Origin of the sequence: Streptomyces sp. Ag109_O5-10, assembly GCF_900105755.1 — a bacterium.
Classification (GTDB): domain Bacteria; phylum Actinomycetota; class Actinomycetes; order Streptomycetales; family Streptomycetaceae; genus Streptomyces.
In genome coordinates this window covers 9,016,504-9,131,846 of sequence record NZ_FNTQ01000001.1, presented here as the reverse complement: position 1 = coordinate 9,131,846, position 115,343 = coordinate 9,016,504, and the positions used below count along the sequence as shown (strand labels likewise).

Below are 115,343 nucleotides of genomic sequence, written 5' to 3'. Positions count from 1 at the left end.
AGCCACCACGACAGCGTTCCCGTCTCTCCGGCCAGCAGAGGCGGTACCGCACCGGCGGCCAGCACATACAGGCCGAGGAACGGCTGCTCGTTGATCAGGAAGGTGAGAAAGAAGCTCAGAGTGAAGGGAGTGGAGCGCCGCGGTCGCGGCGGACGCAGCGCGAGAAGGGTCATGAGCGTGAGCGTCCCACTGCTGCTGATCACCTGGCCGAACGGCACCGTGACTCCCCCTGCCGGCTCCACGGACCGCAGGACACCAGCCCGTCGGTCTGTGGCGCAGCTCATCGACGTGACGTGCACAAGGCGCAGGACAAAGTAGCACCGCGCCACCAACCGTGTTGAGCCCGTCTTCTTGAGTGCCTCCGGCCACGCGGTGGGGGCTGCCCTGCACGGTCCCCGGTCCCGGGGCTCGGACCGCGTACAGGGGGCCGGTCCGACGTCGGTGCGCTCAGGACGGCGGCGGATTGATCTCCTGCTCGGCCCAGACCGTCTTGCCCGCGGGCGAGTTGCGGGTGCCCCGCCGGCTGGCGAGCTGTGCGACGAGGAAGAGACCGCGCCCGCCCTCGTCCGTCGGACGGGCATGGCGCAGTCGAGGGACGGAGTCGCTGGTGTCCGTCACCTCGATCACCAGCACCTCGTGCCGGATGAGGCGAAGGGTGATGGGACCGTCGCCGTGGCGCAGGGCGTTGGTGACCAGTTCGCTGACGATGAGTTCGGTGGTCGCGACCAGGCCCTCCAGTCCCCATCCGGTCAACTGGGCGGTGGCCAGGGCCCGGGCGTGGGGGACCACGACGGGATCGCTCGGCAGGTCCCACGTGGCGAACTGCGACGGCGGGAGCGAACGGGGCCGTGCCAGGAGCAGCGTGGCGTCGTCCTCCAGGGCCCTGGGCGGCAGGGTGTCGAACGCTGCCGTGCACAGGTCGTCCAGAGGGCGGTCCGGCCGCGCGAGGACCGTTCCGAGCCGTCGTATCCCCGCGTCGATGTCCTGATCCCGGGTCTCCACCAGACCGTCGGTGTAGAAGGCGATCAGGCAGCCCTCGGGCAGGTCCACCTCGACGGACTCGAAGGAGGCCGGCCCGACACCGAGCGGCAGACCGGCGGGCAGGTCGGGGACGGAGACGCCGCCCTGGGGCGAGATGATCACGGGCGGCGGGTGACCCGCGCGGGCCATCGTGCAGCGGCGGGTGGCCGGGTCGTACACGGCGTACAGGCAGGTGGCGCCGGACTCCGCGGCTGCGCGATCCGGAATGTCGCTGTCCTCCACGCCGAGGCGGGAGATGGTGTCGTCGAGGTGGGACAGCAGTTCGTCCGGGGACAGGTCCAGGTTGGCGAGGGTGTGCACCGCGGCCCGGAGCCGGCCCATGGTCGCCGCCGCGTTGATGCCGTGACCGACCACGTCGCCCACGACCAGGGCCACCCGGGCGCCGGACAGCGGGATGACGTCGAACCAGTCACCGCCCACGCCGTGTTCCGTGTCGGCGGGAACGTAGCGGGACGCCACCTCGACGGCCGCCCCGCCGACCAGCCTGCCCGGCAGCAGGTTGCGCTGGAGAGCGAGGGCGGCGGTGCGTTCGCGTACGTACCGGCGGGCGTTGTCGAGGGACAGGGCGGCACGCGCGACGAGTTCCTCGGCCAGCCGCAGGTCGTCCGTCTCGAAGGGCACCGAGTCGCCCATGCGCACGAAGACCGCGACGCCCAGCACCGCGCCGCGGGCGTGGATCGGCACGATCATCAGCGAGTGCATGCCGTACCGGCGTACTTTCTCCAACCGTTCCCGGTCCTCTTCCAGCCAGGCGCCTCGCGCGGTGCTCAGCACCGGTTCGAGATGTGACGCGCCCGAGACCAGGACGTCCGTGAAGGGGGAAGGGGCCGGCACGGACACGGTTTCCCCGCGCGAGAAGAGCGACTCCGGTGCGCCGTCGTGGACCGAGGCGACGCCCGCCCTGCGGAACGCCGGCACGCGGCCGATCGCCGCGCCGAGCCGGGCCACGGAGTCCTCGCCCTCCGCGACGGACTCGGCCAGGTCCACGGTGACGTAGTCGGCGATGCGGGCCACGGCGAGGTCGGCGAGTTCCTGACCGGTTCTCATCACCTCCAGGGTGGTGCCGATCCGGGTGCTGGCCTCGCTGAGCACGGCCAGGCGTTCGCGGGCCCGCTGCCGGTCGGTCACGTCGACGCTCATGACACACACGCCCAGCGTGCGCCCGTCGGCGTCGTCGAGGCGGAAGAACGAGGTGGAGAAGGCGTGTTCCTGCTGTGGCCTCGTCGGCATCCACGCGCGGTACTCGTGGTCGACCTGCGGCTTCCCGCTCCGCAGGACCAGTCGCATCACCGCCTCGGCCGACTCGGCCTCGGGTCCCGGCAGCACCTCCGTCAGCCGGCGTCCGAGTCTCTTCTCACGCGGGATGCCGTCCTGCAGCGCCAGCGCGTCGTTGACCCAGGTGCACCGCAGATCGGTGTCGCGCACGGCGATGCCGACCGGCGCCCCGGTGAGCAGCGCCCGCACACCGGCGCCGTTCATCGGCCACGAGGGAACGGCCGTCATCGCGGTCGCGGTGACCAGCCAGCGCACCGTGCCGTCACGCTCGGTGAGGGGATGGGCCCGCAGGTACACGTCCCGCGGTGGTCCGTCGGCGCGGCGCAGGCCGACGATCCCGGACCAGCCGTCTCCCCGACGGCTCGGATCGGTGAAGGCGGGCGCCCCCAGGACCACCTGCGGGTCCGCCAGGAGCCGTCCGGCGAAGAGCCCGATCGCGTCGGCGGCCACGACACCGCTGAGCCGCTCCGCCTCCGGGCTCCACGAGACCACCACTCCGTGCGCGTCCACCACCGCCATGGCGGGGCCCGCCGACTGCCCGGCCTCCCGTCCGGCCTCCGGCATCGTGTTCCTGGTTTCGGCCATTGGCGCCGTCCCTCCTTCAGGATGCCGACCGCGCGGCGGAGTTCGCGTCGGCCAGGCGGTCGAGCCAGTCCGCCAGGAGCGCGCCCTCGGACGGTGTCAGCGGCGTGGTGCCGTGCCGGGACAGCGCCTCACGCAGGGCCGCGGCCCGGCACGCCACGTCCGCGCACGAGTCCTCGCCCGTGCTCCGCTCCCCCGCGGTGCCCGTGGTGGTGATCATGCGCAGTGCGTGTTCACGGGCCGTGGCCGGGAGGGTCTCGTCCCGCTCGGAAGGCGGCGTGGCGATCAGGGACAGTACGACGCCCAGGCCCATGGCATGGACAAGCTGAGTGGCCCGCCCCACGCTCATGCGGAGCCGGCCGGCCGCGGCCACCCGGGCGAGGGTGTGGCGCAGGATGGCGACTGTCTCGAGCCCTCCCGGCATGCCGCCGCGGTGGCGGCCCTCGCCGTACATCAGCACGTAGAAGCCGGGGCGCGACAGACCGAACTCGACATGCAGGTCCCAGGAGCGGCGCAGGTCCGCGACCGGGTCGTCAGTCTGCTCAAGCGCCTGCTTCTCGCGCAGGTACTGCTCGAAGCCGTAGGCCGCGAGGGCGTCGAGCAGCCCGTCCTTGTCGCCGAACAGGCGGTACAGGGTGGGAGGTTGCACACCGGCTGCCGCGCTCACGGCACGCGTCGAGACACCCGCACGACCCTGCGAGCTCAGGAGCTCCGCGGCGGCGCGCAGAACCCGCTCCCTGGTACGTACGGCCCGTTCTTGCATCAGTCCAATTTATCTCCGATTTATCACTGTTGCGATTATTTTACATAACATTGATATACTTGCCTGGTTATCTTGCCCGACCGCGGGCGTGGCGATCCTGCCGTCGGCCGCCGGAGCGACCGTCTGCGCCCCGCGGCCAGGCCGCCTGGCCGCCCGCACGGGACCTCGGCTGCCGCTGCTCCTCCCCGGCGGCTTCAGCACGGCGGGCAGGCTCTGCATGGCCGGGCTCAGCCGGCCTGCTCTCGGGCATCGGTCCCGCAGGACTGACACACGCGTCGCGCCCGGGTCTGAGCGTGGTCGCCGGCTGTGGCGCAGTGGTCTTCTCCGTCGCCCACCTTTCACGGCCCAGGTCGGTCACCATGGGCCCGTGTCCGCACGGGCACGGCGAAGCACACACCGCACCGCAACGCAACGCACCGCACAGCTGTTGCCTGATCCGTCGGCGACGACTCGTGGAGGCCGGATCGTGATCACACAACGGGCTCGTAGGATGACCGCGGTGATTCCCGGAATGATCCCTGACGTGTCCAAGTGAGCGGACGACGGCGGTCTTTCGAGTGCGCCTGAGACGGACGACGGACGCAACGACTGATACGGCGGTGCTGCTTTGCCCTCACGCGTAGCCCTCATCGGTGCCGGACGCATGGGGACACCTCTGTGTGGACGCCTGGTTTCGGCGGGGCACGCGGTGACCGCTTTCGATCTGCGTCCCGAACGGGAGGCAGCGGTACGTTCGTTGGGCGCGGACTGGGCGCCGTCCGCGGCGACCGCCGCTGCCGGGGCGGATGTCCTGGTCACCGTGGTTCCTGGACCCGACGAGGCCGCGGCCGCTCTGGAGGATGCCGTGTTCGCCGCCCTGGCCACCGGGGCGGTGTGGATCGACATGACGAGCAACGCGCCTGCGGTGGCACGGGAGCTGCGGAAACGAGCCGGCGCACACGGCGTCGATGTGCTCGAAGCGCCCATGGGCGGCGGCCCGGACGACGCCGAACAGGGGCGCCTGCGGCTGTTCGTGGGTGGTTCGGCTGACGTCCTCGACCGGTGCAGGCCGCTGTTGGAGGCGGTGACGACATCGGATCGCATCCGCCACATGGGCGGGCCGGGAACCGGCTACACCACGAAACTCCTCATCAACCTCCTCTGGTTCGGGCAGGCCACGGCAACCGCCGAGGTCCTGCTGCTCGGTCGCCGAGCGGGCATCGACCTCACCGCCCTGCACGGCACGCTGGCCGGCAGCGCGGCAGGCAGCGACTTCATCCGGCGGGACCTGCCGGCTCTGTTCGCCGGGGACTACCTGCGCTCCTACGGACTCGACCGCATCCACGACCAGCTCAAGGTCATCACCGAGGAGGCGCAAGACCTCGGCACGCCGCACGAGATGGCCGACACGGTACTGCGCATCCACCGGCAGGCCCTGGAGCGCTTCGGACCCGTGGACGGCGAACTCCTCGCCGTGGCGCTCCTGGAAGAGGCCGCCGGCACCCTGCTGCGCCCCTGACGACGCGTTCACCCCGTGATGGAGGCCCGGAAGTGGTACCGGTCGCCGCGGTAGGCGGCCGCGGTGAGTTCGAGGGGCTGTCCGTTCTGGTTGAAGGCGAGCTGCGTGGCGACGAGCACCGGAGTCGCGTCGGTGATTTCGAGCAGTCGCCGTTCCTCCGCCGTCGGGTGGCGTGCTTCCACGGAGTAGTCGGCGACCTTGGGCAGTTGCGGCGGGTCGGCGCGGCGGAGCGTCGCGAAGAGCGTGTGCGTGGTGAAGTCCGTCTCCGCGAGCTCCGGGCACAGTGCGAGCGGCAGCCGGTTGTGCTCCAGCACCACGACGATGTCGTCCAGGTAGCGCAGTCGGCGCATCTCGAAGAGCGCGGCTCCCGGGCCGACCCTCAGCTGTTCGGACTCCTGAACGGTGGCGGGACGGACCCTGGTCTCCAGGACCGAGTCGCGGAGCCGCAGTCCCTGCTGTTCGGCGTAGTCGGCGAAGCCCTGGACCGACTGGGCTGTCGCCCGACCCGGTGACGGCGGAGCCGATGCGGGGGCGACGCGCTCGTAGCCCTCGGCGAGGAACCAGCCGCGGGCCGGCGCGGACTCGATGACCCGGCGCTCCGCGAGTTCGTTCAGGGCCGAGCGAAGGGTGACGCGCGAGACGCCGTACCGGGTGGCCAGTGCCCGCTCCGAGGGCAGCCGGTCTCCCGGGCGGGCACCTCTCTCGGCGATGTCGTCCAGGAGGCGTCCGGCGACCTGGGTGTACAGCGGCAGGGCGTCTCCGCTCAACAGCCCTTGAGGGAGACCACGGTCCGAAGAAGACATACCAGATGTATACCAGTTTCGAGCAGACCAGTTCCATACCAATAACAGACCATTGACGGCCATGAGGGAGACCAGTACCGTTCCAGTCACGTTTCCGAAGGCGCGCCGACAGATACGGCGGACGCCCTTCGGTGAACCCTGGAGCGATCATGTGGAATCCCTTGGACGAAGTGGTCCGCCGCCAGAAGGCAGGCGAACCGCACGGCATCACCTCCGTCTGCTCGGCCCATCCGCTGGTCATCGAGGCAGCGGTCCGCCAGGCCCTCGCGTCGGGAGGCACCGTCCTCGCCGAGGCGACCTCCAACCAGGTGGACCAGTACGGCGGCTACACCGGCATGCGGCCCGAAGACTTCCGCGAACTCGTGCACGGCATAGCCGCCGAACACGGGCTGCCGCTGGACCGGGTCGTTCTGGGGGGAGACCACCTGGGACCCAACCGGTGGCGTTCGCTGTCCTCGCAAGAAGCGATGGGCGAAGCGGACAGGCTCGTCGCGGCATACGTCCGGGCGGGCTTCACGAAGATCCACCTGGACTGCAGCTTCTCCTGCGCCGACGACGTGGCCCCGCTGACCGACGACCTGGTCGCCGATCGCACCGCACGCCTGGTGCGCGTGGCCGAGACCACCGCGGGTGACTCCGCCGGGACCCTCCGATATGTCATCGGAACCGAGGTACCGGTGCCCGGAGGGGCCCACGAGACGCTGGAAGGCATGTCCGCCACCAGTCCGCAGGCGGCACGGCTGACGCTGGCACACAACCGGCGCGCGTTCGAGAGGCACGGCGTGGCCGGGGCATGGCCTCGCGTCATGGCCCTGGTCGTGCAGCCCGGCGTGGAGTTCGATCACCTCCAGGTGTTCGACTACCGGCGTGAGCGGACGGCCGAGCTGCGCACGGTCCTGACCGACGAACCCGGCATGGTCTTCGAAGCCCACTCGACCGACTACCAGACGGTGGACGCACTGGCCGGCCTGGTGGCGGACCACTGGGCGGTGCTCAAGGTAGGCCCCGGACTGACGTTCGCGCTGCGCGAGGCCCTGTTCGCGCTCGCCGACATCGAGGACGAGCTCGTCCCGGCCGGATCCCGGTCCCGGCTGGCCGAGGTCGTCGACCGGCGTATGCGCGACGACCCCTCCTGGTGGGAGGGCTACTACGGGGGCAGCGCCGCCGACCAGCGGCTGGCCAGGCGCTACAGCTACAGCGACCGCATGCGCTACTACTGGCCCGACCCCGAGATCGCCGCCGCGCAGGACCGGCTGTTCGCCAACCTCTCGGGCCTCGCCATTCCGCTTCCGCTGCTGAGTGCCCACCTGCCCAACCAGTACCAGCGCGTCCGGGCAGGCGCCCTGTCCGCGACACCGCGGGACCTCGTGGTCGATCACGTCCGTGACGTCCTGCGCGACTACGACCGTGCATGCCGCACCCATGACAAGGAGTACGCGTGAAGACCACCACCCAGGACCTGGTACCTCAGGACCGCGGGGCCGACCACACGACCGCCGAGATCATCCAGCAGCCCGACGTGTGGCGTGAGGTCGGGGCGATCGTCGCCGGTGAGCGCGCGTCCCTGGACGCCTTCCTGGCACCCCTGCTCGCCGACGAGGACCTGCGGATCGTCCTCACGGGAGCCGGTACCTCGGCCTTCGCCGGCGAAGTCGTCCGGGCCGCGGTCGCACGTGCCACCGGCCGGCGCACCGACGCCGTGTCCACCACGGACATCGTCGCCGACCCCCACGCGTCCTTCCCCGACGACGTCCCCACGCTGCTCGTCTCGTTCGCGCGGTCCGGCGACAGCCCCGAGAGTGTCGCGGCGACCCGGCTCGCGGACCAGGTCCTGACACGCGTCCACCACCTCGTCATCACCTGCAACAGCGCCGGAGAGCTGGCACGCCTCCACGGCGGCAGCGCCTCCTCCCACGTCCTGCAGATGCCCGCCGCGGCGAACGACCAGGGCTTCGCCATGACGTCGAGCTTCACCAGCATGCTGCTGGCCTCCCTGCTCGCCCTGGGCGCGCTCACCACCGACGCCGTCGAGGCCCCCGCCGCCGCGGCCGAGCACATCACCGCGGGCGGACTCTCCGCGCGGATCGAGGAGTTGCTGGCCCGCGCACCCGAACGGCTGGTGTACCTCGGCAGCAGCAGCGCGCTCAAGGGGCTGGCCCAGGAGTCCGCCCTGAAGCTGCTGGAGCTGACCGGCGGTGCGCTCGTGGCGTCCTCGGAGTCCTCACTCGGCTTCCGCCACGGCCCCAAGTCCGTCCTGAACGACCGCACGGTTGTCGTCGTCTACGTGTCGAACGACCCCTACACGCGCCGCTACGACCTCGACATCCTCACCGAACTGCGCGCGGGGCTGCCGCAGGGCAGCGTCGTCGCCGTCTCCACGTCACCGGACGGACTGCCCGGCGACGACACCTGGCTGCTCCCGGGGCTCGCCGGCGTCGACGACACCGTCCTCGCCCTTCCCGCGGTGATCTGTGCCCAGCTGATCGCGCTGCGCGCGTCCCTGCACCAGGGCCTCCGGCCCGACAACCCGTTCCCCTCCGGAGAGGTGAACCGCGTGGTGCAGGGCGTGACCGTGCATCCGCTCCCCCAGCGACGCGACGACGTCGTCTAACAGCGTTCAGACAGAGCCGAGCGGAGGAACAACGATGTTTCTGGGTGTGGACGGCGGAGGCACCAAGACGGCCTTCTGCCTCATCGACCGTGCGGGCGCGATCAGGGCCCGGGCCGTCGCGGAGGGTGCCTACTACTTCGCGGACAACGGCACCGGGGGCGTGGAGCACGTCGCGCAGGTTCTGCGCGAGGGCATCCGGGCCGTGACGGAGGACGCGGGCATCACGCTCGCGGACATCGACTACGCGTTCCTGGGCCTGCCCGGGTACGGGGAGGTCCCCGGCGACGTCGCCGCGCTGGACGCCGTCCCCGGCGAGGTGCTGGGACACGGGCGGTACGCGTGCGACAACGACATGATCTGCGGGTGGGCCGGATCGCTCGGCGCGGTGGACGGCATCAACGTCATCAGCGGTACCGGATCGATGACCTACGGCGAGCGGCAGGGCCGCGGTGTGCGCACCGGAGGCTGGAGCGAACTGTTCAGCGACGAGGGATCGGCGTACTGGATCGCCGCCCGCGCGCTGAACGTGTTCTCCCGGATGAGTGACGGCCGGCTGCCCGAGGGCCCGCTCGCGGACCTCCTGCGCCGCCATCTGGATCTGACCACCGACCTCGAAGTGATCGACGTCGTCCTCAACCGGTGGCAGGGTCACCGCAGCGAGATCGCCTCGCTGAGTCCGCTGGTGGTCGAGGCGGCCGGGCTGGGCGACACACAGGCCGCCGCCGTCCTCACCGAGGCCGGACGGGAACTGGCCCTGCTGGTGGACAGCGCGCGACGCCGGCTGGGCTTCGCCGACGCCGAACCCGTCCCGGTGTCCTACTCGGGCGGCGTCTTCCGCTCGGCGGCCGTACTCGACGCGTTCACCACCGAACTCCGCGGCGGCGCGGCCCGCTACGAGCTGCGCCGGCCGCAGTTCGAGCCGGTGGTCGGCGCGGCCCTCTACGCGGCGAAGCTCGCCGGAACCCCTCTCGACACCGCGGCACTCGCCGCCCTGCGCTCCTCTTCGGAGATCACCCCCACGGAGAACCACCATGCGTGACCAAAGAAACTGGATCCTGTACGCGGGCCTGCTGGTGCTGTTCTGGGGCGTCTGGGGAGCGTTCTCCAGCCAGCCCACCGAACGGTACGGCTACCCCAACGAGATGATCTACGTCATCTGGGCCTTCACCATGCTGCTGCCGGCGGCGGTCGCGCTGCGCCGCCAGCGCTTCGACCGGCGGCCGGTCGCCGCGTTCTACGGGCTCGCGGCGGGCCTCACCGGCGCGGGCGGTCAGCTCCTGCTGTTCCAGGCGCTGTCCAACGGCCCCGCCTACCTGATCTTCCCGGTGGTCTCGCTCTCCCCGGTGATCACCGTGCTGATGGCGGTGGCCCTGCTCAGGGAGCGGATCGGACGGCTCGCCGTCATCGGCGTGGTCGCCGCGCTGGTCGCCATCGTGCTCATCAGCATCCCCGCGGGCGACCACGGTTCGGCCGGCACCGGGTCCTGGCTGCTGCTCTCCGTCCTCATCTGCGTGGCCTGGGGCGCGCAGGCGTTCTTCATGCGCAAGGCCGCCCTCGCCGACGTCAACGACGCCACCACGTTCGGGTGGATGACGATCAGCGGTCTGCTGCTCGTCCCCGTGGCCGTCGCCATGATGGGCGGGCTGCCCGACGCACCGTGGCAGGCCCCGGCACTCACCGCCGGCACCCAGGTCCTCAACGCCGTGGGCGCGTTGTTCCTCGTCATGGCGCTCAGCCGCGGCAAGGCCAGCGTCGTCGCACCGGTCACCAACGCCCTGGCACCCGTGCTCACCATCGTGCTGTCCCTCATCGTCTACCAGACGCTGCCGACGATCTGGGGGACCATCGGCATCGTCCTCGCCCTCGGCGGATCCACTCTGATGGTGTACGCCGACGAGAAGCGCGAAGAGACGCCCGGGACCCGGCAACCATCGGCATCGCTCTCGGGCCCGTAGGAACGTGAGCCGCCGCACACCGACATCGCAGGTTCAGCCAGCCCCCCGCGCGAGGAGCACACACATGCCTCTGGTCCCCACCGGCGAACTGGTCGCCCACGCCGCGACCGCGCGCCGTAGCGTCACCGCCTTCAACGTCATCACCCTGGAGCACGCCGAAGGCATCATCACGGGCGCCGAGGCGGCCGAACGGCCGGTGATCCTGCAGATCAGCGAGAACGCCGTGCGGTACCACAGGGGCCAGCTGCTTCCGCTCGCGCTGGCGGCGGCCTCGATGGCCCGGTCCAGCGCGGTCGAGGTCGCGCTGCACCTCGACCACGTGACCGACGTGGAGCTGCTGCACCAGGCGGCCGACTGCGGCTTCTCCTCCGTGATGTTCGACGCCGGGGCCCTGCCCTACGCGGAGAACGTCTCCGCCACCGCCGCGGCGGCTCGATGGGCTCACGGCGCGGGGCTCTGGCTGGAAGCCGAACTGGGCTATGTGGGAGGCAAGCCGGACTCCCCCGCGAGCGCGCACACCGCCGGCGTGCGCACCGACCCGGCGGAGGCCGCCGACTATGTGGCGCGTACCGGCGTGGACGCCCTCGCGGTCGCGGTGGGCAGCAGTCACGCCATGACCGAACGGTCGGCGACGCTGGACCACGCACTCATCGAACGACTCCGGGAAGCGGTTCCGGTGCCCCTGGTGCTGCACGGCTCCTCAGGAGTTCCCGACGGCGAACTCCGTTCCGCCGTCCGAGCCGGCATCGTGAAGATCAACATCGGGACGGCGCTCAACATATCCCTGACCCGGGTCGTGCGCGACACGCTGGACTCGCTGCCTGCGCTGACCGACCCGCGCAAGTACCTGGGCCCCGCGCGCGACGCCGTCGCCGGCACGGTACACAGCATGCTCAGCGTGCTGGCTCACTGACCGTCACCGATCAGGCGTTCCCATCGCGTCGAGGCCGGGCCGCGGGAACCAGGCTGGTGACGCGCGAAGTAGTCGACGAGGTGCGGGGCGAGGGCGGGGACCTGGACCGGCGTGCCCCCCGAGCGCAGCGACGTGGTGGCCGCGATACCGGTCGCGACGGCCTCCCGTGCGGCGACGGGCGATGTCTCGGTCGCACCGCCGTGCGCGACGAACCGCAGGAACTCGTCGACGAGGGACTGGTCGGCGCCCCCGTGCGCGCCGCCGGCCGGCTCGGTGGGCGGCAGCGTCAGATCGGCCTCGGCACGGTAGCCGGAACGGCGCCGGTTCCACACCTTGATCAACGGGGCGTCGCCCTGGACGCCGTCCCCGAGGTTCTCGATACGGCCCTCGTCGCCGATGACGGTGTAGTTGCGCCAGTAGTCGGGGGTGAAGTGGCATTGCTGGTAGCTGGTGAGCACCCCGTTGTCGAGGCGGGTCAGCACCATGCTGATGTCCTCCACGTCGATGACGGGGTTGAGATCGCGCAGCGCCGACGGCGGCCAGACGCCCTCGTCGAACCAGTCCTGCACTCGCTCCGAGTCCTGGGGCCGGGTACGGCGGTGCGGGCTGGCTCCGTAGACGGACAGATCGCCCAGCGCGGTCACCGTGCGGGCGTAGCCGCCGGCGAGCCAATGGATCACGTCCAGGTCGTGCGCGCCCTTCTGCAGCAACAGGCCCGTGGTCCGGGCCCGTTCGGCATGCCAGTCCTTGAAGTAGTAGTCGCCGCCGTGGCCGACGAAATGCCGGCACCACACGGCCCGTACGGTTCCGATCGCCCCGTCGTCGACGAGCCCGCGCATGGTGCGCAGGACCGGCAGGTGGCGGAGGTTGTGCCCGACGTACAGCCGGGTGCCGGTGCGGGCCGCGGCGGCCAGGACCCGGTCGCAGTCGTCGAGGCCGACGGCCAGCGGCTTCTCGACGAACACGGCGACACCGGCCTCGAGGAAGTACAGGGCCGGAGCGGTGTGGAGGTCGTCCGGGGTGAGGACGAAGACGGCGTCCAGGTCGTCCGTGAGCATGTCCTCGTAACGGTCGTGGATCTGGACGTCCGGCCCGAAGAGCGTCCGGGCGTCGGTGCGGCCGCGCGCGGACGGATCCGCGCAGGAGACCACGCGGGCCGAGCCGGGCCGCTCGGCCAGGACGGCCAGCCCGGCTCGCTGGCCCGCGCCTACGACACCGACACGCAGTTCCGGCGCGGGCGGCTGGTTGGTCATGGAGCATCCCTTCGTCGCGAGCAGGGAGACGTGACGGACGCCTGGACGCCTCGGGCCTGTCGGAGGGCCGGCCGCGGTGCGCGGTGGTGGACGGACTCGCGGTGTCCCAACCGCCGTCGCGGGCACGCCCGGCGCGGGAGCGCGGCAGAGACGCGTCACGCATCGCCCCGGGCCGGCGGCGCGGCCCGGTCCGACCGTCACGCCGACGACCTTAGATGCTCGATGCTGCTCAATCAACGCTTACATCAAGCAGTTTCGCGCATTGCCTTCGACACTGGGGCAGCGCCGCCAACTGTCACGCCCCACCACGCGAGCATCCAACTCAAGCCCCACACAAGGGATTTCACAGCCGTTGACATCCTCGAAAGCGATCGCTTTACTCTCGGACTACACCGGAGCCACGCTCCGCGTTCAGAGGCACGCCCAGCCGGTATGCAGGCCCCGCGCCGCAAGCCCGGCCCAAGTCGCCAGGACACCCCACCCGTCCGAGGCGGGGACGTGCCCGCTTCCTCTGGAGCTCACGCATGAGCCACCCGAACACCACCGCTCGCACACTCACCGGCACCGCCATCGGCGCGGCCGCGCTGACCGGCGCCCTGTTCGTCGGGGCGCCCGCGACGCAGGCGGCGACCGTGTCCCTGCCGCCCACGCACACGGGCTTCGACTACCAGATCGGAGGGGCCTACACACCGCCCGCCGGCGTCAAGGTCGTCACCCGTGACCACACCGCCTCCCCGGCCGCCGGTCTGTACAACATCTGCTACGTCAACGCCTTCCAGGCGCAGCCCGGCGCGAAGGGCGAGTGGGCGCCGGACCTGCTCCTGCGCGACTCCGCGGGCAAGGTCGTCTACGACGAGGACTGGGGCGAGGCCCTGCTCGACGTCAGCACGGACGCCAAGCGCCAGCGGATCGCCGGCCAGATCGGATCCCAGATCGACGGCTGCCGGGACAAGGGCTTCCAAGCCGTCGAGCCCGACAACTACGACAGCTACAGCCGCTCCGGAAACCGTCTGACGGCGAACAACGCGCAGGCGTTCATCAAGCTGCTCTCCGCGCGCGCCCACGCGGACGGCCTGGCCATCGCCCAGAAGAACACGCCCGAGCTGGCCGGCAACCGCACCGCCAACGGCCTCGACTTCGCCGTGGCCGAGGAGTGCGGCCAGTACGACGAGTGCGGCGACTACACCAGCGCCTTCGGCAACAACGTGATCGTGATCGAGTACACCAACTCCGGCAAGACGAAGGCGTGCAGGGGATGGGGCGGCACGCTGAGCATCGTCCAGCGCGACGTGAACGTCTCGCCGGCCGGCAGCAGCGGATACGTCCGCAAGACCTGTTAGGGCGCATCCCGCACTGATCACGACCCCAGGCGCGCCCTGGAAAGCGTGCCGGCCTGTGACGGCTCACCGGGCCGCCACAGGCCGGCATCGCCTGATGCTCAATCATGCAGGTTTCCCCGGTGTTTCACGCATGTCCAATCAACACCTCCCTCTTGACAGCTGCCGGGCACCATCGTTTAACTCCTGGTCAACGCCGCAGTCGAAGCACTCGGCGGCAGAGGTACGCCCAGCCGGTAGCTGACCACGCGCCAGGAGTCCGGACTGAGTCGCCAGGACCACGTCGGTGTCCGAGGCGGGGACGTACCCACCATGCTCTGGGGCTTGGACATGATCCGTATCCATGCGGCTCCCCGCGGACGGCGCATCTCGACGGCCACGGCAGGCGGCACTTCACGTGCCGGCCGCCCGCTCCGGTCGCCCAGCGCCCGCACCCGGCCGCCCGTCCCGCTCCACGCCCGGCCCTGAGCACCGCCGCACGGCGCACGATCCCTTACGCACTGCGCTTGTCCCACAGCTCCGCACGGGAGGTACCCATGTTCGCGCTCACCCGCAGCGCACAGCCCGAACGCCGCACAGTGCTGCGCACCGGCGCGGCTCTGGCCACCACGGCGGCCGCGGGCCTGTGGGCCTCCGGCTGCGCGGCGGGCGGCGCCGACGGCGTGAGCGCCGACGGCACCGTGACGATCGAGATGTGGCACGGGCAGACCGACACCGGCAAGAAGGCCATGGACTCCCTGGCCGCCTCGTTCATGCGGAGCCACCCCCGCATCCGGGTGGAGCTGGGCGGCGGGGTGCTCGCCGACGCGATGCTCCAGAAGGTGACCGCCGCCCTCGCCGCCGGCTCCTTCCCGGACATCGCCTACATCTTCGGCTCCGACCTGGCGAGCGTCGCCCACAGCCCTCAGGTCGCCGACCTCACCGACATGGTCGGACATGCCGGCACGCCCTGGACGAACTACTGGGCGCCGGCCCGCCAGGCCGTGACCGTCAATGGCCAGGTACGCGCCGCGCCCGCACTGCTGGACTCGCTCGCGGTGGTCTGCAACCGGAAGCTCTTCCGGGAGGCCGGACTGCCGCTGCCCCAAGCAGGCTGGCGCTGGGACGACTTCGTCGCCACCGCCAAGGCGCTCACGAACGTCGGCAGCGGCCGTTTCGGCACCGGCTGGCCGGGCGTCGGCGACGAGGACACCGTCTGGCGCATGTGGCCCATGATCTGGGATCTCGGCGGGGACGTCGTCGCCGACGACGGCAAGCACATCGGGTTCGGCGGCGACGCCGGGATCCGCGCCCTGGAGGTGGTGGCCGCCCTCGCCCGGGACAAGAGCGTCTACGTCGACCCGAAGCCGGGCAGCGAGCAGATGTACCAGGTCTTCCTGTCCGGCCGGATGGGCATGGCCGTCACCGGCCCCTGGCAGCTCCCGGACATCCGGCAGGCGAAGGTCGACTATCACGTCGTCCCGCTGCCCACCTTCTCCGGCCGGCCGGTGACCATCAGCGGACCCGACACCTGGACGGTGTTCGACAACGGCGCCGCCCGCACGAAGGCCGCCAAGACCTTCGTGAGCTGGCTGATGCAGCCCGCGCAGGACGTGCGCTGGGACATCGACGCGGGCAGCCTCCCGCTCAGCCGCCACACCCGCGACCTGCCCGCCTGGCAGCACCAGGAGCACGCCACCGAGGGCCTGGACGTGTTCACCAAAGCACTGGACTCGGCCCGCGTGCGCCCCGTGCACGCCGCCTACCCGCAGATCTCGCAGGCCCTCGGCCAGGCCGTCGTCGCGGTGCTGCTGGGCCGGAGCAGTCCCGCCCAGGCGTTGCGCTCCTGCGCCGCCGACGCCAACGCCGCACTGCTCATACCCCGCTGAGGAGATCCGCCGTGTCCCGAGTGCCCACCCCGATCACTGTGTCCCGGCCCCCGGACAGCCGGCCCCCGGACAACCGCCGCGCCCTGCGCCGCAGACGGGCCGCCGAGGCCGCCACGGCCTGGACGTTCGTGTCGCCCGCGGTCCTGATCATCCTCGGTCTCAGCGTGGTGCCCATCATCTGGTCGCTGCTGCTGTCCTTCCAGGCCGACGACCTCGTCACACCGAGCCGCTGGGTGGGCCTGGACAACTACCGCGCCCTCGCCCAGGACCCCCACTTCCGCCAGGCGCTCCACAACACCCTGCTCTACACCGCGCTGTACGTGCCGGCGAGCATGGTGGCAGGGCTGCTGCTCGCCCTCGCCCTGAACCGGCGCATACGCTTCGTCGGGCTCTACCGCACCCTGTTCTTCGTCCCGTTCGTGGTCTCCTCGGCCGCGCAGGGCGTGCTGTTCTCCTTCATCCTGGATCAGCAGTTCGGCGCGGCGAACGCGGTACTGCATTATCTCGGCATCCCGGCGCAGGGCTTCCTCAACGATCCGTCCCAGGCACTGCCCGTGCTGGTCGCGATCAGTCTGTGGAGCGGTACCGGCTTCTGCATGGTCATCTATCTCGCGGCCCTGCAGGACGTGCCGGCCTCGCTGATCGAGGCGGCCCGGCTGGACGGCGCCGGCCGCTTCCAGATCCTGCGGCACGTCACTCTGCCCACGCTCAGGCCCGTCTCGGTGTTCCTGCTGCTGTGGCAGGCCATCGAGGCCCTCCAGACCTTCGACCTCGTGTACGTCACCACCAAGGGCGGACCCCTCGGATCCACCACGGTGATCGTCTACTTCATCTGGGAGCAGGCGTTCAAGAACGCCACCGCGGGGTACGGCGCCGCCTCGGCCTACGTACTGGCCGCGGCCCTGGGCCTGATCGGCCTGATCTTCCAGATCGCCCGCCGCCGACTCCAGGGAGCCGCCGCATGACCGCCGTCTCCGCTCCGCCCGCGGCCGCGCAGGCCGAACCGGCCGCCCGGCCCGACACCGGCCGGCGACGCCCGCGGCTGCCGTTCAGCCCCTGGCACCTGCTGCTCGCGCCGATGGCGCTGCTCTTCGCGGTGCCGCTGATCTGGCTGGCGCTCAGCTCGGTGATGAGCAACGCTGAGATCAACCGCTTCCCGCCGGCCCTGTGGCCCTCCCGTCTGGACCTGGGCGGCTACCGCTATGTGCTCGGCAACGCCATGTTCCCGCGGTGGTTCGCCAACTCGTTCCTCGTCAGCCTCGTCACGGTCACCGCGAACCTCGTACTCGGCACCCTGGGCGGCTACGCGTTCGCCCGGATGCGGTTCGCCGGCTCCCGGCTGCTGCTGGGACTGATGCTGGCCACGATGGCGATCCCGTTCCAGCTGACGATGATTCCCACGTTCCTGGTGATGAAGCAGCTCGGCCTCATCGACACGCTCGGGGCGCTGATCGTGCCGTCCCTCGTCACGCCGTTCTCGGTGTTCCTCCTGCGGCAGTTCTTCCTCTCGCTGCCCCGTGAGCTGGAGGAGGCCGCGTGGATCGACGGCTGCTCACGGCTGCACGTGCTGTGGCGGATCGTGCTGCCGCTGTCCCGGCCGGCCCTCAGCACGGTGGCCGTCCTGACGTTCCTCAGCACCTGGAACGACCTGACCTGGCCGCTGATCGCCATCAACCACGACACCCAGTACACGCTCCAGCTCGGCCTCACGACCTTCCAGGGACAGCACCACACGCAGTGGTCCGCCGTGATGGCCGGGAACGTCATCACCGTGCTTCCGGTCCTGCTCGCCTTCCTCGGCGCGCAGAAGGCGTTCATCCAGTCGATCACCTCCACCGGTCTCAAAGCCTGATCCCGCCCGTCACCCGACACACCACTCAGGCAGGAACACCCCAGTGCCGCACACCTTCGACGTGCTCGTCATCGGCGACGCCGCCCCTGACGTCATCGTCGGTACAACCGCACAGCCCACGCGGGACGACGTCCTCTCCCGCCCTTCCGAGACCGAGGAAACCCCGGTATGACCACCCCCAAGATCACCTTCGTCGGCGCAGGCAGCGTCGTCTTCACCCAGGGACTGCTCGCCGACCTCCTCGCGTTCCCCGAACTGAAGTCCGCGCACGTCGCGCTCCACGACATCGACACCGAACGCCTGGCCACCGCGCACGCGGCCGCCGTCCGCATCGCCGACACGCTCGGCGCCCGTCCGGACGTCACCGCGCACACCGACCGCCGCGAGGCCCTGGCCGACGCCGACTTCGTCATCAACATCGTGCAGATCGGTATGGCCGAAGCCACCCGGACCGACTTCGAGGTGCCGGCCCGCTACGGCGTACGGCAGACCATCGGCGACACTCTCGGCATCGGAGGCGTCTTCCGCGCTCTGCGCACGTTCCCGTTCCTCAAGGATCTGGGGCGGGACATCGCCGAGGTCTGCCCGCAGGCCTGGCTGCTGAACTACACCAACCCCATGGCCATGAACGTGCAGTACCTGACGCAGGCCACCGGCCTGACCCGGGTGGTGGGTCTGTGCCACTCCGTGTACTGGACGATGCGCGACCTCGCGGACCTGGTCAAAGTGCCCTACGAAGAGATCAGTTACCACGCCGCGGGCGTCAACCATCAGGCCTGGGTGCTGCGCTTCGAGCACGAGGGCCGGAGCCTCTACCCGAAGCTGGACGAACTGATCGCCTCCGACGACCAGTTGCGCCGCAGGGTCCGGGTCGACATGTACCGCCGGCTCGGCTACTACCCGACGGAGACCAGCGAGCACTCCTCCGAGTACGTTCCCTGGTACCTGCACCACGACAGCGAGGTGGAGCGGCTGCGGCTGCCGATCGGCGAGTACCTGAAGATCGTCGACGAGAACCTCGCCACGTACGAGAGGACCCGCGACGCGCTGGCCGCCGGGACACCGGTCGCCGTCGAGGGGACGATGGAGTACGCGCCGCAGATCATCCACAGCATGGTGACCGGCACACCCCGCACGGTCTACGGCAACGTCCCCAACCGGTCGCTGATCGACAACCTGCCCGCGCACGGCACCGTCGAGGTGCCGTGCCTGGTGGACTCGCTGGGCGTCCAGCCCACCCGCGTCGGTTCCCTCCCGCCTCAGCTCGCGGCGCTCAACCGCACCTACCTCAGCGCGAACGACCTGGTGGTGCGGGCGGCGATCGAGGACGACCCGCGGCACATCCGGCACGCGGCGATGACCGACCCCGCCACGGCCGCGGCCCTGCCGGTCGAGGAGATCTGGCGGCTGTGCGACGACATGGTCACCGCCCACGGCGACCTCCTCCAGCCCGGCCTGCGCGCCCTCCTGGGCTCGTGAGCGACCGCGGGCGGTGGGCCGACCGAGACCATGTCGGCCCACCGCCCGTCCCGAGTCCCGGGTGAACCGGACCCGACCCGTGCGGCAGGTCGCCCGGCCGGAACACGGCCCTCTCCCCCACGGATCCGTGGGCTCGGGCCGGTTCCTCACGACTCATGCGGCGGGGCCGTGCTCTGCCGTTCCACCAAGTGCGTCGCCAGCTCGATGCGCTGGGCGGCCTTGCCGGATTCCGCGGGGCCGAAGAGCATGCGTGACGCCTCCTCGGCCATGCGCCGCAGAGGCTGGTGCACCGTGGTGAGCGGCGGGCTCGACCACTGCGCGAGAGGCACGTCGTCGTACCCGACCACGGACAGGTCCTCCGGTACGCGCAGCCCTCTGAGGCGGGCCGCCTCCAGCACGCCGAGCGCCTGGAGATCGCTGCCCGCGAAGATCGCCGTCGGCCGATCCGGCCCGTCCAGCAGGCTCATCGCGTGGTCGAAGCCGCCCTGCACGTGGAAGTCGCCGAACCGCACGAGCCGGGGGTCCGCGTCCAGGGACGCCATCGCCATGGCGGAGCGATAACCGTCCAGGCGCGCCCGTGAGCACAGCATGTCCTCCGGTCCGGTGATGATCGCGATCCGCCGGTGGTGCTGTGCCGTGAGATGCCGGGTGGCCGCGAGACCGCCGGCCCAGTTCGCCGAGCCCACCGACGGCACGTCGGGATCGGGATCGCCCGCGGGGTCGACGACGACGAAGGGGACGGCGGCCGACCTGAGCCGTTGTCTGACATCCCGCGGAAGCGTGGAGAAGACCAGGACGACCCCCAACGGCCTTCTTTTCAGCACTCCTTCGAGCCAGTCGGGTCCGGGCGCGTGCCGCGTGCCGCTCACGGTGAGGACCACGGTCGCGTGGATCTCCCGCGCGACCTGCTCCACTCCTTTGATCAGTTCCATCGCCCAGATGCTCTCCAGCTCGTGGAACACCAGCTCGAGAAGTGCGGGCCGGGCCGGATTCCGGGGGCGGCGACGGTAGCCGTGGACCTCCAGTGCTCGCTCGACCTTGGCCCTGGTCACACGGGACACATCCGAACGACCGTTGACCACCTTCGAAACTGTCGGGAGCGAAACGCCCGCAACTCTCGCGACCTCGGCCAGGGTCACCTTGCCGCTGATCTTGCCGTCCTCGCCCATGTGCGCAGGATACAGGCGTGAGATGCCCGTAACGGTTTGAGCCTGTGCGTGCATGACTGTTGACCGGGCCCCGGGCCTGTCTTAGTGTCCCCACCGCATTGACTTTCGGTAATGAGGCCGAAACTTTCGAAGGGCTCCAACGATGAAGACACGCGCGCGCTTGCCCAGACTGGTCTCCTGCGCTGCGACGCTCGCCCTGGCACTCCCGCTGGCCGCATGCGGCAGCGGCAGCGGCCAGTCGTCGAGCGACGGCAAGATTCACGTTCTGGTCTACGGGGACGCCAGCAACAAGGTCGAGAAGCAGATAGTCGACACGTTCAACAAGACGTCCGACGTCAAGGCCGTCCTCGACACCATCCCCGGCGCCGACTACCAGCAGAAGCTCCAGACGATCATCAACACCCCGCAGGCCCCGGACATCTTCTTCAACTGGGGCGGCGGCAGCATCCAGCCGTTCGTCAAGGCCGACCTGCTGCTGCCGCTGGACGGTTTCATCGCCAAGAACCCGGACCTGAAGTCGAAGTTCCTGCCCTCGGTCTTCAACAGCGCGGTGGTCGACGGCAAGCCGTACGGCGTCCCGATGCGCGGCACGCAGCCCGTCCTGCTGTTCAACAACAAGAAGGTCCTCAAGGACGCGGGGGTCACGCCGCCCCAGACCTGGGACGAACTGCTCGACGCGGTCAAGAAGCTCAAGGCCCGGGGTGTCACCCCGATCGCCCTGGGCGGCGGCGACAGGTGGCCGACCCTGATGTGGTTCGAGTACCTGTACGACCGCGTCGCCGGACCGGGCCTGTTCCAGAAGGCACTCGCGGGCGACAAGTCCGCGTGGGAGAGCGCCGACAGCAAGAAGGCGCTGAGCATGCTCAAGGATCTCGTGGACGCCGGCGCCTTCGGCAAGAACTACGACTCGGTGAAGTACACCAACGGCGCCTCACCGGCACTCGTCGCCTCCGGCAAGGCCGGCTTCGAGCTGATGGGTTCGTGGTACTACGCCCAGCAGCAGACGGACGCCAAGAGCTTCGCGGAGAAGGACCTGGGTTACACGGCGTTCCCGACCGTTCCCGGCGGCAAGGGCGACGCCGCCGACGTGGTCGGAAACACCAACAACTTCTACTCGGTGCTGCGCAAGACCAAGTACCCCGACGCCGCCGCGAAGTTCCTCAAGCTGATGTACTCGGACGAGTTCGTGAAGGCGCAGCTGGCCATCGGCAACCTGCCCACGACCACGAACACCGAGTCCTTCCTGGACTCCTCGGCCAACCCGGACTACTCGCACTTCCAGTACACCCTGGTCGCCAAGGCTCCGGCGTTCCAGCTGTCCTGGGACCAGGCGTACCCGCCGGCCGCCGGGACCCCCATCCAGCAGGCCGTGCAGCAGTTCTTCGACGGCCAGATCGACGCGGACGGCTTCATCAAGGCCATGCAGGCACTTCCGGGTGAATGAACGGCTCATGACTACACAGATCACGAGCACCCCGCCCGCCGCCAGGTCCCTCAAGGTGGCCCGGCGGCGGGCGGGCCACTCGTCAACGGCAAACGTGGCGCGGCCCGGCTTCGGCTGGGCCCTTCCCGCCGCCCTGTTCTTCGCTGTCTTCGCGATCATTCCGCTGATCATGGTCGCGGTCCTGTCCTTCACGACCTGGAACGGGCTCGGGTCGCCCCAGTTCGTCGGCATGGACAACTGGTCACGTCTTCTGGACGACCCCGTGATGCTCAAGAGCATCTGGGTGACCCTGCTCCTGACCGCCCTCGGCATCGTCATCCAGACCCCGCTCAGCGTTCTCCTCGGCGTCTGGGCCGCCGGCTACCAGCGCAACCGCGCCGTGCTGTCCGTCATCTACTTCATCCCGCTGCTGCTGTCCGGCACCGCCGTCTCCGTCCTCTGGCGCGCCCTGCTGGACCCCAACTTCGGCATCCCCGCCGACGCCGGCTGGCTGTTCGGTGACGGGAACCTGTTCGGCAAGCAGGCCACGGCCATCGGGGTCCTGGCCTTCGTGAGCACCTGGCAGTTCACTCCCTTCCACACCCTGATCTACCAGGGTGCGGCACGGGCCGTCCCGCAGGTGCTCTACCAGGCCGCGGAGATCGACGGAGCGGGCCGCTACCGGCAGTTCTTCCACATCACGCTGCCGCAGCTGCGCAACTCGATGATCACCTCGATGATCCTGATGACCGTCGGCGGTCTGACCACCTTCGAGACCGTCCTCATCCTCACGCAGGGCGGACCCGGCACCGACACCACCATCAGCGCCTACTACATGTACGAGAAAGCCTTCAAGAGCTTCGACTTCGGCGCCGGTGCCGCCATCGCCCTCACGCTGGTCGTGGCCTCCACCGTCATCTCACTCGTCGTCGTCCGCGTGTCGGGCTACGACAAGATGCGCAGCACCATGGAGGGCGTGTCATGAGGCGCCGTCCCAACTACGTGGCCGGTGTCGGCTCCGCAGTCTGGCTGTTCCTGGTCGGACTGCCGCTGTACGTGATGATCGCCGCGACGCTGCGCACGCGCGGCGACTACGCGGCGAACGGCCCGGTGTCGGTGCCCGACACCTTCACCCTCGACAACTACCTCAACGCGTTCGACACCGGCTTCGGCCGGTACTTCCTGAACACGATCGCCGTCACGGCGGCCGTGGCCGGCCTGGTGCTGGTCCTGGTGCCGCCGCTCGCGTACGCCATCGTCCGCAGCCGCTCCAAGGTGACCTCGCTGATCTTCCGCCTGTTCCTGCTGGGACTCGCCATTCCGGCCCAGGCCGTCATCGTGCCGATGTTCTACCTCATCAGCAAAGCGGGGCTGTACGACAACCTGCTCGGCGTCATCCTGCCGACGGCGGCGTTCTGCCTGCCGATGTCGGCCCTGATCCTCAGCGGCACCATGCGGGACATATCTCCCGAACTGTTCGAGGCCATGGCGGTGGACGGAGCGACTCCACGGCGCATGTTCTTCCAGCTGGTCGTACCGCTCTCGCGCGGCGGCCTCTCCACGATCACCGTGTTCTCGGCGCTCCAGGCATGGAACGGGTTCCTCTTCCCGCTGGTGCTGACCCAGTCCGACTCGACCAAGGTGATCACGCTGGGTCTGTACAACTTCCAGACCGAACACGGCATCGACATCCCGGGCCTTCTCGGTGCCGTGATGCTGTCCATGGTGCCCGTCCTGCTCGTCTACCTGTTCGCCCGTCGCGCCCTGGTCCAGGGCCTGATGGGCGTCGGAGGAAAGTGACCGCCACGTGGCTGTAGAGACCTCCCACCCGGCCCCCGTGTGGAACGACCCGTCCCGCCCCCTCGCCACCAGAGTGGCGGCCCTGATCGAGGCGATGACTCTGGAGGAGAAGACGGCCCAGCTGTACGGCGTGTGGGTCGGCGCTTCCGCCCAGGGCGACGAGGTGGCTCCCCATCAGCACGACATGGAGGAAGCGGTCGATCTCGAGGCGTTGATGCCCACCGGACTGGGTCAGCTGACCCGGCCCTTCGGCACCGCGCCCGTCGACCCCGCCCTCGGGGCTCTCTCCCTGCAACGCACCCAGGCCCGCATCGTCTCGGCGAACCGCTTCGGAATCCCCGCTCTCGCGCACGAGGAGTGCCTCGCCGGCTTCGCGACCTGGGGTGCCACCGCCTTCCCCGTCCCGCTCTCCTGGGGCGCCACGTTCGACCCCGAGACGGTGCGCCGCATGGCCGCGGCCATAGGCCGTGACATGCGCTCCGTCGGTATCCACCAGGGGCTCGCGCCGGTCCTCGACGTGGTGCGCGACGCCCGCTGGGGGCGCGTGGAGGAGACGATCGGCGAGGACCCGTACCTCGTGGCCACCATCGGGACGGCCTACGTACAGGGACTGGAGTCGGCGGGAATCATCGCGACCCTCAAGCACTTCGTCGGATACTCCGCGTCCCGCGCGGGACGCAACCTCGCTCCCGCCGCGATCGGGCCCCGCGAACGCGCCGACGTCCTGCTGCCCCCGTTCGAGATGGCCGTCCGGGAGGGCGGCGCCCGCGCCGTCATGCACGCCTACAACGACAACGACGGTGTACCCGCCGCCGCCGACCGGCAGTTGCTGACCGGCCTGCTCCGTGACACGTGGGGCTTCGACGGAACGGTCGTCGCCGACTACTTCGGCGTCGCCTTCCTGAAAACCCTCCACGGTGTGGCGGCGGACTGGGCCGACGCCGCGAACACCGCCCTGGCGGCGGGCGTCGACGTCGAACTGCCCAGCGTCAAGACCTTCGGTGAACCACTCGTCCGGGCCGTCAAGGACGGCCGGATCCCGGAGTCCCTCATCGACGGTGCCCTCAGCCGGGTTCTCCGTCAAAAGGCCCAGCTCGGCATGTTGGACCCCGACTGGGACCCGGTGCCGGCCGCCTTGCGCGGGACCGATCCCGACGACCCGGACAGCCTGCGCGGCAAGGTCGACCTCGATCCTCCCGCGAACCGCGAACTGGCACGTGAGGTGGCCGAGAAAGCCGTGGTCCTCCTCAGCAACGACGGCGTGCTGCCTCTCACCGCGCCGCGCCGGATCGCCCTCGTCGGCCCCAACGCGACGGAGGCCACAGCCGTACTGGGCTGCTACTCCTTCCCCATGCACGTCGGCGTCCAGCACCCGACCGTCCCCGTCGGCATCGACCTGCCCACCCTCCACGAGTCCCTGACGGCCGAGTTCCCCGACGCGGCCATCACCGTCGCCCGTGGCACGGGCATCGACGACGGCGACCTCTCCGGGCTCGACGCCGCGGTGGAGGCGGCCCGTGACGCGGACATCGTCATCGCCGTCCTGGGCGACCGCGCGGGCCTGTTCGGCCGTGGCACCAGCGGTGAGGGCTGCGACGCGGAATCGCTCACTCTGCCCGGCGCGCAGCAGCAACTCCTCGACGCTCTGCTCGACTCCGGCCGTCCGGTCGTCACCGTCCTCCTCGCAGGTCGGCCCTACGCTCTCGGCCGCGCGGTGGACGAATCCGCGGCGATCGTCCAGTCGTTCTTCCCCGGGGTCGAGGGCACCCGGGCGATCGCCGGCGTCCTCAGCGGCCGAACCAACCCCTCCGGGCGCCTGCCCGTCAGCGTGCCCCGCAGCCCCGGAACCCAACCGACCACCTACCTCGGCGCCCGCCTGGCCCAGGCCAGCGACGTCTCCAACATCGACCCGACCCCGGCGTTCGGCTTCGGCCACGGCCTCGGCTATACGACCTTCACCTGGAGCGATCTCACGGTTCGAACCGAGGAGACCTCGACCGAGGGCGAGTTCGCCATCGCCTTCACCCTCCGCAACTCCGGCGAGCGGACCGGGACCGAAGTCGTTCAGCTCTACCTCCACGACCCGACAGCGTCCGTCGTCCAGCCGGTGCAGCGCCTCGTCGGCTACAGCAGGGTGTCCCTCGCGCCGGGCGAAACCCGTCGTATCGACATCACCGTTCCCGCCGACGTCGCGTCCTTCACCGGTCGCGACGGCCACCGCATCGTCGAACCGGGCGAACTGGAACTCCGCCTGGCGTCGTCGAGCACGGCCGCTCACCTGACCACAACGGTCACCCTCACCGGCCCCGTCCGCACCGTGGACGAGACCCGCAGGTTCCACGCCGTCTTCGTCCAGCAGCCCCTTCACCAGGAGTAGCCGGAGATCCTGCGGCCGGGGCGTCGACCCGGCGGATCCGAAGGTCCCTGCCCTACGGTGATCGGCGCACCGCGGCCAGGACCCTGGCGAACGCTCGGCCGGAGTTTTCCGGCCGAGCGTTCCGACACCGCCCGGGCGAACGGACCGCAGCAGCGAGATCGCCGGCTTCCCGCGCCCCCCTTCACGTCCCGGGCTGCGACGGGCGGAAGCCGCCCGCTTCGCCGACGTGCGCACCGAATACCACACCCGGCCGGAACAGGGCAGGGCCACCCACCACTGCCCCGAGGCCGTGAACACGTCGGCCCGCGAACGCGCCGCCGGCCGGCCGACCTGATCGGCGAACCGCCCGCCGGTCCCATTGAGTTCGGCGCCTCGTGGAACGACCCCCCACCTCCTGCGCCGCACCCGTGGGGCCACAGTTCTCGGCGCCGGGAAGCAGGAGCGATGCGGGCACGCTGCCCGCGAAGCCGGTCCGCGAGACCGGGGAGTCCTACGCCGGCGCACCCACACCGGCCGTGGAAGACCTTGGTGAAGACCGTGGCGCCCGGGAAACCCGGAACGCGGTCGCCGGTGCGGCGGGATGAGCGCTGGCCGGAGGGACGGCCCTCGGCATAAATCCCTGCCGGCGCCGCGCGGATGCCGTACGGTAAAGACACCGACGCGGGGTGGAGCAGCTCGGTAGCTCGCTGGGCTCATAACCCAGAGGTCGCGTGGTTCAAATCCCGCCCCCGCTACCAGCATCCGGCCCCCGGCGACTTTCGTCGCCGGGGGCCGGAGTCGTTCGGCAGCAGGGCTCCCGGTCGTACGCCGTCGTCAGACATGTCCGGGTGCCTTCGCACCGCAACGCCGCCGGGGTCGAGAGATCACGGCTTCAGCGCCACGGCTCCCAGCTGGGGTACGACCGTCGGCTCTTCGCCGGGCTCCGGCCGCCACAGAGAGCAGGAGACCAGGCCGGGCTCCAGGAGCGTGAGCCCGTCGAAGTACTGGGCGACCTCCTCGCCGCTGCGGGCGGTGACCGGCGGTTTGGCGTTGGCGTTCCAGAACTCCATCGCCTCGAGCTGCAGGTCGCCGCCGAGTTCGGGCTCCGTGGTGGGATGGGTCAGTACGAGGAAGCTGCCGGGGGCCAGCGCCTCCACGAGCCGACGTGCGATGGCCCGCGCCTCGTCACCGTCGAGGACGAAGTTGAGGATGCCGAGCAGCATGAGTGCGGTGGGCTTGGTGAAGTCGAGTGTCCGTCCGGAGATCCGGAGAATGGTGTCCGGGTCGTGCGCGTCGGCGTCGAGGTAGTCGGTGGCGCCCTCCGGAGTACTGGTCAGCAGGGCGCGGGCGTGCGCGAGCACGATGGGGTCGTTGTCGACGTACACGATCCGCGAGTCGGGGGCGATCCGCTGGGCGATCTCGTGGGTGTTCTCCAAGGCCGGCAGGCCGGTGCCGATGTCGAGGTACTGACGGATGCCGTGCTCCCGTGCCAGGCAGCGCACGGCGCGGCCGAGGAACTCCCGGTCGGCGCGCGCGATGTCGCGGATGACGGGGATCATTCCGGCAACGTGATCGCCTACCTGCTGGTCGACCTCGTAGTTGTCCTTGCCGCCCTGCCAGTAGTTCCACACGCGAGCGTTGTGCGCCGTCCCGGTGTCGAGTCGCTGCACTGCGGGGGTGGCGCTCTGGTTCTCGCTCACGTCTTCCTCTCCTCGCACGCCCAAGGACCGTGTGAAACAAGGCACTTGCGGTCACGGCTGCGCTACGGCACATCGGTGGGCGTCATTCTGCCGTACACCGCCGACGCCGTGTCCCGGAACGGGTGGGGCGGACTCACTTGGCCAGTTCCGCGTTGAACTGGGCGCCGACCAGAAGGGCCAGGTTGGACAGCCACAGCCAGATCAGGAACACGACGACGCCCGCAAGTGAGCCGTACAGGCGGTGGTAGGTGCCGACGTGCGAGGTGTAGACGGTGAACCCGAGGGAGACGATCAGCACCAGCGCCACCGCCAGCGCACCGCCCGGCGCCATCATCCGGACCGCGCGGGTGGGCGCCGGGCCGGAGCGGTACAGGACCAGCACCAGGACGACCGCGACCAGGGCCACCACCGGCCACCGCAGCGCGTCCCAGGCCCCCTGCGGCCAGGTGCCCAGGTCCAGCACCCGGCCCAGCCGCCGGGCCAGGCTTCCGGTGAGCGCCATCGCGATGGTGGACGTGAGCAGCAGGGTGACCAGGACGAGGGCGGTGGCCACGATGCGGGGCGCGGTACGCCAGACCGGCCGGTGCGCACTGATCCGGTGCATGGCGTGCAACGCCCGGCGGAAGACGCTCAGATAGCTGGAACCCGACCACAGCGCCGCCGCCCCGCCCAGGACGATCACCGTCCACGCCGTCGACGACTGTCCGGCCATCTGCCGCAGGGTGCTGCGCAGCAGTGCGCGGGACGCGAGCGGGGCGGCCTGTGCCATACGGTCGATGACCTGCGGCTTGGCCGTGGGGATGGTCAGGCCGAGGATCGACAGGACGACCAGCAGAACCGGGAACAGGGCCAGCACCGCGTAGTACGTCAGCGCCGCGGCCCAGTCCGTGATGTCGTCGTTCCAGACGGCCGCCGGGGTCCGGCGCAGCGCCCTCCACCAGCGGGCCGTACGGCTGTCTGCTCTCTCCATGAGGCGGATGTTCTCACTACCGGCGCCCCGTCGCCCAAAGGGGCGGCGGGGACTGATCACAGGAAGCGCCGGATCGGAGCGACGGCGACCTCCTTGACGCGCTGCAGGACCGCCCGTCGCCTCCACCGGCCGAGGTCGATGTCGACGCTGCGCTCCAGGTCCGCCTCGTAGTCGCGGTCGAGCACCGCGGTGAACCCCTCGTCCAGGACGGTGAGCATGATCTCTTCGTCGTGGTCCATGGAACGGCGGTTGAAGTTGGTGGATCCGATGAGGGAGGCGACCGAGTCCACGGTGATGATCTTGGCGTGCATCATGGTCGGCTGGTACTGGCGGATGTGCACGCCCGCCCGCAGGAGACGCGCGTAGTGGTGCTGACCGGCGAGTTGACAGGCCCGCTGGTCGGTGTGGGGGCCGGGCAGCAGGATCTCGACCCGCACGCCGCGGCGGGCGGTATCGCACAGCAGGTCGATGAAGTAGGTGTCGGGCGCGAAGTAGGCGGTGGCCAGCCGGAACCGCTCCTCGGCGGAGGTGAGCATGACCCGGATGAGCGTCTGCATGTCCTGCCAGCCGATGCTCGCGGAGCCGCGAACCACCTGTACCACCGCCGAACCGCTCTGCGGGTGCTCCGTGAAGCGGTCGCGGTCGTCGAAGAGTTCGTCGTGGCACTCCGCCCAGTTCTGCGCGAACGCCGCCGCGATGCCGTCCACGGCCGGACCGCGCACCTGTACGTGGGTGTCCCGCCACTCGGCGGGGTTGCGGGCGCTGCCGCACCACTCCTGCGCGATGCCGACGCCGCCGGTGAAGGCGGTCTCCTCGTCGACCACGAGGGCCTTGCGGTGACAGCGGTGGTTCTGCTTGAACGGGGACAGCAGGACCGGCTTGCGGAACCAGGCGACCTGCACGCCTGCGGTGTCCATGAGGTCCAGCAGCCGCCGCTCGATCTTCTGGGCGCCGAAGCCGTCGAGCAGCAGGCGCACGCGCACCCCGGCGCGGGCGCGTTCGGCCAGCGCGGCGGCGAAGTCGTGGGCGATCTGCCCGCGCCAGTACACGAAGGTCATCATGTCGATGGTGTGCCGCGCCGAGCGGATCGCCCCGAGCATCGCGGGGAAGATCTCGTCCCCGTTGCGCAGTGGCAACAGGTCGTTCCCCTCGGTGGCGGCCACGCCTATCAGCCGCTCCAGACGGCGGCGCAGCCGCAGTTTGCGGACCGCCGTGTCGGACGTGACACTCCCGCGAGCCGAAGTTGCCGGTGCATCGTCGAGTAGCACGCCGAATCCCCCCACTGGGCCATGAAGACAGAACGTCGAGGGCTGCCGGACGATCCGAGCCCGCAAGACCGGATGCCCGGCCGGCACCGCGTTACTCCAGAACGCACGCGCTCGCTGCGGATCTCACGCGCTCCCTGCCGGTCGCGAGCACGGCCGGTGGCGTCGGTGGCCGCACGCTTCTCCAGCCGGGCCAGTCCCGGCAGCGTGACGATCATGCCGGCCGCCGTCGCGGTGACGGTGCCGCGGTGTGCGACGGCGCGGGCCGCACTCGCGGCGCCGACGGGCCCGCTCCCCACACCCCGTCACCAGACCTCCAGGCACGTGGCCGGCCCGGGTCAGGCACCGTTGCCGGAGGCCAGGCAGAGCCGCCAACGGCGTAGCTGAGCCCGCCCGGTGCTGCACGCGCCGCGGTCCGGGTCTGGTAGACCGGGTGCTTCCGTGAGCGCGTTCCGTGCCTGTCAGCGCCCGGTTCCACCGACGTGCGGCGGCTCCCCCCTCGGCGGTGTGGGAGGGGCGCTGGAGGGTTACCCGGCGTCCATGCAGAGGCTTCGTGTTCCATGGCGGACGGCACCCCGGGACGGCGACGAGCACGCGGGAGTCGGGACACCGATCCCCAGGGTGCCGACTCCCGAGGAGGCGGGACCCGGACCCGATGTCGAACGGCGCGCGCCGGACACGCCGGCGAAACTGCCGAAGCGGGCCTGGGCCGCCGTCCTCAAGGGCGCCCTGCGCGAGTTCAAGGACGATGAACTGGCCGACCGCGCGGCGGCGTTGACGTACTACGGAGTGCTGTCGCTGTTCCCGGCCCTGCTGGTGCTGGTCTCCCTGCTGGGCATCGCCGGCAAGTCGACCATCGACGCGGTGCTGCGCAACGTCCGGCAGCTGGCGCCGGGGGCGGCCCGGGACGTCGCCACCCGGGCCGTCGAGCAGTTGCAGGGCAGGGCGGGCGCCGGGTCCGTCATGGCGGTCGTCGGCCTGGTGCTCGCGCTCTGGTCGGCCTCGGGCTACGTCGGGGCGTTCATCCGCGCCGCGAACACCGTGTACGACATGCCGGAGGGCCGCCCACTGTGGAAGCTCCTCCCGCTGCGCGTCCTGATCACCGCAGCCCTGATGGTGATGGCGGTGATCAGCGCGTTGATCGTGGTCCTCACCGGCGGCATCGCCCGCCAGGCCGGCGCCGCGCTCGGGATCGGGGACGGCGTGCTGACGGCGTGGTCGCTCGTCAGGTGGCCGGTCCTCGTGGTCCTGGTCACGCTGATGCTTGCCGTCCTGTACTGGGCCAGCCCGAACGCGAAGGTCAGGGGGTTCCGGTGGATCACCCCGGGCAGCCTCGTCGCCCTGCTGGTCTGGCTGATCGCCTCCGCCGGGTTCGCGTTCTACGTCGCCGGCTTCGCGTCCTACAACAAGACCTACGGCACCATGGCCGGCGTCGTGGTGTTCCTCGTCTGGCTGTGGCTCACCAACCTGGCCGTCCTGCTCGGCCTGGAGTTCGACGCCGAGGCCGCCCGCCAGCGGGCCGTCGCGGGCGGCCTGCCGCCCGGGGCCGAGCCGTACACCGAGCCCCGCTCCACGCGGACGTGGGACGAGGAGGACGCGCGCCGGCTTGACGACGCGTGACCCTTCCCCGGCACGCACGGCTGCTGCGGCACGCATGACGCTTGTGCGGTCATCGGTGTCCTGAACCCGGCCGTCCGGGGTACCCGCGCGTTCGTCGGACCGCCGGGCGGAACAGGCCCGGCGGGCAGGAACAGAAACGACGGGAGGTGAGCAGTGTGTCGGATACGCGGCCGTCCCATGTCTCATCCGGCCGGAGCACGGACCGCCTGGACCACGAGCCGGTGGGTGAGCTGGTGCAGCGGGCCTCGCAACAGCTGACCGAGTTGGTGCGCGGTGAACTCAGGCTGGCCAAGGAGGAGTTCAAGGAGAAGGGCAGGCATTACGGCAAGGGAGGCGGCCTGTTCGGCGGCGCCGGAGTCGCCGGCTTCCTGATGCTCCAGGCGCTGGCGGCCAGTGTGATCGCCGCACTGTCGGTGGTGCTGCCGGTCTGGGCGGCGGGGCTGATCGTCACAGCGGTGCTCGGCGTGATCGCCGCGGTGCTGGCCAGGAGCGGCAGGAAGCAGGTCGGGCTGGCGGCGCCGCCCACGCCCGAGCAGACCGTCGAGAACGTCAAGGCCGACGTGGCCACGATCAAGGAGAGTGCGCACCGATGACCCAGCCGCCACACGACGAAGCCACCGCCGCCGACCCCGGGGAACTGCGCGAGCAGGTCGAGCGGACCCGGGCCGAGCTCGGGGAGACGGTCGAGGCCCTCGCGTCGAAGACCGATGTCAAGGCGCGTGCCCGGCAGAAGGGCGCAGAAGTCAAGGAGCAGGCTGCCGTGAAGGGCGGGCAGCTGAAGGAGCAGGCGGTCGTCAAGGCCGGGGAACTGAAGGTGAAGGCCGTCGACGTGGCCCACCGGGCCCAGGAACGGCTGCCCGGCCCCGTCAGGGACAGGACCGCGCAGGGGGCGCGGCCGGCACGGGACAAGCGCGCGGCGCTGGTGGCGGTGGCGGGCGCGGCCGTGGTCGTGTGGATGGTCTGCCGCCGTGTGAAGGGGTGAGCCGGATGAAGGCAGCGAAAATCGCTTACAAGCCGGTGGGGCTGGCTCTCGGCGTCGCGGGCGGCCTGGCCGCGGGAGCGCTGTTCAAACAGACGTGGAAGGTGCTCGGCCACGACGAGGACGCCCCGGACGCCACCGACGAGGAGCGCACCTGGGGTGAGGTGCTGCTCGCCGCCATGGTCCAGGGCGCCATCTTCGCGGTGGTGAAGGCGGCTGTCGACCGGGCGGGCGCCACCGGTGTCCGCAGCCTGACCGGGACGTGGCCCGGCTGACGGGCCGCCCCGTACGCGGGGTGACGCGCTTGTGGAGGCGTCGACGCCTGCCGGGGTGGACGCCTCCACACGTCCTGCGGCGCCAGTCGCGCGGCCACCTTGTCGGTCCGCTGTCCGCTTGTCGGTCCGCTGTCCGCTTGCCGGTTCGGGGACTGCCCGTCGCCGACGTGCCGGCCCGCGGTCCAGGCGATCCGGGTCGCGTGCGGTTGACGCGCGTACGGGCAGGCGATGTCGGGTAAGTCCGAGCCGAGCACAACGTGGACGGTTCCGCGAAAGTCCGCGCGGCCTCCTCCCGGCAAGGCCACGCCGTGCACGCGGCCCTCAGGACAGGTAGCCCTCGACCTCCGACGCGGGACGCACGTTCGCCGCGCCGGGGTCCTGCCCCACCTCGATCCGGGCCCTGCGCTGCCGGAGCAGGTCCCAGCACTGGTCCAGTTCGGTCTCCAGGCGGGCCAGGCGGGCGTGCTCGGTCGGCTCGTCGATCTCCTTCCGTGCCAGACGGTCACGCAAGTCCTTCTCCTGATTGATCATTTCCGTGATGTGACCGAGTATCTCCCTCTCGGCCTCGGCCTCGGACCCTGTCATGGCTGCCCCTCTCCGGACGACGGGGCGAACCCCGGTTCCCCTTCACCACCTTCTCGCACCCCCGCCCAAAACGCATCGGCCGGAGGCGGCGGCACGGTGTACGGTGGCCCGCGGACCGGGGGAAAGCGGTTGCCGCAGGTCAGGGACAGGGACTGGGGAGGATCACCACCGATGGCGTCGACGTCGGAAAGGCCGCTCGATCACCGCTACCGGGGCGAACATCCCGTCCGGACACTCGCCTATCTGCTGCGCGCGGACCGCCGCAAGCTGGCGGCCGCGGTCGTGGTGTTCACCGTCAAGCACAGCCCCATCTGGCTGCTGCCCCTGATCACCGCGTCCGTCGTGGACACGGTCGTCCAGCACGGGCCGGTCTCCCGGCTGTGGACGTCCGTCGCGGTCATCATGGCGATCCTGCTGGTCAACTATCCGCTGCACGTGCTGTACGTACGGCTCCTCTACGGCAGCGTCCGCCGGATGGGCACCACGCTGCGCTCCGCGCTGTGCACCCGGATGCAGCAGCTGTCCATCGGCTACCACTCCCGGGTCAGCGCGGGCGTGCTCCAGGCCAAGGTCGTACGGGATGTCGAGACCGTCGAGCAGATGGTCCAGCAGACCGCCGAGCAGGGGCTGGGCGCGCTGACGGTGCTGGCCGGCGGACTGGTCATCATCGGCGTCCGCACACCCGAGTTCCTGCCGGTCTTCCTGGTCGTGGTGCCTGCGGCGACCCTCGTCGTGGCCCGGCTGCGGGCGCGCCTGCGGACTCACAACGAGCACTTCCGCCACGAGGTGGAGACGCTGTCCTCACGGGTGACCGAGATGACGCGGCTCATCCCGGTCACCCGGGCCCACGGCCTGGAGGGCAAGGCGCTGCGCCGGATGGACGGCACCCTGAGCCGGCTGCTCACCTCGGGGTTGCGCCTGGACCTGGTCAACGGCCGCTTCGGCTCGCTGGCCTGGGTGGTCCTGAACGTGATCGGCGTCGCCGTCCTGGCCGCCGCCGCGCTGGTGTCGTACTACGGCGTGTGGGGTGTCACGGCCGGAGACGTCGTCATGCTGAGCGCCTTCCTGACCACCCTCACCAGCTCCACCACCACACTGACGAGTCTGGCGCCGGTCATCACCAAGGGCCTGGAGTCGGTGCGTTCGGTGGGCGAGGTGCTCCAGGCGCCCGAGCTGGAGGACAACGAGGGCCGGGAGGAGGTCACCGCCGTCCGCGGGGCGGTCACGTTCGAGCGGGTCGGCTTCGCCTACGAGGACGCCGGGCGTCCGGCCGTGGCGGAGTTCAGCCTCGACGTGGTGCCGGGTGAGACGGTCGCCCTGGTGGGCGCCTCGGGGGCCGGCAAGTCCACCGTGCTCAACCTCGTCATCGGCTTCATCCGGCCGACCTCCGGCCGGCTGCTGCTGGACGGCACCGACATGAGCGGCCTCGACCTGCGCACCTACCGGCGGTTCGTCTCGGTCGTGCCGCAGGAGTCGATCCTCTTCGACGGCACGGTCCGGGAGAACGTCGCCTACGGCATGGAGGACGAGGCCGACGAGGAGGCGGTGCGCGCCGCGCTGCGGGACGCCAACGCCCTGGAGTTCGTGGACCGGTTGCCGCACGGTCTGGAGACCGTCATCGGCGAGCGCGGCGCCCGGCTCTCCGGCGGTCAGCGCCAACGCCTCGCCATCGCACGGGCGTTGATCCGGGACCCGCGCGTCCTGGTGCTGGACGAGGCCACCTCGGCGCTGGACACCCGCTCCGAGGCGCTGGTCCAGGAGGCACTGGCCCGTCTGCTGCGCGGCCGTACGACGTTCGTGGTGGCCCACCGGCTGTCCACCGTGCGCGGTGCCGACCGCATCGTGGTGATGGACGACGGCCGTATCCGCGAGATCGGCACCCACGAGGAACTGCTGCGCCGGGGCGGCACCTACACCTCGCTGCACGGCGGGCAGGTGGCCTGACGGGCGACTGCGCCGGGCCGCGGCACGGATCCGCGCCCTCCACAGCTTGGCCGACGTCCCGCAGGGGGCGTCGGTGTGGTTCAGGTGGCGTCCGTGGAGAGGCGTGGGTCGGCGGCGACGATCGCGCGGACGGTTTCGGTGACCAGGCGGCGGTCCAGGGGTGCGTCGGCGAAAGCCCGGTGCATCGGCCAGCCCTCGATCAGCGCGTCGAGTGCGCGGGACACTCCGGGCGCGAAGTGCAGGGCGAGGCTGTCCCTGCTGCGTTCGAGCCAGGTGCGGGTCGTGGCGGAGACCGCCTCGTTGTGGTTGGCGTAGGCGTACATCTCGAAGATGAGGGTCATGTCGCGTTCCGTGGCGTAGGCCGGGCCGCAGATCAGCTCGACGACGGCCGCCTCGGCCTCTTCCGTGGAGCAGGCGGACTGCAGCGTCCGCCGGTACAGACCGGACATCGTGTCCGACAGCCGGGCGAAGGCCTGGGCGAGCAGGTCCGCCATGCCGTCGAAGTAGTAGGTGAGCGAGCCCAGCGGGACGTCGGCTCGCGCCGCGATCTTCCGGTGGGTGGTGCTGTGCACGCCACTCTCGGAGATCACGTCCAAGGCCGCATCGAGAATCCGCTCCTTGCGTCCGGGATCGTTCGGGATCTCGCGTCGTGTACCGCTCACGCCCTCAATGTGCCATGGGTTGCCCCCTCCCGAGTGTGTACAGACGTACAGGTCAGTGTGTACGGTCGTACAGACTTGTGTACGGATCCAGCTGGAGCCACCGCCCATGACCTCTGACCTCGCCCGGCGTCGCACCGCCGTCTTCGTCCTCTTCTTCGCGCCGGGGCTGACCATCTCCTCCTGGGTCACCCGCACCCCGGACGTGCGCGACCTGCTCGGCGCCTCCACGGCCCGGATGGGCCTGATCCTGTTCGGGCTCTCGGTCGGCTCGATGCTCGGCATCCTGTGCTCGGGCACGGTCGTGGCCCGCTGGGGTGCCCGGCTCGTCATCCTGGCCGGCACGTCGGCCGTCGCCGCCGGTGCCGTGGTGGTCGGGGCGGGGGCCGCCGCGGGTTCGGGGGCCTGTGTCGCGCTGGGCCTCGGGCTGTTCGGTCTCGGCATGGGCGGCGGCGAGGTGGCCCTCAACGTCGAGGGCGCCGAGGTGGAACGGCTGCTGGGCCGCTCCACGCTGCCCGCCATGCACGGATTCTTCAGTCTGGGCACCGTGCTCGGGGCGGTCGCCGGCATGTGCCTGACGGCGGTGGGCTTCCCGGTCCTGGTCCATCTGCTCGTCGTGGCCGCGGTGGTGCTGGGCGCGCTCGCCCTGGTCATCCGGCGGGTACCGGCCGAGGTGGGCCGGCAGACCGCCGCCGGAGGCCGGTCGGCGGGCGCGACGGGCGCACCGCGCGCCGCGGTGTGGAAGGACCCCGCGCTGCTGCTCATCGGCTGTGTCATCCTCGCGCTCGCCATGGCCGAGGGCACCGCCAACGACTGGCTGCCGCTGGTCATGGTGGACGGTCACGGTTTCGACGCCGCGCTGGGCTCGGCCGTGTACGCGGTCTTCGCCGCCGCGATGACCGTGGGGCGCTTCGCGGGCGGACGGTTCGTCGACCGGTTCGGGCGGGCGGCCGCGCTGTGCGGGAGCGCGCTCGTCGGGGCCGCCGGACTGGCCCTCGTGATCTTCGTCGACAACCAGGCGGTCGCTGCTGCCGCCGCCGTCCTGTGGGGTCTCGGGGCGTCACTCGGGTTTCCCGTCGCGCTCTCTGCGGCGGGCGACTCCGGCGCCGACTCCGCCGCGCGCGTCGCGCTCGCCGCGACCGTCGGCTACGTCGCCTTCCTGGTGGGCCCGCCCTCCCTCGGCTACCTCGGTGAGCACTTCGGGCTGCGGCACGCCCTGATCCTGGTGCTCGTCCTGGTGGTCGCGGCCGCCTTCGCCACACCGGCCGCCCGTGCGCGCCGGGACGCGGTCGAGCCGGAACCGGCGACCACCTGAGAGCGGAGCTCGCCGGCCGGCCGGACCTACGCCCCGCCCCGTATCTCGGTCCCTTCGGCCGGGCCCGGCCATCGCCCGCCCGTATACGCGAGGGAAAATTCAGTTCATCGGTCCGCAAACCGGTCGCTGGATCGGTGTAATCGACACAGATGCCGTACCGCTCGGCGATCTAGCGTCGGAGGTGCACGGGGGCCACACGGACCAGAAAGCACCGAGGCGCACATGCCCATCCCGGATACCGACGTCATCTCCGCGACCGACTTCCACGCCGACACCGACATCGACATCGACACCCGCATCCACACTCCCGCCCCGCCCGCCGCCGCCCTGCTCCCCGGGCCCGCCGACGAACTGCCGCCGGTGGCGTCCCCGCCCGACCTCGTGCTGCAGCAGGTGCGCGACGAACTCGCGCTCGACGGCAGCGCGCAGCGCAACCTGGCCACCTTCGTGACCACCTGGATGGAACCGCAGGCACGGCAACTGATGGCCGAGACCGCGGAGAAGAACCTCGCGGACCGCGCCGAGTACCCGCAGATCACCGCCATGGAAGAACGCTGTGTGCGGATGCTCGCCCGGCTGTGGCACGCACCGCACCCGGAACAGGTCAGGGGCTGCTCCACCACCGGTTCCAGCGAGGCGTCGATGCTGGGCGGCCTCGCGCTCAAGCGACGCTGGCAGCAGCGCCGGCGCGCACAGGGGAAGGACACCGCCCGGCCCAACGTGGTGATGGGTGCGAACGTCCAGGTGTGCTGGAAGAAATTCGCCAACTACTTCGAGGTCGAGCCGCGTTACGTGCCGATGGAGCCCGGCCGCTATCACCTCACGCCCGACACCCTCACCGCCTACTGCGACGACAACACCATCGGCGTCGTCACCGTCCTCGGCTCCACCTACGACGGCTCCTACGAGCCCGTCGCCGACATCTGCATGGCCCTGGACGGCTACCAGGCCGCGACCGGCACCGACATCCCCGTGCACGTCGACGGCGCCTCCGGCGCGATGGTGGCCCCGTTCCTCGACCCGGGCCTGATGTGGGACTTCCAGCTCGAGCGTGTCGCGTCCATCAACACCTCGGGGCACAAGTACGGCCACGTCTTCCCCGGTCTCGGCTGGGCCCTGTGGCGCGACGCCGAGGCCCTTCCGGAGGACCTGGTCTTCGAGGTCGACTACCTCGGCGGCCGCTCCCCCAGCTTCACCCTCAACTTCTCCCGTCCGGGGGCGCACGTCGTCGCGCAGTACTACAGCTTCCTGCGGTACGGCTTCGAGGGGCTGCGCCACCTCGCGGTCGAGAACCGGACGACCGCACGGGCCCTCGCCGAACGCATCCGGGCCGTCGGGCCCTACGAGCTGGTCACCGACGGGTCCGAACTCCCGGCGCTCGCCTTCCGTCTCGCGCCGGGCACCCACGGCTTCACCGTCTTCGACGTCTCCCGCGCCATGCACGCACGCGGCTGGCAGTTGCCCGCCTACGCCTTCCCCGCTCCCTGCCAGGACGTCTCCGTCCTGCGCCTCGTCGTCCGCACCGGGTTCAGCGCCGAACTCGCGGGCACGTTCATCGCGGACCTGACGGAGGTCACGCGTCAGCTCCGCCTCCGCCGGTCCATGCCCGCGCCGGCCGTCAAGCCCCTCGTCGTGGCGGCGGAGCCGGCGCACGCCAACTCCCCGGCGTAGAAGCGGACTTCCGCATCCGCGGATCTGCACGGCGGGCTCAGACAGCCCCGGATCTCTTCGGCACCGCCGGGACGCACAGCCATGCGAGGCCCGCGGCGGTCAGGTAGGCGAGCGCGCCGACGGCCATGCTGATGCGCAGGCCGGCGGTGTAGTCGGTGGCGGTGGCCAGCAGACTGCCGCCGAGCGCGACACCGGTGGCGCTGCCGATCTGGCGGGTGGTGTTGAACAGGGCGGAGGCGGCGCCCGCGTAGGCGGCGGGTGCGGCACCCATCACGGTGCCGGTCGTGCCGGTGAGGGCGAAGGAGGTGCCGAACCCCGCGGCCATCATCGGGGCGACGAGCAGCGGGTAGGCGGGGTCGGCGCCCGCGGCCGCCCAGCCGGTCAGCCCGAGGGCGGCCAGGAGCATGCCGGAGACCACCAGTGGACGGTCGCCGGTACGGCGGGTCAGCCGGCCGGACAGGACGGAGGCGAACATGGTCATCGCCACCGCCGGGAACAGCGCCACCCCGGTGCCCAGGGCGCTGAAGTGGCGCTGGTGCTGGAATTCGAGGCTGGCGGTGAACACCATGCCGTAGAAGCCGAAGTTGAACAGCAGGCCGATCACGGCTCCCCCGCCCATCGCCCGGGAGCGCAACAGGCTCGGCGGCAGGACGGGCGCCCGGGCGAGCCGCTCACGTACCGCGAACGCCGCGGCGGCCAGGACGGCCAGGCCGAGCCCGGCGAGTACGGCCGGATCGGACCAGCCGCGGCGTCCGGCCTCGTTGAGCGCGGCGGTCAGCAGGGCGGCCGTCGCCATCACCGCGCACTGTGCCGGCCAGTCCAGGGGCCGGTCGGCGCGCCGGGGCGAGCGTGTCACGTGCCGCAGCGTCAGTACCAGGCAGGCCGCTCCGACGGGCAGGTTGACGAGGAACACCCACCGCCAGCCGAGGGTGGAGACGAGCAGCCCGCCCAGCAGCGGACCGGCGGCGGCCGCGATGCCCGCCATCGAACCCCACAGTCCGAAGGCCCGGGAGCGTGCGGCCGTCCCCGGGTAGGCCTGTTGGAGCAGGGCCAGGGAGCCGGGCACGATCAGGGCCGCGCCGAGCCCCTCGACCAGCCGGGCCGCGACCAGGAGGGGGCACTCGCGGCGAGCGCGCACCCGGCCGAGGCGAACGTGAACACGGCCACGCCCGCGCAGAAGACCCGCCGGTTGCCCAGCCGGTCGCCCAACGCGCCGCCGGTGAGCAGGAGTCCGGCGAAGACCAGGGTGTACCCGTCGGTGATCCACTGGTTGCCGGTGAGCGAGGCCGACAGTTCCCGGCCGATCACCGGCACGGCGACGTTGATGGCCGTCACGTCCAGGATCACCATGAAATACCCGGCGCACACCGCCAGCAGCGGAGCCCAGGACCGTTGCCCGGGCTCCGGGGCCGTACCGGGTGAGGACCTCGCCCCGTCCTCCCCGGCCGACGACTCCGCGAACGCCAAGGCCCACACTCCATCCCATCGACCGAGTCACGGCACCGAATGCCACAACAAGAGACATATTGCATGCCGAAGGATCGCGCGGTGGCAGGTTCGCGCACCGCCTCGCGGGCGCGTCGCACGCTGTCCGGGACGCCGCACGCGGTCGTGGGGCGTCGCGCAGCAAGTCGCCGCGGGGTCAGGCCGGGCGAGGGCGGTCGGTGCCGGATTGCCGGGAAACCGGTCCGCCCTGTGGTCTACCCCGGGACGAGGACGGTGAGCCACTCCGCCTCGCGTGGGCGGTAACCGTAGCGGTCCCACAGCCCTGACACGATCGCCGGGACGTGGCCGGCGCCGTAGACGATGGCCACCCGGATCGGCTCGGTGGCGCGTTCCGCGTGGATCTCGCCGAGTGCGTCGAGCAACCGCTGGTCGCGCCGGTCGCTCATCGCGTGTTCGACCGGGTTGTCGGCCAGCATCTCCGCCCGGTGCGTCGACGGCAGGTCCTCGACCACCTGGTCCTCGTCGAGGAAGGCGCGCGGACCGCGCAGCGCGAAGACCAGGCCCATCACCGGGGCGGCGAGCATGAGCAGGACGTACATCCACCGCGGCAGTGTCCTCAGGTCGGCGACCGCCTCGGCCGCGGTCACGTCCGGGTTGACCACCGGCACGCCTTCGGGAAGCACCAGTCCGTCGCTCTGCTCCTGCAGGCCGTTGCGCCGTCGGCGCGGGGCGAACCGGTAGGCCAGCGTGAGGGCGCTCACCTCGGCCGATCTCCCCCGGATTCCCTCGACGACTATGAGATCGCATTCCCTGAGCCGGAGGCGGACCTGGGAGTAGAACGTCGGCGATGCCACATGCAGCATCGGGAAGATCACGAATTCGAGCGGCGTCTGCGTCCGTCTCATGGTGATCACAGCAGACCGGACGGCATACCCGGTCACCTCGATGATCTGCACGGCCCCCTCCTTCACGCGTCGCCGGGTTCGCCTCACGCCCGCTGCAGAACACGAACGCGCCCCGGTGCGTGGTTCCCCGGCCAGGGCGGGGCGCCGGCCGCGGGCGGCGGCCTCCTTGCCGAACGGGCAACGGCCACCTGAACTCCTGCCGATGCCCTGGGTATTGACGCGCAGCTGGTCTAGTCCATACCGTCTTCAACCACCGGCGGTTCAGCAGTGAAGTCGTCGTTCAAATGCGTGAACTCCTGCCCTCAGCTTCCGGATACTCCGCTCCGACACCCCCCACCCCATGCTTGTCGCGTTCACGACAGGAGTCGTTCTGTGATCAGATCCGCTGCCAGAGCCCTCACCGCCGTTCCCGCGCTTCTCACGACGGCCGCCACCGTCCTCGTCGCCGCCGGAGGTTCGGCGAGCGCCGCGACCAATCCCGGCCCCGGCTTCCCCGCCCACTACGCCGCGCCGTACGTCGAGACGTGGAACTCGCCCTCGGCGATGACCAACGCCCGCAACGCCACAGGCCTGAAGTACTTCACTCTCGCCTTCGTCATCGACGGCGGCGGCTGCAACGCCATGTTCAACGGCGACACACCTGTCACCGACGCGGGCTGGACCTCGGCGATCAACTCCCTGCGCGCCGCGGGCGGTGACGTCATCGCCTCCTTCGGCGGTGCCTCCGGCACCGAGGAGGCCCAGGCCTGTACCACCGTGGCCTCGCTCAAGGCCCAGTACAAGAAGGTCATCGACACCCTCAACCTCACGCGGGTCGACTTCGACGTCGAGGGCAGCGCGATCGCCGACACCGCCGCCAACGACCGCCGGAACAAGGCCCTCGCCCAGCTCCAGCAGGAGTACGCCGCCGCCGGGCGCAAGCTCGACGTCCAGTACACCCTGCCGTCCATGCCGAACGGCCTTGACGACAACGGCACGAAGCTGCTGTCCAACGCCAAGAGCAACGGGCTCACCGTCAATCTCGTCAACATCATGACGATGGACTACTACGACGGCACCCGCGACATGGGCAAGGCGGCCACCGACGCCGCCACCGCCCTGCGCGCCCAGCTCGGTTCCATCTGGCCGGAGAAGTCCGACGCCCAGCTGTGGGCGATGGAGGGCAACACCCCGATGATCGGGGTCAACGACGACACCAGCGAGATCTTCACCACCGGCAACGCCACCACGCTCGCCAACTTCGCCAAGTCCAAGGGCATCCAGGAACTCGCCTTCTGGGCGCTCGGCCGCGACAAGGCGTGCGCCACCAACGGCCAGCTCTCCGACTCCTGCAGCGGGACCCCGCAGAGCGCCTGGCAGTTCTCCAGTACCTTCAACACCGTGACCGGCGGTACGACCACGCCACCGCCCACCGGTTCCACCGGCCAGATCACCGGCCTCGGCGGCAAGTGCGTGGACGTCGCCGGGGCGAGCAGCGCCAACGGAACCGCCGTTCAGATGTATGACTGCAACGGCACCACGGCCCAGCAGTGGACCGTAGGGTCCGACAACACCATCCGCAGTCTCGGCAAGTGCATGGATCTCACCGCCGCCGGCACCGCCAACGGCACGAAGGTCCAGTTGTACGACTGCAACGGCACCGGTGCCCAGGTCTGGCAGCCGGGCAGCGGCGACACCCTGGTGAACCCCGCGTCGGGCAAGTGCCTCGACGTCACGGACAAGTCGACGGCCAACGGAGCCCGGCTGCAGATCTGGACCTGCGCCGGCGGCACCAACCAGCAGTTCCACCTGCCGGCCTGACCCCGGAGAACCCCCACCGGCTGCCCGGCGCGACGTGAACGCGCCGGGCAGCGGTCTGACGCCGGGCCGGGCTGTCCCAGTCGGCCGTCGGCGCCCGCGTCAGCGTCGTCCGGCCGCGCACCGCCCACTCCGTCGCGGGGATCCGCGGCACGCTTTCGCCGCGGACGGCACTGTGGTTCGCAGCCATCCGGCCGCGGCGGCGCTACGCCGGCGGCGCAACCAGCGTCTGGGACTGGTGCGAGCGGCGAAGGGCGTCGGCCACGAACCCCTCCGCCTTCAGCTCCTCGACCACCGTGCGCAGGAACCGTACGGTCTCGGGAGCGGACTTCCGGGGAACCCCGACGGCCTGGCGGATCTCCATGAAGCGGTCCTCGATCAGCCGGACCTGATCCGCGTGTTCCGCGACGAAGACAGACATCGGCTGCCGGATGCCCGCCGCGGCCTCCAGCCCCTGTGCCAGGAAGACGTCCACGCCCTCGTCGCCACGCACCACGGTCGCACGCCGAAGAGTACGGCTCAGGTAGAGGTCGTACGCGGAGCCCTGCTTGACACCGACGCGGACGCCCGGCCGGTCGATGTCGGCGGCGGACCGGAGGTCCGATTCCACGGGCACCGCGTACACGCCCTCGATGACCACGTACGGGGCGGTGAAGGCGACCTCTGCCTCCCGAGCCGGTTCGACAGCGAGGAAGCAGAGATCCGCTCGGCCCGACGTCATGGCTTCGAACGACTTTCGCGCGGCGTCGAAGCAGACGAATTCCACCGGCACTGCCAGACGCCGGCCGATCTCACGGGCGATGTCCACCGTGACGCCGGCGGGCCGTGCCGAGGTGCCCTGGGCGAGTACGGGGTTGCCCAGGTTGATCGAGACCCTCAACACACCTGTCGAAGCGAGGCCTTCGACAATGTCTGCGGCAATGATCCCCATGGGGGTGAAGTATAGGACGGCGGCCGCAGGCGCCCGGCGCAGCTGCCTCGGCCGTCGTCCGTGCCTCGCCGGGCCCCCGCGACCACGACGCGCGCACGGCTCACTGACCCGTTCGCGCGCTCATCACGCGGTCGTCGCCGCCGACTTCGTGGCCAGTTCGCCCCGTACGCGGGCGGCCGCGCCGACCGGGACGGCGTCGGAGGCCAGCGCGGCCCGGACCAGGCGTACGGGGTGGCCGCTGACCGGCGGGTCGGCGGCGAGCGCGGACTGGATGAGCGGTTCCAGCAGGGGCCAGGCCCGGCTGACGCCGCCCCCGACGACCGCCGTCGTGATGTCGGCGACGCCCGCCGTGATCACGATCGCGCGGGCGATGCCGGCCCCGGCCGCGCGGTACACCGCGCGGGCGTCCTCGTCGCCGCTCGCCGCGGCCTCGGCCACCTCGCGCGCGGTGCGCCGCAGGCCGGTGCGGTCGGCGTAGCGGGCCGCGATGGAGCGGCCGGAGGCCAGTGTCTCCAGGTGGCCGCGTCCGCCGCACGAGCAGGGCAGGTCCCCGAAGCCGGGGATGTGCCCGATCTCGCCGGCCGCGCCGTGCGGGCCGGCGTACAGGGCGCCGTTGGTCCACAGGGCGCCGCCGACGCCGGTCCCCAGGGTCATGCCGAGCACGTCGGCCTCGCCGTGCACCGCGCCGCCGTTCACCTCTCCGTAGAGGAAGGCGTTGACGTCGTTGTCCAGGTAGGCGGGCACACCGAGGGCTTCCTCGACGGCGGCGGTGACCGCGAAGCCGGCCCAGCCGCGGAAGGAGTCGCTGGCGACCAGGATGCGGCCGTTCACGGAGTCCACCACCCCGGCGGCGCCGATTCCGGCGCCCGTCAGGTGGCCCGGCGTGCGGGCCAGCAGCGGGGCGAGGGCATCGAGCGCGGCGCCGATCATGGCGTCGCCGCCATCTCGCGCCGGGGTGTCCGTCTCCGCCCGGTCGAGGACCGTCAGGTCGTCCGAGCAGACGACCACCTGGGTGGTGGTGCCGCCGATGTCGATACCGGCGAACAGCGGCCGGCGGGAGGTGTGCATCGCGTGGTCCTGCGGGGTGTGGGGGGAGAGAAGGGGTCCGGTCACGCCTGGGCCTCCGTACGGCCGGCCGCGAGGGCGGCCAGCCGCTCGGCCCTGCGGCCCCGCTGCACCACCGGATCGGGTACCGGCACGGCGGCCAGCAGACGGCGGGTGTAGTCGGTCTCCGGATGCAGCAGGGTCGTTCCGGTGGGGCCCTGCTCCTCGATCCGTCCGGCGCGCATCACGACGACGTGCTGGGCGAAGTGCTGTACGACGGCGAGGTCGTGGGAGACGAACAGGCAGGCGAAGCCCAGTTCTCGCTGGAGTTCGGTGATGACCTCCAGGACCGTTTCCTGCACGCTCACGTCGAGCGCGCTGGTCGGCTCGTCGGCGACCAGCAGTCGGGGTTCGAGCACCAGGGCCCGGGCCAGGCTGACCCGCTGGCGCTGTCCGCCGGAAAGCTCGCGAGGCGCGCGGCGGGCGACTTCGCGGGGCAGCCGTACCTGGTCGAGGACGTCGGCGATCCTGGCCTGGCGGTCCCTGGCGGTGAGGTCGCGGCGGTGGATCCGGAGGGGTTCGGCGACGCACTCGCCGATGGTCATGCGGGCGTCGAGGGAGGCCACCGGGTCCTGGAGGACGACACCGATGCCGGCCCGCAGCGCGCGGCGGGCCCGGGCGCGGGTGCGGCCCAGGTCGGTGCCGAACAGGGTGACGGTTCCGGAGGTGGGCGCGACCAGGCCGAGCGCGACCCGCGCGGCGGTCGACTTGCCGGATCCGGACTCGCCGACCAGGCCGAGGGTCTGCGCCGGACCGACCTTGAACGACACTCCGTCGAGGGCGTGCACGGCGGTCCTGCCGCGGCCGAACACGACGCCGATGTCGCGCAGTTCGACCACCGGTCCGGCGGACTTGGCGGATGTGTCCGCAGGTTCGGCTTCCGGAGCGCGCACGGCACGGGGCTCGGTCACCGGGTGGGCGCCCGGCCCCGCGACCGACAGCCGCGGTACGGCGGCCAGCAGGCGCCGGGTGTAGTCGTGGGTGGGCCGCAGCAGGACGTCCTCGACCGCCCCGGTCTCCACGATCTCGCCCTGGTACATGACGGCGACCCGGTCCGCGAAGTCCGCGACGACGCCCATGTTGTGGGTGACGAGCAGCACGCCAGTGCCGGTCTCGGCGGCGAGCCGGCGCAGCAGGTCGAGGATCTCGGCCTGCACGGTCACGTCGAGCGCGGTGGTCGGCTCGTCGGCGATGAGGAGCCGGGGCTCGTTGGCGATGGCCATGGCGATGACGACGCGCTGACGCTGTCCGCCGGAGAGCTGGAACGGGTAGGCGCGGGCCCGCCGCTCCGGCTCCGGGATGCCGACCCGGCGCAGCAGGTCGACGGCCTCGGCGGCCGCGTCCTTGGCGCTCACCTCCCGGTGGTTGCGGATCACTTCGGCGATCTGCTTCCCGATGCGGGTGAGCGGGTCGAGCGCGGTGGCGGGCTCCTGGAACACCATGGACACGGTCTTGCCACGCAGTGCCGCGAGGCCGTTCTCCGCGGCGCCGACGATCTGGGTGCCGGCGACGACGGCACTGCCGGTGGCGCGGGCGTTCCCGGTGAGCAGGCCCATCGCGGCGAGCGCGATGGTCGACTTGCCGGAGCCGGACTCGCCGACGAGGGCGAGCGTCTCGCCCGGCCGGACCTGGAGGGAGACACCCTTGACCGCGGGCACGTCGCCGGTCTCGGTGGTGAAGACGACGCCGAGGCCGTCGAGTTCGAGGATCGGTTCGGCCGCCGTGGTGCGGGCGGCGGAGCCGTCGGTGGTGGCGGTCATCCGCGTCCCCTCACATCGAATGCGTCGCGGAGTCCGTCCCCGATCGCGTTGAACGCCCACACCACCAGGATGATGGCCAGGCCGGGCGGCAGGATCAGCCACCAGTAGCCGGAGTAGGCGGCGGTGAGACCGGCGGAGAGCATGCCGCCCCAGTCGGTCTGCGGTGGCCGTACTCCCATGCCCAGGTAGGAGACGTAGGCGACCAGCAGGATGGCGTCGGCGACCTGGAAGGTGGCGGCGACGATGACGGTGGACACCGAGTTCGGCAGGATGTGCCGCAGGATCGCGCGGGCGTGCGTGCCGCCGATGGCGCGCAGGGTCAGCACGTAGTCCCGGTTCTTCAGGGTCAGGGTCTCGGCGCGGACCAGCCGGGAGGGCACCAGCCAGGACACCAGGCCGAGGATGAGGACGAGTCCGCCGAGGCCCGGTGTGGTGATGGCGGAGACCACCAGCAGGATGAACAGGGCGGGGATCGCGATGCCGGCGTCGACGATCCGCATCATCAGGGCGTCGATCCAGCCGCCCGCGTAGCCTGCGGCGGCGCCCCACAGCGTGCCGATGCAGGTGGCCAGCACGCCCGCGGCGAGGCCGACGATCAGCGAGACCTTGCCGCCGTACATGAGCCGGCCCAGCTCGTCGTGGCCGACGGCGTCGGTGCCGAGCCAGTGGGCGCCGCTGGGGGCGAGGTTGACCTGTTCGAGCAGGGTGTGGGTCTGGTCGGTGGAGTACACCAGCGGACCGGCGAAGCAGAACAGGAAGAAGAGGACCACGACGGCGAGTCCGACGACGGCCAGTCTGTTGCGCAGGAAGCGGCGGACGGCCAGTCGGGTGCCGGTGGCCTCGCGCGGCTCGGCTGCCTTCGTCGGGACCGCGTCCGGCTGGATGACGGCGCTCATGCCCGGCCTGCCTTCACTCGGGGGTCGATGATCCGCTGGACGATGTCGGCGAGCAGCGTGCCGGTGACGGTGGCGACGGCGATCACCAGGACGCAGCCCAGCAGGACCGGGTAGTCGGAGGACTGTGCCGCCGTCCAGAACAGCAGCCCCATGCCCGGGTAGTTGAACAGCTGCTCGACGACGAGCGCGCCGCCGAAGAGCACGGGGATGTAGTAGCCGAGCATGGCCACCACGGGGGTCAGCGAGTTGCGGAAGACATGCCGCGCGAGGATGGCGCCGGAGCGGGAGCCGCCGGCCCTGGCCGTGCGGACGTAGTCCTCGGAGAGGTTCTCCAGGGTGGCCGCGCGCATGTACCGGCTGAACACGGCGATCATGGAGGCCGCTCCCGCGAACACCGGCAGGACCAGGCCCTGCGGGTCGGAGAACACCTGCCCCACGGTCTCCCCCTGCGGTGCCTGCGAGGGGAACCACGCCAGTTCCTGGCTGAAGACCAGCACCAGGATCAGCCCGAGGAAGTACACGGGCGTGGAGTAGGCGATGAAGCTGAGCGTGGTGATGACGTAGTCCGTGGCCTTGTTGCGGCGGACGGCCTGCCACATGCCCAGCGGGATCGCGAGGACGAGACCGACGACGGCCGACAGCAGGGTGAGGACCAGGGTCTTCGGCAGCCGTTCGCCGATGAGCTGGGAGACCGGCTCGTTGAGGGTGTAGGAGGTCCCGAGGTCGCCGTGCAGCAGCCGGCCGAGGTAGTGGAAGTACTGCACGGGCAGGGACGTGTCGAGGCCCTGTTCGTGGTTGAAGCTCGCGATCTGCTGGGCGGTGGCCTGGGGGCCGAGGATCCCGCGGGCGGGGCCTCCGGGGAGCGCGTGCAGCAGGCCGAAGACGACGACGGTCACGATGACGATCACCGCGACGGCCTGGAGGACGCGTCTGATCAGGTACGAGGAAGTGCTCATGTGTTTTCCGGTCGCTTCGTCTCCGTGGCGCGCGGGGGCGTCACCTGGACAGGGGCGTCACCACGACGTGGACGTCGGTGCGGCGCGGGTGCGCCAGGGGTGCGCGCGTGCCTCGGGCGTCCGGCCGTGCGGCCGGCCACCGTCGGCCCGCGCGGGCACCGACCGGGCTTACTTGGTCCACTTCCACATGGCGGGGTGGAAGTTGGCGAGCGAGTCCTGGGCGAAGCCGCCGAGGCCGTCGCGGATCACGGAGATCTGGTAGTCGGGCTCCGGCAGCCAGATCACGGGGAGGTCCTTGGCGAGTGCGGCGCTGTAGTTCTGCACCGCCACGTCCGAGGAGGACGTGGTGGTCTGGGTGATCAGCTTGTCGACCTCGGCGTTGGAGTAGTTGCCGAAGTTGGAGCCGCCGCCGGTGGCGAAGAGCGAGTCACCGCTGGGGTAGGCGGGGAAGTACCAGCTGCCCGCGGTGCCGAAGAAGGACAGCTGCCAGGAGCAGCTCGACTCGCCGGACTTGCACTGACCGGCCTGCGACAGCACGGAGTTGACCGGGGCGGTCCTGATGCCGAACTTGATGCCGGTCTTCGCGAACGACGACTGCAGCGCGCTCATCATGTTGTCGGTCACGGTCGAGCCGGACTGGGACAGCACCTGCATCTCGAACTTGGTGCCCTTGTCGACGCCCGCACCGCACTGGTTCGCGCCGGTGCCGGGGGCGTTGCACACCATGGTGCCGCCCTGTTCGGTCCAACCGTGGTCGGTGAGCAGCTTCCTGGCCTTGGCGGTGTCGAAGGGGTACGGGTTGTCCTTCTGGTCTGCCGAGACGAAGGACGACTCCTGACCCTGCGGGATCGGGCCGTAGGTGGAGACGGCGCTGCCGTTGAAGACCACCTTGGAGAGGGTGGTCTGGTCGACCGACATCTGGATGGCCTGGCGGGCGTAGAGCTGCTTGAACACCGGCCCCATGGCGGGGTTGTTGAAGTTGTACGGCATGTAGGTGATGGCCCAGCCGCTCCACGGCTTCACCGAGTAGCCCTTGGCCTTGAAGGACGCCTCCTGGCTCAGGTCGGAGGCGTTGATGTAGCCGTAGTCGACGGTGCCGGCGCGGAGGGCGTTCTCCTCGGCCTCGGTGGTGGTGAACGGCAGCAGGTTGACGTTCTTGATGTTGGCCCTGCCACCGCCGTCGTACTTCGCGTTGGCGGTGAGTTCGACCCGTCCCGCGGTGGTGAACGACTTGATGGTGTACGGGCCGCTGACCGTCTTCCACAGCGGGTCGGTCGCGTAGCCGGATATCTTCTTGGCGGCGTTGTTGAGGTACGTCCAGACCTGCTTGGCGCCGGCGGCGGTGCGGTCCAGGTCGGAGACGGCGCCCGAGTCGCCGGTCTTGTCCCAGGCGTGCTGCGGGATCGTGCGGATCATGCTCAGCTCGTTGGCGAGCATCCACTGCTGGTTGTAGGCCTTGTCGAAGGTGATCGTGAAGTGCGTGTCGTCGACCGTCTTGAAGGACGTCCAGTTGTCCGGCGCCTTGCCGGGGCTGTAGCTGGCCCAGTCCGCCTTGTTCGCCTTGACGAGGTTGAACCAGAACTCCACGTCGCGCGACGTGATCGGCTTGCCGTCGCTCCAGTGGCGCTGCCCGAGGGTGATCGTCACGCTCTTGCTGTCCGCGGCGAACCTGGCGTCGGTGGCCAGCGAGTTGTCCTTGTTCCAGCCGACCTTGCCGGCGGAGCCGTCGTACGCGATCAGCGGCTCCCAGACGGCCTGGGAGATGGAGGAGTTGTTGGTGTTGAGGTGCGCGGCGGTGCCGATCGGGAGGACCCAGTTCGGCGTGAAGTTCGCCGGGAGCGCGTAGTTGATGGTGTCCGACGACGCCGGTCCGGACGACGAGGTACCGCCGCCGGAGCAGCCGGTGACCAGCGCGCCGGTGATGACGGCGGCACCCGCGACGAGGGCCCAGCGGCGGCCGGCGGCCGTGGGAGCAAGGAACATGGCTCTCCTCAGAATGGAAGGACCCGCAAACGTCATGGGAGGACCCAGACCGGCGCCGCGGGGTCGGCGCTGCGTACGGCGACAGTCAACGACGGACGTGCCGAACAAACAAACAAGAACGAATAACAAGTAAGTTACTGCGAATTCGAAAAAACCCCGAACTCCCCGCCGGGGGCATCGTTTACGACATTTCTGTGCCGATTTGCTCTACATCGACAGCGCGCCGATGCTCGCGGTCGTCTCCACGGAACCGTTCCCCACGTGCCGGAACGGGCGTACTGTCTCCGGCACACCCATTACCCCGGAAGTTACTTCGTACATGACCGAAATAAGTGCACGGGACCGCAAGAGCAGCAAAGGCGTGAGCCCGAAGGGCGCCGCCCTCGCCACCCGGGTCCTCGAACTCGTCGCGTCGGGGCAGGCGTCGTCCCGCGCCGAACTCGCGCAGCTCCTCGGCACGGCCCCTTCCACCATCTCCCTCACGGTGGCCGAGCTGGTCGAGCGCGGCCTCATCGCCGAGGAGGGCACCCAGTCCTCGACCGGGGGCCGCCCGCGCAGGGTGCTCAGGGCCGGCAGCGCCGACGAGTACGCGGTGGCCGCGGACGTCGGCGGCCGGCACGCCCGGATCGGTGTCGTGCTGCCGGGCAACGGGGTCCGCGACGTCGCCAACGTGCCCTTCGAGATCGCGGACGGCCCCGAGGCGGCGCTGCCGAGGCTCGCCGAGCACCTGGAGTCGCTCGCCCAGCAACGCGGACGCGACCGGCTCCGGGGCGTCGGGCTCTCCCTGCCCGGACCCGTGGACGTGGTCGCCGGGGCCGTCGTCCTGCCGTCCCGGATGCCCGGCTGGAACCGTTTCCCGGTGGCCGCCTGGCTGGAGGAGCGCTTCGGCGTCCCGGCCGTCGTCGACAACGACGCCAACTGCATGGCGGTCGGCGAGCAGAGCGTCCGGCCCGCCGAGCACCGCCGGACGATCACGGTCAAGATCGGTACGGCGATCGGCGCCGGCGTCATCATCGACGGGAACCTCTACCGGGGCGCGACCGGGGCGGCCGGCGACATCACCCACATCCGGATCGAGAGCGGCGCCGACATCCCCTGCTCCTGCGGCAACACCGGCTGCCTGGAGACCGTGGCGTCCGGCGCCGCGCTCGTCCGCATCCTGCACGAACGCGGGGTGGACGTGGCCAGCACCGAGGACGTGGTCCAGCTCGCCACCGACGCCGACCCGGAGGCCACCCGCGCCGTCCGCCGGGCCGGCGACCACCTCGGCCGGGTGCTGGCCGCCAACGTCAACTTCTTCAACCCGGACGCGGTCTACCTCGGCGGCATCCTCTCCACCCTGGAGCCGTTCGTCGCCGCGGTGCGCAGCCAGCTCTACGAGAGCTGCCACCCGCTGGCCACCGAGCACCTCACCATCGAGCGGACCGTCCTCGGCGCCGACGCCGGTCTCGTCGGGGTCGGACTCTTCGCTCTCCAGCGTGCCCTGGCCCGCGCCCTGGGCGACTCCGGCGGCGACGGCGCCGACCGGTTCCGCACCGTCGTGCCTCCCGGGAGGGGCTGACGCCCCGTAGAGGCTTCCATTCCGCAGCACCGCCCACTCCGCACGACCCCGCACGAGGAGCCATGACGCACACCCGCACCGCCCTCGCCCGCCCCGTCATCGCCATAGCCGGCCTGGGCATCGAGTCCTCGACCTTCTCCCCCGCCCGCACCGAGGCACCCGCCTTCCATCCCGCGCGCGGCGCCGAGGTGTTCGACCGGTACCCCTTCCTGGCCCCGGGCGAGGAGCTGCGCGAGGCCGCCGAATGGCACGGCGCGCTGGTCGGCAAGTCGCTGCCGGGCGGCACCGTCACCGCCGCCGCCTGGACCGCGCTCACCGACGAACTGATCGAACGCCTCGCCGCGCTCCCCCGGCCGGACGGCCTCTGGTACGACATCCACGGCGCCATGACCGTGGAGGGGATCGACGACGCCGAGGCCGTGCTGCTGGAGCGCATCCGTGCCACCGTCGGCCCGGACGTGATCGTCTCCACCTCGATGGACCTGCACGGCAACGTCTCCCGTGAACTCGCCCACCGCAGCGACCTGATCACCTGCTACCGGACGGCCCCGCACGAGGACCACATGGAGACCAAGGAACGCGCCGTGCGCAACCTGGTCGACCTCCTGGTCTCCGGCGGCCCCCGCCCGGTCAAGGCGTGGGTGCCGGTCCCCGTACTGCTGGCCGGCGAGCAGACCTCCACCCGGATCGAACCAGCGAGGAGCGTCTACGCGGCGGTCGACGAGGTCGAGGCCACCGCGGGTGTGACGGACGCGGCGATCTGGGTGGGCTACGCGTGGGCGGACGAGCCCCGCAACCGCGCGGCGGTGGTCGTCACCGGCGACGACACGGCCGCGGTCTCGGCAGGTGCCGAACGTCTCGCCCGCGGCTTCTGGGACGCCCGCGACGCCTTCGGCTTCGTCGCCCCGACCGGGACGTACGACGAACTCCTCGACGAGGCCCTCGCCTCCGACCGTCGGCCGTACTTCATCAGCGACACCGGCGACAACCCGACCGCGGGCGGCGCCGGAGACGTCACCTGGGGCCTGACCCGGCTGCTGGAGCGGCCCGAGTTCCAGAAGGAGGACGGGCCGACCGTCGTCTACGCCTCGGTGCCCGGACCGGCCGCCGTCGAGACCGCCGTCGCCGCGGGCGTCGGAGCCACGGTCACCGTCACCGCCGGCGCCGAGGTCGACGACCGGCACGCGGGACCGGTCACCCTCACCGGCGTGGTGCACGCCATACGGCACGGCGACCGGGACGCCGAGACCGAGGTCGTCGTCCGGGTCGGCAGCGTGCACGCGATCCTCACCAGGCTGCGCAAGCCGTACCACCACGAGCACGACTTCACCGGCCTCGGCCTCGACCCGCGCTCCGCCGACATCGTGATCGTCAAGATCGGCTACCTGGAGCCCGAGCTGTTCGACATGTCGGTCGGCTGGAAGATGGCCCTCACCCCCGGCGGTGTCGACCAGGACCTGGTGCGCCTGGGCCACCGCCGCATCCGCCGCCCGATGTTCCCCTTCGACCGCGACATGCCGGCGCCGGACCTGACGGCCCGGATCATCCCGGCCTCCGACCAGCCGCTCACCGGGGACGACGAGTGAACGCGCCCACCGTGCCCGCACTGGAGATCGCCGTCACCTCACCGGCCGGCGCCCGCGTCGCCCTGGACCACGGAGCCGACCGCGTCGAACTCTGCGCCGGTCTGGAGCTGGGCGGTCTGACCCCGTCGGCCGCCCTGGTCGAGGCGGTCGCCGTCGTGGGCCTGCCGGTCCAGGTACTGGTCCGGTGCCGGCCGGGCGACTTCGTCTACGACGCCGAGGAAATCGCGCTGATGGCCGCCGAGGTGCGGTCCGTGATCGCCTCCGGCGCCTCGGGTGTGGTCGTGGGCGCGCTCGCCGCCGACGGCACCCTCGACTCCGAGGCCGTCGTCCGCCTCGCCACGGCGGCCCGGGAGGCGGGCCGTCCTGCCGAGGTGACGCTGCACCGTGCGGCCGACCTGTCCGCGGACCCCGTCGCCACGGCGGCGCTGCTGCCCGAGCTGGGGCTCACCCGGGTGCTCACCTCGGGCGGTGCCGCCGCCGCCGGACAGGGGCTGGAGCGCCTGGCCGCCATGGTCGAGGCCGCGCCCGGTGTGCAGGTGATGGCGGGCGGCGGCGTACGGCCGTCCGACATACCGGCGTTGACGGCCGCCGGTGTGGCCGCCGTCCATCTGTCGGCCAAGCGCCGCGCGGAGCCCCGGCGCCGGGCCGCGTGGGTTCCGCTCGGCGCCTCCGGTTCGGCGGCCGACCAGGACACCCATTTCGTCACCGACCCTGCGGTCGTCGCCGAGGCCAGGAGGATGCTGGCGGCCCGGACGACGGTCTGACCGTCCCGGTGAACCGCGGTCGGCCGAGACCGCGGTGAGCGGCCCGCAGCGCTCCGGCGCGGCGGCCGTAGAGGGCCGGTGCGACGTCTCCCGGGCCGGTGGTCTGCCGAGGGTGACGGTGGCGCCGAGGCGGTCGGTCCGCCGGCGGTCACCTTGACGGTGACGGTGCCGGAGCGGGCCGCCGTGTGGTTTCCGGCGCCCGGGTCGAGCAGCGCCGCCTTTGGTATCTGTTCGGCCCGCCCGGCAAGTGCGCCTGCGTATGCGGCCGTTGACCGAACCGGGCGGCCGACACCGCCCGGCCGGCCGCGGGCGCGGCGCGGGCGCCTCGGCTGCGCGGGCCGCCTCCCACCGGTGGAGGCGGCCCGTCGTCCCGTGACGGCGTGGCTACTTCATCCGTCGTGCCTCACCAAGGCGCCGGGGCCGGTGGCGGGACCACCGGGGGCCGGTCGTCGCAGGTGAGGGTGTTCGGCAGTTCCCAGGACGCCAGCCAGGGGCCGGTCGTGCCGCCTCCGTCGTTGCCGCCGAGGTCGTTCACCGCGAACTCGGACCCGGATGCTGGAAAGTTGAAGGAGCCGCAGTTGTTGATGCCGACCGCGCCCACGTTGCGGGCGTCCACGTTCTCGAAGGACGCCGAGCCGGCGGAGCGGGCGCTGAGGACGGAGGTGCCGGTGCCGTCCACGCGGATGTCCTTGAAACGGACGCCTCGGATCGCGTACTTGTCCTTCACCGGGAAGTCGGAGACCAGCATGATCGCGTTGTAGGTGTTGTCGAGGAAGTGGTCGCCGGTCACCTGGATGTCGGCGTCGATGTCCCGTTCCAGGGCGTAGAACCAGATCGCGCCCAGGCCGATCTTCCAGTTGAGCTCGAACGGCCCCGAGCGGACGGTGGTGTTGTCCGAGATCTTCAGACGGCCGGTGAACGGCTCCGCCCCGAACCGGGAGCCGACCTGGATGGCGCTTCCCTCTCTGATCGGGTCCGCCACGAGGTTGCCGGTGACCGTGTTGTCCGTGCCGCCGTACAGGGCGATGCCGTTGGCGAGGACCGGGGTCTGCACGGTGTTGTGGGCGAAGACGTTGCGGGCGTCGCCCGTCTTCTCCGACCACATGGCCAGACCGTCGTCGCCGCTGTTGCGGACGAAGGTGTCGGAGACACGCGAATCAGTGACGCCGGTGTGGAAGTTGAGACCGTCGGCGATCTGGTCGGCGATCTGGGTACGGGTGACGCGCAGACGTGTCATCGGGCCGTCGAACCACATGCCGACCTTGGTGTGGTGGAGGTAGAGGCCGTCGATCGTGGAGTCGCTGAGCGCCCCGCCGATGGCGTTGACCTGGTCGGTGTCGATGCGTTCACGTACGTCGCCCTCGACGGCGAAGCCCGACAGGTGGACGTCGTGGCTGCCGCCGTCCGCGGCGTCCTTGCCGTAGAAGCCCACCCCGGTGTGGACCGAGCCGTCGGGGGCGGGGGTGTCGAGGGTGACCTGGTGCCCCTTGACGATCGTGTACCAGCTGCCGGCCCCGACGATCGTCACGTCGTCCACGACGATGTGACGGTTCACCTGGTACGTGCCCGGCGGCAGGTACACCTTGCGGTGCCGCTCCTTCGCGTAGGCGACGGCCCGGTCGAAGGCGTCGCCCGCGTCACGCCGGCCGGTGGGGTCGGCTCCGAAGGCGACGACGTTCACGGCATGCGTCTCGACGTGGGGTGCGCCGACGAGTTGTGTGTCGAGCAGGTCGATGACGGTCCAGGCGGCCGTGCTGCTCCTGGGCGCGGTGAGGCGGACGGTGTCGCCGGCCGCGTACCGCTTGCCGAGCAGCAGTCTCTGCTCGTCGTAGAAGTGGCTCGGCCGGAACGGCTTGTCGATGGTGGGCGCCGGGGTGGTGGCGGACGGCACGCAACCGCATTCGGTGATCCACCAGTCGGGGTGCAGCAGGTCGCCCTGGGGGTCGTTGCTGAACGGGTACTGGTTGTAGAGCCAGGAGTACTGCGAGGTGAGGGTCATCGTGGTGCGGTGACGGCCGTCCACGGCGACGTCGAGGGGCGCGGTGATGCCGCCGCCTCCGGGAGCGTCGGGGATGCTGTACCGCACGGTGAGGGCGTTGGCCGCGTGGGGCAGGGTGAACTCGACGTACTGGCCCGGCTTCAGGCGCACCGCCGTGCGGCCGGATGCCTCCGAGGGCAGTGTGTAGGCGGTGCGGTCGGGGCCGATGACGGTGCCGTCCGTCGCCGCGTTCTCCGCCTCCTGTTCGTCGAAGTCCACCGCGGCGCCCCGCCCCGCGACGAGGGCGGGGTCGAGTCCGGCCCGGGTCACCACCGGGGAGCCCGTGCCGCCGGCGTGCCACGACGCCGCCGGAGCCGGAGCGCCGAGGCCGAGCACGAGTCCGGCGGTGACGGCGGTCAGTGCCACGAGCGTCCGAGCGGGTCTTCGCGCACGGCCTCTCAGCCGCTCCGCAGCCACGTGGTGGAGGTACGGCGCCATCGGGTTCTCGTTTCTCTAGGAGCGGAGGTCACCGAGGGCAGCTCGGTGCGCGGCGGCACGACGGGAACGGGCCGTGCCGCTGCGTACCGGGACATTAGGGCGCGACAGGACAGCCGGACAAGACAACGGACGCTTCTTTCCATGTCCAAGTAGGATTTCTGCAAGAGATTGTCAATTACTTGCGCGCACCAATGTCGTTCCACGCAAGGAGACAGACGCTCCCGGCCCAAAGCGTCAGGCGGTCTCGGACCGTTGTTCATCGCGCTGCGACCTGCGATGATCCAACCTCGATCCGTGATCACGGGGGGGGGAGTCCGAGCGTGGGACCCTTGAGAACAGGCAGTCACAGCAACGCGCCCAGCCGGAGTGTGGGACGAGCGCGCGTCGCACTCCTGGCTGCACTGGGCATCACCGCCGTCTTCGTTACGGGGTGCGGTAGTTCGGGTGACGAAGGACTCCCGGTGCGGTTGGTCAACGAGTCGGCCTGGGACGCTCACGTATTCGGCTGTCCGTCATGCGGAGAGCGCGGTCTCACGGCCGTGGCGGACCCTGACCCGACGCGGAGCGGGAGCGGCGGCAGCTACGTCGGGTGGACCGAAGAACGCGCATGGCCCGTGACGTACAAGGTGGCTGTCCGAGGAGCGGAATCGGTCTGCCCGGTCATCGACCCCAAGCCCGCCAAGGCACACGGTGAAGTGGGCATCCGGGACATCGTCTACGTGGTGGACAAGACCGGGAAGTGTGTCGCAGGCCCCGCCGACTTGGACGACCTCTGACCTCGGCATGTACGGGGCGCCCCTCGGCGGCCCGCCTGGCGAGGCGGTGCTGCTGAGCGGGGGTCAGGCGCCGCCGGCGTGTGGGGCGTCGAGGGTGTACGTGGTGCCGACGCTGGTCTGGACCCATGCCTCGGGAAGGGCCGCGGCGAGGGTGTGCTGGGCGCGCCACCCGGTGCAGTGACCGGGGACGACCAGCTCGGGTGTGAGTTCGGTGAGCGCGGCCACCGTCGGGCCGATGACCGGCTCGAAGGCGGGGCCGCTCAGGTGGAAGCCGCCGATGACGGCCAGCAGTCTGCCGACGCCGGTCAGCCTCATGGCGTGCCGGACGATGTTGACCACTCCGGCGTGGCCGCACCCGGTGACGACGACAAGTCCCCGGCCGCGCACGTTGATGACGAGTGCCTGGTCGTCGATGACCAGGGGGTCGTGCCGCCAGCCGCTCCCGTCCCAGGCCTGGTGGGCCCGCGGCATCCCGTGCTCGAACTCGGTGACGCGGTCCACCTCGCCGGTGATCAGGACACCGCTGGCCAGCAACGACGGCTGCCGCCGCTCGATGACCTCGAACCCCTCGCGCTCCAGGGCACCGCGTGACAGCGTGGGCATCTCCAGGCGTTCGCCTGCGGGCAGTTCCAGGCGGCGACGGGTCCAGACCGCGGGATGGACGGTCAGCGGCAGACCGGAGCGCCCGCGCAACCGGGCCAGGCCGCCGAAGCCGCCCGCGTGGTCGAAATGCCCGTGGCTGAGCACGACGCCCTGCAGGCCGCCGACATCGATGCCGAGACGTTCGGCGTTCACCGCCAGCGCGTCCGGGGACGCGCCGGTGTCGAACAGCAGCGTGCTGCTCGCGCTCCCGCTGCGGACGGTGACCAGCGCGGAGAAGCCGTGCTCGGCTCGCAGCCCCGCGACCGACTCGCCGCCGGCGAACTGTGGCGCGGCGGTCCGCCCGGTACCGACCCGCGCCCGGGCGACGCCTTCGGCAGAGGCCAGCAGTGCGTCGAAGGTGTTGTCGACCATCGTCGTGACCGTGACCTCGTCGACCTCCGGCAGCGTCACCGGGTCGACCGCCGGTCCTTCCGCGACCCGAGGCGCCGACCAGGCCGCCTCGGCCGCCGAGCGCCCGTGATCGTCACACATGCCGGAAAGCGCCTCCTCACCGATACGACCGGCCGGCGCAGCAGATCCCGGTACCGGCCACAGGCCCTCGGCGGTCGCGCCGACCGGAGCGGCCGCGCGCACCGCGCGATGTCATACTTCCACTCGCGCGGGCGGGACGACTACGTCGACGAGCCCGGTCGTCACGTCGTACACGAGCCCCGAGACGAAGACTCCGGCCGGCAGCTTCTGCCTGAGGATGCCGACGTCGACGCGGACGGCGGCGACCGGGTCGGTGACCGCCTTGGTGTCCACGTCGCCGGCCGGAACCTCGAAGTAGTCGGCGAGCAGGTCCGGGAACGCGGCCAGGTCGGTGATCCCGCAGTCGGTGTGCTGCAGGACCACGTAGTGGACACCGCCCGGGCGGGGGCCGTGTGTGCGGGCCTGGACGACCTTCGAGAGCATCCCCAGCGTGCGGAGTGTCGAGGGCGTGACCCGTCCTCCGACGTTGCGGATCGCCGCCGCCTCGCCGAGCTCGAGACCGAGCACGTCGGACGGGTCGACACGGGGATCGACGCATCCGATGACCGTCAGACCGCCGCTGGGCATGAGCCCCAGGCCGGCGCATGCTCCGCCGTCGGCGAACCCTGCATTGCGCCGCACCAGCTCATCCGTGTCGATCACCGTGGCGACACCCCTCTGCGCTACGAGCCCGTCCCCCGGCGGCGGCACCGCCGCACACCGACCACCCTGGACCGCCCCCGCCCCGCACGCCACCCGACCGGGTGGTACCGGAAGTCCGGTCGGTCCGGGCGCGCGGCGGTGCGCTCCTGGGGTGCGGGCGAAGGTGACCGGTGGGATTCTGAACTTCCCGCAAGGCGGGGGGCGACAGCGCGAACCCAGGCACCGGCAGTTGCCCGAGGTGGTTGAAGTGATGGGCATCATGACAGCAGGACGTCCACGGCGACGGCCTCTCACGCCGCTCGCCGCCGTCGTCGACGGCGTCCTCGCGGGCGTGGCCGGGACGGTATGCATGGATGCCACGCGCTATCTGCGATACCGCCGCGCGGGAGGCACCGACAGCCCCAAGGACTGGGAGTTCGCGCCGGTCGAGAACTGGGAGGAGGCACCGGATCCGGGCAAGGTGGCGAAGCGGGTCCTGGAGGGGTTCACCCAGCGCGAGGTCCCTGACCGGTGGGCGTGGCTCCTGAGCACCGCGATGCACTGGTCCTACGGCTCGGCCTGGGGTGCGCTGTACGGGATCGTCGCCGGGTCGGTCCGGCGCCCGAACCCGTTGCTCGGCCTTCCGCTCGGCGCGGCTGTGTGTGCCAGTGCGTACCTGGTCCTGCCGCAGGCCGGGCTCTACCAGCAGTTCTGGAAGTACAGCCCGCGGACATTGGCCGACGACCTGAGCGCACACCTCGTGTTCGGGCTGGGAGCCGGCACCTGCTTCTGGCTCATCAGCAGACATTGAGGAGACGACCGGTCGAGCGGGCCGCCTTTCACGGGTCGGTGCCTCCTTCTCAGCGCAGCTGCTCGGCAAGCCCGACGATGATGCCCTCCGGGCCGCGGAGATAGCAGAGCAGGAAGCTGTCCTCGAACCGGGCGATCTCGCCGACGAGTTCGGCGCCGTGCGGACGCAGACGGGCGACGGTGTCCTCGATGTCGTCGACGGCGAACATGACGCGGTGCGTGCCCAGAACGTTGTGCGGCCGGTTGCGCGCACCGGCGCTGGTCGCCGCGGGGCTGTGGTACTTCGCCAGTTCGAGCCGGCCGTGACCGTCCGGGGTCCGGACCATCGCGATGTCACAGCGGACGCCGTCGAGTCCGGTGCACTGGTCGGCGAAGCGGCCCTGGACCTCCGCCCTGCCCTCCAGCTCCATGCCGAGCTCCACGAAGAACGCGATGGCGGCGTCCATGTCCTCGACGACGATGCCGACGTTGTCCATCCGCTGAATCGCCATGCTGGTCTCTCCCTCTCCGCATGCGGCCGGTGGCAGCCGCTGTCGTCCCTGGGCCGGAGCCGGCGACACGTCCTCGACATCCGCGGACCGCCGGCGCTCCGGTCTTCGCCGGACAGCAGCACAGCAGATCCCGGGTGGCTGGCGGAAATCGGCCCGGGGACCCCGCGTGAGGTTGTCGAAGACGGCGCGCAGCCACGGGCTGCGCACGGCCGGCAGCCGGGCCAGGGTGTGCTGGAGCGTTCCTGGTCGGCGCGGAACAGGTGGGTGGGGAGCAGCGGGAACGGGTCGTCGCGGAGGACGTCCCGAGGTATCGGGCCCGACGCGGGAACCGGCAGGTACGGCCGGGGAGAGACCAGCCACAGGCACACTCCCGGCGGCAGGGGAACCGGGTACGCCGACGCGGCCGGCCCGGCGGGAGCCCAGGTCCGGCCCGTCTGGGGATGGACCGGTACGAGGAGGATGCCGGCGCCCGCGTCCGGGGCGGGCCCGTCCCGGCCCCGCCAGGACGGCCCGCCGCCTCGGGGAGCCTGCCGGCAGCAGGGCATCGAGCGCGCGTCGGAACACGTCCGCGGTCAGACCGGCCGGGACCTGCACCGGCTGCCCTCGGGAGGCGACCAGCAGGTGTGCGAGCGCATGGCCGGCCGCCGCCTCCCACCGCGGGCTCCACGACCAGTAGTGGCTGGACCCGCCTGAGGCCGGCGCCGCGCGGGAGCGGGGCCGTCGGCCGCCGGCGGTGTCCCGATGCCGCGGCGGTCCGGGGGCGGGGGGCCTGCTCCCGCAGGGTTCCGGGGCGGAGCGCTCTGTGGGGCGGCGTCGACTCCGTACCCTGGCGGCATGCGCATGCGCCCCACCCTGAGCTGGACCCCTGCCGCGGACCTGCCGCCGGGCACCACCGACCTGGAACCGGTCGTCCGGGCGCTGAGCACCGGCGGTGTGCTGGTGCTCAGCGGCGCGGGACTCTCCACGGAGTCGGGCATCCCGGACTACCGGGGCAAGGACGGGAGCCTGAGTCGGCACACCCCGATGACCTACCAGGACTTCACCGGCAGCGCGCACGCGCGGCGCCGCTACTGGGCGCGCAGCCACCTCGGCCTGCGCACCTTCGGCCGTGCCGTCCCCAACGCCGGTCACCGGGCCGTGGCCGCCTACGCGCGGCACGCGCGTGTCTCGGGTGTCATCACCCAGAACGTGGACGGCCTGCACCAGGCCGCCGGCAGCGAGGGCGTGGTGGAACTGCACGGCAGCCTGGACCGGGTCGTCTGCCTCTCCTGCGGCGTCTACAGCCCGCGCGGTGAACTCGCCCGGCGGCTGGAGGCCGAGAACCCCGGCTTCGACCCCGTGGCCGCCGGGATCAACCCGGACGGTGACGCCGACCTCACCGACGCGCAGGTCGGGGATTTCCGCGTCGTCCCCTGCGCCCGGTGCGGCGGTGTCCTCAAACCGGACGTGGTGTTCTTCGGTGAAGCGGTTCCGCCGCTGCGCGTCGAGCACTGCCGGCGGCTGGTCCGTGACGCGTCCTCGCTGCTGGTCCTGGGCTCCTCACTGACAGTGATGTCCGGGCTCCGGTTCGTCCGCCAGGCGCACCAGGAGGGAAAGCCGGTGCTGATCGTCAACCAGGACCCGACCCGGGGCGACCCGCTCGCCCTCACCCGGGTCGCGCTCCCTCTCGGGTCGGCCCTGACCACCGTGGCCCAGCGGTTGGGCATCCCGGTCGACGGCGGGTCCGCGGGCTGAGACGGCGCCCGGGTCCGCCAGTGGTGGAAAGCGGCGCATGCGAACAGAATTGTGATCCGTAGGACTGTCTTCTCACAGCCGCGCACCACAAGGCCGGTGTTCCGCCGACGAAGGGTGGAAGACATGCGGCACTACGACCTCGTCATCCTGGGGGCCGGCAGCGGCAACATGCTGCTGTCCGAGGAGTTCGACCAGCTGCGGATCGCCATCGTGGAGCCGGACCGTTTCGGCGGCACGTGCCTGAACCGGGGGTGCATACCGAGCAAGATGTTCGTCGTCACCGCGGACGCCGCGGAGGGAGCGCGGGAGGCGAGGCGCCTCGGTGTGCACGCGACTGTCTCGCACGTCGACTGGAAGTCCGTCCGGGACCGCGTGTTCGACCGCATCGATCCGCTGCACGAGAGCGCCGTGCAATACCGCAGGAGCCAGGGCGTCGACGTCTTCACCGAGGCGGCCCGCTTCGTGGCCCCGAAGGTGCTCGAGGTCGGGGCGGAGCGGATCACCGCCGAGACGTTCGTCGTCGCGGTCGGGTCACGGCCGGTCGTGCCGGACATCCCGGGGCTCGACACCGTGCCCTTCCACACCTCGGACACGATCATGCGGATCGACGACCTGCCCGGCTCCATGCTGGTGCTCGGCGGCGGGTTCATCGCGGCCGAGTTCGGCCACGTGTTCACTTCGTTCGGCGTGGACGTCACCATCGTGCAGCGCGGGCCGCGCCTGCTCATGGCGGAGGACGAGCAGGTGTCGCGGCGCTTCACCGAACTCGCCGCACATCGGCACCGTCTGCTGCTCGATTCCGAGGCCGTCTCCGTCGCACCGAAGGGGGACGGTGTGGCGGCGCGCGTGGCGGGTCCGGACGGTGAGCACGCCGTCGAGGCCGACATGCTGCTGGTGGCCGTCGGCCGCATACCCAACACCGACCGGCTGCGGGCCGTCGACGGCGGACTGGAGCTGGACGAGCACGGCCACGTCGTCACCGACGGCGCCTACCGCACGTCGGTGCCCGGGGTGTGGGCACTGGGCGACGCGGTGAACCACTTCCAGCTCAAGCACGTGGCGAACGCCGAATCGCGGGTGGTACGGCACAACATTCTCCATCCGCAGGACGTGCGGATGCTGCCGAACGCGGTGGCGCCGCACGCGGTGTTCACCCACCCGCAGATCGCCGGTGTCGGACTCACCGAACAGGAGGCGCGGCGGCGCGGCATCGACTGCCTGGTGAGCGTCCGCGACTACGCCGACACCGCCTACGGATGGGCACTGGAGGACACCACCAGTTTCGTGAAACTCCTCGCGAGCCCCGCCGACCGCCTGCTCCTGGGCGCGCACATCATCGGGCCCCAGGCCGCCACGCTCATCCAGCCCCTGATCCAGGCCATGTCCCTGGGCCTGACGGTGGACCGGATCGGGCACGACGTGCTGTACATCCACCCGGCCCTGACAGAGGCCGTCGAGCAGGCGTTGCTGGAGCTGTAGTCGGGCGCGACGGGCGATGCCGACGCGGACGATCAGGTGGTGACGATCAGGCGTTGACGTCGAGGACGACGCGGAACCGCGCCTTGCCGGAGAGCATCCGCTCGTAGGCGTCCATGGCCCGCTCGAAGGGCATCCGCTCGATGGCGGGGCGGATGCCGTGGGCCAGGGTGAAGCCGAGGTTGTCCTCGTTCTCGATCGACGAGCCGGTCAGGCTGCCGACGATGCTCCGGGTGCCGAAGATCAGATCGGCGGTGGACACCGACAGGGGGTCGGGCGCGGCACCCACGACGACGAGCTTCCCACCGGGCGCCAGACCGCGCAGCAGCGGGTTCATCGACGCGCCGCTCGACGCCGTGGCCACGACGAGCGAGGCCCCGCCCAGGTCGGCCAGGGCCGCACCGGGGTCGGTCTCCGAGCTGTCGATGTACTCGTGGGCGCCCAGCTCACGGGCGAGCGGCTCCTTGTCCTTGCCACGGGCGACGGCGGCGACCCGGTAACCGAGGCTGCGCGCGTACTGGAGGGCCAGGTGGCCCAGCCCGCCGATGCCCTGCACGGCCACCAGGCTGCCCGCCCGGACGGAGTCCTGCTGGAGGGCGGAGAAGGTGGTCAGACCGGCACACAGCAGCGGGGCGGCCTCGGCCGCGGCCATGCCGTCGGGGATGCGGACCAGTCCGCTGGCGCGCGCGTAGGTCACCTCGGCGTAGCCGCCGTCGACGTTGGTGCCGGTCTGCCCCTGGTCGAGGCAGTTGACGAAGTCACCACGGCGGCACGGCTCGCACTCACCGCAGTGGCCGTTCAGGAAGCCGACGCCGACGCGGTCGCCGGGGTGCCAGGCGGTGACGCCCGGCCCCACGGCGTCGATGACGCCCACGATCTCGTGACCCGGCACGATCGGACTCGACGGGTCGGCGCGCAGGCCCTCCACGGCGAGGACGTCGGTGTGGCAGACCCCGCAGGTCTCCACCCGGAGGCGGACGTGTCCGGGCGCCGGATCGACCGGCTCACGCTCGACCAGTCGCAGGTTGTGGACTCCGGTGGCCTCGAAGGCTCGGTAGGTGCTGGACATGGAATCTCCTTGGTACCGCCCGCCGGGTGTGGTCCCGGCTGGGCTCGGTGTGCGCTGCGATTCCAATATGACCAGTCGTCTTAGTTGGCGTCAAGCGGCACCGCCCGGGGCGCGGGCGCCGCGTTCGGGGATTGACAGCAGCCAAGACGACCGGACATATTGATCGGGAGGTGATCCGAATGGCACGTGCGTCGAAGCGCGAGGAGATCGCGCAGGCGGCACTGGAGCAGTTCCGCACCCGGGGCTTCAACGCCACCGGCATCAGCGACATCACCTCGGCCGCCGGCGCCCCGAAGGGTTCTTTCTACAACCACTTCGCGAGCAAGGAGGCCAGCGCCCTGGAAGCGCTCGACCGCTATGCCGTCGGCCTGCGCTTCGACATGCTCGACACGGCCGGGCGCCCCCCGCTGGAACGCCTCAGGGCGCACTTCGAGTTCATGGGCTCGGACACGGTGGACAGCGGCTTCGTCCGCGGCTGCCTGGTCGGGAACTTCGGTGCCGAGGTGGCCGACCACTCCGAGGAGATACGCTCGGCGGTCCAGCGCGGCTTCCAGCAGTGGGCCTCGCACATCGAGCGGGTACTCGCCGAGGCCCAGGAATCGGGCGAAGTCAGCCCCTCGCTCGACCTGCCGGCGACCGCGCTCTTCGTTCTCAGCGCCTGGGAAGGTGCCCTGATCGCGGCTCGCGCCGACAAGTCCGCCGCCCCCATGGACGCGTTCTTCCACATCGTGTTCGACGTCGTGCTCCGCTGAGCCCGCCGGTCACGAAGGAACGGCCCTGCGAGTAGCGCCCCGATTCCGTGCGGTGGTGGGGCGCTACTCGTCGCGGCTTTCCCGCTTCCCGCCTACGACTGCGGGCGACTGCTCCAGATGACGCCGCGGTCCTCGCATTCGAGATCGGATGCGACCGGGCCTTCTCCCCCGCGCTCGGACCGTCATGTGAAGTGGTTGGCAACTACCTTGTGGAGTTCCCAGTTCCTCAGTTTCTCGAAGCCGCACGGATCGACCGGCTTCCCCGCGCGGGCCGCGGCAACGGGGTCCGTGATCCCGTCCAGGTTGAACGAGATCTTCGTCGTGGACTGGATCGGTCCGGCGACATCACCGAAGAGGCTCTGCCATCCGGCGCGGACGAGGTCCTTGTCGGAGAACCTGTGCGTCCAGCCGTCGATCTTGATGTTCTTCGGCGACACCAGCTCGAGGAACTCCCACGCCGACTTCGGGCATCCGTCGGCCGCGGCCTGGGCCTGGTCGTCGGTGCACAGGTAGACGCCCGCCTCGTAGGTGACGACCAGGTCGAACGTCGCGTCACAGCCCACGAACGCGGCGTCCGGCATCCCGGGCAAGTCCCGATCCGCCGGGAGCTGACAATCTGCACGGTGGATTCGTCCGGCACGGAGAACACGCCCGTCCTTGGCGTAACCCTCGTCGTTGCCCGCGGCCTTGTCGGCGGCGGCCGCGTCCTCGGCGGCCTGCTGCTGCTCGGTGATCGGCGAGGGTCGGCACAGGGCTCAAAGCAGGCTGCGCCACGAGCCGTTGGGGCCGTCCGGCCGCGCTCATCCGGTTCCCCGTCCCTACGACGGACGCACCGTGGAGGACGACCTCCGCCGGCGCCCATCGCACGTCGGTGCCCGGGGTGTGGGCACTCGGCGACGCGGTGAACCACCTCCAGCTCAAGCACATGGCGAACGCCGGATCGCGGGTGGTACGGCGCACCATCCTCCGTCCGCGGGACGTGCGGGCGCTGCGCCGAAACGACGCATGCCGTCACTCTCACGAGTTGCACGGTCACACACGGACAGATAGCGTTACTGACAGTGAAGTACCGCGATCCGCGGTTCTCGACATGCGCGCACTCCCTCTCCGCGCCGACGAGTCGACTCGTTGAAGCCACCCTCCCTTCGCACGCTGCGCGACTGCGGACCCACCCAGGAATTCTTCAGGGAGATCCACCGTGCCCGAGTTTCTTCGTTCGTACTCCCGCAGGAAGTTCATCTCCACGTCGGCCACCGCGGTGACCGCCGCGACGGGGGCATTCGGTCTTCGGGCCTGGAGGGACTCCGGAGAACCTGAATCGCCGAGTGAGCGGCAGAGTGTCCGCCCCTTTCACGTGCACGTACCGGAGCAGGAACTGGACGACCTCCGCCGGCGCATCAAGGCGACACGATGGCCCGACCGCGAGACCGTCCGCGACCAGTCGCAGGGTGTCCAGCTGGCCACGATGAAGGAGCTCGCCCACTACTGGGCAACGACGTACGACTGGCGGAAGATCGAGACGAAGCTCAACTCCCTGCCGATGTACGTGACGGAGATCGACGGACTCGACATCCAGTTCATCCACGTCCGCTCTCGCCACGCCGACGCCCTCCCGGTCGTCCTGACCCATGGCTGGCCGGGTTCCATCCTGGAGTTCCTGAAGGTCATCGGACCGCTCAGCGACCCCACCGCCCACGGAGGCCGCGCCGAGGACGCCTTTCACCTGGTCATACCGTCGATGCCCGGATACGGCTTCTCGGAACGGCCGACGGCCACCGGCTGGAATCCCGACCGCATCGCCCGTGCGTGGACCGTGCTGATGGAACGCCTGGGCTACCGGCACTACGTCTCCCAGGGCGGTGACTGGGGCGCGGTGATCTCCGACAAGATGGCCGTGCAGAAGCCCTCCGGGCTGCTCGGAATCCACGTGAACTTCCCGGCCACCATCCCGCCGGACATCGCTGAGAAGCTCGCCTGCGGTGACCCGGCACCCGCCGGTCTCAGTCCGGACGAGAAGGCGGCCTACGGCCAGATGGCCGCCTTCTACAAGACGGGGTCCGGCTACTCGGCCATGATGGTCACCCGCCCGCAGACCGAGGGATACGGGCTGACGGACTCGCCCGTCGGACTGGCTGCCTGGATGTACGACAAATTCGCGGCATGGACATACAGCGGCGGCCACCCCGAGCGCGTACTCACCAAGGACGAGATGCTCGACGACATCACCCTCTACTGGGTGACGAACACCGCGGTCTCCTCGTCGCGTCTCTACTGGGAGAACAACGCCAACAACTTCAACGCCGTTTCCGTGTCGATCCCGGCCGCCATCACGGTGTTCCCCGGCGAGATCTACCAGGCCCCGCGCAGCTGGGCGTCACGCGCCTACCACGACCTCTTCTACTACCACCGTGCCCGCAGCGGGGGCCACTTCGCGGCCTGGGAGGTCCCGGGAATCTTCACGGACGAACTCCGCGCCGCGTTCGCACCGCTGCGCGGCTCCCGGCCGTCCGCCGGCAAGTAGACGCTCCGCGGACAGGAGCCACCGCCCCGGCATCCGGGGCGGCGCGCTGTCCGCCGACGCCGGGGTCGTACCGCCCGGCTCCACCGAGTCCGGGTCGCTGAGGCCCGACTTCCAGCTGACCGGTGAGGGGGTGTCCGACGCGACCGGGCACCCCTCACCAGGTGGGTCACCTGATGCCGGTCGTGGCGATTCCCTGGACGATCTGGCGCTGGAAGACCAGGAAGACGGCGATGAGCGGGATGAAGCCGAGGACCGAGGAGGCCATGATCTCGGCGTACTGGGGGCTGGTGGCGTCCACCAGTGAGGCGAGTCCGACCGGGATGGTCTGGGACCTGGTCTGGCTGAGGACCAGCAGCGGCCACAGGAAGGAGTTCCACGAGCCGATGAAGGTGAGGATCGCGACCGTGGAAACCGCCGGGCGGCAGATCGGCATGCAGATCGTGGCGTAGACGCGCCACCAGCTCGCGCCGTCGATGCGGGCCGCCTCGATCAGCGCCGTGGGGATGCCGCGGAAGAACGAGTGGAAGACGAACACCGAGATCGGTGCCGCGACCGACGGGAGGACCAGCGCCCAGAACGTGCCGAGCAGGTGGAAGGACCGGTACTCGATGAACTGGGGCAGCACCAGCGCCTCGGTCGGCAGCATCAGGCCGGCGGTGACGACGGCCATGACCAGGGCCCGGCCGCGGAAGCGCAGAAAGGCCAGGGCGAATCCGGCCATCGAGCAGAACGCCACCGTGAAGATCACGGCCAGTGACGAGATGACCAGACTGTTGAGGTACCAGGTGCCGATCGGGTGGTTGTCCCAGGCGGTGGAGTAGGCGTCCAGCGACCAGCCGCCCGCGAAGATCGACGTGGGGCTCTGGGTGATGGCCGCGTCGTCGCGCAGCGAGGTGATCAGAGCCCACGCGAAGGGCACCAGCCAGATCAGGGCGAACAGGGTCAGACAGGTGGCGCAGAGCCGGTTGAAGAGCTTGGCGCCGTTGACCGCGTCCTTCGGTTCGGCGGTCCGCGGCTGGGTGATGGTGGTCATGGGTCCTCCGCTCAGGCCGCGCTGCCGGCCGCGCGACGGCGCCGCAGCCCGTACCAGGCCGCCGAGATCGCGACGATGATGACGAAATACACCATGGTGGCGGCAGCGCCGTAGCCACCCCGGTAGGCGGTGAAGCCGGTGTCGTAGATGTACTCGATGACCGGCCTGGTGGACTGGTTGGGTCCGCCGCCGAGCAGCTGGTAGATCTGGTCGAACACCTTCAGCGAGGCGAGGATCTGCAGGATCAGCACCAGGCTGGTGGTCCGGCCGAGCAGCGGGACCGTGATGTGGCGGATCTGCTGCCAGGGGCTCGCGCCGTCGATGGCCGCCGCTTCGTAGACGTCCGCGGGGACGTCCTGGATGGCGGCGGTGTAGAGGACGAAGTTGAAACCGAACGTCCACCACACGGTCATCAGCACGACGGCGGTCCAGCCGCCCGAGGTGCTGCCGATGAAGTCGGGCACCGGCAGCCCGACGGCGCCGAAGACCTTCGGGATGAGGCCGATCTGCGGGGTGTACATCCAGAGGAAGATCAGGGTGACCACGGAGGACGGCACCACGTACGGCACGAAGAAGGCGATGCGGTAGAAGAGCCGGCCGCGGCGGATGCCCGAGGCGAGGATGGCGACGCCCAGCGCGAGGATCACCAGCGGGGGCGTGGTCAGCAGGGTGAAGAGCACCGAGTGCCACATGCTCTCCCAGAAGAGGGAGTCGGTGAGCACCTCGCGGTAGTTCGACAGGCCGACGAAGTCGCCGAGGCCGCTCTTGACGGTGGTGGTGTTGAAGAAGCTCAGCACCACGCCGACGAGCAGCGGTCCGACCAGGAACAGCAGGTAGATCACGAGGAAGGGGGCGGCGAGCAGTCTGCCCGCCCGGCGTTCGGAAGGGGTGGGCCGGTCGGTGGTGAGCTCTGCCGGGGATACGGCACGTACCGGTCGCGTCGGGACGGCGGTCGTCATGGTCACTGCCTCCTACTTCATCGTGACCGGCGGTCGGGAGGTGGTGTACCGCTTCAGGGCGGAGCGCATCGCGGCCGCCATGCCCGTGGGCGTGACGCGTCCGGCGAGCGCCTCGATGACCGTGCCGCCGATCACGCCCTGGAAGTCCGAGCCGGCGCCGGTGTACCAGGCCACCGGGTCGTACTGGGCGTTGAACGCGGCCTCGACGTAGTTGCGCTGCGGGGACTGGTCGAGGAACGCCTTGCTGCGCTGCGTCGGCAGCCAGGCGGGGATGTGGCCGCCCTCGGCCCACGTCGCGCTGCTGTCGAGGAGACTCCTGACGAACTTCGCCGCGTTACGGGTGCGGCTCTCGTCGCCGCGGTCGTCGCGCGGCAGGACCAGCGCGTGCGAGTCGGCGTACGCCACCGGCTTCGGGCCGAGCAGCGCGGGGAACGGCACGACGTTGAACCTGAGGTTCTTGACCTGCCGGTAGGTGGGGATCTGCCACTCGCCGTCGAAGAGGAAACCGGCCTTGCCGGTGCTGAAGAGGGCGTTGGCGCCGGCGCCGGTGAGGTTCTTCGGCATCAGGTCCGGGCCGGTCAGGCTCTGCATGAAGGCGACCGTCTCGCGCAACGCCTCGTCGTCGATGGCGATCTTCGTGCCTGAGTCGGTGACGATCGGGCCGGCCAGACCGGAGTAGACCATACTGAAGAAGCGCCAGGCGGTGGACGGGTCGGCGGTGATCGACATGACCGCGCCGTACTGGGCGCCGCCCGCGTCCCGCATCGCCTTCACCGCGCCGACGAAGTCCTCCTTGCCCTTGAGGGGCACGAGATCGTCGCCCGCGGAGTTCAGCAGGCCCGCCTTGCGGGCGATGTCCACGTTGTAATAGAGCACGAAGGGATGCGTGTCGAGCGGTACCGCGTAGGTGGTGCCGTCCACGGTGGCCTTCTGCCAGGCCGCCGGGGTGAACTTGTCCTCGGTGACGCCGAGTTCCCCGAGCGGCGTCCGTGCGATCGGCTCCAGCAGGCCGGAGGCGGCGAGCAGCGGAAGCCGCGAGAGGTGGGTGATGCCCACGTCCGGCGGCGTGCCGCTCGCGATGGCCAGCGCCAGCTTCGTGTAGTACGGGTTGCCCCATCCCAGGACGGTCGCCTCGACCGTCGTTCCCGGGTTGGCCTTCCGGAACGCCTTCTCCATCAGCACCATGTTGGCGCCGTCACCGCCGGTGAAGAGGTTCCAGAAGACGACGTCCGCCGTGTTCGGTTGCGAGCCCGTCAGGCCGGACGCGAGCGGGGAGGAGCACGCCGCGAGTCCTCCGGTCAGGGCAAGGCCACCGCCTAGGGCAAGAAACCGCCGGCGCGCCATCGCTCCGCTCATGGGGGTATTCACCTCGTTAATTCGATGTGAACTCGATGGCGCAGACCCTCGCACACGTTTTGCAACGATGCAATAGATCGCCGGGAAGAAGTCGTCGCGGGCCGCCGACGCGGCCCGGAGTCACTCCGGTACGGGCGTCCGGCGCGAGGATTCGCGGACGACCAGCCGGTACGGCGTGGCCTCCTGGGGAGCCGCCACCAGCACCCCTGCCCGCGCGTCCTCGCCCGGCGCGGCCTCCTCGGCCTCCCCGGGGGCCGCCATCTGCTCCTCCAGCAGGGTCAGCGAACGCTCGGCGATGGCGTCGAGGTCGGGGGCGACGGAGGTGAGCGGCGGGTGGGTGTACGCGGACTCCTGGACGGCGTCGATGCCGACGACGGCGACGTCCTCGGGCACCCGCACCCCGGAGGCGTCCAGGGCCCGCAGCGCACCGACGGCGAGCGCGTCGTTGAAGGCGAAGACGGCGTCGGGCAGCGGGCCGTCGCCCTCCAGCAGCTCGCGCACGGCCACGTAACCCTGCTCCCTGGTCCAGTCCTCGACCGGTACGACCAGCCAGTTCACCCGCCGCACCCGGGCCGCCGACATCGCCTGCTCGTACCCCTCGGTGCGCTGGCGGCCGTTCTCGCTGCCGTTGCGGCCGAGGGCGACGATCCGGCGGCAGCCCTGCTCCAGCAGGTGCTCGACGGCCGTGCGCGCGGCCGCCACGTTGTCGATGCCGACCCGCGGGAACTGGTCGCCGACACTGTGCTCACCCAGCATGACCAGCGGAAAGTCCGGCTTCTTGGCGGCGATGTCGCCGGCCGGCAGGGTCAGGGCGCTCAGCAGCACACCGTCGGCGACATTCGTCAGGCCGCCCTCGATGATCCGCCGTTCCACCTCGCTGTCGCCCGCGGTCGACTCGACGAGCACCGTGATGCCGCGCCGGCCCGCGGCCCGGATCACGGCCTGGGCGAGCTCGGCGAAGTAGGGCTCGGCGAGGAACGGCACCGCCAGGGCGATGAAGCCGGTGCGGCCCGAACGCAGGCCACGGGCCAGGTAGTCCATGCGGTAGCCCAGCTCGTCGAGCGAGCGCTGCACCTTCGCGCGGGTGTCAGGACTGACGTGCGAGAAGCCGTTGACCACGTTCGACACCGTGCGCACCGACACCCCGGCGTGCTCGGCCACGTCCCGCATCCGCACCTTGGCCACTGGGGCCTCCTTCCCGTCGTGACGGCACCCCGGTGTACGCCGGCCGGCCTCGATCGGGCGCCGGACCGGCTCTCCGAGTCTGCCGCACCGGGGAGCCCCGCCCTCATCGTCGCATCCCACTCGGGTATTGCATCGATGCAAACGATCACTCATGATGGCAGGGCTTCGATCGTGGAAACGCCTGTGCCGGGAATTCCGGAACAGGCAGGAGGAGGGTTCGTGAAGGCGAGCGAGCAGGACGGGACGTATCCGAGGCCGATCCTGCGGCGGGAGCGGTGGCACAGCCTCGACGGCGTCTGGGAGTTCGGGTACGACGACGCCCGCGAAGGCGAGCGCGACGGGTGGTTCTCCGATCCGGCGACGGGTGCGTTCGACCGGGAGATCACCGTCCCGTACCCGCCCGAGGCCCCTGCCTCCGGCATCGGCGAGACCACCGCGCACCCGGTGGTGTGGTACCGCCGCCGCATCCCTCACGAGGTCCTCGGCGTCGGCGGCGGCGACCGGGCGCTGGTGCACTTCGGAGCCGTCGACCACCGCGCGAAGGTCTGGCTGGACGGCCGCCTGGTCGCCGAACACGTCGGCGGTCAGACGCCGTTCACCACCGACGTCACCGACGCGCTGCGCCCCGGCGCCGCGGAGCACGTGCTCGTCGTCCGCGCCGAGGACGACCCGGCCGACCTGGCGCAGCCGCGCGGCAAGCAGGACTGGCAGGACCGCCCGCACGCCGTCTGGTACGAGCGGACCACCGGCATCTGGCAGACCGTGTGGGCCGAGACCGTCTCCGCGCAGCACCTGACCGACCTGGCCTGGATCCCCGATCCCAGGCGCGGCGTCGTGGCCGAGATCACCCTGTCCGCGGTGCCGGCCGCGCCGGTGAGCGTGGAGATCGTGCTGCGCCACGACGGTGAGGTGCTCGCCGAGTCCACCACCGCCGTCCGCACCCCGCGCAGCCGCGTCGACCTCGTCGTCCCCGCCCTGCGCAACGGAATCGACCGCGAGGACCTGCTGTGGAGCCCCGAGCGGCCCACACTGATCGACGCGCGGGTGACCGTCCGCGACGCCGCCACCTCCGAGTTGCTCGACACCGTCGACAGCTACGTCGGGCTGCGCAGCGCCGGCGTCGGCCGGGGCGCGTTCCTGCTCAACGACCGCCCCTACTACGTGCGTTCGGTCCTCAACCAGGGCTACCGCCCCGACACCCTGATCGCGAACTCCGGCACCGCCGAACTGCGCCGCGAGGTCGAGCTGATCAAGGCCATGGGCTTCAACGCGGTCCGCGTCCACCAGAAGGCCGAGGACCCCCGCTTCCTCTACTGGGCCGACCGGCTCGGCCTGCTGGTGTGGGGCGAGACCGGGGCCGCCTACGAGTACGGCACCGAGGCGGTGGAGCTGCTCACCCGGGAGTGGCTGGACATGGTGCGGCGGGACCGCAGCCACCCCTCGATCGTCACCTGGGTGCCGGTCAACGAGAGCTGGGGCTGCTCCGACATCGCGAACGACCCGGCGCAGCAGGCCTACACGGTCGCGCTCGCGAACCTCACCCGCGCGCTGGACCCGACCCGGCCGGTCATGTCCAACGAGGGCTGGGAGCACACCGACAGCGACATCATGGGCGTGCACGACTACTCCTCCGACCCCGATCTGCTCACCCGCCGCTACGGCGACGCCGCCGGGTTCGAGGCGCTGCTGGCCTCGCCGGGCCCGGCCGGGCGGACCCTCTCCCTGAACGCACGGCAGACGGAGCGCTACCGCGCCGGTGACGTCCCGCTGATGGTCACCGAGTTCGGCGGGCTGTCCGTGGGCGCGGAGGAGGACGAGTTCTCCTACACGCGGACCAGTTCGGACACGCAGTACGCCGCTCTGCTGGACGACGTCTTCGGGGTGCTGCACAGGAGCCCGATCGTCGCGGGCTTCTGCTACACGCAGTTCATGGACACCGCCCAGGAGACCAACGGCCTGCTCTACGCGGACGGTTCGCCGAAGCTGCCGCTGGAGACGATCCGCCGCATCGTCACCGGCAGCGAGTCCGCCCCCGAGGAGAAGCCGGAGTCACCGGCCCCGGCCGACTAGCGCGGTGACCCGCGGCGGACCTCGGCGCGCCGACCGCGCCGAGGTCTGCCCGTCCCTGCCCTGCTATCTGTACGAGATGGCCGTGGCAGCGCGGACGCTCTGCGGGGGCAGGGCGATCCGCAGTACGTGGGCGTCGGCGTCCCAGTGCCAGGCCGAGGTCGCCAACCGGGCACCGCCCGCGACTACTTGGTTGGGTGGCGTGTCGACACCGAGGAAGGACACCGTCCAGGTGCGCCGGGCTGCCTGCCCGGGGAAGGTTCCCCTGGCGGGTGCGATCCTCAGCAGGTGGGTTCCCTTGTGCTCGGCGTAGTGGATCCGGGTGGTTGCCGTACGGACCGGTTGTGAGGTGGTGCCGTCGTCCTCGTAGAGGGAGAAGGCGCCGGATGATCCCGTGGCCACGGTGACGGTGACCTTGTCGAGTGGGCTCTGGGTGTCGTGCGGCACGTTGTCGGACCGGGTGGTGACGATGCCGCCGGCCCGGACGAAGACCGGCATGGTGTCCAGGGTGGTCGCGATGTCGTACGTGGCTCCGCCGGCGGGTGCGGTGTAGGTGCGGCCGGTGAAGTAGTCCGTCCACCGGCCCGGCGGGAACCACACCGACGTGGTCGTGTCGGTGCCGGGGGCGGTGACGGGGGCGACCAGCATGTCGGGGCCGTAGAGGTACTCGCTGTCCGCCTTGGTGTAGGCGTTCTCCTCCTCCGGGTACTCGAGGTACATCGGGCGGACGATCGGCGCGCCGGTGGTCTCGGCTTCGTGCGCCAGGGTGTACGTGTACGGCACGAGCGCCTCGCGGAGCCGGAGGAACTTCTCGGCGGACCTCTGTGCTTCCGGGCCGTACTGCCACGGCAGTCGGTCGCTGTGGTTGCTGTGCAGCCGGTCGACGGGCTGGAAGGTGCCGAACTGCACCCAGCGTGCGTACAGGTCGTCGGGCAGTCTGGTGGTGCGGTGGGTCTGGCCGTCCGAGGTGTACGTCTCGGCTCCGGGGATGCCGTAGCCGTCGTTGTGGCCGCCGATGTCGTGGCTGACGGCGGCGAGGCCGGTGGCGGCCGACTCCCCCGGCGTGTAGCCGACCTCGGCGCGCAGGGTGCCCCAGTTCGAGGTGGTGTCACCGGTGAAGTGGAGGGTGCTGCGCTTGTCGGCCCAGGGTCCGGTGGGCAGGCCGACGCCGCCGCTGTAGCCGCCGGCCTGGAGGGAGCCGTAGGCACGGGACAGGACGAAGCCGCGGTCGCCGGTCTCGGAGGAGGTGAGGTCGGCGTACTGCTGGTTGATCCACGCGTCCGGGGTGACACCGGACCGGGAGGAGCGGGAGGCGTCACAGCACCAGTCGAGCCACCAGAAGTCGTTGCCGGCCCGGTCCATCGGCCGGTGCAGGTCGAGGTAGGCCTTGAGCTGGTCGGGGTCGCCGAAGTCGAAGGTGTAGCAGTCCGAGCCCGCGCTGCCCGCGCAACCGCCCTTGCGCAGCCTGCCCTTGGCCGTGGCCTGGGCCTGGGCGAACTCCGGGTCGGTGCCGAGGATGCTCGGGTGCACGTTCAGGGTGTTGTGGAGTCCCTGGCCGGTGGACCAGTCGAAGAAGCCCTTGGGGTCGGGAAACTTGGCCGGGTCGAAGTTCCAGCCGCTCCAGGTGTTGGGCGACTTGAAGTCGGTGTCCGTCACCAGCACGTCCAGGGGGACGTCCGCGGCGCGGAAGGCGGGCAGGATGGTGTTCTCGTAGTCGCTCGCGGTGCGGTCGATGTATTCGGAGTACCAGACGCCGTAGGCCCAGCGGGGCAGCAGCTGAGACGGACCGGTCAGGGTGGCGAGGTCGGACAGGCCCTGCTGGTAGTCATGGCCGAAGGCGAAGAGGTAGCCGTCCTGGTAGGGGCGGCCGTCATGGGCGGGGCGTGCGGACACCGTCCTGGTCGCGCTGTCGTAGACCGCGGACGCGGTGTCGTCGAGCAGGTACCAGCCGTCGCGGTGCAGCAGGCCGGGTGTGGTCCAGGGGGTGGAGTCGTTGTCGCCGTTGAGTCCGTCGAGGCTGCGGCGGTAGCCGCCCAGGGCGAGGTGGGGTGCGGGGGCCGCCTCGTCCTGACGGCTCAGCGCGAGGGTGTCGAGGTTGACGTGGCAGCTGGCTGCCTCCGGGCAGCTCAGGGCGACCTCGTCGGTGCCCGCCGTCAACTGGACGGGGACGGCGGCCGACTGCCAGGTGTCCCAGTTGTCGGTGGCCGGGAGCGTGAGGGTCCGGGAGGCGCCGTCGCCGGTGCCGACATCGATCGTGCGGGCCTGGTGCAGGCCGTCGCCACCCGTCCCGTTGGCGTAGCGCAGGTTCAGCACGTACGTGCCGTCCTCGGGTACGCCCGTGACACGGTCCGAGACACGCGATCCCTGGTTGAGTTCGGCGGTGAATCCGTAGCCGGCGTGGTTCTTGTGGTCCGTCGCGACGGTCGCGGACCCCGTCAGCAGGGCGTCCTCGGCCTCGCAACTGGTGCCGAACCGGCAGCCGTCGACCGTACTGCGCGCTCGGGAGGGGTAGTCCGCTCCGGAGGTGAGCAGGGCGAGGCTGTCGATGTTGACGCTTCCGGAGTCGGCCGCGGTGCGGTGCAGCCGCACGGTGTGCGGGCCGGCGCCGAGCGTCAGTGCCAGCCGGGCCACGCCCCAGGTGTTCCAGTCCGGCGTCGCGGGCAGCGTGAACGTCCGGTCGGCGCCGCCGTCCACGCTGAGGCTGAGGCTGCGGGCCTCGTGCCGGCCGTCGCTGCCCACGGCGTTGGCGTAGCGCACGGCGAGGTCGTAGGTGCCTGAGGCCGGTGAACTCATGTCCGCTTCGAGGGAGTTGTTGTCGACCTCGAATCCGGCGAGGAAGCCCTTGCCGGTGAATCCGCCGTGGTCGGCGGCGAGGCCCGGACCGTCGTACTGCTGGTCCTCGGCCTCGCACAGCGCGCCGACGGCGCAGACGTCGTGCTGCCAGGGCGCCGCCAGCACCGGAGTCCGGCCCGCCTTGAAGGAGGTGGTCAGGTTGTCGGCGTCGAACGGGCCGGAGCCGACCCGGTAGCGCAGGGTCATGGCGCTGGTGGAGATGGTCAGGACACCGTCGCTCACGGACGAGGTGTAGTGCGGCGGGGTGAAGGAGTCCCGGCCGATCGCGTTGAAGGTGGCACGGTCCTCGAAGTGGCCGTCTCCGGAGTACTCGGTCCGGATCAACGTCGGTGACAGGACCTCGAACCGGGCGTCGTCCACGCGCACCGTGGCGGTACGTGTCCTGGCGGGCGCGGAGCCCGCAGCCGCGACGCCCGGTGTGACCAGGCAGAGCCCCGCCAGCGCGCCGGCCACCACCGCGGCGACCGGCGTGCGGCGGGATCTCGACGAGAAAAATTTCACAGCACTCTCCGTCTCCGGCCCAGCCAGGTCTGGGCCACTACCACCACGGCCAGGAACGCTCCGCTGACGACCTGCTGGTAGGCGGAGTCGAGCGAGCCGATCTGGTTGATCACGTTCTGGATGACCTTCAGCAGCAGCACTCCGACCAGGGAGCCGCTGATGAAGCCGGAACCGCCGCTGAGCAGCGTGCCGCCGATGACCACGGCCGAGATGGCCTCCAGTTCCATGCCGTTTCCGAGGATGGTCACGCCGGACAGCAGCCAGGCCGCGTTGAGCGCGCCGGCGAGCCCGGCGCACAGCCCGGAGAGGGTGTAGACGGAGATCTTCGTCCGGGCCACCGGCGCGCCCATCAGGGCTCCCGCGTCCTCGTTGCCGCCGACCGCGTAGACGTACTGCCCGAACCTGGTCCGGCGCAGCACGACGGCGCCGAGCACGAACAGCGCCACGGTGATCCAGACGGGCACACCGATGCCGGCCAGGGAGCTCTGCCCGAGGGTGGCGAAGAAGGAGTCCTTGTCGACGAGGTAGGTCGTCGAGCCCTCGTCGGTGACGGCCAGCAGGATGCCCCGGGCGCCCAGCATCGCCGCCAGGGTGACGATGAACGGCGCGAGCCGGACCCGTGCGATGAGCACTCCGTTGACCAGGCCGATCAGTCCGCAGACGGCGAGCGGCAGCAGCAGGGCCACCACGGTGCCGTACCGCGAGCCCCAGGCGGCGAGGACGCCGCCGAGGGCGAACAGCGAGCCCACCGACAGGTCGATGCCGCCGGTGACGATCACGAACGTCATGCCGAGGGCGACCACGGCGAGGAACGCCGAGGACAGCGCCATGTTCTCCAGGTTGTCGCCCGTCAGGAAGGTGTCGAAGCTCAGCGACGCCACGGCCATGGCGATCACGAGGGTGACCAGGGCACCGTGCTGCTGCGCGAGTCCGCTCAGCCGCTCGGAGCGGTTCGTGGGCCCGGCAGCGGCGCCTTTGCGGCTCGCGGTGCCGGCCGGCGTTCCGGCCTCTTCGGCCTGCGTGGTCATCGCCTGCCTCGTTCCCGGGCCGCGTAGACGGCGAGGACGATCACCACGGCCTGGGCGATCTGGGTCCACGACGGCGGCAGATCGTGCTTGATGAGGGTGGTGGTGAGCAGCTGGATGAGCACCGCACCGGCGACGGTGCCGCCGATGCGTACCCGGCCGCCGCTGAGCGGGGTGCCGCCGACGACCACGGCGGTGATGGCCGAGAGTTCCATCAGGGTGCCGAGGGAGGTGGGGTCGCTCGCCGCGAGGCGGGCGGTGGCGAGCACGCCCGCGACCGCTGCGAGGGCGCCGGAGCAGACGTAGACCACGACCAGGACCCGGCGTACCGGGAGTCCGGCGAGCCGGGCGGCGGCCCGGCTGTCGCCGATGGCCAGGACCTGCCGTCCGAAGGTGGTGCGGCGCATCACGAACGCGACCAGCAGGGCGAGCGCCGCGGCGATGAGGACCAGGTAGGGCACGCCCGAGACGTCGCCGGAGCCGAGTGCCGCGAGGTCCGGGTCGTGTACGTCCTTGAGCTGGGGCAGCAGGACCAGGGCCAGGCCGCGTCCGGCGACCATCAGGGCGAGGGTGGCGACGATCGGCTGGACGCCGACGAACGCGATCAGCGCGCCGTTCGCGACGCCGACCACGGCACCCGTGATCACCGCGATCAGTGTGGCGATCCAGGGCCCGTAGCCGAGGTAGAGCGAGAGCAGGGAGGTGGCCAGGGCCATCACCGAGCCCACCGACAGGTCGACGCCCTCGGTACCGATCGCCAGCGCCATGCCCAGGGCGACGATGAGGACGGGGGCGACCTGGACGGCCTGGGTGCGGAAGTTCTCCGCGGAGGCGAAGTGCGGGGTGAAGGCGAAGTTGAACAGCAGCAGCACCAGGACGCCGGTGTACACGCCGTAGTCCTGGAGCAGGCGCAGCAGCCGGGCACGGTCCGGCGTGCCGCGGGCCAGGGTGAGTTCAGTCATCGCTCCCTCCAGCGGGTACGGCGGCGATGGCGCGCATCAGCTCGCCCTCGGTGACGGCGTCGCCGGTCAGCTCGCGGACCACGGCGCCGTCCTTGAGGACGACCACCCGGTCGCTGCCCTCGATCAGTTCCTCGGTGTCGGAGGAGATCAGCAGCACGGCCAGGCCGTCGTCGGCGAGTTCGTCGATGAGCGCCTGCACCTCGGCCTTGGCGCCGACGTCGATGCCGCGGGTCGGCTCGTCCAGCAGCAGGACCTTGGGATGCAGGGCGAGCCAGCGGGCCAGCAGGACCTTCTGCTGGTTGCCGCCGGACAGTTCGCCGACCGACTGGTGCGGTCCCGCGGCCTTGATGCGGAGCCGTTTCATGAACGTCTCCACGATCCGGTCGACCCGCGCGTCGTCGACGAGGCCGAAGCGGGACAGGCCGGGCAGTGCGGCGAGCGCGATGTTCTCGCGGACCGACAGACCCGGCAGGATGCCCTCGCTCTTGCGGTCCTCCGGCAGCAGGCTGATGCCGGCACGGATCGCGGCGGCGGTCGAGCCCGGCCGCACCGGGACGCCGGCGACGGCGACCCGGCCGGTGTCGGTGGGCAGGGCCCCGGCGATGGCCTTCGCGGTCTCGCTGCGGCCGGAGCCGAGCAGCCCGCCCAGGCCGACGACCTCGCCGGGGCGGAGCGACAACGACACGTTGCGCAGTCGGTGCCGGGCCGTCAGGTCCGTCGCGGTCAGGACCGGTTCGGCTTCGGTCTCGTGCGAGCCGGAGAACTTGGTCATGCCCTCCGCGCGCACCTCGCCGATCTCCCGGCCGAGCATCAGGGCCACCAGCCGCAGCCGGTCGAGGCCGGCGAGCGGGCCGGTGTGCACGACGCGGCCGTCGCGCAGGACGGTGATCGTGTCGCAGAGTTCGTACAGTTCGTCCAGGCGGTGGCTGACGTAGACGACCGCGACGCCGCGCTCGCGCAGCATGCGGATCACCTCGAACAGGGTCTGCACCTCGCGTGGTTCGAGCGAGGAGGTCGGTTCGTCCATGATGACCACGCGGGCGTCGACGGCGACGGCGCGGGCGAGCGCGACCATCTGCTGTGCGCCGACGCCGAGTTCGCGCAGCGGCCGGTGGACGTCGACCCGGATGCCGAGTCCGCGCAGTGCCTCGTCGGCCTCCCGGTGCATGCGCCGGAAGTCGATCAGGCCCAGCCGGTTCAGCGGTTCGCGGCCGAGGAACAGGTTGCGGGCCACGCTCATCAGCGGGACGAGGTTCACCTCCTGGTAGATGGTGGAGATGCCCGCCTGCTGGGCCTGCAGCGGGGTGCTGAAGCGGACCGGCTCCCCGTCGTAGGTCACCTCGCCGTGGTCGGGCCGGTACACGCCGGTGAGCACCTTGATCAGCGTCGACTTGCCCGCGCCGTTCTCGCCGACGAGCGCGTGCACGTGTCCGGCGCGCGCGGTGAAGTCCACGTCGGACAGCGCGCGCACGCCGGGGAAGGTCTTGGACAGCCGGGCGACCGAGAGCACGTCAGTAGGCCTTGCCGAGGTCCGACTGGGCGTTGCTCCTGTCGTAGGCACTGTCCTTGATGACGATGTCCTGCCCGACCTTGCCGCCCTTGGTGAAGGTGTCCAGGGTCTGGAAGGCGAGCGGCCCGAAGCGCGGGTTGGACTCGATGACCGCGGAGATCCAGCCGTCCACGATGCCCTGTACGGCGTTGCGGGTGCCGTCGATGGTCACGATCTTGACGTCGCCGGGCTTCTTGCCCGCGCCCTTGAGGGCGTTGACGGCGCCGAGGCCCATCTCGTCGTTCTCGGCGTAGATCCCGGTGATGCCGGGCTTGGACTGGATGAGGTTCTCGGTGACCGACTGGCCCTTCTCGCGGGCGAATTCACCGGTCTGGCGGAACACGATCTTCAGGCCGGGCGCCTTCTCCTTGATGCGGTCCTCGAAGCCCTTGGTGCGCTCGGTGGTCACGTTGTTGCCGGCCGAGCCGAGGAGGACGGCGATCTCGCCCTTGCCGCCGGTCGCCGCGATCATCTGGTCGGCGGCCCGCTTGCCCTGCTCGGTGAAGTCGGAGCCGATGAAGCTCACGTAGTCCTTGCAGGCCGTCGCGTTGATCTTGCGGTCGATGGTGACGATCGGGATGTGTTTGGCGGCCGCGGTACGCAGCACCGGCTCCCAGCCGTCGGAGTTGAGCGGTGCGATGACCAGGAGGTTCGCGCCCTTGGCGATGAGGTCCTGGACGTCGCTGATCTGCTTGGAGAACTGCGACTGGGCGTTGGCGGTGAGCAGTCTGACGCCCTGTGCCTTGGCTTCGGCTTTGATGGAGGCGGTCTCCGCGATGCGGAAGGGGTTGGCCTCCTTCTCGGACTGGGAGAAGCCGACGGTGGCGGTCTTCAGGTCGATTTTCCGTCCGCCGTAGGCGTCGACGGTGCAGGTCGGGCCGGCGGCGGTGCCGGGCGAGGCGACCGCCTGGCCGGCATTGTCCTGCCGGCCGGCGGAGGGCTTCGGGTTCGAGTCCTCGGACTTGGTGCAGCCGCTTGCGAGGGCGAGGCTCGTCACCAGGCCGGCGGCGAGAAGGGTTCGAGCGGAGGTGCGACGGGCAGGTGCGGTGGGCTTCATGAGTGTCCCCAAATGCCACGGCCCCGGAGCTGAGAGCGCTCTCGGGGGAGACTTGCTCTTGCGTCAACTGGGCGTGCTCGTCGTTCAGGGGAGGTTTTTACATCGTTGGAAGGGGCGTGTAAAGCCCTCCGTCCGAAATCTCGTCAACGTCGGCCCAGAGTGCTCTCCCGCTCCACCAGCCTGAATTCCGCGGTCAGTTCGCGGCCGCCGGGCTCCGCGCGGCCCGACAGGCTGCGCAGCAGCGAGGCCACGGCCATCTTCGCGATGGCCTGCTTGTCCGGTGACACCGTCGTCAGGGTGACGGCGCCGAAGCGCCCCTCCGCGATGTCGTCGAAGCCGACCACCGCCACGTCCCAGGGCACCCGCAGGCCCCGCTCGTGCAGCACCCGCATCGCCCCGATCGCGATCAGGTCGTTGAAGGCGAAGACGGCGTCCGGACGCACGCCCGAGTCCAGCAGCTCGGCCATGGCCCGCGCCCCGTCGTCCCGGTCCCAGCCGCCGACCGGCACCACCAGGCCGTCCGGGGCGGGCAGCCCGGCCGCCGCCAGCTCCGCGCGCCAGCCGTCCAGGCGCAGGTGGGCGGGCCGGTTCACGGAGTCGGTGCGCACGCCGAGGTAGGCGATCCGGGTCCGGCCGCGGCCCAGCAGATGGCGCACCGCGCACCGGGCCGCCGCCACGTTGTCGATCGCGATGTGGTCGAAGGGCAGGCCGTACTCGCGCTCCCCGAGCAGCACCAGCGGCACGTCGCCCGGCCGGCCCCGCAGGTCCTCGGCCTCCAGGGCCAGCGGGCTGAGGATCAGCCCGTCGATCACCCCGCCCCGAAAGCCCTGGCTGACCAGGATCTCCTGTTCGCGCTCGCCTCGGGTGTGGTCGAGCAGGACGGTGAACTCGTGCTCCGCGGCCGCGTCGATGACCGCGCCGGCCAGCTCGGCGAAGTACGGGTTGCCGAGCTCGGGAACGGCGAGCGCGATGATCCCCGTCCGGCCCTTGCGCAGATGCCGCGCCGTCAGGTTGGGCCGGTAGCCGAGCTCGTCGATCGCCGCCTGCACCCGGGCCCGCATGGCGGGGGTGACGTGCGGATAGTTGTTCACCACGTTGGACACGGTCTTGATCGAAACGCCCGCGCGTTCCGCCACGTCCCTCAGGCTGACCCGCAAGGGATCTCCTCAGCGTCGATGGGTGCCCCGCGCCCCCGGGATTGTCATGTCCCTGGACACAGGCCGAGAGCCGTGCTCTCATGCCAACTGCCGTTCCTTCCAACGTTGTACAGACAGAAGCAACGAGCCGCCACCCTTCCTCACCCAAGGAGGATTCGTGCGCATCAGACCTCTCGGGCAGCGCCTCGCCCTGCTGCTCGCCGCGGCACTGGGCCTGGCCGGCCTCACCGCTCCACCCGCCGCCACCGCGGCCTCCGCCGCGGCCGCCGCCTCCGCGGCCGACGATCCCGTCGAAGTCCACGGCCTCAGGGGCGACTACTACACCCAGTCCGCCCCCGGCGCCTTCGACTTCCACGAGCTCAAGGCCACCGGGTTCGACCCGAACCTCGACTTCGACACCCTGGAGCCGCGCCTGGACTTCGCCACCGGCCAGTCGGACGACGTCAGCGTCCGCTGGACCGGGAAGATCGTCCCGGAGAAGACCGGCCCCACCACCTTCTCCATCATCGGCGACAACGGCTTCCGCCTGTGGGTGGACGGCCGGCTGGTCATCGACCACTGGGTGGACGACTGGGACGTCGAACAGACGGGCCAGCCCGTCGAGTTGACCGCGGGCAAGCCCTACGACATCAAGGTCGAGTACTTCGAGCACTACGGCGGCTCCAATCTCCACCTGCGCTGGACCCCGCCTGGCGGCAGCAAGACAGCCGTACCTCAGTCCGCGTTCCGGCTGCCCGACGGCTACGACTACGACGGCGCCGTGTCCACCACCGTCCAGGCGAGCGGCCGTACCCTCGCCCTGGAGTTCGCACAGCCGCTCGGCTCGCCGCCGGCCGGACTCGGCGACCACCTGGACGCCGTGATCGGGGGCGCCGGCTGGCCCCTGGGCGACGCCCGGCTGGACTCCGCCGACCCCCGGAAGCTGCTGGTCACGCTGAAGGAGCCCGTCGTCGGCAACAAGACCGGCACCGCGTCCGGCCTCGCCGACCTGCGCTACGACGGTCAGGGCGGCCTGGCCGGCACGGATGGCAACGTTGTCGGCTCCTTCTGGAGCAGCGGTGCCAACAAGTCGACCTACGAGCTGCGCACCAAGTGGGCCGGCCAGGTCGGGCCGGACAACGCCCACCCCGAGTACCCGAGGCCCCAGCTCACCCGCGGTGACTGGCAGAACCTCAACGGCACCTGGCAGTTCGCCGCGGCCACGGCGGGCGAGCAGCCGCCGGTGGGCAGGAGGCTCGGCGAGAAGATCCTCGTCCCCTACCCCGTGGAGTCCCAGCTGTCCGGGCTCGAACGGCATGAGGATCGCATGTGGTACCGGCGCACCTTCACCGTTCCGGCCGGCTGGAAGATCGGCTCCGGCAGGCGGCTGCAGCTGAACTTCGGTGCCGTCGACTGGCGCGCCGAGGTGTACGTCAACGGCACCAAGGTGGCCGAACACCAGGGCGGCTACGACAAGTTCAGCGCCGACATCACCGACACGCTGAAGCCCGGCCGCACCCAGGAGCTGATCGTCGGCGTCTACGACCCCACCGACGCGGCCGACGGCGAGAACCCGCCGGTCGGCAAGCAGCGCCTGGACCCGAGCGGCATCTGGTACACGCCGACCTCCGGGATCTGGCAAACGGTGTGGATGGAGCCGGTGGCCACCGACCACGTCGACCAGCTCAGGCTCACCCCCGATGTCGACGCCGGCACCCTCACCGTCGAGCCGCAGGGCGTCCGCGACGGCCTGCCGGTCACGGCGACCGCCTACGAGGGCAGGCGCAAGGTGGCCACGGTCACCGGCCGCAGCGGCACACCACTGACCCTGCGCCTGCACAAACCCCGTCTGTGGTCGCCCGACGACCCGTTCCTCTACGACCTGAAGGTGACGGTCGGCGCAGACCGCGTCGGCAGCTACTTCGGGATGCGGTCGGTCAGGGTCGAGAAGGTGAACGGCGTCCCGCGCACCCTGCTCAACGGCAGACCGGTCTTCATGATGGCAACCCTCGACCAGGGGTTCTGGCCGGACGGGCTGTACACCGCCCCGACGGACGAGGCGCTCGCCTACGACCTGAAGATGCACAAGAGCATGGGCTTCAACGCGGTGCGCAAGCACATCAAGGTCGAGCCCGACCGCTGGTTCTACTGGGCCGACCGGCTCGGACTGATGGTGTGGCAGGACATGCCCGCCATGACGGCAGGGGTGAACCCGTCCACGCAGGCGCGCGCCGAGTACGAGCGCGAGATGAAGCAGATGATCGACGAGCACTACAGCAGCCCGTCGGTCGTCATGTGGGTCACCTTCAACGAGGGCTGGGGCCAGTACGACATGGCCCGCATCGCCGACCAGGCCAAGTCCTGGGACCCGACCCGGCTGGTCAACTCCATGTCCGGGCTCAACCTCGGCGAGGACGGCGGCACCGGCGACATCATGGACGAGCACGGCTATCCCAGTCCGGCCCTGCCACCCCATCCCGACGGCCGACGCGCCCTGGTCAGCGGCGAGTACGGCGGCCTCGGCCTGGCGGTGCCGGGACACGCGTGGTCGGTGCAGCAGTCGTACGTCGACGTCGACCCGGCGCGCTACACCGACGACTACCTGGCCAAGCTCGCCGAGGTCCACGCGCTGGCCTGCCGGGGCGGCAACGGCGCGGTGTACACCCAGATCTCGGACGTCGAGGGGGAGCTCAACGGCCTGCTGACGTACGACCGCAAGGTGGTCAAGCCCGACGTCCGACGGCTCAGGACGGCCCAGCAGGCGCTGATCTCCGACGCCTCACGGGCCACGCCGGCCGGGTGCGCCGCCTGACGCCCGACCGGAATCGGCGCCCGCCTCCCCGCGCCGCGCCGAGTGCCCTGCGCCATCCCTGAAAGGAGTGCGGTCCGCCGCCGCCCGAACGGCGGCGGACCGCCCCGTTGCTCCTGCGCACCCTCTGGACACGGTCCCCCGTCCGTGCTGTCATGCCGATTGGTCTCTACCTTCCAACGTTGAAATACCCCAGGCGCCCCGGTGACCCACTCCAGGGCCCTGGTCCCCGCACGTCCCGGATCGTGCCAGGAGGCTCCCCCCATGCCCCTGAACCGCAGACACTTCGTCGCCGGCGCGCTCACCGCGGCCGGGGCGAGCGCCTTCCCGCTCGCCGCGGCCGGCCCCGCCCAGGCGGCGCGCGGTACCGGCACCGCACCCACCTCGGCATCGGCGCGCGTGACGCCTGCCCCTGGCGGCCTCTACTCCCCCAGCGCGGCGCCCCTGTCCCCCACCGCCTTTCTGCGCCTGCCGCCCGGCGCGGTCACCGCGCGCGGCTGGCTCGACAACCGGCTGCGGCAGCAACTCGCCGGTCTGTGCGGCCAGTACGCCGCGATCTCGCACTTCCTGGTGATGTCCGACTCGGGCTGGGTGCACCCCGAGCGCACCGGCTGGGAGGAAGTCCCGTACTGGCTGCGTGGTTACGTCGACCTGGCGATCCTCACGAAGGACGCCACCGCGCTGGCCGCCGTGCGCCAGTGGATCGACGCGATCGTCGCCACCCGGCAGTCCGACGGCTGGTTCGGTCCGACCGGCCTGCGCACCTCGCTCGGCGGCGGCCCGGACTTCTGGCCCTTCCTGCCGCTGACCTGGGCACTGCGCAACTGGCAGGAGTACAGCGGGGACAGCCGGATCGTCCCCCTGCTCACCGGCTTCTTCCGCTTCATGCACGCGCAGGGCCCCTCCGCGTTCAACCAGAGCTGGGTGTCGCTGCGCTGGGGCGACGGGCTGGACAGCGTCTTCTGGCTCTACAACCGCACGGGCGACGCGTTCCTGCTCGCCCTCGCCGACAAGATCCATGCCAACGGCGCCGACTGGGTCGACAACCTGCCGTCGCTGCACAACGTCAACATCGCGCAGGGGTTCCGCGAGCCCGCCCAGTACGCGCTGCGTTCGCCGTCGGCCGCGCTCACCCAGGCGGCGTACCAGAACTACACGTCGGTCATGACCTCCTACGGCCGCTTCCCGGGCGGCGGATTCGCGGGCGACGAGAACGCGCGGCCCGGATTCGGCGACCCCCGGCAGGGCCTCGAGACCTGCGGCATCGTCGAGTTCATGGCCAGCCACCAGCTGCTGACCCGGATCACCGGCGACGCGGTGTGGGCCGACCGCTGCGAGGACCTGGCCTTCAACTCGCTGCCCGCGGCGCTCGATCCGTCCGGCAAGGCCATCCACTACATCACCAGCGCGAACAGCGTCGACCTCGACAACACCCCCAAGACCCAAGGCCAGTTCCAGAACGGCTTCGCCATGCAGGCGTACATGCCGGGCGTCGACCAGTACCGCTGCTGCCCGCACAACTACGGGATGGGCTGGCCCTATTTCACCGAGGAGCTGTGGCTCGCCACCCCCGACAAGGGGCTGGCTGCCGCGATGTACGCGCCCAGCCAGGTCACCGCGAAGGTCGCCGACGGCACCGCGGTGACCGTCACCGAGACCACCGACTACCCCTTCGGCGACACGGTCACCCTGAGCGTCTCCACGCCGCACCCGCTCGCCTTCCCGCTGTACCTGCGGATCCCCGGCTGGTGCGGATCGCCGCAGGTCACCGCGGCCGGTGCCGTCGTCTCCGCGTCGGCCGGGCCGTCCTGGACGGTGGTCCGGCGCACCTGGAACGACGGCGACACCGTCACGCTGCACTTTCCGCAGTCGACGGTGCTGCGCACCTGGACCGGCAACCACGGGGTCACCGCGGTCGACCGGGGACCGCTCACGTACGCGCTCGGCATCGGCGAGAACTACGTGCGCTACGGCGGCACTTCCCAGTTCCCCGAGTACGAGGTGCACGCCACCACGGCGTGGAACTACGGACTCGCGCCGGACGCCGGGACCTGGACGTTCAGCCGCAGTGGCGGCCCGCTGCCGGACGATCCGTTCGGCGGCGACACGACGCCGGTCCGGATCACCGCGCCCGCGCGGCGGATCGCCGAATGGCAGGCGGACGACCAGCACGTGGTGTCCTCCGTGCAGGACTCTCCGGCACGCAGCACCGCTGCGGTCGAGACCGTGACGCTGATTCCGATGGGCGCCGCCCGGCTGCGGATCTCCGCGTTCCCCACCGCGTCACCGACCGGCCACCCGTGGCAGCCGGTCGCCGTGTACCGGCTGATCCGCAACAGGAACTCCGGCAAGGTCCTCGGCGTCGACCTCATGTCCACCGCCAACAGCGCACACGCCGTCCAGTACGACGACAACGGCACCGCCGACCACCTGTGGCAACTCATCGACAACGGCGACGGCTGGTACCGCATCCACAACAAGAACTCCGGCAAGGTCCTCGGCGTCGACCTCATGTCCACCGCCAACAGCGCACACGTCGTCCAGTACGACGACAACGGCACCGCCGACCACCTGTGGCAACTCATCGACAACGGCGACGGCTGGTACCGCATCCACAACAAGAACTCCGGCAAGGTCCTCGGCGTCGACCTCATGTCCACCGCCAACAGCGCACACGTCGTCCAGTACGACGACAACGGGACCGCCGACCACCTGTGGCAGTTCGGGTAGGGCCGGGTCTCCGCCCTGTTCCGCTGCCGTCGTTCACATCACTGGAGGTCAGGTACATGACATCGAGGTCGGCAAGACCACTGCGCGGGAGATGGAGAAGGACCCTCGGTCTGATTCCCGTGGTCGCGCTCATGGTGGCGGCCACCGTCAGCGGGTCGCTCACCGCCCAGGCCGCCGTGCCCCCGACACCGGCGGGCTTCTCGCTCACCTGGAGCGACGACTTCAACGGCGCGTCCGGCACCGGCATCGACCAGAGCCTGTGGAAGTACGACACCGGGCCGGGCAGCAGTTTCGGCACCGGTGAGATCGAGACCATGACCAACAGCACCTCGAACGTCTACTACGACGGCCAGGGCCACCTGGTGCTCCAGGCCCTGCACTCCGGTTCCGACCCGCGCAGCGGATGGACCTCGGGGCGCGTGGAGACCCAGTCGGCCTCCTTCGGCGCCCCGGCCGGCGGAGTCGTCCGCATCGAGTCCGTCCTGCAGCAGCCCAACGTCACCACCGCCAACGGCGCGGGCTACTGGCCGGCGTTCTGGATGCTCGGCGCTCCGCTGCGCTCCGGTGTGACCTGGCCGAAGTCCGGCGAGGTCGACGTCATGGAGGACATCAACGGCCGCGGCTCCGTCTTCAGCACGATCCACTGCGGGGTGAACCCGGGCGGCCCGTGCAACGAGTCGACCGGCATCGGTTCCGGTGAGCGCGCCTGCTCCGGCTGCCAGACGGGCTTCCACGACTACGCGGTGGAGATCGACCGCTCGGTGTCGCCGGAACAGATCCGGTTCTACCTCGACGGGAACAACTTCTTCACCGTCAACGCCAACCAGGTGGACGCGACGACCTGGTCCGACGCGATCGACCACCCCTTCTTCATCATCTACGACCTGGCGATCGGCGGCGGGTTCCCGGACGCCTTCGGCGGGGGCCCGAACGCGGCGACGGTCTCCGGCGGCAAGCTGGTCGTCGACTCGGTGGCCGTGTACAACAAGGGTCCCGGCTCCGGCGGTGGCGGCGGTTCGGTGACCGGCCAGACGATCACCGGTCCCGGCGGCAAGTGCGTGGACGTGTCCGGTGACGACACCGGCGGCGACGGCACCGCGGTCCAGCTCTGGGACTGCCAGTCGGCGGCCAAGGACCAGCACTGGACGTGGAGCGGCCAGACCCTGCAGACCCTCGGCAAGTGCCTGGACATCGCGGGCGGCAACAGCGCCGCGGGCACCAAGCTGCAGCTCGCCACGTGCAACAGCGGCGGCTACCAGTCGTGGGTGCGGCAGACCGACGGTACGCTCCGGAACCCGGCCAGCGGCCGGTGCATCGACTCGCCCTCGGGTGCCACGGCCAACGGCACCCGGCTGCAGATCTGGGACTGCAACGGCTCCGGCGCCCAGCAGTTCGCCATCGGTACCCCCATCTACGGTCCGGGCGGCAAGTGCGTGGACGTGGCCGGTGACGACACCGGCGGCGACGGCACCGCGGTCCAGCTCTGGGACTGCCAGCAGGCGACCTCGCTCGACCAGAAGTGGACCTGGAACGGCCAGACCCTGCGCACCCTGGGCAGGTGCCTGGACATAGCGGGCGGTGTCAGCACGGCCGGCACGAAGCTCCAGCTGGCCACCTGCAACGGCGGCGGGTACCAGAACTGGGTCGCCAACACCGACGGCTCGCTGTACAACCCGACCACCGGCCGCTGCGTCGACTCGCCGTCGGGCGCCACCGCGAACGGCACCCGGCTGCAGATCTGGGACTGCAACGGCTCCGGCGCCCAGCAGTTCGCCCTGGCTTGAGCCGAAGGTGCGTGATCCCCGCAGCCGGCGGGGATCACGCACCCGCCCGCCCGATCCTGGGCGGCGCCGGCCGCGGCGATGCCGGGGGCGGCACGCGCGGTGTCACGGAGCGATCCGCAGGCTCGCGATCAGCCCGTCGCGCAGGCGGAAGGTCATGGGACCGGTGCCGTTGTATCCGTTGCCGGTCACGGTCAGGGTCGCGACATAGAGGCCGGCCGACGCGCCGGGTTCGATCGCGTCCAGCGTGAAGTGCGCCTGCACGCCGATGTTGTCGGTCCGGTCCCAGGCGCGCACACCGTCGCGGCCGCGGTATGCGCGGCCCCAGTCGTCGAGTTCGGCGTCGTGGGTGAACGCGGCGGCGAACGCCTCGGCGTCGCCGCGGTTGGTGGCATCGACGAAGGCCTGGACGGCCGCGGGGACTTCGATGGTGCTCATGGCGGATTCCTCAGCTCTGGACGGTGAGCAGGTCGGCTAGGCCGATGCGGGTGAGGAAGTCCCGGCGGATGCGGTCCGCCGTCTCGGAGACCTCCTCGGATCCGTCGTCGGCGGGGTCGACGTGCACGCGGTAGGGGCGCTCTCCGGCGGGCAGGGCGACGATGCGGGCGATCTCCTCGGAGACGAGCGACGCGGGCGCGTCCTCCGGGGCGAGCGCGGCGAGCTTGGTCGCCACCTGGTCCACCAGGCCGGGGTACCGGCTCTCGTACTCGGCTTCGACGGCGGTGTCGTCGGGGTGGCCGGAATGAGCGAAGTGGTTGGTGCCGCTGGTGAACGAGCCGGGGACGACGATCGAGGTCTCCACGCCCCAGCGGGCGAGTTCGCCGGCGTAGGACACCGCGAGGGAGTCCATGGCGGCCTTGGCCGCGAAGTAGGGGGCGAGGTAGGGCGGGGTGCCGCCCTTGACGCTGCTGCTGGACACCCAGAGCACCAGTCCTCGCCGGCGCAGGCGCATGCCCGGCAGCACAGCGCGGTTGACGCGCTGGGTGGACAGGACGTTCACGTTGTACAGCTCGGCGAGCTGGTCGGGGGTGAAGGCCTCGGCGGGCCCGGTCACCATGTGCCCGGCGTTGTGGATCAGCACGTCGACGCGTCCGTGCTCGGCCTCGATCTGTGCGACGGCGGTGTCGACCGAGTGCTGGGAGTTCACGTCGAGTTCGACGGGCCGCAGGTCGACGTGGTGCTCGTCGGCGTACTGGGCGGCTGCCCGGACCTGGGGCGCGTTGCGGCCGGCGGTCTGGCGCATGCCGGCGTAGACGGTGTGCCCGGCGTCCGCCAGCGCACGGGCGGTGAGTGCTCCGAAACCGCTGGAGGCGCCGGTGATGACGACGACGTTGCCGGTGGTGGACATGGGTGTGGTTCCCTTTCGCGATGACAGTGCGGGAAGGCGGGTGGTGCGTGTGCGGGGTGGGTCAGGCGAGTCCGCCGTTGGCGTAGAGGACCTGTCCGTTGACCCAGCGCCCGGGACCGGCCAGGAAAGAGACGACCTCGGCGATGTCCCCGGGCTCGCCGAGCCGCTCCAGCGGGGTCGCCCTGGCGAAGTTCGCGATGGCCGCGTCGTCCTTGCCGTCGAGGAACAGCGGTGTGGCGGTGGGGCCGGGGGCGACAGCGTTGACGGTGATGTCCCGGCCGCGCAGCTCACGGGCGAGGATGAGGGTCAGGCCCTCGACCGCGGCCTTGCTGGCGACGTAGGCGCCGTAGCCCGGCAGCTGGGTGCGGACCACGGAGGTCGAGACGTTGACGATCGCGCCACCGGGGCGGACCCTGCGTGCCGCCTGCTGGGAGACGACGAAGGCGCCGCGGATGTTCGTGCGGTGCATCCGGTCGAGGTCGGCGAGGTCGAACGTCGCGATCGGGGCGAGGACCATGATGCCGGCGGTGTTCACGACCACGTCGATGCCGCCGAAGGCCGATTCGACCGCGTCGAAGGCCGCGCTCGTCGCACTCTCGTCGGCGATGTCGCCGCCGACCGCCAGGGCCCGGCCGCCGGCGGCGGTGATCGCGGCCACGGTCTCCTCGGCCCTTGCCCTGTTCCCCGCGTACTGCACGGCGACCGCGAAGCCGTCCCGGGCAAGCCGTTCGGCCGCGACGCGCCCGATGCCGCCCGAGCCTCCGGTGACCAGTGCGACACGCTCGGTGGTGGGGGTGCTCATGAGGGTCTCCTCTTCCGACGCATTCAAATGAACGACGCGTTCATATAACCACCAAATGAACGCCACGTCCATATCTTCGGGCGAGTCCTGTGCCGGATGCCGTGGAGGCTTTTCCACCAGGTGTCCGCCGCCGCACGCGGGCGGTCTCCGTGCCGGCGCTGGCTGGGGGGCTACGACGGACGCCGGTCCGCCGACGGGTCCCGTGCCGTGTCCCCGGCCGGTGGCAGGCGCAGGGGTGAACGCGACGCGCGCCTTCCGGGCCCAGGGCCGGGCGGTCCGGGGGCCGTTCAGGCGGGCGGCCAGGCGGCGTGCGACGGCGAGGCCGAGGCCGGTGCCGACCGGGCGCGGACCCCGGTACCGCTCGTGGAGAGCGCCGCGTTCGCAGACCCCGGTACCGCTCATGGAGAGCGCCGCGTTCGAAGGTGGCCGTCGGGCCGTCCTCCGTCAGGCGGGGGCCTCCGTCGCACACCTCGACCCCACCCACCGTCGTCCCCGGCGTGTGCGGCGAGCACGACGGAAGCGCCCGCCGGGATGAGCCGCAGGACGGCGGCGAGCAGACGGCCCGTCAGAGGGCGAGCGGCGCGGGGCGGGTGCGGTCGAGGTCGTCCTCGACCAGGGCGCACTTGCCCAAGCGCCGATTCCCGCTAGCGTGGGGGCGCCAGGTCACCAGGTCCCGCCTCTCCCCCACCACAGGAGGCTCCGTGCCCGTCCGTCCTCGCCTGCTCGCCGTTCCCGCTCTGCTCACGGCGGCCGCCCTCGCCCTCGCGGCTCCGGCCGCCGAGGCCAGCGGCACCAAGATGACCCAGTCGGCCGCGGCCGCGAAACTCTCCGCCGCGGGCATCACCTGGAGTTCCAGCGGCAACTGCACCACTCGCTCCAACTCGACGTGCACGTCGTTCGACCAGATCAACTCCGGCACGGTCGACGCCATGATCACGCTGAAGCGGGCCGGCGGCTGTGCCATCAACATCACCGGCGGCACCGAGGTCGGCCACGCGGCGGGCACCTACAGCCACTACAACGGCTACAAGGTCGACCTGGCGCACAACTCGTGCCTGGACGGCTATGTGCACAACAGCTTCACGTACATCGGCTACCGCGGTGACGGCTACCCGCAGTGGCAGGCGGCCTCCGGCAACCTCTACTGCGACGAGGGCAACCACTGGGACGTCACGGTCTACTGAACCCCTCCCCGGAGCCCACTCAGGGCGCCGGTGAGCGGCAGAGCGCGCGCCGCCGCACAGCGGCGGCGATGCCGGCGAGTCCGAGTCTCATGACGGCCTCCGCGGATGCGTGGAGAAGGAAACCCGCATGGCGCCACGTCGGCCCGGGGGGGAATGGCTCAAGGGCGCTGGCGCAGCGGTTAGTTCACGTCTTGATTTAACTAGTGAGTCTCAATGCCCGGCAACCCTGCGGGAGTCGGAATCTTCCCGGGCCCGCTTCTGCCGGATCCCTTGACACCTCGATGGCATGCCCTCAACACTCCTCGGCGGGAGAGCGCTCTCCCGAACGTCTCCCGGCGCCCCCTCGCGTCAGCCCACCTGACGTCACGTCACGAGGGCGCCCGGCGACCGCCTCTGCCACCCCCACCGTTCAGGAGGAGGTCTCCATGCCACGGAGATCGAAAGGCCTGTCAGCCACGCTGATCACCGGCGCGCTCCTGCTGACCTCGCTCGGCCTCGGCGGCGTCGCCGTCAGCGCCGGGCGGCCCGCACCGCACAGCGCCGCCGCACGCTCGTTCGCGGCCACCCACTCCGGTCACGCCATGGCCGCGTCCACGGCCACCTCCCCGGAGGACCCGGACGGCGACGGCTACATCCCGGCGAACCCGCCGGTCACCGGCGTGACGCCGTCCACCCAGGACCCGCCGCACCGCTACTTCCACGAGTTCCAGGCCAACTGCTCGGTCACCCGCACCAGGCCGGACGACCCCATCGTCTACCCGCAGCAGCCGGGCAAGTCCCACGACCACGCCTTCATGGGCAACACGACGACCGACGCGTACAGCACCACCGCCTCGCTGTCCGCGGGCGGCACCACGTGCAAGGCCCCCGGCGACCTGTCGGGCTACTGGATGCCCACCCTGTACAACGGGGACCAGCAGATCCTGCCCGTCGGCCCGCAGGTCATCTACTACAAGGCCGGCGTCACCGACTACACCAGCGTCCGGCCCTTCCCCAAGGGCCTGCGCTTCGTCGTCGGCAGCCCCCTGCAGAGCGCCGACGAGTTCCGCAACCACCCCGGCTTCGTCGAGGGCTGGGAGTGCGGTGACAGCTACTTCAACACCGAGTTCCCGGCGACCTGTCCCGACCGGCCGGACGTCCAGCTCAACATCCGCTTCCAGGCGCCCAGTTGCTGGGACGGCAGGTACCTCGACACCCCCGACCACAAGAGCCACATGGCCTATCCCGTGGTCAAGCCCGGCACGAACGACAACATCTGCCCGGCCGACCACCCGGTGGCCCTGCCGATGATCGAGTTCAAGATGGCCTTCCCCGTCAACGGCGACATGTCGAAGGTGCGGCTCTCCAGCGGGACGGGACACAGCTTCCACTACGACTTCTTCAACGCGTGGGACGACCGCACCCTCCAGGCGCTGGTCGGCCACTGCATCGTCGGCGGGCTCCAGTGCGACGCGCGCGGCTACGACGAGACCCACCCGGAGGCGGGCGCCGCGCTCGACGAGCACTACCGACTGCCCTGAGGAGCCTGCCGAAATGACCCCACGCACCCGCATCCGTACCCGAACCCGCCGCGTCGCGGCACCCCTCACCGCCGGCGTACTGGCCGCCGGACTCCTCGCCGCCCAGGCCCACGCCGCAGGCAGTGTCGTCAAGGTCACCGGCGGCCAGGGAGCCTGGCAGCTGACGGTGGACGGGCAGCCGTACCAGATCAAGGGCCTGACCTGGGGCCCGAGCGTCTCGGACGCCGAGAAGTACATGCCCGACCTCACCTCCATGGGCGTCAACACCATCCGCACCTGGGGCACCGACGCCACCAGCAAGCCGCTGTTCGACTCCGCGGCCGCGCACGGCATCAAGGTGATCGCCGGCTTCTGGCTCCAGCCCGGCGGCGGACCCGGCAGCGGCGGCTGCGTCAACTACCTGACCGACACCGCCTACAAGAACCAGGTGCTCGACGAGTTCCCCAAGTGGGTGCAGACCTACAAGGACAACCCCGGCGTGCTCATGTGGGACGTCGGCAACGAGTCGGTCCTCGGCCTGCAGAACTGCTACAGCGGTGACGAACTGGAGAGGCAGCGCGACGCCTACACCACCCTCGTCAACGACATCACCAGGAAGATCCACGCCATCGACCCGAACCATCCGGTCACGTCCACCGACGCGTGGGTCGGCGCCTGGCCCTACTTCAAGAAGAACGCGCCGGACCTCGATCTGTACGCCGTGAACTCCTACAACGCGGTCTGCGACGTCAAGGCCGCCTGGCAGCAAGGGGGTTACACCAAGCCCTACATCGTCACCGAGACCGGGCCGGCCGGCGAGTGGGAGGTCCCGGACGACGCCAACGGGGTCCCGCTGGAGCCCTCCGACCAGGCGAAGGCCGACGGCTACACCCGTGCGTGGAACTGCGTCACCGGGCACCGGGGGGTCGCGCTCGGCGCCACGATGTTCCACTACGGCACCGAGTACGACTTCGGCGGCATCTGGTTCAACCTGCTGCCCGCCGGCCAGAAGCGCCTGTCGTACTACGCCGTGAAGCGGGCCTACGGCGCTGACACCGGCCACGACAACACCCCGCCCGTCATCTCCGGCCTCACCGTGGAGGGCGGCGCGGGGCAGGTGCAGGCCGGACGCGACCTCGTCCTGTCCGTGCAGGCCACCGACCCCGACGGCGACCGGATCTCCTACGAGGTCCTCGACAACAGCATGTACATCGACCAGAGCAAGAACCTGGCCTCGCTGCCCTTCACCGACCTCGGCGGCGGCCGTCTCAGGTTCACCGCGCCCGACCGTCCGGGCGTCTGGAAGGTCTACGTCAAGGCGACGGACGGGCACGGCAACGTCGGCGTGGAGACCCGCTCGATCCGCGTCGTACCGCCGGTCCCGTCCGGCACCGACGTGGCCCGCGGCAGACCCGCCACCGCCTCGTCGTACCAGGCGAGTTACGGTGACTGCCCGTGCACGGCGGCCAACGCGGTCGACGGCGACCAGGCCACCCGCTGGGCCAGTGACTGGAGCGACCCGCAGTGGCTCCAGGTCGACCTCGGCACCCGCACCACGTTCCGGCACGTCCAGCTGTCCTGGGAGGCCTCGTACGCCAAGGCGTACACCATCCAGACCTCCGACGACGGCCAGAACTGGCGGACCGTGCACACCGTGACCGACGGCAACGGCGGGATCGACGACTTCGACGTCACCGGGACCGGCCGCTACGTGCGCGTCAACGGGACCGCGCGGGGCACCGGCTGGGGCTACTCGCTGTACGAGTTCGGCGTCTACGCCTGACGGACGCGGCTCTCCCGGAGCGGCGGACCCCGCTCCGGGAGAGCGCTCTACTCCAGCCTTCGCAGGTCCGTTAGGGTGCCTGCATGAGCAGACGGGCCCCGACGCTCGAGGACGTCGCCCGGGAGGCCGGTGTCTCCCGGGCGACCGTGTCCCGGGTCGTCAACGGCATCCGCAACGTGGATCCGGAGATACAGGAGATGGTCCGCGGGGCCATCGAGCGGACGGGTTACGCGCCCAACCGGGCCGCCCGTTCCCTGGTGATCCGGCGGTCCGAGACCGTCGCCCTGGTGGTCTCCGGTGCCGGGGACACCACGGACGCCGGGCAGAACGCCTTCGCCACGTCGGTGTTCGCGGATCCCTTCTTCGGACGGGTCGTCAGCGGGATCGTCGGGTTCCTGCGCCCCCGTTCGATGCACCCCGTCCTGATGTTCGCCGAGTCCGCTCAGGCTCGGGAGGAGGTGGTGACCTACCTGCGCCAGGGCCGCGCGGACGGCGCCCTCGTGGTCTCCACCCACGCGGACGACCCGCTGCCGGCCCTGCTCGCCGACGCCCGGCTTCCCGCGGTGCTGTTCGCCCGCCCCTCCCGTCCGGTCCCGCTCAGCTACGTGGACCTGGCGCACCGGGACGGCGGCCGCCTCGCGGCGGAGCACCTCCTCGCGCGCGGCTGCCGCCGCCCCGCCACGGTCTGCGGCCCGCTGGACGTGGAGGCGAGCCAGGAGCGGCTCGCGGGCTTCCGTGACACGCTCGCCCGCCACGGCCACCCCTACGTCCCGGTCGCCGAGGGCGGGTTCACCCTGGACAGCGGTCTCGCGGCCACGTCGGAACTGCTGGCTCGGCACCCCGACACGGACGGCGTGTTCGCCGCCAACGACCTCATGGCGCAGGGCGCCTGCCAGGTCGTACGGGAGCAGGGACGCCGGGTGCCCGAGGACGTCGCCGTCGTCGGCTTCGACGACTCCGGCATCGCCGAGACCTGCCGGCCCCGGCTGACCACGATCCGCCAGCCGGTGGAGGAGATGGCGGCCGAGATGGCCCGCCTGCTCGACGAGCACATCCACGGCGCGCGCACCGAGGCGACGTCGGTCGTCTTCGACCCGAAGCTCGTGGTGCGCGACTCGGCGTAGCGCCGGGGGCTTCACACGGATGCGGGTTCTATCGTCCAGGAACCCGTAGGCCCCGCTGACGGCCTGGATCACCACGGTGCCGTCGCGGACCTGCCACTCGCTCATGCCGTCGACCTCGTGGCTGACGATGAACAGACCCTGGATCAGGTCGTTGTCGTCGTCGGAAGCCGGAACGCGTGCCAGGCTCCGCAGCCGCTCCACGAACCAGTCGACGCACCGGGCGCGCATGTGGGCCCCGAAGAAGACCCAGTTGGCGAAGTTGTACTGCCGCGGGGGAAAGGCCCAGCCGCCGCTGTACGTCCGGTCGGGATCGTCCGCTTCGACGATCCTTCTGACCTGGGCGAGCTGTCGCTCGTCGCACTCCAGCCAACCCCTGACGGCCACGAAGACACCCACGGCGATCGCTCCCCCTGTGGGCGCCCTCCGAGAACGCCCGTTCCGACCGTCGGCACGACAGACGTGACCGGATCGTCCGGGCAAAGCATTTCGGCCACGCAGACCCCCTAGGCGTACCGACCAGTCGGTACTACCCTCTGGCCACGCTCCCGGAGCCGGGCCGGCGCGAGGCCTCGTCGCGCCGACGCGCACCACCCGGTCTCCGGAATCCCCGGGAGGAGCCGCATGTCCGCTGCCACGACACCGCCCACCGACAGACCCGCACCCGACGCACCCTCCGCCGCCGGCACCCCGCTGGCCCGGCTGTACCGCCGCGAACTGACCGACTATCCGCCCACCGGCCGCCGCATGGGGTACCTCGCGATCGTGGTCGTCACCACCGTCGTCCTGTACTACATGCTGTACATCCAGTACGCGGTGGCGACGTCGATCATCACGCACTTCGGCATGACGTACCGCTACTTCATCTGGGTCTCGGTGATCGGCAACGCGGTCGGGGCCTTCGCCTCGCTCGTGGCGGGTCTGGCGGACCGCTGGGGCCGGGCGAACCTGGTGGTCTACGGACTGCTGGTCGCGGCGCTGCTGGTCTTCTTCGGGCTGCCCGACGCGGCGAACAAGACGACCTACCTGGTGCTCTTCGCGCTCGTCAGCTTCATCGAGGGCATCGTGCTGGTCGCCACCCCGGCTTTGATCAGGGACTTCTCCCCGCAGCTCGGCCGGGCCACCGCGATGGGGTACTGGACGATGGGGCCGGTCATCGGCTCCCTGGTGGTCACCGTCGTCACCAGCAACACCCTCGACAGCGCCACCTGGCAGGACGAGCTGCGCTATTCGGCGATCGCCGGGTTCGTCGTCCTCGTCTTCGCGATCGTCGCGCTGCGCGAGCTGTCCCCGGCGCTGCGGGACCAGATCATGGTGACGCTGCGGGACCGGGCCCTGGTCGAGGCACGCGCCAAGGGGCTGGACACCGAGGCGCTGCGGCGCGGCGAGTGGCGGCAGATGATGCGCCTGGACGTGCTGGGCTCGGCCTTCGCCGTCGCCGTGTTCCTGCTGCTGTACTACGCGGCGGTCGGCAACTTCGTCGTGTACTTCTCGACCGTCTTCGGCTACAGCGAGCAGCGCACCAACGCGCTGGCCAACTGGTACTGGGGAGCGAACGCCATCGCCCTGGTCCTGGTCGGTCTGGCCTCGGACCGGCTGAAGGTGCGCAAGCCCTTCATGATCGTCGGCGCGGCCGGCTCGATCGCGGTGACCGCGGTCTTCGCCACCCGCGCCACCCACCTGACGACCGGCTACTACACCTTCGCCTGGCTGTTCGTCGGCATCGGCCTCTTCAGCGGTATCGCCTACGCGCCCTGGATGGCGAGCTTCACCGAGACGGTGGAGAAGCACAACCCGGCGGCCACCGCGGCGGGTCTGGCGGTGTGGGGCTGGACCGTGCGCATCGTGGTCGCCGTCTCCGCCGCCTTCATCCCGGTGCTGGTCACCTCCGTGACCCCGCTCGTGGAGCACGGCGCCGAGGTCAAGGCCGCCTCGGCGCAGGCGGCGCCCGCGCTGGCGATCGTCGACGCGCATCCGGACCTCTTCGCCGAGCTCGACAAATACACCCCGGCCACCACCCCTCCCGCGCTGAGCGCCCGCGCCGTCAAGGAGGTCGGCGCGGCGAACCTCGCCGTCGTACAGAAGGCGGGTCCGCAGCTGAAGGTGCTGAAGGAGTACGGCACCAAGGTCCAGAAGGCGTCGAAGGACGGCCCCGGTGAATGGCGCACCTGGTGGTGGATCTGCGTCGGCGGCCAGGTGGTCTTCCTGCCCTTCGTCTTCGTGATGGCGGGCCGGTGGAGCCCGAAGAAGGCGCGCATGGACGCCGAGGCGCACCAACTGGCCGTCAACCGCGAGCTGACCGCCCTGGCCGCCGCCGAGGAGTGACCGGACGCGGAGCCTTGGACGGCGGGCAGGGGTTCCCCTGCCCGCCGTCCCCGGTGACGTGCCGGGTCCCCTCGGTGCACGGGCGGCAGTCCGGCCCGCGCGGCCTCACATCCGGGATCTCAGCACGTCGACCTCACAGCCCGGCGCGGACGGGTCGAAGCCGTGCTCGACCAGCCAGCGCACCCCCAGCAGACTTCGCACCGACCACCACGCGCGGAGCACGTCGAGGTCGACGTCGGTGCCGTAACCGGCGATGACGTCGCCGAGGTGCTCCTCGTGGCCCAGCGTCAGGGTGGCGAGGTCGAACAGGGCGTCGCCCCGGCCCGCTTCGGACCAGTCGATGATGCCGGTGACCTCGTCGCCGTCGACAAAGACGTGCTCGGCCTGCAGGTCGCCGTGCGTGAACACCGGGGTCCACGGCCGGATCGCGGCCTCGGCGACCTGGCGGTTGCGGGTGACCAGGTCGGCGGGCAGAACGCCGTTCGCCACGAGCAACTCGCACTCGCCGTCGAGTTCCGCCGCCAGCTCGTCGGGACCCCGGCGGCGGCGGCCGGGCCAGGGCGGCAGCGGCGCCTCGTGCAACTGCCGGAGGGCGGCACCCGCCGCGGCCCATGCCGCCGGCGAAGCGGCCGACGGCTGACCGAGCCGGCCGAGCGCCGTCCCCGGGACGGCGGCGATGGCGAGCACGGGCCGCTTGCGCCACAGGACCTCCGGAGTCGGGACCGGCACCAGGCCCATCGCCTCGACCTCGACCTCGATGCGCGCGTGATCGGCGTCCACCTTCAAGAACACGTCGCCGACGCGCAGCGTCGCGCGCTCGGAGTGGGCGACGACGACTTCGACCTCGTCCATGGGCGACCAGTATTCCGGGGATGATCGCCGATGTCGCCGGAATTGTGGTGGGCCCGGGGGGAGTCGACGGCGTCTTCGGCCCTCTCACCACCAGTGCCGCCGAGGCATTCCAGACCCATCGCGGTCTGCCCGCCGACGGCATCGTCGGCCCGAAGACGTGGAGCAGGCTGCGCAACGAGGGAGCCCGCCGGAAAGCAGGCCGTGGGAACGGAGCCGGGGCCGGGCCGGGTGGTGGGCCGGGCTCGACGGCGTCACCGTGCCGGTGCGCCGGGCGGGGTGTGGGTGCCCCGCCCGGCGTTCCGCTGTCAGGGGCGCTGCACGCGGAAGTGGTAGCAGCCGTGTTCGACGGCGCGGACGTGGACCTGGGCGGTCTCGGGGTCGGCGAACGCCTCGGCCAGTGCGTGCTCGAAGGCGAGGTCGGGGTCGGCCGGGAGCTCCAGCATGCGGCCGCCCGTGATGTGGCCTCGCCCGTCGTAGCGGCGCAGGACGCGCAGGGCACCGGGGCGTGCCCAGGGGTAGCCGAGGTTCTCCCCGGACGGACCGCCGCAGTCCTCGGCGTGGACGAAGACCGGTCCCTGTTCGTCGTACGCCCCGGGATCGGCGTCCGTCTGCGCCGCCCACCGGCGCAGCGGGGCGTAGGACACGAGGGCGATCAGCTCTCCCCGGGTACTGGACCGCAGGCAGCAGCGCAGCGGCGCGCCGCCCTCGTCGTCCGGGTACGGGCGTGGCGGATTCCCCGCGTCGTCCTGGACGCGCAGTTCCCTGAGGGCCGCGGCGGGGATGGGCAGGGGAGGAAAGGTGGGATTCATGTGTGCAGCGTGACGCCCGCCCGCCGGGGACGCTGGCGGGATCCGGACGCCGGCTTCGACGCCGGAGCCGCACGCCGGTCACCGCGGCGGGGCCGGGCACGGCGGGAAGGGACGCCCCCGCCGGGGGGCGCCCCTTCCCTTCACCGCCGTTCGGGAGTCACTCGATGTTGATCTTGAACGTGGTGGTCGTGTTCTTGATGTCCTGGGCGTTGCCGCTCATCCGCAGGTTGCGGAAGGTGGCCTCGCCGACGGCGGGACCCTGGCCGGGTTCGGGCAGTTCGTTGGCCCAGATGCCGAAGCCGGACTTGGCGTCGAAGGCGTCTCCGCTCTTCTTGGAGTTGGTGATGGAGATGTCGGTGAAGATGGTGTCCTTCACCGGGAACTGCGGCTGGCCGCCGACGTAGTTGGTCTGGAACATGACGCCTCCGTACGTGGAGTCGTCGATGTCGACGTCGTTGACCCGGATGCCCTGGAAGACCTTCGAGGCGGAGAACGCCCAGATGGCGGGGAAGACCTGGGAGCCCCAGAAGTGGCCGCCGGTTCTGTCCAGGGAGACGTTCTCGATCGTCGTGGGATCGGTGCCGAAGCCGTTCATCGGGTAGCCGAAGTCCAGCGAGGAGATCGTGATGCCGGAGTAGACGAGGGTGTCGGCGACGCGGATGTTGCGGAAGGTGTTGTGGTACCCGCCGTAGACGGCGATGCCGGCCGCGCGCCAGGTGAGGGTGGAGGTCAGGTTCTCGTAGAGGTTGTTCTTCTCGTCGGCGCCGCCGGCGTCGATGGCCGAGAAGAGCGCGAAGCTGTCGTCGCCCGTGGCGCGGGCGTCGTTGTTGACGACGTGGTTGTCCGTGGAGCCGTTCGTCATGTTGATGCCGTCGGCGAACGTGTCACGGATGCGGGAGTTCGAGATGGTCATGTTGTCGGTGTTGGCGCCCCAGTAGAGGCACACCATGTGTTCGGCCCAGATGTTGTCGATGGTGATGTTCGAGACGTTGGAGAAGTCGAACACCTTGCCCGGGCCGTCGATCCGGGACGTGTAGTTGCCGAAGTAGGCGAAGCCGGCGAACGTCGAGCCGTTGGCCGTGGCCTCGGCGCGGAAGCCGACGTCGGTGTTCTCCTGCGAGGCGGGCGCGTGGAAGCGGGTGAACCAGGGGCCCGCTCCGACGACCTTGACCGCCTTGCCGTAGACCTGGAACTTGCTGGAGGTGTCGTAGTCGCCGGCGGGGAGGTAGACGCCGACGAGCTTGCCCGTGGTGTCCATGCGGACCTTGTCGAGGGCGTTCTGCACGTCCTGCTGGGTGAAGCCGGCCGGGACCGTGTAGGCGGCCGGGTCGGGGTTCGCGACCGCGGTCGCCTGTTCGGTGTTGATGAAGTCGACGGCGTAGTAACTGGCGGTGTTCGCCGCGTCCTTCTGGAGGCGGATCTTGGAACCGGCGGGCACGGTCTTGCCGAGCAGCAGGTTCGCCTCGTCGTAGATGTGGCGCGGGGCACCGGAGCCGGGCGAGTTGCCGGGCGCGGTCTCGCTGCCGTACAGCCACGCGTACTTGGAGGTGAGGTCGATCGCCTTGAGGAACTGGCCGTCCACGTAGACGTCGAGGGTGGCGTTGGTGCCGTCCGGGATCGCGAAGCGGGTGACCAGGGTGTTGGTCGCGGCGCGGGTCGTCCACTCGACGTACTCGCCGGTGGCGTCGAGGGTGACCGCCTTGCGGCCGCTCGCCTCGCCCGCGAGGTCGCCGATGGTGCGGTTGGGGCCGACGACCTTGGCGCCGCCGCCGACCGTGCCGTCCTCGGCCTCGTACATGTCGTACGGCATGTCGGCGCCGCGGCCGACGAACAGGTTCTGTGTGGTGGTGTTGTTGGTGCGCTTGACCGGCAGTTCGTTGGTGTCGTCGGCGATGACCGTCTTCACGGTGTACTTGCCGTTGACGGCGGTCCAGGAGCCGAGGCTGATCGGCGCGGTCGTCTGTCCGGAGGCGACGGTGCCGTTGTAGGAGCCGCTGAGCGTCTTGACGGTGGCGCCGTTCGCGTCCTGGACCGTGAGGGTGACGCCGTGCGCGCCGGAGGCGGAGTCGATGGTCCCCTGGTTCTTGAGGGCCACGGTGAAGGCGACGTTGTCGCCGGCCGAGGCACTGGAGGGCGTCCAGGCGACCGGTGCGGCGACCAGGTCGGAGCTGGAGACGGGCTTGACGACGAGGGCGTCGGAGCGGGTGAAGGTGTTGTTGCCCTCGTTCTGCTCGATGACCTTGTTGGACGGGTCCACCTGGGCGCCGACCGGGTAACTGCCCGCGTCCCGGCTGCCGATGCTCGCGGTGACCGTCGCCGAGGCGCCCGCCGCGAGGGCCGGGACGTCGGCGGTGGCCGCCTTGGTGCCGCCGAGGGTGAAGTTCAGGTCGGTGGCCTTGGCCGCCTTGCTGCCGCTGTTGGTGACGGTCGCGGAGAGGCTGATGGCGTCCGACTCCACGGGAGCCGTGGGTGAGTTGGTGATGCCGGTGACCTTGAGGTCCGGGTTGGCGGCCGGGGTGCCGATCACCTGGAACTCGGCGACCTGTCCGCCGGGGGCGCCGGTGTTGGAGGCGAACTTGAGCTGGATGTCGGCGGCGGCGCCGGAGACCGGGATGGTCACGGTGTTGCCGGTGGCCGGGTTGAAGGTGTAGTCCTTCGCCGCGGCGAGGCTGGTGAAGGTGGTCGCGTCCTGGTCGCGGCCGAGCACCTGGATGTTCTGGGTGCGGGTGGACCAGGCCGGGTCCGGGTTGAGCTTGACGACGACCTGGCTGAGGTCGGCGTTGGCGCCCAGCTTGGTGGTGAGGGTGGCCGGGTAGGCGCCGCCCGCGCTCTCCCAGTAGGTGCCGATCTGGCCGTCGTTGGCGTTCGCGGCGACGTAGGTGAAGGTGTACGAGGAGGCCTCGATGGGCTTGCCCTGGGCGAGGTCGGAGCCCGTGCCGTTCCCGGGCCGGGTGACGCTGTTGCTCGCCACCGACACGTTCCCGGCGGCGTCCTTCGCCTTCACGTAGTAGGTGACGGTGGCCGTCGCCGACGGGGTGTCGGTGTACGTCGTCGCGTCGCCCGCCACGCTCTTGAGGAGCTGGTCATTGGCGTAGACGTCGTAGCCGGTGACCGCCACGTTGTCGCTCGACGCCTGCCAGGTGAGCTTCACGTCGTTGCCGGACTGCGTGTACGCGAGGTTGCCGGGTGCCGTCGGGGCCTGGGTGTCGCCGCTCGCTCCCTTGCGGGTGACGCTGTTGCTGTTGGCGGAGACGTTGCCCGCGGCGTCCTTGGCCCGCACGAAGTAGGTGATGTCGGTGCCGGCCGGCTGGGAGTCGGTGTAGGTCAGGACGTTCCCGGCGACGCTCGCCCGCAACTGGCCGTTTGCGTAGACGTCGTACCCGGTCACCCCCGTGTCGTCGGTGGCCGCGCTCCAGGTCAGCTTGATCTGCCCCGAGGCCGGTTCGGTGTAGGCCAGGTTGGCCGGCGCGGTGGGTGCCTGGGTGTCGCCGGTGGCCGGTCCGTAGACCTCCAGCTCGGACGCCTGCGCGGCGGGCCAGCCGTCGTTGGCGGTGAAGTACGCCCGTACGTACCGCGTCGTGGTCGTGTCGAAGCTGATGGTCGCCGACTGGTCGTCGGAGCTGTTGAAGGCGTACGCCTTCGACGCGGTCAGGTCGGTGAAGTTCTGGTTGTCCGTGGAGCCCTGGATCTTGAGGGTCTGGTTGCGGCTCGGCCAGCCGCTGGGCAGCCGCAGCGCCACCTGGTTCACCTGGACCGAGGAGCCGAGGTCGACCTTGAGCCACTGCGGGAAGGCGTTGTTGGTGCTCTCCCAGTAGGTGTTGCGGTTGCCGTCACCGGCGTTGGCCGCGCCGTAGACGTCGGCGTGCCCGCTCTCGCTGAAGGTCTTGCCCAGGGCGAGGTTGGGCGTCGAGGCGGCGGTCCTGAGGACCTGCAGCTCGGCGAGCTGGGCGGTGCCGGCGACCGAGTTGGCGCTGAAGTCGGCCCGCACGTAACGGGCGAGGGTCGCGGGGAAGGAGACCTTCACGGTGTTGTCGTCGCCCGGACTGAAGACGTACTGCGCCGCCGACTTGAGCGTGGCGAAGCTCTTGCCGTCGGCGCTGCCCTGGAGCGCCAGCGTCTGCTTGCGGGTCTGCCACCGCTCGGGCAGTCGCAGCACGACCTCGCGGACGCGCATGGTCCGACCGAGGTCGGTCTGGACCCACTGGGCCGACTTCTTCCCGGCCTGCCAGTAGGTGTCGGTGTCGCCGTCGGTGACGTTGACGGCCGCATGTGCGGCGCGGGCGCTGCCTGCCGTGGTCCTGGCGTCCGCGGCGGCGTTCGGGCCGCCTGCCGCGTGTGCGCCGACGGCGGGCAGGCCCAGAACCATGACGGCGGAGGCGAGCACAGCGGTCGCTGTGCGCCGTCTCCAGGATCTCGGCTTGTGTCGAGTCATGCGGGGTCACTTCCTGCGGAGGCTCGCACGCCGGAGGGGGCGGCGAGGGCGGCTCGTTCCTGACGGAGTGGTGCAGAAAGGTGCGATGCGGTGCAGCGGAGTGGCGCGAGAAGCAATACGCAGACTTTTGCATTGTTTCATCGAAATATTACAGAGCGATGTGAGCCCGTCTACAGCCAGGACTGCACAAATTTCACCAGAAGCACTCACGAACCCGTGACGGCGAGGGCGCGCATCCGGCACCAGAGCCCCCGCAGTACCCAAAGAGCGGGCTGGAAAGGGAACTTCGCTTGACGGAGTGCGACCCGACCCCACACGCGAGTCGCGCACACCACTTGCGTCCCTCGGTGCAAGTGGACGTAATTCACGCAATTTTTTGCGTTACCGCGGCGCCATGGTTGCGCTGCCAAGAGCCGCCAGGCGTGAAGGACGAGGCGCCTCGGACACCACGTCGTCCGACGGGCAAAGTGCCGACACGCTCGCGTTCCTGGCGGTGCGGACACCGGGCCCGGCGGCGACCCGCGGAGCCCGGACGATCATCACGTCGTCTTTCGCCCGCTTGCGGACGGCGAACGCCCCCCGGACCTCGGCGGGTCGGGGGGCGTTCGGGTTGCGGCCGGCTGTGTTCCGGTCAGCCGCGCGGGCGTTCGAAGGTAAGGAGCAGGCCCTCGACGGCTCCGGGACCTATGCGGCCCTTGACGTCGGCGGAGGTGATGGCCTTGAGGGCCCAGCCGTCCTCGGCGTGCTTGTTGAGGACCTTCTCCAGCTTGTCGCTGTCGAGCGCGTCGCCGATCAGCGACTCCCGGAAGGTGACGACCTTGTATTCGTACGCGTAGGCACTGCTCATGACTGCGGGGTCCTCCTGCCGGCGGAGCCGGGTCGGGTGGGAATCGGCCGGGGCCAGCCAATCATCCCCGGTGCCGCCGCGCAGCGCCGGGCCTCGGATTTTCTGCTTCAGGGACGGGACATGCACGATGTCCGCCCCAGCGGCGCGACCTGCGCACCGGAGCGGCCCTGAGGGCAGCGCCCACGCCAGGGCGAGCAGGACGCCGCGGGTTGCGAACCACGGGCATCAAGGGATGATTGTCGACGTTACTGGCGCCTTGTGTCGTTTTGATCACTTTTATCCCTTCGGTGAGCAGGGTATTTGTGTTACCCATGAGATGTGCGGGAGCGGGTCCTCGGGGCCTGCCCGCACGGACCCGGGAAGATCTGCCGGTACGCGCCGGAGTCAGCGAGCTGTGTGAGCTGCATGGACCCCACACCCTCCTCTGCTTCGCCGTTCGACACGGTCAGCGGCGCCCTGGGGGATTACATCCCGAAGGGCGGAGCGAAGGCGGTGGACGAGGAGGGCGCCCCGGGGGCCGCCGGCGAGACCGACGGCGGGGAACGGATCCTCGGAGTGGTCGGTCTCGGCCGGGATCTGCGGATCACCGGTTCCAACCTGGACGCGGCCCCGTTCGCGGGGGTGAGTGCCGCGCCGGGGACGGCCTTCGCCGACCTGCTGCCGCCCGGGGACGTGCCGACGGTCACGAAGCGGCTGCTGCGGGTCCTCGAGACGCGGGAGGCGCATGTCGCCCGGGTGCAGCGCCTGCGGCGGAGGGACGGGTCAGAGCTGGTGGTCTCGATGAGCATCCTGCCGGCCGCACCGCCGCAGGACGGCCTGACGGTCTCGCTGATCGCCATGGCCAAGCGGCTGCACCTGTACGCCTCGGCCACCGCGATCGGCACGTCCCTGGACATCGGGGAGACCGCGCAGTCCCTGGCCCAGTCCCTGCTGGCCTGGGGAGACGTGGCCGCCGTCAACCTCGACTACGCCGTGTGGACCGGCGAGGCGGTCACCGAGCAGGCACAGGACCGCATCCGGCTGCGGCGGGCGGCCCTGGTGCCGGACCGGGCCTGGCCCGAGGGATACCTGACGCCCGGGGACAACCTCCCCCGTGAGGCGAGCAGCCTGCTGGCCGGTGCGGTCATGCGCGACGACGTTCCGCAGGCCGTCGTCATCCCGGACCGTGCGGCGATCGAGCGGGCGCTGGACGATCCGCAGCTGGTGCGCGCCCTGGTGCCCGGCAACCGGCCGGTGAGCGTCGCCTGCATCCCGCTGGTCGTGGAAGGGCCGGAGGGCACCCAGGGTCCCATCGTGCTGGGCGTGACGGAGGTCTGGCGGCGGCCGGAGTGTCCCTTCGACGACGGCGAACTGCTCGACCTGCAGGAACTCGTGGCGAAGACCGCCCGGCACGTGGACCTGGCCCGCCAGCACCAGCGTGAGCACGCCCAGGTGCTGGCCCTGCAGCGCCGGCTGCTGCCGCGGGCGGGCAGCGACACCATCGAGGTCGCCAGTGTCTACGAGCCCACCACCCCGGACAGCGCGGGCGTCGGCGGTGACTGGGTGAACAGCTTTCCGCTGCCGGGGGACCGCACCGCGCTGGTGGTCGGTGACGTCGTGGGGCACGGCCTGGGGGCCGCGGCGGCCATGGGCCAGCTGAGCATGGAGGCGAGGGCCCTGCTGTCGGCGGGGCTGGGCCCCGGGGAGGTGCTCGAGCGGCTGGACGAGACGGTCACGCTGCTGGACGACACCGACGCGGGCCTCGCGGCCGGGTACAGCGCGCTGGGCTCGACGTGCTGCATCGCGGTCTACGATCCGGTCGACCACCGGGTGCTGATCTCCAACGCCGGCCACCTGCCCCCGGTCCTCGTGCTTCCCGACGGTTCCGCCGGCACCCTCGATGCGCAGCCGCACCCGGCCCTCGGCGCGGAGTTCGTCGTACGGGAGCCGTTCGAGGTGCACGAGTTCGCCGCGCCGCCCGGCTCGCTCCTCGTCCTCTACACCGACGGCCTGGTGGAGGATCCGGCGGCCTCGATCGACGACGGCATCGGCCGGCTGACGGACGTGGTGCGCGAGGTGCATCCCTGGGACGACCTGCAGCAGGCCGCGCGTCGCGTGGTCGCCCGGCTGGGCCCGCCGGAGCCGCTGCGCGACGACGTCACGCTGCTGCTGGCCCGGATGGCCGGGCGCCGCGGCCGGGACACCGCCACCTGGCGGCTGCCCGCCCGTGACGACACCGCCGCCCGCGCCCGCACCCTGGCCGCTCCCCTGCTGCGGCGTTGGCACCTGGGCGAACAGGCCCGGGACGGCGCGCTGCTGGTACTGAGCGAACTGGTCACCAACGCCGTCCGGTTCGGCACCGGGCCCGTCACGGTCCGGCTGGTGCGGGCCGGATCCCGGCTGACCTGCGAGGTCGGCGACAGCGGCAACGGCCGACCGCGGCTGCGCCGCGGTGACCTGCTCGACGACGGCGGGCGGGGTCTGCAGGTCGTCCACAAGCTGACCACGCGCTGGGGCGTGCGGTGGACCGACACCGGCAAGGCCGTGTGGGCGGAACTCGAGGGGTAGCGAAGGTGCCGCGAGGAGCGCGGCGGGCCTTCCGCTACAGCCACTCGCCTTCCAGTGCCGTGGCCGTGAGCCCGGGCGCGGCCGCGTACAGCACCGTACGGCTGCCAGGCTTCTGTCCCGCGTCGTGGGCGCGGCGCAGGATGTCGAGTACGGCGGCTCCGCCGCGGTTGCCCGAGGTGTAGCTGTCACGACTGTAGGCCAGCAGCCCCTCCGGCCAGCTGTCGGGCATCGTCTGCTCCATGTACTCCAGCACCCGCGTCCCGCCGGGATGCGCGAGCAGCAGATCGGGATGCCAGGAGCGCCCGTCGTCCTGGTGGCGTGCGCGCAGCCACTCCCACATCGCGGCCACCGTCTGCTGGACCGCGCGCGGCCCTCGACGGTCCATCACGAAGTGGGTGCCGTCCTCCCGGGTCTCCAGCCGGTGCAGGTCGGTGGTGCCGGGCAGGGTGTGGTGCCAGGCCGCGTCCAGGCGCAGGACCGACTCCGGCCGGGGGCGGCCGGTGACCACCACGGCGACGGCGGTGTCCGCGAACAGGAGCCGCACGATCAGCGACTCCAGCGTGTCGTCGGCCGGCTGGTAGGTGGTGCTCAGCGCCTCCGATATCACGACCAGCACCACCCGGTCGGGGTCCGCGGCGACCAGGTCGGCCGCGAGTGCCAGCGACCGGGTGCCGGCGATGCAGGCCCACTGGGTGGCCGGCAGCAGCAGTACGTCGGCGGGCAGTTCGAGGCGGTTGAGGAGGGAGAGGTCCAGTCCCGGCAGGGCCGGAGTGGTGGAGTGGCTGGTGATCACGCAGTCGACGTCGGAGGTGTCCAGTCCGGCGGCCCGGAGGGCGTCACGGGCCGCGCGTTCCCCGTACGTCTGCACGGCCGCCCAGGCCGGCGCGGTGCGCTCCTGGACGGTCTGCGGGGCCGGTATGGCCTCCAGCGCTGCGATCGCGCGGTTCACCTCACGCTCGGTGAACCCGCTGCCGGCCAGGGCCGTACGGGCCTGGCCGGCACGGGGAGTTCGCAGGCCCGACCCGCTGCCGGGGGCCGCGGCCGTCTCCAGCGGCAGCATCCACCCGCGGGAGTCGATCCCCGTGCTCGCGGCGATGCCGTCGATCCGGGAGAGCCACGTCGCCTGCGGATGCCGGCTGCGCACCTCCGCGAGGATCTCGCCGGTCTTCACGTCATGTTCGCCTTGGAGGACGGCTGGAGGAGTCAGATAGGCGCTCATAGCACGCATCTTTCACAGAAAGCCATTAAATGAGTGAAGTGTCCGAATCACCCCCGATTGCAGGGACTTGAGGCCAAGACACTGCCATTGCAATGTACTTCGCATACGGCAACTCCCCGGCGGCCTCATGTCCCCATAACGGCATGAAAGTTCCCTCCGGCCGTTGGCCCTCGAGGCCCCCGGACCGCACCGCCGAGATCGTTGCCGAGCAAAGCCCGTGCGTCTTGCGGAAGTTGAAGGACGTACGGATCGGGCCGCCGGACGAGACCCACGCCACCCATGAGGTGTGTCACAGCCGCGCCCCGCACGGGCGGACCAACCGCCGCGCGGGCCGGGGCTCATGAGGTGTGCGACGGCGCACTTTTCGAAACAATCGCGCCACCGCGCGCTCCGCCCATGCTTCATCACCTCCTGGCTCAGATCCCGACGTCAGCCCCGCGCACCGCGGGCTGTCCCCGTCGACTCCGGCCGCACCCCTGGCGAACGGCGCCCACGCCGGAGACCATGGCGCTTTGCCCACTCGACCGCTCTCCCACGAGACGACGTCCCGGACGACCGGCGCACACGGTTTCCCACCAGCTCTCGGCCGCACGGCGTGCGGCCGGCCGAACCGCCCTCCCTGCTCGCGTCCCGTCACGACCGGCCCCGGTCCCCACCCAGGAGTTGCCGAAATGTCCTACGATGTGCCTGAATTACCCTCGGGCGGCTCCCCTTGCGGCCGCCCGACCCCGTACGACCGCCCGTCCCCGGCCTGGTCGACCGGCGAGGAGCCGTACGACACCCCTCCGGCGAACCCTCGCTCCGGTGCCCACCGCACCCTGCGCCTGCTGCGGCGGGCGTACCGCTGGCAACGGCGGGTGGCGACCATCACCGCGCTCGGCTACTTCGCCGCCTTCCTCACCCTGACCGTCAAGGCGCCTGCCCTGATGACCCGCCCGGGTCCGGGCGGCCTGCCCACCGGACTGGTCCTGGCCCTGGTCCAGATCCCGGTGACCTGGCTGGCGGTCCTTCTCCACGAGGCCGCCGCGCACCGCTTCGTGGATCCCCTGGCACGGCGCGCACGCCGCCAGTCGGGCATGGCCGTCGCGGACCGGGAGCAGGCGCCGTGACCGGGTTGGGCGGCTCCGCCCAGTCCTGGTCCCTCGTCGCGTTCTGCGCCGTCGTCGCCCTCACCCTGCTGCTCTGCGTGCTCACCGGCCCGGAGGCGGACGACCTCGCCGAGTTCTACACCGGCTACCGGTCCCTGTCGCCGTTGCGCAACGGGCTGGCCGTCGCCGGTGACTACATCTCCGCCGCCACCGTCCTCACCATCGGTGGGATCATCGCCCTGTGCGGCTACGACGGCATCGTCCTCGCCCTCAGCGCCCTGCTGTCGCTGCTGTTGCTGATGTTCCTGCTGGCGGAACCCCTGCACAACACCGGGCGCTACACCATGGGCGACGCGCTGGCCCGCCGCCACCCGGCCCGGTCGGTCCGTGTCACGGCCTGCCTGGTCACCCTCGCCGCCCTGGTGCCGATGATGGTCGTCCAGCTCGCCGGGGTCGGTGAACTCCTGGCGTACGTCCTCGGGTTCACCGACCCCGGCATGCAGAACGGGTGCGTGGCCGGGGCCGGGGTCCTCATGATCAGTTACGCGGCGCTCGGCGGGATGCCCGGCACCGCGCTGGTCCAGATCATCAAGACCGTGGCGCTGCTCGGCTCGGGGCTGGTCGTGAGCGTGCTGATCCTGCGCGCGTTCGACTGGCAGCCCCAGGCGCTGTTCCACGCGGCGGCCGCGCGCAGCGGAGCGGGGGACGCCTACCTGACCTGGGGACTGCAGTACTCCAGCAGCCCGCACCCCGCGCTGGACATGGCCAGTACCCAGGGCGCCATCGTGCTGGGCGGCGCCTGCCTGCCGCACGTCACCATGCGCATGTACACGGCGGGCACGCCGCGCCAGGTCCGCCGGGCGATGTCCTGGGCGGTCTCCTCGGTGACCCTGTTCATCCTGATGCTCACCCTGATCTGCACGGGCGCGACCGCGCTCCTCGGTCACGACCGCATCGCCGCCGCCGACGCGCACGGCACGACCGCCTACCTGCTGGGTGCCCGTGCCGCGTTCGGAACCGGCCTGTCCCGGCCGGAGAGCCTGCTCTTCGCCACCGTCACCACCGCCGTCTTCCTCACCCTGCTCGCTTCCGTCGCGAGCATGACACTGGCCTGCGCCAACACCCTCGCCCACGACCTGACCGCGTCCCGCGCCACTCCCCCGGCACCGGCCCGGGAACTCGCTCTCGCCCGGTGCTGCGCCCTCGCCGTGGGCGTCCCCACCATCGTGCTGGCCGTCCTCGCCCAGCACCGCAGCCTTCAGCCGCTGGCAAGCGTCTCCTTCACCCTCGGCGCCTCCGCGATCGCCCCCGCGCTCCTCTACACCCTTTTCTGGCGCCGTTACACGCGCACCGCGCTCCTCGCCACTCTCGTCGTGGGCTCACTGACCGTGCTCGCCCTGGCCCCCGGCACCACCCTGGTCTCCGGGACACCGCTGTCCGCGTTCCCGGACGCCGACTTCGCCTGGTTCCCCTACAACACGCCCGCGCTCGTCTCGGTACCCGCGGGCTTCCTCACCGGCTGGCTCACCACCGTCCTCGCCGGCCGGAGGGCCGCCGACCGTGAACGCGGCCGCTACGAGTCCCACGAGCGCCACCTGCTGACCGGCTCACCCCCGGGCCCCTCGCCCCGGTAGGAGCGGTCAGCTACGGAGGTACCGGCAGGACAGGTCGCCCCCGACCGAGAGGTCGCCGCCAAACCCAGAGGTCGCCGCCCGACCCGGGCCGTCGCGAAACGAGCCGGGTCGGGGTCGGACCGACCCGTGCCACGGACGGACCTGACGGGCCGGTCCCCGTCTACTTGGCCGGGGGCCGGTCCTGCATGCCGGTGGCCATGGACGTGGCGGCCGCGTTCAGACCCGCCACCGCGGCCTTGGGCAGCGCCCCGGCGACCTTGGTGGCGAGGTCACGGGAGGGGCCGGGGGTGGTTCCGTCCGCGTGGGCCGGGGCGGCGAGAGCCACGCCCGTCAGGGCGAG

General features: G+C 70.9%; 88 protein-coding genes, 1 tRNA gene and 3 pseudogenes (2 of these 92 only partly in view). 47 read left to right on the top strand and 45 right to left on the bottom strand.

The genetic code is table 11. The features are described 5' to 3' along the window. The 3 genes from BLW82_RS41425 to BLW82_RS41415 form a co-directional block, all read right to left on the bottom strand. A protein-coding gene (locus BLW82_RS41425) for an alpha/beta hydrolase (protein WP_177233233.1) crosses the window boundary here: on the bottom strand, positions 1–173 show its start. 985 nt of this gene lie to the left of the window's left edge; the window shows 173 of its 1,158 coding nt (coding positions 1–173); its start codon is at positions 171–173; the stop codon falls past the left edge of the window. Between the two features lie 274 nt (positions 174–447). Then, entirely contained in the window at positions 448–2,901 is a 2,454-nt protein-coding gene (locus BLW82_RS41420) for a SpoIIE family protein phosphatase (protein WP_256216140.1), read from the bottom strand. A gap of 16 nt (positions 2,902–2,917) precedes the next feature. Beyond that, positions 2,918–3,661 (bottom strand): TetR/AcrR family transcriptional regulator, encoded by a 744-nt coding sequence (locus tag BLW82_RS41415; protein WP_093507431.1) that lies wholly within the window; start codon positions 3,659–3,661, stop codon positions 2,918–2,920. A 607-nt stretch (positions 3,662–4,268) separates the two neighbouring features. Between BLW82_RS41415 and BLW82_RS41410 the strand changes: the two genes are divergently transcribed. After that, positions 4,269–5,159 (top strand): NAD(P)-dependent oxidoreductase, encoded by an 891-nt coding sequence (locus BLW82_RS41410; protein WP_256216139.1) that lies wholly within the window; start codon positions 4,269–4,271, stop codon positions 5,157–5,159. 8 nt (positions 5,160–5,167) lie between these two features. Here BLW82_RS41410 and BLW82_RS41405 read toward each other — a convergent pair whose 3' ends face one another. After that, positions 5,168–5,962 carry a GntR family transcriptional regulator gene (locus BLW82_RS41405; RefSeq protein ID WP_093507427.1) on the bottom strand — a complete coding sequence of 265 codons (795 nt, stop codon included), beginning with the start codon at positions 5,960–5,962 and terminating at the stop codon, positions 5,168–5,170. A 149-nt stretch (positions 5,963–6,111) separates the two neighbouring features. Between BLW82_RS41405 and BLW82_RS41400 the strand changes: the two genes are divergently transcribed. From BLW82_RS41400 to BLW82_RS41380, 5 genes are all read left to right on the top strand, one after another. Next, the gene (locus tag BLW82_RS41400) at positions 6,112–7,404 is read left to right on the top strand and encodes a D-tagatose-bisphosphate aldolase, class II, non-catalytic subunit (RefSeq protein WP_093507425.1); all 1,293 of its coding nucleotides are present in this window, start codon (positions 6,112–6,114) and stop codon (positions 7,402–7,404) included. Next, the gene (locus BLW82_RS41395; RefSeq protein ID WP_093507423.1) at positions 7,401–8,573 is read left to right on the top strand and encodes an SIS domain-containing protein; all 1,173 of its coding nucleotides are present in this window, start codon (positions 7,401–7,403) and stop codon (positions 8,571–8,573) included. The genes BLW82_RS41400 and BLW82_RS41395 overlap by 4 nt, the downstream gene beginning before the upstream one ends. Before the next feature lie 34 nt (positions 8,574–8,607). After that, entirely contained in the window at positions 8,608–9,612 is a 1,005-nt protein-coding gene (locus tag BLW82_RS41390; protein ID WP_093507421.1) for an N-acetylglucosamine kinase, read from the top strand. After that, positions 9,605–10,528 (top strand): DMT family transporter, encoded by a 924-nt coding sequence (locus BLW82_RS41385; protein WP_093507419.1) that lies wholly within the window; start codon positions 9,605–9,607, stop codon positions 10,526–10,528. The genes BLW82_RS41390 and BLW82_RS41385 overlap by 8 nt, the downstream gene beginning before the upstream one ends. Positions 10,529–10,592: 64 nt before the next feature. Then, positions 10,593–11,441 carry a class II fructose-bisphosphate aldolase gene (locus tag BLW82_RS41380; RefSeq protein WP_093507417.1) on the top strand — a complete coding sequence of 283 codons (849 nt, stop codon included), beginning with the start codon at positions 10,593–10,595 and terminating at the stop codon, positions 11,439–11,441. On the opposite strand, the gene BLW82_RS41375 is transcribed toward BLW82_RS41380, so the two are convergent. Further along, positions 11,435–12,694 (bottom strand): Gfo/Idh/MocA family protein, encoded by a 1,260-nt coding sequence (locus BLW82_RS41375; RefSeq protein ID WP_093507415.1) that lies wholly within the window; start codon positions 12,692–12,694, stop codon positions 11,435–11,437. The genes BLW82_RS41380 and BLW82_RS41375 overlap by 7 nt on opposite strands. Before the next feature lie 524 nt (positions 12,695–13,218). On the opposite strand from BLW82_RS41375, the gene BLW82_RS41370 reads away from it, so the two are divergent. The 6 genes from BLW82_RS41370 to BLW82_RS41350 all read left to right on the top strand — a co-directional run bounded on the left by BLW82_RS41370 (position 13,219) and on the right by BLW82_RS41350 (position 19,230). Then, complete coding sequence (locus BLW82_RS41370; protein ID WP_093507413.1) at positions 13,219–14,034, top strand: endo alpha-1,4 polygalactosaminidase; 816 nt, start codon at positions 13,219–13,221, stop codon at positions 14,032–14,034. A 533-nt stretch (positions 14,035–14,567) separates the two neighbouring features. Beyond that, a complete protein-coding gene (locus BLW82_RS41365; RefSeq protein WP_093507411.1) occupies positions 14,568–15,899 on the top strand; it encodes an ABC transporter substrate-binding protein in 1,332 nt (443 codons plus the stop codon). Positions 15,900–15,910: 11 nt separating this feature from the next. Next, complete coding sequence (locus tag BLW82_RS41360) at positions 15,911–16,864, top strand: carbohydrate ABC transporter permease (protein ID WP_093507409.1); 954 nt, start codon at positions 15,911–15,913, stop codon at positions 16,862–16,864. Beyond that, the gene (locus BLW82_RS41355; RefSeq protein WP_093507407.1) at positions 16,861–17,751 is read left to right on the top strand and encodes a carbohydrate ABC transporter permease; all 891 of its coding nucleotides are present in this window, start codon (positions 16,861–16,863) and stop codon (positions 17,749–17,751) included. Before BLW82_RS41360 ends, BLW82_RS41355 begins: the two co-directional genes overlap by 4 nt. A 43-nt stretch (positions 17,752–17,794) precedes the next feature. After that, entirely contained in the window at positions 17,795–17,923 is a 129-nt protein-coding gene (locus tag BLW82_RS45950; RefSeq protein ID WP_256216138.1) for a hypothetical protein, read from the top strand. Continuing rightward, positions 17,920–19,230 carry an alpha-glucosidase/alpha-galactosidase gene (locus tag BLW82_RS41350; RefSeq protein ID WP_093507405.1) on the top strand — a complete coding sequence of 437 codons (1,311 nt, stop codon included), beginning with the start codon at positions 17,920–17,922 and terminating at the stop codon, positions 19,228–19,230. Before BLW82_RS45950 ends, BLW82_RS41350 begins: the two co-directional genes overlap by 4 nt. Before the next feature lie 146 nt (positions 19,231–19,376). On the opposite strand, the gene BLW82_RS41345 is transcribed toward BLW82_RS41350, so the two are convergent. Then, positions 19,377–20,399: a LacI family DNA-binding transcriptional regulator gene (locus tag BLW82_RS41345; RefSeq protein WP_177233232.1), complete on the bottom strand. Its 1,023-nt coding sequence runs from the start codon at positions 20,397–20,399 to the stop codon at positions 19,377–19,379. A gap of 142 nt (positions 20,400–20,541) precedes the next feature. Here BLW82_RS41345 and BLW82_RS41340 point away from each other — a divergent pair, with 142 nt between their 5' ends. The 5 genes from BLW82_RS41340 to BLW82_RS41320 all read left to right on the top strand — a co-directional run bounded on the left by BLW82_RS41340 (position 20,542) and on the right by BLW82_RS41320 (position 26,736). After that, on the top strand, positions 20,542–21,843 hold the full coding sequence (locus tag BLW82_RS41340; RefSeq protein WP_093507403.1) for an ABC transporter substrate-binding protein: 1,302 nt from the start codon (positions 20,542–20,544) through the stop codon (positions 21,841–21,843). A 7-nt stretch (positions 21,844–21,850) separates the two neighbouring features. Beyond that, on the top strand, positions 21,851–22,807 hold the full coding sequence (locus tag BLW82_RS41335) for a carbohydrate ABC transporter permease (RefSeq protein ID WP_093507401.1): 957 nt from the start codon (positions 21,851–21,853) through the stop codon (positions 22,805–22,807). After that, positions 22,804–23,622, top strand: coding sequence for a carbohydrate ABC transporter permease (locus tag BLW82_RS41330; protein WP_093507399.1), 819 nt, complete (start codon positions 22,804–22,806; stop codon positions 23,620–23,622). The genes BLW82_RS41335 and BLW82_RS41330 overlap by 4 nt, the downstream gene beginning before the upstream one ends. A 7-nt stretch (positions 23,623–23,629) precedes the next feature. After that, positions 23,630–25,999 (top strand): beta-xylosidase/alpha-l-arabinosidase, encoded by a 2,370-nt coding sequence (locus BLW82_RS41325; protein WP_093507397.1) that lies wholly within the window; start codon positions 23,630–23,632, stop codon positions 25,997–25,999. Between the two features lie 659 nt (positions 26,000–26,658). Then, positions 26,659–26,736: transfer RNA gene (locus BLW82_RS41320), tRNA-Met, on the top strand. A gap of 126 nt (positions 26,737–26,862) precedes the next feature. Here the strand turns inward: BLW82_RS41320 and BLW82_RS41315 are convergent. The 3 genes from BLW82_RS41315 to BLW82_RS41305 form a co-directional block, all read right to left on the bottom strand. Beyond that, positions 26,863–27,678, bottom strand: a complete 816-nt coding sequence (locus BLW82_RS41315; RefSeq protein WP_093507395.1) for an SAM-dependent methyltransferase — start codon at positions 27,676–27,678, stop codon at positions 26,863–26,865. Between the two features lie 133 nt (positions 27,679–27,811). Then, positions 27,812–28,648: a YihY/virulence factor BrkB family protein gene (locus BLW82_RS41310; protein ID WP_093507393.1), complete on the bottom strand. Its 837-nt coding sequence runs from the start codon at positions 28,646–28,648 to the stop codon at positions 27,812–27,814. A gap of 56 nt (positions 28,649–28,704) precedes the next feature. Then, the gene (locus BLW82_RS41305) at positions 28,705–29,916 is read right to left on the bottom strand and encodes a phospholipase D-like domain-containing protein (protein WP_093507391.1); all 1,212 of its coding nucleotides are present in this window, start codon (positions 29,914–29,916) and stop codon (positions 28,705–28,707) included. A 537-nt stretch (positions 29,917–30,453) separates the two neighbouring features. On the opposite strand from BLW82_RS41305, the gene BLW82_RS41300 reads away from it, so the two are divergent. The 4 genes from BLW82_RS41300 (at position 30,454) to BLW82_RS41285 (ending at position 32,787) form a co-directional block, all read left to right on the top strand. Then, entirely contained in the window at positions 30,454–31,533 is a 1,080-nt protein-coding gene (locus tag BLW82_RS41300; RefSeq protein WP_093507389.1) for a YihY/virulence factor BrkB family protein, read from the top strand. Positions 31,534–31,754: 221 nt separating this feature from the next. Next, entirely contained in the window at positions 31,755–32,126 is a 372-nt protein-coding gene (locus BLW82_RS41295; RefSeq protein ID WP_093508561.1) for a phage holin family protein, read from the top strand. After that, positions 32,123–32,515: a DUF3618 domain-containing protein gene (locus BLW82_RS41290; RefSeq protein WP_093507387.1), complete on the top strand. Its 393-nt coding sequence runs from the start codon at positions 32,123–32,125 to the stop codon at positions 32,513–32,515. Before BLW82_RS41295 ends, BLW82_RS41290 begins: the two co-directional genes overlap by 4 nt. 5 nt (positions 32,516–32,520) lie before the next feature. Further along, entirely contained in the window at positions 32,521–32,787 is a 267-nt protein-coding gene (locus BLW82_RS41285; RefSeq protein ID WP_093507385.1) for a DUF4235 domain-containing protein, read from the top strand. Between the two features lie 321 nt (positions 32,788–33,108). Here the strand turns inward: BLW82_RS41285 and BLW82_RS41280 are convergent, their stop codons facing one another. After that, positions 33,109–33,372 carry a DUF2630 family protein gene (locus tag BLW82_RS41280; RefSeq protein WP_093507383.1) on the bottom strand — a complete coding sequence of 88 codons (264 nt, stop codon included), beginning with the start codon at positions 33,370–33,372 and terminating at the stop codon, positions 33,109–33,111. A 171-nt stretch (positions 33,373–33,543) separates the two neighbouring features. Here BLW82_RS41280 and BLW82_RS41275 point away from each other — a divergent pair, with 171 nt between their 5' ends. Beyond that, on the top strand, positions 33,544–35,316 hold the full coding sequence (locus tag BLW82_RS41275; protein WP_093507381.1) for an ABC transporter ATP-binding protein: 1,773 nt from the start codon (positions 33,544–33,546) through the stop codon (positions 35,314–35,316). A gap of 80 nt (positions 35,317–35,396) precedes the next feature. On the opposite strand, the gene BLW82_RS41270 is transcribed toward BLW82_RS41275, so the two are convergent. Beyond that, positions 35,397–35,978 carry a TetR/AcrR family transcriptional regulator gene (locus BLW82_RS41270; RefSeq protein ID WP_093507379.1) on the bottom strand — a complete coding sequence of 194 codons (582 nt, stop codon included), beginning with the start codon at positions 35,976–35,978 and terminating at the stop codon, positions 35,397–35,399. A 106-nt stretch (positions 35,979–36,084) separates the two neighbouring features. Between BLW82_RS41270 and BLW82_RS41265 the strand changes: the two genes are divergently transcribed. Then, the gene (locus BLW82_RS41265; protein ID WP_093507377.1) at positions 36,085–37,290 is read left to right on the top strand and encodes an MFS transporter; all 1,206 of its coding nucleotides are present in this window, start codon (positions 36,085–36,087) and stop codon (positions 37,288–37,290) included. 222 nt (positions 37,291–37,512) lie between these two features. Then, positions 37,513–38,961, top strand: coding sequence for a glutamate decarboxylase (locus BLW82_RS41260; RefSeq protein ID WP_093507375.1), 1,449 nt, complete (start codon positions 37,513–37,515; stop codon positions 38,959–38,961). Between the two features lie 37 nt (positions 38,962–38,998). Here the strand turns inward: BLW82_RS41260 and BLW82_RS41255 are convergent. After that, a pseudogene (locus BLW82_RS41255) lies at positions 38,999–40,428 on the bottom strand (MFS transporter). 233 nt (positions 40,429–40,661) lie between these two features. Next, the gene (locus BLW82_RS41250; RefSeq protein WP_093507373.1) at positions 40,662–41,363 is read right to left on the bottom strand and encodes a hypothetical protein; all 702 of its coding nucleotides are present in this window, start codon (positions 41,361–41,363) and stop codon (positions 40,662–40,664) included. A gap of 321 nt (positions 41,364–41,684) precedes the next feature. Between BLW82_RS41250 and BLW82_RS41245 the strand changes: the two genes are divergently transcribed. Next, positions 41,685–43,112 carry a chitinase gene (locus tag BLW82_RS41245; RefSeq protein WP_093507371.1) on the top strand — a complete coding sequence of 476 codons (1,428 nt, stop codon included), beginning with the start codon at positions 41,685–41,687 and terminating at the stop codon, positions 43,110–43,112. 202 nt (positions 43,113–43,314) lie between these two features. Here BLW82_RS41245 and BLW82_RS41240 read toward each other — a convergent pair whose 3' ends face one another. The 6 genes from BLW82_RS41240 to BLW82_RS41215 all read right to left on the bottom strand — a co-directional run bounded on the left by BLW82_RS41240 (position 43,315) and on the right by BLW82_RS41215 (position 50,739). Further along, entirely contained in the window at positions 43,315–43,992 is a 678-nt protein-coding gene (locus BLW82_RS41240; RefSeq protein WP_371131526.1) for a transporter substrate-binding domain-containing protein, read from the bottom strand. Between the two features lie 171 nt (positions 43,993–44,163). After that, positions 44,164–45,108, bottom strand: a complete 945-nt coding sequence (locus tag BLW82_RS41235) for an ROK family protein (RefSeq protein ID WP_093508560.1) — start codon at positions 45,106–45,108, stop codon at positions 44,164–44,166. Between the two features lie 41 nt (positions 45,109–45,149). Then, positions 45,150–46,904 carry a dipeptide ABC transporter ATP-binding protein gene (locus BLW82_RS41230; RefSeq protein WP_093507367.1) on the bottom strand — a complete coding sequence of 585 codons (1,755 nt, stop codon included), beginning with the start codon at positions 46,902–46,904 and terminating at the stop codon, positions 45,150–45,152. Beyond that, the gene (locus BLW82_RS41225) at positions 46,901–47,800 is read right to left on the bottom strand and encodes an ABC transporter permease (RefSeq protein ID WP_093507365.1); all 900 of its coding nucleotides are present in this window, start codon (positions 47,798–47,800) and stop codon (positions 46,901–46,903) included. The genes BLW82_RS41230 and BLW82_RS41225 overlap by 4 nt, the downstream gene beginning before the upstream one ends. Beyond that, on the bottom strand, positions 47,797–48,756 hold the full coding sequence (locus BLW82_RS41220) for an ABC transporter permease (protein WP_093507363.1): 960 nt from the start codon (positions 48,754–48,756) through the stop codon (positions 47,797–47,799). Before BLW82_RS41220 ends, BLW82_RS41225 begins: the two co-directional genes overlap by 4 nt. A gap of 168 nt (positions 48,757–48,924) precedes the next feature. After that, positions 48,925–50,739 carry a peptide ABC transporter substrate-binding protein gene (locus tag BLW82_RS41215; protein ID WP_093507361.1) on the bottom strand — a complete coding sequence of 605 codons (1,815 nt, stop codon included), beginning with the start codon at positions 50,737–50,739 and terminating at the stop codon, positions 48,925–48,927. Between the two features lie 319 nt (positions 50,740–51,058). Between BLW82_RS41215 and BLW82_RS41210 the strand changes: the two genes are divergently transcribed. The 3 genes from BLW82_RS41210 to BLW82_RS41200 all read left to right on the top strand — a co-directional run bounded on the left by BLW82_RS41210 (position 51,059) and on the right by BLW82_RS41200 (position 54,650). Then, positions 51,059–52,300, top strand: a complete 1,242-nt coding sequence (locus BLW82_RS41210) for an ROK family transcriptional regulator (protein ID WP_093507359.1) — start codon at positions 51,059–51,061, stop codon at positions 52,298–52,300. A 62-nt stretch (positions 52,301–52,362) separates the two neighbouring features. Continuing rightward, entirely contained in the window at positions 52,363–53,886 is a 1,524-nt protein-coding gene (locus BLW82_RS41205; RefSeq protein ID WP_093507357.1) for a M81 family metallopeptidase, read from the top strand. Continuing rightward, entirely contained in the window at positions 53,883–54,650 is a 768-nt protein-coding gene (locus BLW82_RS41200; protein WP_093507355.1) for a copper homeostasis protein CutC, read from the top strand. Before BLW82_RS41205 ends, BLW82_RS41200 begins: the two co-directional genes overlap by 4 nt. A 403-nt stretch (positions 54,651–55,053) precedes the next feature. Here the strand turns inward: BLW82_RS41200 and BLW82_RS41195 are convergent, their stop codons facing one another. Beyond that, positions 55,054–57,126 (bottom strand): glycosyl hydrolase family 28-related protein, encoded by a 2,073-nt coding sequence (locus BLW82_RS41195; protein ID WP_093507353.1) that lies wholly within the window; start codon positions 57,124–57,126, stop codon positions 55,054–55,056. Between the two features lie 614 nt (positions 57,127–57,740). Between BLW82_RS41195 and BLW82_RS44775 the strand changes: the two genes are divergently transcribed. Further along, positions 57,741–57,902, top strand: a complete 162-nt coding sequence (locus BLW82_RS44775) for a hypothetical protein (protein WP_177233231.1) — start codon at positions 57,741–57,743, stop codon at positions 57,900–57,902. A gap of 63 nt (positions 57,903–57,965) precedes the next feature. Here the strand turns inward: BLW82_RS44775 and BLW82_RS41190 are convergent, their stop codons facing one another. Then, the gene (locus tag BLW82_RS41190; RefSeq protein ID WP_093507351.1) at positions 57,966–59,036 is read right to left on the bottom strand and encodes an MBL fold metallo-hydrolase; all 1,071 of its coding nucleotides are present in this window, start codon (positions 59,034–59,036) and stop codon (positions 57,966–57,968) included. Positions 59,037–59,147: 111 nt separating this feature from the next. Then, on the bottom strand, positions 59,148–59,678 hold the full coding sequence (locus tag BLW82_RS41185) for a carbonic anhydrase (protein ID WP_093507349.1): 531 nt from the start codon (positions 59,676–59,678) through the stop codon (positions 59,148–59,150). Positions 59,679–59,937: 259 nt separating this feature from the next. Between BLW82_RS41185 and BLW82_RS41180 the strand changes: the two genes are divergently transcribed. Further along, positions 59,938–60,468: a hypothetical protein gene (locus tag BLW82_RS41180; RefSeq protein WP_143063743.1), complete on the top strand. Its 531-nt coding sequence runs from the start codon at positions 59,938–59,940 to the stop codon at positions 60,466–60,468. Between the two features lie 49 nt (positions 60,469–60,517). Here the strand turns inward: BLW82_RS41180 and BLW82_RS41175 are convergent, their stop codons facing one another. Then, positions 60,518–60,958: a VOC family protein gene (locus BLW82_RS41175; RefSeq protein ID WP_093508559.1), complete on the bottom strand. Its 441-nt coding sequence runs from the start codon at positions 60,956–60,958 to the stop codon at positions 60,518–60,520. 168 nt (positions 60,959–61,126) lie between these two features. Further along, a pseudogene (locus tag BLW82_RS45945) lies at positions 61,127–61,645 on the bottom strand (hypothetical protein); the annotation flags it as partial. Between the two features lie 147 nt (positions 61,646–61,792). Between BLW82_RS45945 and BLW82_RS41165 the strand changes: the two are divergent. Next, positions 61,793–62,692 carry an NAD-dependent protein deacetylase gene (locus tag BLW82_RS41165; RefSeq protein WP_093507345.1) on the top strand — a complete coding sequence of 300 codons (900 nt, stop codon included), beginning with the start codon at positions 61,793–61,795 and terminating at the stop codon, positions 62,690–62,692. Between the two features lie 123 nt (positions 62,693–62,815). Continuing rightward, positions 62,816–64,171: a mycothione reductase gene (locus BLW82_RS41160; RefSeq protein ID WP_093507343.1), complete on the top strand. Its 1,356-nt coding sequence runs from the start codon at positions 62,816–62,818 to the stop codon at positions 64,169–64,171. 46 nt (positions 64,172–64,217) lie between these two features. On the opposite strand, the gene BLW82_RS41155 is transcribed toward BLW82_RS41160, so the two are convergent. Continuing rightward, the gene (locus tag BLW82_RS41155; RefSeq protein WP_093507341.1) at positions 64,218–65,237 is read right to left on the bottom strand and encodes an alcohol dehydrogenase catalytic domain-containing protein; all 1,020 of its coding nucleotides are present in this window, start codon (positions 65,235–65,237) and stop codon (positions 64,218–64,220) included. Between the two features lie 179 nt (positions 65,238–65,416). Here BLW82_RS41155 and BLW82_RS41150 point away from each other — a divergent pair, with 179 nt between their 5' ends. Further along, positions 65,417–65,989 (top strand): TetR/AcrR family transcriptional regulator, encoded by a 573-nt coding sequence (locus tag BLW82_RS41150; RefSeq protein WP_093507339.1) that lies wholly within the window; start codon positions 65,417–65,419, stop codon positions 65,987–65,989. Positions 65,990–66,171: 182 nt separating this feature from the next. On the opposite strand, the gene BLW82_RS44770 is transcribed toward BLW82_RS41150, so the two are convergent. After that, entirely contained in the window at positions 66,172–66,579 is a 408-nt protein-coding gene (locus BLW82_RS44770) for a hypothetical protein (protein ID WP_218162396.1), read from the bottom strand. 608 nt (positions 66,580–67,187) lie between these two features. Between BLW82_RS44770 and BLW82_RS41140 the strand changes: the two genes are divergently transcribed. Continuing rightward, positions 67,188–68,510, top strand: coding sequence for an epoxide hydrolase family protein (locus BLW82_RS41140; protein ID WP_093507335.1), 1,323 nt, complete (start codon positions 67,188–67,190; stop codon positions 68,508–68,510). 166 nt (positions 68,511–68,676) lie between these two features. Here the strand turns inward: BLW82_RS41140 and BLW82_RS41135 are convergent, their stop codons facing one another. The 4 genes from BLW82_RS41135 to BLW82_RS41120 form a co-directional block, all read right to left on the bottom strand. Continuing rightward, positions 68,677–69,543: a carbohydrate ABC transporter permease gene (locus BLW82_RS41135; protein ID WP_093507333.1), complete on the bottom strand. Its 867-nt coding sequence runs from the start codon at positions 69,541–69,543 to the stop codon at positions 68,677–68,679. An 11-nt stretch (positions 69,544–69,554) separates the two neighbouring features. Next, the gene (locus BLW82_RS41130; protein ID WP_093508558.1) at positions 69,555–70,502 is read right to left on the bottom strand and encodes a carbohydrate ABC transporter permease; all 948 of its coding nucleotides are present in this window, start codon (positions 70,500–70,502) and stop codon (positions 69,555–69,557) included. 12 nt (positions 70,503–70,514) lie between these two features. Beyond that, a complete protein-coding gene (locus BLW82_RS41125) occupies positions 70,515–71,858 on the bottom strand; it encodes an extracellular solute-binding protein (RefSeq protein WP_256216137.1) in 1,344 nt (447 codons plus the stop codon). Positions 71,859–71,978: 120 nt separating this feature from the next. Then, a complete protein-coding gene (locus tag BLW82_RS41120; protein WP_256216136.1) occupies positions 71,979–73,043 on the bottom strand; it encodes a LacI family DNA-binding transcriptional regulator in 1,065 nt (354 codons plus the stop codon). 219 nt (positions 73,044–73,262) lie between these two features. On the opposite strand from BLW82_RS41120, the gene BLW82_RS41115 reads away from it, so the two are divergent. Beyond that, positions 73,263–75,113: a glycoside hydrolase family 2 protein gene (locus BLW82_RS41115; RefSeq protein WP_093507329.1), complete on the top strand. Its 1,851-nt coding sequence runs from the start codon at positions 73,263–73,265 to the stop codon at positions 75,111–75,113. A 63-nt stretch (positions 75,114–75,176) separates the two neighbouring features. Here the strand turns inward: BLW82_RS41115 and BLW82_RS41110 are convergent, their stop codons facing one another. The 6 genes from BLW82_RS41110 to BLW82_RS41085 form a co-directional block, all read right to left on the bottom strand. After that, positions 75,177–78,404 (bottom strand): TIM-barrel domain-containing protein, encoded by a 3,228-nt coding sequence (locus tag BLW82_RS41110; RefSeq protein ID WP_218162429.1) that lies wholly within the window; start codon positions 78,402–78,404, stop codon positions 75,177–75,179. 56 nt (positions 78,405–78,460) lie between these two features. After that, positions 78,461–79,492, bottom strand: a complete 1,032-nt coding sequence (locus tag BLW82_RS41105) for an ABC transporter permease (protein ID WP_177233230.1) — start codon at positions 79,490–79,492, stop codon at positions 78,461–78,463. Further along, positions 79,489–80,451 carry an ABC transporter permease gene (locus BLW82_RS41100; RefSeq protein WP_093507325.1) on the bottom strand — a complete coding sequence of 321 codons (963 nt, stop codon included), beginning with the start codon at positions 80,449–80,451 and terminating at the stop codon, positions 79,489–79,491. The genes BLW82_RS41105 and BLW82_RS41100 overlap by 4 nt, the downstream gene beginning before the upstream one ends. Then, positions 80,444–81,961, bottom strand: coding sequence for a sugar ABC transporter ATP-binding protein (locus BLW82_RS41095; protein WP_093507323.1), 1,518 nt, complete (start codon positions 81,959–81,961; stop codon positions 80,444–80,446). Before BLW82_RS41095 ends, BLW82_RS41100 begins: the two co-directional genes overlap by 8 nt. 1 nt (position 81,962) lies before the next feature. After that, a complete protein-coding gene (locus tag BLW82_RS41090; protein ID WP_093507321.1) occupies positions 81,963–83,057 on the bottom strand; it encodes an ABC transporter substrate-binding protein in 1,095 nt (364 codons plus the stop codon). A 143-nt stretch (positions 83,058–83,200) separates the two neighbouring features. Continuing rightward, the gene (locus BLW82_RS41085) at positions 83,201–84,214 is read right to left on the bottom strand and encodes a LacI family DNA-binding transcriptional regulator (protein ID WP_093507319.1); all 1,014 of its coding nucleotides are present in this window, start codon (positions 84,212–84,214) and stop codon (positions 83,201–83,203) included. Between the two features lie 157 nt (positions 84,215–84,371). Between BLW82_RS41085 and BLW82_RS41080 the strand changes: the two genes are divergently transcribed. The 3 genes from BLW82_RS41080 to BLW82_RS41070 all read left to right on the top strand — a co-directional run bounded on the left by BLW82_RS41080 (position 84,372) and on the right by BLW82_RS41070 (position 91,516). Continuing rightward, entirely contained in the window at positions 84,372–87,005 is a 2,634-nt protein-coding gene (locus BLW82_RS41080) for a PA14 domain-containing protein (protein WP_093507317.1), read from the top strand. 261 nt (positions 87,006–87,266) lie between these two features. Next, positions 87,267–89,732: an RICIN domain-containing protein gene (locus tag BLW82_RS41075; RefSeq protein WP_093507315.1), complete on the top strand. Its 2,466-nt coding sequence runs from the start codon at positions 87,267–87,269 to the stop codon at positions 89,730–89,732. Between the two features lie 119 nt (positions 89,733–89,851). Further along, the gene (locus BLW82_RS41070; protein WP_256216135.1) at positions 89,852–91,516 is read left to right on the top strand and encodes a ricin-type beta-trefoil lectin domain protein; all 1,665 of its coding nucleotides are present in this window, start codon (positions 89,852–89,854) and stop codon (positions 91,514–91,516) included. Positions 91,517–91,618: 102 nt separating this feature from the next. On the opposite strand, the gene BLW82_RS41065 is transcribed toward BLW82_RS41070, so the two are convergent. The 3 genes from BLW82_RS41065 to BLW82_RS41055 all read right to left on the bottom strand — a co-directional run bounded on the left by BLW82_RS41065 (position 91,619) and on the right by BLW82_RS41055 (position 93,663). Beyond that, the gene (locus BLW82_RS41065) at positions 91,619–91,951 is read right to left on the bottom strand and encodes a nuclear transport factor 2 family protein (protein ID WP_093507311.1); all 333 of its coding nucleotides are present in this window, start codon (positions 91,949–91,951) and stop codon (positions 91,619–91,621) included. 10 nt (positions 91,952–91,961) lie between these two features. Continuing rightward, positions 91,962–92,861, bottom strand: a complete 900-nt coding sequence (locus BLW82_RS41060) for an SDR family oxidoreductase (RefSeq protein WP_093507309.1) — start codon at positions 92,859–92,861, stop codon at positions 91,962–91,964. A 61-nt stretch (positions 92,862–92,922) separates the two neighbouring features. Then, entirely contained in the window at positions 92,923–93,663 is a 741-nt protein-coding gene (locus BLW82_RS41055) for an SDR family oxidoreductase (RefSeq protein ID WP_093508555.1), read from the bottom strand. Between the two features lie 701 nt (positions 93,664–94,364). On the opposite strand from BLW82_RS41055, the gene BLW82_RS41050 reads away from it, so the two are divergent. The 5 genes from BLW82_RS41050 (at position 94,365) to BLW82_RS41025 (ending at position 101,575) form a co-directional block, all read left to right on the top strand. Then, positions 94,365–94,847, top strand: coding sequence for a hypothetical protein (locus tag BLW82_RS41050; RefSeq protein ID WP_177233229.1), 483 nt, complete (start codon positions 94,365–94,367; stop codon positions 94,845–94,847). 425 nt (positions 94,848–95,272) lie between these two features. After that, entirely contained in the window at positions 95,273–96,367 is a 1,095-nt protein-coding gene (locus BLW82_RS41045) for a DUF1996 domain-containing protein (protein WP_093507307.1), read from the top strand. Between the two features lie 13 nt (positions 96,368–96,380). Beyond that, positions 96,381–98,129 carry a discoidin domain-containing protein gene (locus BLW82_RS41040; protein ID WP_093507305.1) on the top strand — a complete coding sequence of 583 codons (1,749 nt, stop codon included), beginning with the start codon at positions 96,381–96,383 and terminating at the stop codon, positions 98,127–98,129. 83 nt (positions 98,130–98,212) lie between these two features. Further along, positions 98,213–99,253: a LacI family DNA-binding transcriptional regulator gene (locus tag BLW82_RS41035; protein ID WP_093507303.1), complete on the top strand. Its 1,041-nt coding sequence runs from the start codon at positions 98,213–98,215 to the stop codon at positions 99,251–99,253. A gap of 621 nt (positions 99,254–99,874) precedes the next feature. Next, entirely contained in the window at positions 99,875–101,575 is a 1,701-nt protein-coding gene (locus tag BLW82_RS41025; protein WP_093507301.1) for an MFS transporter, read from the top strand. A gap of 105 nt (positions 101,576–101,680) precedes the next feature. Here the strand turns inward: BLW82_RS41025 and BLW82_RS41020 are convergent, their stop codons facing one another. Next, entirely contained in the window at positions 101,681–102,427 is a 747-nt protein-coding gene (locus BLW82_RS41020) for a phosphotransferase family protein (protein WP_093507299.1), read from the bottom strand. A 20-nt stretch (positions 102,428–102,447) separates the two neighbouring features. Here BLW82_RS41020 and BLW82_RS41015 point away from each other — a divergent pair. After that, positions 102,448–102,585, top strand: a pseudogene (locus tag BLW82_RS41015) (peptidoglycan-binding protein); the annotation flags it as partial. A gap of 147 nt (positions 102,586–102,732) precedes the next feature. Here BLW82_RS41015 and BLW82_RS41010 read toward each other — a convergent pair. The 3 genes from BLW82_RS41010 to BLW82_RS41000 form a co-directional block, all read right to left on the bottom strand. Then, positions 102,733–103,236 carry a DUF1203 domain-containing protein gene (locus BLW82_RS41010; protein ID WP_093507297.1) on the bottom strand — a complete coding sequence of 168 codons (504 nt, stop codon included), beginning with the start codon at positions 103,234–103,236 and terminating at the stop codon, positions 102,733–102,735. Between the two features lie 157 nt (positions 103,237–103,393). After that, positions 103,394–107,668, bottom strand: a complete 4,275-nt coding sequence (locus tag BLW82_RS41005; RefSeq protein ID WP_093507295.1) for a discoidin domain-containing protein — start codon at positions 107,666–107,668, stop codon at positions 103,394–103,396. Between the two features lie 631 nt (positions 107,669–108,299). Next, positions 108,300–108,515, bottom strand: coding sequence for a DUF4177 domain-containing protein (locus BLW82_RS41000; protein ID WP_089106991.1), 216 nt, complete (start codon positions 108,513–108,515; stop codon positions 108,300–108,302). 405 nt (positions 108,516–108,920) lie between these two features. On the opposite strand from BLW82_RS41000, the gene BLW82_RS40995 reads away from it, so the two are divergent. Then, the gene (locus BLW82_RS40995; RefSeq protein ID WP_093507293.1) at positions 108,921–111,062 is read left to right on the top strand and encodes a SpoIIE family protein phosphatase; all 2,142 of its coding nucleotides are present in this window, start codon (positions 108,921–108,923) and stop codon (positions 111,060–111,062) included. Positions 111,063–111,096: 34 nt separating this feature from the next. Here BLW82_RS40995 and BLW82_RS40990 read toward each other — a convergent pair whose 3' ends face one another. Beyond that, complete coding sequence (locus BLW82_RS40990; protein ID WP_093507291.1) at positions 111,097–112,281, bottom strand: beta-ketoacyl-[acyl-carrier-protein] synthase family protein; 1,185 nt, start codon at positions 112,279–112,281, stop codon at positions 111,097–111,099. Positions 112,282–112,952: 671 nt separating this feature from the next. Here BLW82_RS40990 and BLW82_RS40985 point away from each other — a divergent pair. Together BLW82_RS40985 and BLW82_RS40980 are read left to right on the top strand one after the other, a co-directional pair. Further along, entirely contained in the window at positions 112,953–113,390 is a 438-nt protein-coding gene (locus BLW82_RS40985) for a DUF485 domain-containing protein (RefSeq protein ID WP_093507289.1), read from the top strand. Then, entirely contained in the window at positions 113,387–115,003 is a 1,617-nt protein-coding gene (locus BLW82_RS40980) for a sodium/solute symporter (protein ID WP_093507287.1), read from the top strand. Before BLW82_RS40985 ends, BLW82_RS40980 begins: the two co-directional genes overlap by 4 nt. 160 nt (positions 115,004–115,163) lie before the next feature. Here the strand turns inward: BLW82_RS40980 and BLW82_RS40975 are convergent, their stop codons facing one another. Beyond that, on the bottom strand, positions 115,164–115,343 hold the 3' portion of the coding sequence (locus tag BLW82_RS40975) for a hypothetical protein (RefSeq protein WP_093507285.1). 27 nt of this gene lie beyond the right edge of the window; only the last 180 of its 207 coding nucleotides appear in the window; the start codon falls outside the window, past its right edge; it ends in the stop codon at positions 115,164–115,166.

Excerpts from the sequence above, each read along its gene's own strand:
- BLW82_RS41420 (WP_256216140.1), bottom strand. The coding sequence starts at position 2,901 with ATGGCCGAAACCAGGAACACGATGCCGGAGGCCGGACGGGAGGCCGGG.
- BLW82_RS41415 (WP_093507431.1), bottom strand. The coding sequence starts at position 3,661 with ATGCAAGAACGGGCCGTACGTACCAGGGAGCGGGTTCTGCGCGCCGCC.
- BLW82_RS41405 (WP_093507427.1), bottom strand. The coding sequence starts at position 5,962 with ATGTCTTCTTCGGACCGTGGTCTCCCTCAAGGGCTGTTGAGCGGAGAC.
- BLW82_RS41400 (WP_093507425.1), top strand. The coding sequence starts at position 6,112 with ATGTGGAATCCCTTGGACGAAGTGGTCCGCCGCCAGAAGGCAGGCGAA.
- BLW82_RS41390 (WP_093507421.1), top strand. The coding sequence starts at position 8,608 with ATGTTTCTGGGTGTGGACGGCGGAGGCACCAAGACGGCCTTCTGCCTC.
- BLW82_RS41385 (WP_093507419.1), top strand. The coding sequence starts at position 9,605 with ATGCGTGACCAAAGAAACTGGATCCTGTACGCGGGCCTGCTGGTGCTG.
- BLW82_RS41380 (WP_093507417.1), top strand. The coding sequence starts at position 10,593 with ATGCCTCTGGTCCCCACCGGCGAACTGGTCGCCCACGCCGCGACCGCG.
- BLW82_RS41375 (WP_093507415.1), bottom strand. The coding sequence starts at position 12,694 with ATGACCAACCAGCCGCCCGCGCCGGAACTGCGTGTCGGTGTCGTAGGC.
- BLW82_RS41370 (WP_093507413.1), top strand. The coding sequence starts at position 13,219 with ATGAGCCACCCGAACACCACCGCTCGCACACTCACCGGCACCGCCATC.
- BLW82_RS41365 (WP_093507411.1), top strand. The coding sequence starts at position 14,568 with ATGTTCGCGCTCACCCGCAGCGCACAGCCCGAACGCCGCACAGTGCTG.
- BLW82_RS41355 (WP_093507407.1), top strand. The coding sequence starts at position 16,861 with ATGACCGCCGTCTCCGCTCCGCCCGCGGCCGCGCAGGCCGAACCGGCC.
- BLW82_RS41350 (WP_093507405.1), top strand. The coding sequence starts at position 17,920 with ATGACCACCCCCAAGATCACCTTCGTCGGCGCAGGCAGCGTCGTCTTC.
- BLW82_RS41345 (WP_177233232.1), bottom strand. The coding sequence starts at position 20,399 with ATGGGCGAGGACGGCAAGATCAGCGGCAAGGTGACCCTGGCCGAGGTC.
- BLW82_RS41340 (WP_093507403.1), top strand. The coding sequence starts at position 20,542 with ATGAAGACACGCGCGCGCTTGCCCAGACTGGTCTCCTGCGCTGCGACG.
- BLW82_RS41335 (WP_093507401.1), top strand. The coding sequence starts at position 21,851 with ATGACTACACAGATCACGAGCACCCCGCCCGCCGCCAGGTCCCTCAAG.
- BLW82_RS41330 (WP_093507399.1), top strand. The coding sequence starts at position 22,804 with ATGAGGCGCCGTCCCAACTACGTGGCCGGTGTCGGCTCCGCAGTCTGG.
- BLW82_RS41310 (WP_093507393.1), bottom strand. The coding sequence starts at position 28,648 with ATGGAGAGAGCAGACAGCCGTACGGCCCGCTGGTGGAGGGCGCTGCGC.
- BLW82_RS41300 (WP_093507389.1), top strand. The coding sequence starts at position 30,454 with ATGCAGAGGCTTCGTGTTCCATGGCGGACGGCACCCCGGGACGGCGAC.
- BLW82_RS41290 (WP_093507387.1), top strand. The coding sequence starts at position 32,123 with ATGACCCAGCCGCCACACGACGAAGCCACCGCCGCCGACCCCGGGGAA.
- BLW82_RS41285 (WP_093507385.1), top strand. The coding sequence starts at position 32,521 with ATGAAGGCAGCGAAAATCGCTTACAAGCCGGTGGGGCTGGCTCTCGGC.
- BLW82_RS41280 (WP_093507383.1), bottom strand. The coding sequence starts at position 33,372 with ATGACAGGGTCCGAGGCCGAGGCCGAGAGGGAGATACTCGGTCACATC.
- BLW82_RS41275 (WP_093507381.1), top strand. The coding sequence starts at position 33,544 with ATGGCGTCGACGTCGGAAAGGCCGCTCGATCACCGCTACCGGGGCGAA.
- BLW82_RS41265 (WP_093507377.1), top strand. The coding sequence starts at position 36,085 with ATGACCTCTGACCTCGCCCGGCGTCGCACCGCCGTCTTCGTCCTCTTC.
- BLW82_RS41260 (WP_093507375.1), top strand. The coding sequence starts at position 37,513 with ATGCCCATCCCGGATACCGACGTCATCTCCGCGACCGACTTCCACGCC.
- BLW82_RS41235 (WP_093508560.1), bottom strand. The coding sequence starts at position 45,108 with ATGCACACCTCCCGCCGGCCGCTGTTCGCCGGTATCGACATCGGCGGC.
- BLW82_RS41230 (WP_093507367.1), bottom strand. The coding sequence starts at position 46,904 with ATGACCGCCACCACCGACGGCTCCGCCGCCCGCACCACGGCGGCCGAA.
- BLW82_RS41225 (WP_093507365.1), bottom strand. The coding sequence starts at position 47,800 with ATGAGCGCCGTCATCCAGCCGGACGCGGTCCCGACGAAGGCAGCCGAG.
- BLW82_RS41220 (WP_093507363.1), bottom strand. The coding sequence starts at position 48,756 with ATGAGCACTTCCTCGTACCTGATCAGACGCGTCCTCCAGGCCGTCGCG.
- BLW82_RS41215 (WP_093507361.1), bottom strand. The coding sequence starts at position 50,739 with ATGTTCCTTGCTCCCACGGCCGCCGGCCGCCGCTGGGCCCTCGTCGCG.
- BLW82_RS41210 (WP_093507359.1), top strand. The coding sequence starts at position 51,059 with ATGACCGAAATAAGTGCACGGGACCGCAAGAGCAGCAAAGGCGTGAGC.
- BLW82_RS41205 (WP_093507357.1), top strand. The coding sequence starts at position 52,363 with ATGACGCACACCCGCACCGCCCTCGCCCGCCCCGTCATCGCCATAGCC.
- BLW82_RS41195 (WP_093507353.1), bottom strand. The coding sequence starts at position 57,126 with ATGGCGCCGTACCTCCACCACGTGGCTGCGGAGCGGCTGAGAGGCCGT.
- BLW82_RS41190 (WP_093507351.1), bottom strand. The coding sequence starts at position 59,036 with ATGTGTGACGATCACGGGCGCTCGGCGGCCGAGGCGGCCTGGTCGGCG.
- BLW82_RS41180 (WP_143063743.1), top strand. The coding sequence starts at position 59,938 with ATGACAGCAGGACGTCCACGGCGACGGCCTCTCACGCCGCTCGCCGCC.
- BLW82_RS41175 (WP_093508559.1), bottom strand. The coding sequence starts at position 60,958 with ATGGCGATTCAGCGGATGGACAACGTCGGCATCGTCGTCGAGGACATG.
- BLW82_RS41165 (WP_093507345.1), top strand. The coding sequence starts at position 61,793 with ATGCGCATGCGCCCCACCCTGAGCTGGACCCCTGCCGCGGACCTGCCG.
- BLW82_RS41160 (WP_093507343.1), top strand. The coding sequence starts at position 62,816 with ATGCGGCACTACGACCTCGTCATCCTGGGGGCCGGCAGCGGCAACATG.
- BLW82_RS41155 (WP_093507341.1), bottom strand. The coding sequence starts at position 65,237 with ATGTCCAGCACCTACCGAGCCTTCGAGGCCACCGGAGTCCACAACCTG.
- BLW82_RS41150 (WP_093507339.1), top strand. The coding sequence starts at position 65,417 with ATGGCACGTGCGTCGAAGCGCGAGGAGATCGCGCAGGCGGCACTGGAG.
- BLW82_RS41135 (WP_093507333.1), bottom strand. The coding sequence starts at position 69,543 with ATGACCACCATCACCCAGCCGCGGACCGCCGAACCGAAGGACGCGGTC.
- BLW82_RS41130 (WP_093508558.1), bottom strand. The coding sequence starts at position 70,502 with ATGACGACCGCCGTCCCGACGCGACCGGTACGTGCCGTATCCCCGGCA.
- BLW82_RS41125 (WP_256216137.1), bottom strand. The coding sequence starts at position 71,858 with ATGAGCGGAGCGATGGCGCGCCGGCGGTTTCTTGCCCTAGGCGGTGGC.
- BLW82_RS41105 (WP_177233230.1), bottom strand. The coding sequence starts at position 79,492 with ATGACCACGCAGGCCGAAGAGGCCGGAACGCCGGCCGGCACCGCGAGC.
- BLW82_RS41100 (WP_093507325.1), bottom strand. The coding sequence starts at position 80,451 with ATGACTGAACTCACCCTGGCCCGCGGCACGCCGGACCGTGCCCGGCTG.
- BLW82_RS41090 (WP_093507321.1), bottom strand. The coding sequence starts at position 83,057 with ATGAAGCCCACCGCACCTGCCCGTCGCACCTCCGCTCGAACCCTTCTC.
- BLW82_RS41075 (WP_093507315.1), top strand. The coding sequence starts at position 87,267 with ATGCCCCTGAACCGCAGACACTTCGTCGCCGGCGCGCTCACCGCGGCC.
- BLW82_RS41065 (WP_093507311.1), bottom strand. The coding sequence starts at position 91,951 with ATGAGCACCATCGAAGTCCCCGCGGCCGTCCAGGCCTTCGTCGATGCC.
- BLW82_RS41060 (WP_093507309.1), bottom strand. The coding sequence starts at position 92,861 with ATGTCCACCACCGGCAACGTCGTCGTCATCACCGGCGCCTCCAGCGGT.
- BLW82_RS41055 (WP_093508555.1), bottom strand. The coding sequence starts at position 93,663 with ATGAGCACCCCCACCACCGAGCGTGTCGCACTGGTCACCGGAGGCTCG.
- BLW82_RS41045 (WP_093507307.1), top strand. The coding sequence starts at position 95,273 with ATGCCACGGAGATCGAAAGGCCTGTCAGCCACGCTGATCACCGGCGCG.
- BLW82_RS41040 (WP_093507305.1), top strand. The coding sequence starts at position 96,381 with ATGACCCCACGCACCCGCATCCGTACCCGAACCCGCCGCGTCGCGGCA.
- BLW82_RS41035 (WP_093507303.1), top strand. The coding sequence starts at position 98,213 with ATGAGCAGACGGGCCCCGACGCTCGAGGACGTCGCCCGGGAGGCCGGT.
- BLW82_RS41025 (WP_093507301.1), top strand. The coding sequence starts at position 99,875 with ATGTCCGCTGCCACGACACCGCCCACCGACAGACCCGCACCCGACGCA.
- BLW82_RS41020 (WP_093507299.1), bottom strand. The coding sequence starts at position 102,427 with ATGGACGAGGTCGAAGTCGTCGTCGCCCACTCCGAGCGCGCGACGCTG.
- BLW82_RS41010 (WP_093507297.1), bottom strand. The coding sequence starts at position 103,236 with ATGAATCCCACCTTTCCTCCCCTGCCCATCCCCGCCGCGGCCCTCAGG.
- BLW82_RS41005 (WP_093507295.1), bottom strand. The coding sequence starts at position 107,668 with ATGACTCGACACAAGCCGAGATCCTGGAGACGGCGCACAGCGACCGCT.
- BLW82_RS41000 (WP_089106991.1), bottom strand. The coding sequence starts at position 108,515 with ATGAGCAGTGCCTACGCGTACGAATACAAGGTCGTCACCTTCCGGGAG.
- BLW82_RS40995 (WP_093507293.1), top strand. The coding sequence starts at position 108,921 with ATGGACCCCACACCCTCCTCTGCTTCGCCGTTCGACACGGTCAGCGGC.
- BLW82_RS40990 (WP_093507291.1), bottom strand. The coding sequence starts at position 112,281 with ATGAGCGCCTATCTGACTCCTCCAGCCGTCCTCCAAGGCGAACATGAC.
- BLW82_RS40985 (WP_093507289.1), top strand. The coding sequence starts at position 112,953 with ATGTCCTACGATGTGCCTGAATTACCCTCGGGCGGCTCCCCTTGCGGC.